The sequence below is a fragment of the Aeromonas sp. R2-3 genome (assembly GCF_040908375.1).
GTDB classification, from domain to species: domain Bacteria; phylum Pseudomonadota; class Gammaproteobacteria; order Enterobacterales; family Aeromonadaceae; genus Aeromonas; species Aeromonas veronii.
The window spans coordinates 344,269-459,611 of sequence record NZ_JBFODP010000017.1; the positions used below are offsets into that span (position 1 = coordinate 344,269).

94 protein-coding genes, 1 tRNA gene and 3 pseudogenes (2 of these 98 only partly in view) are annotated in these 115,343 nt (G+C 57.9%); 45 read left to right on the top strand and 53 right to left on the bottom strand.

The genetic code is table 11. The features are described from left to right. The 3 genes from AB5Z02_RS07230 to manA form a co-directional block, all read right to left on the bottom strand. A protein-coding gene (locus AB5Z02_RS07230; RefSeq protein ID WP_231719655.1) for a PTS fructose transporter subunit EIIC crosses the window boundary here: on the bottom strand, positions 1 to 434 show its beginning. Its footprint begins 1,459 nt before the window's first position; 434 of the gene's 1,893 nt are visible here — the first part of the coding sequence; it begins with the start codon at positions 432 to 434; its stop codon lies off the left edge, out of view. 523 nt (positions 435 to 957) lie between these two features. Beyond that, entirely contained in the window at positions 958 to 2,598 is a 1,641-nt protein-coding gene (locus tag AB5Z02_RS07235) for a methyl-accepting chemotaxis protein (RefSeq protein WP_368215704.1), read from the bottom strand. 863 nt (positions 2,599 to 3,461) lie between these two features. Next, positions 3,462 to 4,661, bottom strand: coding sequence for a mannose-6-phosphate isomerase, class I (gene manA, locus AB5Z02_RS07240; RefSeq protein ID WP_231719657.1), 1,200 nt, complete (start codon positions 4,659 to 4,661; stop codon positions 3,462 to 3,464). 129 nt (positions 4,662 to 4,790) lie between these two features. On the opposite strand from manA, the gene AB5Z02_RS07245 reads away from it, so the two are divergent. Together AB5Z02_RS07245 and icd are read left to right on the top strand one after the other, a co-directional pair. After that, positions 4,791 to 5,666: a helix-turn-helix transcriptional regulator gene (locus AB5Z02_RS07245; RefSeq protein ID WP_368215707.1), complete on the top strand. Its 876-nt coding sequence runs from the start codon at positions 4,791 to 4,793 to the stop codon at positions 5,664 to 5,666. 156 nt (positions 5,667 to 5,822) lie between these two features. After that, entirely contained in the window at positions 5,823 to 7,076 is a 1,254-nt protein-coding gene (icd, locus tag AB5Z02_RS07250) for an NADP-dependent isocitrate dehydrogenase (RefSeq protein ID WP_005347179.1), read from the top strand. 72 nt (positions 7,077 to 7,148) lie between these two features. Here icd and AB5Z02_RS07255 read toward each other — a convergent pair whose 3' ends face one another. The 3 genes and pseudogenes from AB5Z02_RS07255 to dsdX form a co-directional block, all read right to left on the bottom strand. Beyond that, positions 7,149 to 7,325: a hypothetical protein gene (locus AB5Z02_RS07255; protein ID WP_005337712.1), complete on the bottom strand. Its 177-nt coding sequence runs from the start codon at positions 7,323 to 7,325 to the stop codon at positions 7,149 to 7,151. Between the two features lie 308 nt (positions 7,326 to 7,633). Then, positions 7,634 to 8,965: a D-serine ammonia-lyase gene (locus AB5Z02_RS07260; protein WP_368215709.1), complete on the bottom strand. Its 1,332-nt coding sequence runs from the start codon at positions 8,963 to 8,965 to the stop codon at positions 7,634 to 7,636. A 16-nt stretch (positions 8,966 to 8,981) separates the two neighbouring features. Beyond that, a pseudogene (dsdX, locus tag AB5Z02_RS07265) lies at positions 8,982 to 10,309 on the bottom strand (D-serine transporter DsdX). 223 nt (positions 10,310 to 10,532) lie between these two features. Here dsdX and dsdC point away from each other — a divergent pair. Continuing rightward, positions 10,533 to 11,477, top strand: a complete 945-nt coding sequence (dsdC, locus tag AB5Z02_RS07270; protein WP_111899514.1) for a DNA-binding transcriptional regulator DsdC — start codon at positions 10,533 to 10,535, stop codon at positions 11,475 to 11,477. 164 nt (positions 11,478 to 11,641) lie between these two features. On the opposite strand, the gene AB5Z02_RS07275 is transcribed toward dsdC, so the two are convergent. From AB5Z02_RS07275 to AB5Z02_RS07285, 3 genes are all read right to left on the bottom strand, one after another. Next, entirely contained in the window at positions 11,642 to 11,818 is a 177-nt protein-coding gene (locus AB5Z02_RS07275; RefSeq protein WP_005337704.1) for a hypothetical protein, read from the bottom strand. 311 nt (positions 11,819 to 12,129) lie between these two features. Beyond that, positions 12,130 to 12,579 carry a C40 family peptidase gene (locus tag AB5Z02_RS07280; protein ID WP_005337703.1) on the bottom strand — a complete coding sequence of 150 codons (450 nt, stop codon included), beginning with the start codon at positions 12,577 to 12,579 and terminating at the stop codon, positions 12,130 to 12,132. A gap of 191 nt (positions 12,580 to 12,770) precedes the next feature. Then, positions 12,771 to 13,679, bottom strand: a complete 909-nt coding sequence (locus AB5Z02_RS07285; RefSeq protein ID WP_005337702.1) for a hydrogen peroxide-inducible genes activator — start codon at positions 13,677 to 13,679, stop codon at positions 12,771 to 12,773. A gap of 146 nt (positions 13,680 to 13,825) precedes the next feature. Between AB5Z02_RS07285 and AB5Z02_RS07290 the strand changes: the two genes are divergently transcribed. Beyond that, positions 13,826 to 14,428, top strand: a complete 603-nt coding sequence (locus AB5Z02_RS07290; RefSeq protein WP_005337701.1) for a peroxiredoxin C — start codon at positions 13,826 to 13,828, stop codon at positions 14,426 to 14,428. A gap of 247 nt (positions 14,429 to 14,675) precedes the next feature. On the opposite strand, the gene AB5Z02_RS07295 is transcribed toward AB5Z02_RS07290, so the two are convergent. From AB5Z02_RS07295 to AB5Z02_RS07320, 6 genes are all read right to left on the bottom strand, one after another. Continuing rightward, a complete protein-coding gene (locus AB5Z02_RS07295) occupies positions 14,676 to 15,641 on the bottom strand; it encodes an alpha-L-glutamate ligase-like protein (RefSeq protein WP_005337700.1) in 966 nt (321 codons plus the stop codon). 3 nt (positions 15,642 to 15,644) lie between these two features. Beyond that, positions 15,645 to 17,183, bottom strand: coding sequence for an inactive transglutaminase family protein (locus tag AB5Z02_RS07300; RefSeq protein WP_005337699.1), 1,539 nt, complete (start codon positions 17,181 to 17,183; stop codon positions 15,645 to 15,647). 3 nt (positions 17,184 to 17,186) lie between these two features. Further along, positions 17,187 to 17,975 carry an ATP-dependent zinc protease gene (locus AB5Z02_RS07305; RefSeq protein WP_005337698.1) on the bottom strand — a complete coding sequence of 263 codons (789 nt, stop codon included), beginning with the start codon at positions 17,973 to 17,975 and terminating at the stop codon, positions 17,187 to 17,189. Positions 17,976 to 18,027: 52 nt separating this feature from the next. After that, the gene (gene cmoB / locus AB5Z02_RS07310; protein WP_160881619.1) at positions 18,028 to 19,005 is read right to left on the bottom strand and encodes a tRNA 5-methoxyuridine(34)/uridine 5-oxyacetic acid(34) synthase CmoB; all 978 of its coding nucleotides are present in this window, start codon (positions 19,003 to 19,005) and stop codon (positions 18,028 to 18,030) included. Next, positions 19,002 to 19,748 (bottom strand): carboxy-S-adenosyl-L-methionine synthase CmoA, encoded by a 747-nt coding sequence (gene cmoA / locus AB5Z02_RS07315; protein WP_043821335.1) that lies wholly within the window; start codon positions 19,746 to 19,748, stop codon positions 19,002 to 19,004. Before cmoA ends, cmoB begins: the two co-directional genes overlap by 4 nt. A gap of 275 nt (positions 19,749 to 20,023) precedes the next feature. Continuing rightward, positions 20,024 to 20,872 carry a DUF72 domain-containing protein gene (locus tag AB5Z02_RS07320; protein WP_368215712.1) on the bottom strand — a complete coding sequence of 283 codons (849 nt, stop codon included), beginning with the start codon at positions 20,870 to 20,872 and terminating at the stop codon, positions 20,024 to 20,026. A 162-nt stretch (positions 20,873 to 21,034) separates the two neighbouring features. Here AB5Z02_RS07320 and AB5Z02_RS07325 point away from each other — a divergent pair, with 162 nt between their 5' ends. From AB5Z02_RS07325 to AB5Z02_RS07335, 3 genes are all read left to right on the top strand, one after another. After that, on the top strand, positions 21,035 to 21,286 hold the full coding sequence (locus AB5Z02_RS07325; protein ID WP_005337686.1) for an FmdB family zinc ribbon protein: 252 nt from the start codon (positions 21,035 to 21,037) through the stop codon (positions 21,284 to 21,286). A 32-nt stretch (positions 21,287 to 21,318) separates the two neighbouring features. After that, on the top strand, positions 21,319 to 23,085 hold the full coding sequence (gene aspS / locus AB5Z02_RS07330) for an aspartate--tRNA ligase (RefSeq protein ID WP_368215714.1): 1,767 nt from the start codon (positions 21,319 to 21,321) through the stop codon (positions 23,083 to 23,085). 102 nt (positions 23,086 to 23,187) lie between these two features. Beyond that, positions 23,188 to 23,928 carry a YebC/PmpR family DNA-binding transcriptional regulator gene (locus tag AB5Z02_RS07335; protein ID WP_005337681.1) on the top strand — a complete coding sequence of 247 codons (741 nt, stop codon included), beginning with the start codon at positions 23,188 to 23,190 and terminating at the stop codon, positions 23,926 to 23,928. Positions 23,929 to 24,213: 285 nt separating this feature from the next. Here AB5Z02_RS07335 and AB5Z02_RS07340 read toward each other — a convergent pair. The 3 genes and pseudogenes from AB5Z02_RS07340 to adhE all read right to left on the bottom strand — a co-directional run. Further along, positions 24,214 to 24,405, bottom strand: a pseudogene (locus AB5Z02_RS07340) (PT domain-containing protein); the annotation flags it as partial. Next, positions 24,335 to 24,490 (bottom strand): annotated as a pseudogene (locus AB5Z02_RS07345) (PT domain-containing protein); the annotation flags it as partial. The pseudogenes AB5Z02_RS07345 and AB5Z02_RS07340, both read right to left, overlap by 71 nt. A 30-nt stretch (positions 24,491 to 24,520) precedes the next feature. Next, the gene (gene adhE / locus AB5Z02_RS07350) at positions 24,521 to 27,187 is read right to left on the bottom strand and encodes a bifunctional acetaldehyde-CoA/alcohol dehydrogenase (RefSeq protein ID WP_019446648.1); all 2,667 of its coding nucleotides are present in this window, start codon (positions 27,185 to 27,187) and stop codon (positions 24,521 to 24,523) included. 840 nt (positions 27,188 to 28,027) lie between these two features. Between adhE and AB5Z02_RS07355 the strand changes: the two genes are divergently transcribed. The 7 genes from AB5Z02_RS07355 (at position 28,028) to AB5Z02_RS07385 (ending at position 35,830) form a co-directional block, all read left to right on the top strand. Next, positions 28,028 to 28,663: a YchE family NAAT transporter gene (locus tag AB5Z02_RS07355; RefSeq protein WP_005337678.1), complete on the top strand. Its 636-nt coding sequence runs from the start codon at positions 28,028 to 28,030 to the stop codon at positions 28,661 to 28,663. Between the two features lie 279 nt (positions 28,664 to 28,942). Continuing rightward, positions 28,943 to 30,562: an ABC transporter substrate-binding protein gene (locus tag AB5Z02_RS07360; RefSeq protein WP_368215716.1), complete on the top strand. Its 1,620-nt coding sequence runs from the start codon at positions 28,943 to 28,945 to the stop codon at positions 30,560 to 30,562. 98 nt (positions 30,563 to 30,660) lie between these two features. Further along, positions 30,661 to 31,581 carry an oligopeptide ABC transporter permease OppB gene (gene oppB, locus AB5Z02_RS07365; RefSeq protein ID WP_005337672.1) on the top strand — a complete coding sequence of 307 codons (921 nt, stop codon included), beginning with the start codon at positions 30,661 to 30,663 and terminating at the stop codon, positions 31,579 to 31,581. 14 nt (positions 31,582 to 31,595) lie between these two features. Beyond that, positions 31,596 to 32,507 carry an oligopeptide ABC transporter permease OppC gene (gene oppC, locus AB5Z02_RS07370; protein ID WP_139407229.1) on the top strand — a complete coding sequence of 304 codons (912 nt, stop codon included), beginning with the start codon at positions 31,596 to 31,598 and terminating at the stop codon, positions 32,505 to 32,507. 100 nt (positions 32,508 to 32,607) lie between these two features. Next, the gene (locus AB5Z02_RS07375; RefSeq protein WP_041208572.1) at positions 32,608 to 33,588 is read left to right on the top strand and encodes an ABC transporter ATP-binding protein; all 981 of its coding nucleotides are present in this window, start codon (positions 32,608 to 32,610) and stop codon (positions 33,586 to 33,588) included. After that, entirely contained in the window at positions 33,589 to 34,584 is a 996-nt protein-coding gene (oppF, locus tag AB5Z02_RS07380) for a murein tripeptide/oligopeptide ABC transporter ATP binding protein OppF (protein WP_368215718.1), read from the top strand. A gap of 301 nt (positions 34,585 to 34,885) precedes the next feature. Beyond that, positions 34,886 to 35,830: a TerC family protein gene (locus AB5Z02_RS07385; RefSeq protein WP_368215720.1), complete on the top strand. Its 945-nt coding sequence runs from the start codon at positions 34,886 to 34,888 to the stop codon at positions 35,828 to 35,830. Positions 35,831 to 35,894: 64 nt separating this feature from the next. Here the strand turns inward: AB5Z02_RS07385 and alr are convergent, their stop codons facing one another. Continuing rightward, on the bottom strand, positions 35,895 to 37,121 hold the full coding sequence (gene alr / locus AB5Z02_RS07390; protein ID WP_368215722.1) for an alanine racemase: 1,227 nt from the start codon (positions 37,119 to 37,121) through the stop codon (positions 35,895 to 35,897). Positions 37,122 to 37,294: 173 nt separating this feature from the next. Here alr and AB5Z02_RS07395 point away from each other — a divergent pair, with 173 nt between their 5' ends. Continuing rightward, positions 37,295 to 37,744, top strand: a complete 450-nt coding sequence (locus AB5Z02_RS07395) for an isoprenylcysteine carboxylmethyltransferase family protein (RefSeq protein ID WP_019446653.1) — start codon at positions 37,295 to 37,297, stop codon at positions 37,742 to 37,744. A 93-nt stretch (positions 37,745 to 37,837) separates the two neighbouring features. On the opposite strand, the gene tapW is transcribed toward AB5Z02_RS07395, so the two are convergent. Further along, positions 37,838 to 38,977 (bottom strand): type IVa pilus ATPase TapW, encoded by a 1,140-nt coding sequence (gene tapW / locus AB5Z02_RS07400; RefSeq protein WP_005353124.1) that lies wholly within the window; start codon positions 38,975 to 38,977, stop codon positions 37,838 to 37,840. Positions 38,978 to 39,035: 58 nt separating this feature from the next. Then, on the bottom strand, positions 39,036 to 39,392 hold the full coding sequence (locus AB5Z02_RS07405) for a DMT family protein (RefSeq protein WP_005353120.1): 357 nt from the start codon (positions 39,390 to 39,392) through the stop codon (positions 39,036 to 39,038). A 112-nt stretch (positions 39,393 to 39,504) separates the two neighbouring features. Here AB5Z02_RS07405 and AB5Z02_RS07410 point away from each other — a divergent pair, with 112 nt between their 5' ends. The 3 genes from AB5Z02_RS07410 to AB5Z02_RS07420 all read left to right on the top strand — a co-directional run bounded on the left by AB5Z02_RS07410 (position 39,505) and on the right by AB5Z02_RS07420 (position 42,203). Further along, positions 39,505 to 40,236: an ABC transporter substrate-binding protein gene (locus AB5Z02_RS07410; protein WP_021230624.1), complete on the top strand. Its 732-nt coding sequence runs from the start codon at positions 39,505 to 39,507 to the stop codon at positions 40,234 to 40,236. A gap of 96 nt (positions 40,237 to 40,332) precedes the next feature. After that, positions 40,333 to 41,340: a vitamin B12 ABC transporter permease BtuC gene (btuC, locus tag AB5Z02_RS07415; RefSeq protein ID WP_368215724.1), complete on the top strand. Its 1,008-nt coding sequence runs from the start codon at positions 40,333 to 40,335 to the stop codon at positions 41,338 to 41,340. A 65-nt stretch (positions 41,341 to 41,405) separates the two neighbouring features. Further along, entirely contained in the window at positions 41,406 to 42,203 is a 798-nt protein-coding gene (locus AB5Z02_RS07420) for an ATP-binding cassette domain-containing protein (protein ID WP_368215726.1), read from the top strand. A 116-nt stretch (positions 42,204 to 42,319) separates the two neighbouring features. On the opposite strand, the gene AB5Z02_RS07425 is transcribed toward AB5Z02_RS07420, so the two are convergent. Continuing rightward, complete coding sequence (locus AB5Z02_RS07425) at positions 42,320 to 43,381, bottom strand: 3-deoxy-7-phosphoheptulonate synthase (protein WP_368215728.1); 1,062 nt, start codon at positions 43,379 to 43,381, stop codon at positions 42,320 to 42,322. Between the two features lie 144 nt (positions 43,382 to 43,525). Here AB5Z02_RS07425 and AB5Z02_RS07430 point away from each other — a divergent pair, with 144 nt between their 5' ends. Next, a complete protein-coding gene (locus tag AB5Z02_RS07430; RefSeq protein ID WP_005337641.1) occupies positions 43,526 to 43,906 on the top strand; it encodes a diacylglycerol kinase in 381 nt (126 codons plus the stop codon). Between the two features lie 81 nt (positions 43,907 to 43,987). On the opposite strand, the gene serA is transcribed toward AB5Z02_RS07430, so the two are convergent. The 5 genes from serA to AB5Z02_RS07455 form a co-directional block, all read right to left on the bottom strand. Next, positions 43,988 to 45,220 carry a phosphoglycerate dehydrogenase gene (serA, locus tag AB5Z02_RS07435; protein ID WP_005337639.1) on the bottom strand — a complete coding sequence of 411 codons (1,233 nt, stop codon included), beginning with the start codon at positions 45,218 to 45,220 and terminating at the stop codon, positions 43,988 to 43,990. A 324-nt stretch (positions 45,221 to 45,544) separates the two neighbouring features. Beyond that, positions 45,545 to 46,198, bottom strand: coding sequence for a ribose-5-phosphate isomerase RpiA (rpiA, locus tag AB5Z02_RS07440; RefSeq protein WP_005353106.1), 654 nt, complete (start codon positions 46,196 to 46,198; stop codon positions 45,545 to 45,547). A 161-nt stretch (positions 46,199 to 46,359) separates the two neighbouring features. Next, the gene (locus AB5Z02_RS07445) at positions 46,360 to 46,956 is read right to left on the bottom strand and encodes a 5-formyltetrahydrofolate cyclo-ligase (RefSeq protein WP_368215730.1); all 597 of its coding nucleotides are present in this window, start codon (positions 46,954 to 46,956) and stop codon (positions 46,360 to 46,362) included. Between the two features lie 211 nt (positions 46,957 to 47,167). Next, the gene (locus AB5Z02_RS07450; protein ID WP_106844006.1) at positions 47,168 to 48,502 is read right to left on the bottom strand and encodes a Na+/H+ antiporter NhaC family protein; all 1,335 of its coding nucleotides are present in this window, start codon (positions 48,500 to 48,502) and stop codon (positions 47,168 to 47,170) included. A 438-nt stretch (positions 48,503 to 48,940) separates the two neighbouring features. After that, positions 48,941 to 49,921: an alpha/beta hydrolase gene (locus AB5Z02_RS07455; protein ID WP_368215732.1), complete on the bottom strand. Its 981-nt coding sequence runs from the start codon at positions 49,919 to 49,921 to the stop codon at positions 48,941 to 48,943. A gap of 273 nt (positions 49,922 to 50,194) precedes the next feature. On the opposite strand from AB5Z02_RS07455, the gene dapB reads away from it, so the two are divergent. Then, positions 50,195 to 51,007, top strand: a complete 813-nt coding sequence (gene dapB, locus AB5Z02_RS07460; protein WP_005347132.1) for a 4-hydroxy-tetrahydrodipicolinate reductase — start codon at positions 50,195 to 50,197, stop codon at positions 51,005 to 51,007. Positions 51,008 to 51,359: 352 nt separating this feature from the next. On the opposite strand, the gene AB5Z02_RS07465 is transcribed toward dapB, so the two are convergent. Then, positions 51,360 to 51,686 (bottom strand): hypothetical protein, encoded by a 327-nt coding sequence (locus tag AB5Z02_RS07465; protein WP_368215734.1) that lies wholly within the window; start codon positions 51,684 to 51,686, stop codon positions 51,360 to 51,362. On the opposite strand from AB5Z02_RS07465, the gene carA reads away from it, so the two are divergent. From carA to AB5Z02_RS07480, 3 genes are all read left to right on the top strand, one after another. Then, on the top strand, positions 51,678 to 52,814 hold the full coding sequence (gene carA, locus AB5Z02_RS07470; protein WP_368215736.1) for a glutamine-hydrolyzing carbamoyl-phosphate synthase small subunit: 1,137 nt from the start codon (positions 51,678 to 51,680) through the stop codon (positions 52,812 to 52,814). The two genes, AB5Z02_RS07465 and carA, sit on opposite strands and share 9 nt — an antisense overlap. Before the next feature lie 20 nt (positions 52,815 to 52,834). Then, entirely contained in the window at positions 52,835 to 56,059 is a 3,225-nt protein-coding gene (gene carB, locus AB5Z02_RS07475) for a carbamoyl-phosphate synthase large subunit (protein WP_202004837.1), read from the top strand. A 302-nt stretch (positions 56,060 to 56,361) separates the two neighbouring features. Then, positions 56,362 to 57,513 carry a DUF1615 domain-containing protein gene (locus tag AB5Z02_RS07480; RefSeq protein ID WP_368215738.1) on the top strand — a complete coding sequence of 384 codons (1,152 nt, stop codon included), beginning with the start codon at positions 56,362 to 56,364 and terminating at the stop codon, positions 57,511 to 57,513. A 160-nt stretch (positions 57,514 to 57,673) separates the two neighbouring features. Here the strand turns inward: AB5Z02_RS07480 and tyrA are convergent, their stop codons facing one another. From tyrA to hinT, 12 genes are all read right to left on the bottom strand, one after another. Then, the gene (gene tyrA, locus AB5Z02_RS07485) at positions 57,674 to 58,801 is read right to left on the bottom strand and encodes a bifunctional chorismate mutase/prephenate dehydrogenase (protein WP_368215740.1); all 1,128 of its coding nucleotides are present in this window, start codon (positions 58,799 to 58,801) and stop codon (positions 57,674 to 57,676) included. Positions 58,802 to 58,935: 134 nt separating this feature from the next. Beyond that, positions 58,936 to 60,009 (bottom strand): 3-deoxy-7-phosphoheptulonate synthase, encoded by a 1,074-nt coding sequence (locus tag AB5Z02_RS07490; RefSeq protein WP_058058089.1) that lies wholly within the window; start codon positions 60,007 to 60,009, stop codon positions 58,936 to 58,938. Between the two features lie 409 nt (positions 60,010 to 60,418). Further along, positions 60,419 to 61,720 carry a glucose-1-phosphate adenylyltransferase gene (glgC, locus tag AB5Z02_RS07495; RefSeq protein ID WP_158112320.1) on the bottom strand — a complete coding sequence of 434 codons (1,302 nt, stop codon included), beginning with the start codon at positions 61,718 to 61,720 and terminating at the stop codon, positions 60,419 to 60,421. Positions 61,721 to 62,002: 282 nt separating this feature from the next. After that, on the bottom strand, positions 62,003 to 62,920 hold the full coding sequence (secF, locus tag AB5Z02_RS07500) for a protein translocase subunit SecF (protein ID WP_005334046.1): 918 nt from the start codon (positions 62,918 to 62,920) through the stop codon (positions 62,003 to 62,005). Positions 62,921 to 63,070: 150 nt separating this feature from the next. Further along, positions 63,071 to 64,873, bottom strand: a complete 1,803-nt coding sequence (gene secD / locus AB5Z02_RS07505) for a protein translocase subunit SecD (protein WP_368215742.1) — start codon at positions 64,871 to 64,873, stop codon at positions 63,071 to 63,073. A gap of 158 nt (positions 64,874 to 65,031) precedes the next feature. Further along, complete coding sequence (locus AB5Z02_RS07510; protein ID WP_005334044.1) at positions 65,032 to 65,466, bottom strand: hypothetical protein; 435 nt, start codon at positions 65,464 to 65,466, stop codon at positions 65,032 to 65,034. A 94-nt stretch (positions 65,467 to 65,560) separates the two neighbouring features. Further along, complete coding sequence (locus tag AB5Z02_RS07515; RefSeq protein ID WP_368215744.1) at positions 65,561 to 66,418, bottom strand: DUF6279 family lipoprotein; 858 nt, start codon at positions 66,416 to 66,418, stop codon at positions 65,561 to 65,563. A gap of 3 nt (positions 66,419 to 66,421) precedes the next feature. After that, positions 66,422 to 67,246: a phosphotransferase gene (locus AB5Z02_RS07520; protein ID WP_368215746.1), complete on the bottom strand. Its 825-nt coding sequence runs from the start codon at positions 67,244 to 67,246 to the stop codon at positions 66,422 to 66,424. 10 nt (positions 67,247 to 67,256) lie between these two features. After that, a complete protein-coding gene (gene lpoB / locus AB5Z02_RS07525) occupies positions 67,257 to 67,853 on the bottom strand; it encodes a penicillin-binding protein activator LpoB (RefSeq protein ID WP_041209903.1) in 597 nt (198 codons plus the stop codon). After that, entirely contained in the window at positions 67,853 to 68,251 is a 399-nt protein-coding gene (locus tag AB5Z02_RS07530; RefSeq protein WP_368215748.1) for a YcfL family protein, read from the bottom strand. Before AB5Z02_RS07530 ends, lpoB begins: the two co-directional genes overlap by 1 nt. 83 nt (positions 68,252 to 68,334) lie before the next feature. Next, positions 68,335 to 69,771 carry a COG3014 family protein gene (locus tag AB5Z02_RS07535; RefSeq protein WP_368215750.1) on the bottom strand — a complete coding sequence of 479 codons (1,437 nt, stop codon included), beginning with the start codon at positions 69,769 to 69,771 and terminating at the stop codon, positions 68,335 to 68,337. Next, positions 69,771 to 70,121 (bottom strand): purine nucleoside phosphoramidase, encoded by a 351-nt coding sequence (gene hinT / locus AB5Z02_RS07540; RefSeq protein ID WP_005334033.1) that lies wholly within the window; start codon positions 70,119 to 70,121, stop codon positions 69,771 to 69,773. Before hinT ends, AB5Z02_RS07535 begins: the two co-directional genes overlap by 1 nt. A 252-nt stretch (positions 70,122 to 70,373) precedes the next feature. On the opposite strand from hinT, the gene AB5Z02_RS07545 reads away from it, so the two are divergent. Next, positions 70,374 to 72,386: a methyl-accepting chemotaxis protein gene (locus AB5Z02_RS07545; RefSeq protein WP_368215752.1), complete on the top strand. Its 2,013-nt coding sequence runs from the start codon at positions 70,374 to 70,376 to the stop codon at positions 72,384 to 72,386. A gap of 71 nt (positions 72,387 to 72,457) precedes the next feature. On the opposite strand, the gene AB5Z02_RS07550 is transcribed toward AB5Z02_RS07545, so the two are convergent. Continuing rightward, positions 72,458 to 73,333: a 6-carboxytetrahydropterin synthase gene (locus AB5Z02_RS07550; RefSeq protein ID WP_021231007.1), complete on the bottom strand. Its 876-nt coding sequence runs from the start codon at positions 73,331 to 73,333 to the stop codon at positions 72,458 to 72,460. A gap of 80 nt (positions 73,334 to 73,413) precedes the next feature. Here AB5Z02_RS07550 and AB5Z02_RS07555 point away from each other — a divergent pair, with 80 nt between their 5' ends. The 5 genes from AB5Z02_RS07555 (at position 73,414) to AB5Z02_RS07575 (ending at position 78,782) form a co-directional block, all read left to right on the top strand. Then, positions 73,414 to 74,757 carry a dihydroorotase gene (locus tag AB5Z02_RS07555; RefSeq protein WP_005334027.1) on the top strand — a complete coding sequence of 448 codons (1,344 nt, stop codon included), beginning with the start codon at positions 73,414 to 73,416 and terminating at the stop codon, positions 74,755 to 74,757. A 112-nt stretch (positions 74,758 to 74,869) separates the two neighbouring features. Beyond that, positions 74,870 to 74,946: transfer RNA gene (locus AB5Z02_RS07560), tRNA-Pro, on the top strand. Between the two features lie 216 nt (positions 74,947 to 75,162). Further along, complete coding sequence (locus AB5Z02_RS07565) at positions 75,163 to 75,594, top strand: hypothetical protein (RefSeq protein WP_041235087.1); 432 nt, start codon at positions 75,163 to 75,165, stop codon at positions 75,592 to 75,594. A gap of 204 nt (positions 75,595 to 75,798) precedes the next feature. Then, the gene (locus AB5Z02_RS07570; RefSeq protein ID WP_005334018.1) at positions 75,799 to 77,058 is read left to right on the top strand and encodes a dicarboxylate/amino acid:cation symporter; all 1,260 of its coding nucleotides are present in this window, start codon (positions 75,799 to 75,801) and stop codon (positions 77,056 to 77,058) included. Positions 77,059 to 77,162: 104 nt separating this feature from the next. Next, positions 77,163 to 78,782 (top strand): methyl-accepting chemotaxis protein, encoded by a 1,620-nt coding sequence (locus AB5Z02_RS07575; protein WP_368215754.1) that lies wholly within the window; start codon positions 77,163 to 77,165, stop codon positions 78,780 to 78,782. A gap of 68 nt (positions 78,783 to 78,850) precedes the next feature. Here AB5Z02_RS07575 and AB5Z02_RS07580 read toward each other — a convergent pair whose 3' ends face one another. After that, entirely contained in the window at positions 78,851 to 79,453 is a 603-nt protein-coding gene (locus AB5Z02_RS07580) for a DUF924 family protein (protein ID WP_335828228.1), read from the bottom strand. A 393-nt stretch (positions 79,454 to 79,846) separates the two neighbouring features. On the opposite strand from AB5Z02_RS07580, the gene AB5Z02_RS07585 reads away from it, so the two are divergent. After that, positions 79,847 to 80,767, top strand: coding sequence for a DUF808 domain-containing protein (locus AB5Z02_RS07585; RefSeq protein ID WP_368215756.1), 921 nt, complete (start codon positions 79,847 to 79,849; stop codon positions 80,765 to 80,767). A 123-nt stretch (positions 80,768 to 80,890) separates the two neighbouring features. After that, a complete protein-coding gene (locus tag AB5Z02_RS07590; protein WP_368215758.1) occupies positions 80,891 to 82,687 on the top strand; it encodes a M3 family oligoendopeptidase in 1,797 nt (598 codons plus the stop codon). 63 nt (positions 82,688 to 82,750) lie between these two features. Here AB5Z02_RS07590 and AB5Z02_RS07595 read toward each other — a convergent pair whose 3' ends face one another. Further along, positions 82,751 to 84,157 carry a nucleobase:cation symporter-2 family protein gene (locus AB5Z02_RS07595; RefSeq protein ID WP_005353050.1) on the bottom strand — a complete coding sequence of 469 codons (1,407 nt, stop codon included), beginning with the start codon at positions 84,155 to 84,157 and terminating at the stop codon, positions 82,751 to 82,753. 505 nt (positions 84,158 to 84,662) lie between these two features. On the opposite strand from AB5Z02_RS07595, the gene ycfP reads away from it, so the two are divergent. Both ycfP and AB5Z02_RS07605 read left to right on the top strand, forming a co-directional pair. Further along, positions 84,663 to 85,202 carry an alpha/beta hydrolase YcfP gene (ycfP, locus tag AB5Z02_RS07600; RefSeq protein ID WP_005334000.1) on the top strand — a complete coding sequence of 180 codons (540 nt, stop codon included), beginning with the start codon at positions 84,663 to 84,665 and terminating at the stop codon, positions 85,200 to 85,202. A 74-nt stretch (positions 85,203 to 85,276) separates the two neighbouring features. Then, a complete protein-coding gene (locus AB5Z02_RS07605) occupies positions 85,277 to 86,569 on the top strand; it encodes an NAD(P)/FAD-dependent oxidoreductase (protein ID WP_236302424.1) in 1,293 nt (430 codons plus the stop codon). A gap of 83 nt (positions 86,570 to 86,652) precedes the next feature. Here AB5Z02_RS07605 and AB5Z02_RS07610 read toward each other — a convergent pair whose 3' ends face one another. From AB5Z02_RS07610 to AB5Z02_RS07620, 3 genes are all read right to left on the bottom strand, one after another. Next, positions 86,653 to 87,294: an energy-coupling factor ABC transporter permease gene (locus AB5Z02_RS07610; protein ID WP_368215825.1), complete on the bottom strand. Its 642-nt coding sequence runs from the start codon at positions 87,292 to 87,294 to the stop codon at positions 86,653 to 86,655. Between the two features lie 95 nt (positions 87,295 to 87,389). Beyond that, positions 87,390 to 88,187 (bottom strand): pyruvate formate lyase 1-activating protein, encoded by a 798-nt coding sequence (pflA, locus tag AB5Z02_RS07615; RefSeq protein WP_005333994.1) that lies wholly within the window; start codon positions 88,185 to 88,187, stop codon positions 87,390 to 87,392. 65 nt (positions 88,188 to 88,252) lie between these two features. Continuing rightward, on the bottom strand, positions 88,253 to 91,189 hold the full coding sequence (locus AB5Z02_RS07620) for an EAL domain-containing protein (protein WP_368215760.1): 2,937 nt from the start codon (positions 91,187 to 91,189) through the stop codon (positions 88,253 to 88,255). A 135-nt stretch (positions 91,190 to 91,324) separates the two neighbouring features. Between AB5Z02_RS07620 and AB5Z02_RS07625 the strand changes: the two genes are divergently transcribed. From AB5Z02_RS07625 to pbpC, 4 genes are all read left to right on the top strand, one after another. Then, entirely contained in the window at positions 91,325 to 93,013 is a 1,689-nt protein-coding gene (locus tag AB5Z02_RS07625; protein ID WP_368215762.1) for an FAD-dependent oxidoreductase, read from the top strand. 214 nt (positions 93,014 to 93,227) lie between these two features. Further along, on the top strand, positions 93,228 to 93,887 hold the full coding sequence (locus tag AB5Z02_RS07630; protein ID WP_005353037.1) for a DedA family protein: 660 nt from the start codon (positions 93,228 to 93,230) through the stop codon (positions 93,885 to 93,887). A gap of 165 nt (positions 93,888 to 94,052) precedes the next feature. Then, positions 94,053 to 98,936: an alpha-2-macroglobulin gene (locus AB5Z02_RS07635; RefSeq protein ID WP_368215764.1), complete on the top strand. Its 4,884-nt coding sequence runs from the start codon at positions 94,053 to 94,055 to the stop codon at positions 98,934 to 98,936. 52 nt (positions 98,937 to 98,988) lie between these two features. Then, a complete protein-coding gene (gene pbpC / locus AB5Z02_RS07640; protein WP_368215826.1) occupies positions 98,989 to 101,334 on the top strand; it encodes a penicillin-binding protein 1C in 2,346 nt (781 codons plus the stop codon). 426 nt (positions 101,335 to 101,760) lie between these two features. Here pbpC and AB5Z02_RS07645 read toward each other — a convergent pair whose 3' ends face one another. Next, positions 101,761 to 102,726: a hypothetical protein gene (locus AB5Z02_RS07645; protein ID WP_279495898.1), complete on the bottom strand. Its 966-nt coding sequence runs from the start codon at positions 102,724 to 102,726 to the stop codon at positions 101,761 to 101,763. A gap of 177 nt (positions 102,727 to 102,903) precedes the next feature. Here AB5Z02_RS07645 and thiI point away from each other — a divergent pair, with 177 nt between their 5' ends. Continuing rightward, a complete protein-coding gene (thiI, locus tag AB5Z02_RS07650; RefSeq protein WP_368215766.1) occupies positions 102,904 to 104,352 on the top strand; it encodes a tRNA uracil 4-sulfurtransferase ThiI in 1,449 nt (482 codons plus the stop codon). A gap of 74 nt (positions 104,353 to 104,426) precedes the next feature. On the opposite strand, the gene AB5Z02_RS07655 is transcribed toward thiI, so the two are convergent. After that, a complete protein-coding gene (locus AB5Z02_RS07655) occupies positions 104,427 to 104,819 on the bottom strand; it encodes a hypothetical protein (protein WP_005333978.1) in 393 nt (130 codons plus the stop codon). Between the two features lie 100 nt (positions 104,820 to 104,919). Continuing rightward, positions 104,920 to 105,552, bottom strand: a complete 633-nt coding sequence (locus tag AB5Z02_RS07660; RefSeq protein WP_005333975.1) for a trimeric intracellular cation channel family protein — start codon at positions 105,550 to 105,552, stop codon at positions 104,920 to 104,922. A gap of 373 nt (positions 105,553 to 105,925) precedes the next feature. On the opposite strand from AB5Z02_RS07660, the gene AB5Z02_RS07665 reads away from it, so the two are divergent. Next, positions 105,926 to 106,795, top strand: a complete 870-nt coding sequence (locus AB5Z02_RS07665) for a flagellin (protein ID WP_042083804.1) — start codon at positions 105,926 to 105,928, stop codon at positions 106,793 to 106,795. A 227-nt stretch (positions 106,796 to 107,022) separates the two neighbouring features. Here the strand turns inward: AB5Z02_RS07665 and AB5Z02_RS07670 are convergent, their stop codons facing one another. Next, complete coding sequence (locus AB5Z02_RS07670) at positions 107,023 to 107,229, bottom strand: hypothetical protein (protein ID WP_259587027.1); 207 nt, start codon at positions 107,227 to 107,229, stop codon at positions 107,023 to 107,025. Between the two features lie 145 nt (positions 107,230 to 107,374). Between AB5Z02_RS07670 and AB5Z02_RS07675 the strand changes: the two genes are divergently transcribed. The 6 genes from AB5Z02_RS07675 to AB5Z02_RS07700 are packed head-to-tail and all read left to right on the top strand — an operon-like array spanning position 107,375 to position 112,988. Then, positions 107,375 to 108,241, top strand: a complete 867-nt coding sequence (locus AB5Z02_RS07675) for a flagellin (RefSeq protein ID WP_042083797.1) — start codon at positions 107,375 to 107,377, stop codon at positions 108,239 to 108,241. 36 nt (positions 108,242 to 108,277) lie between these two features. Then, positions 108,278 to 108,703: a flagellar protein FlaG gene (locus AB5Z02_RS07680; RefSeq protein ID WP_042083794.1), complete on the top strand. Its 426-nt coding sequence runs from the start codon at positions 108,278 to 108,280 to the stop codon at positions 108,701 to 108,703. A 25-nt stretch (positions 108,704 to 108,728) separates the two neighbouring features. Then, positions 108,729 to 110,129 carry a flagellar filament capping protein FliD gene (gene fliD / locus AB5Z02_RS07685; RefSeq protein ID WP_368215769.1) on the top strand — a complete coding sequence of 467 codons (1,401 nt, stop codon included), beginning with the start codon at positions 108,729 to 108,731 and terminating at the stop codon, positions 110,127 to 110,129. Positions 110,130 to 110,152: 23 nt separating this feature from the next. Beyond that, positions 110,153 to 110,575, top strand: a complete 423-nt coding sequence (fliS, locus tag AB5Z02_RS07690) for a flagellar export chaperone FliS (protein ID WP_042083790.1) — start codon at positions 110,153 to 110,155, stop codon at positions 110,573 to 110,575. Then, a complete protein-coding gene (locus tag AB5Z02_RS07695) occupies positions 110,575 to 110,898 on the top strand; it encodes a hypothetical protein (RefSeq protein WP_368215771.1) in 324 nt (107 codons plus the stop codon). The genes fliS and AB5Z02_RS07695 overlap by 1 nt, the downstream gene beginning before the upstream one ends. Further along, positions 110,898 to 112,988, top strand: a complete 2,091-nt coding sequence (locus AB5Z02_RS07700; protein WP_368215773.1) for a 6-hydroxymethylpterin diphosphokinase MptE-like protein — start codon at positions 110,898 to 110,900, stop codon at positions 112,986 to 112,988. Before AB5Z02_RS07695 ends, AB5Z02_RS07700 begins: the two co-directional genes overlap by 1 nt. Positions 112,989 to 113,053: 65 nt before the next feature. Here the strand turns inward: AB5Z02_RS07700 and AB5Z02_RS07705 are convergent, their stop codons facing one another. The 3 genes in view from AB5Z02_RS07705 to pseG are tightly spaced (at most 47 nt apart) and all read right to left on the bottom strand, a layout consistent with a single transcriptional unit that may run on beyond the window. Further along, complete coding sequence (locus AB5Z02_RS07705; protein ID WP_368215775.1) at positions 113,054 to 113,725, bottom strand: trans-aconitate 2-methyltransferase; 672 nt, start codon at positions 113,723 to 113,725, stop codon at positions 113,054 to 113,056. A 47-nt stretch (positions 113,726 to 113,772) separates the two neighbouring features. Then, entirely contained in the window at positions 113,773 to 114,819 is a 1,047-nt protein-coding gene (gene pseI / locus AB5Z02_RS07710; protein ID WP_368215777.1) for a pseudaminic acid synthase, read from the bottom strand. Further along, positions 114,800 to 115,343, bottom strand: the final stretch of a protein-coding gene (pseG, locus tag AB5Z02_RS07715) for a UDP-2,4-diacetamido-2,4,6-trideoxy-beta-L-altropyranose hydrolase (protein ID WP_368215779.1). 953 nt of this gene lie beyond the right edge of the window; 544 of the gene's 1,497 nt are visible here — the last part of the coding sequence; the start codon falls outside the window, past its right edge; the stop codon is at positions 114,800 to 114,802. The genes pseI and pseG overlap by 20 nt, the downstream gene beginning before the upstream one ends.

Here is a 115,343-nt window from a genome sequence, read left to right on the forward strand (position 1 = left end):
AGCAGGGTCAGCGCTTGCTCAACGGTAGTGGCCGCTTTCATCTGCTCGATAAAGCCCGGCTCCAGCAGACGGGTAGAGAGTTCGGCCAGCACTTCGATATGGTGGTTGGCGCCGCCATCCGGGGAGGCGATCATGAAAATCAGTTGAGTTGGCTTGCCATCTTCGGCGCCGTACTCGATACCCTGACGGCTGACACCGATGGCAATGGCCGGACGGCTGACCGCCTTGCTCTTGGCGTGGGGCAGGGCGACACCCTGCTCGAAGCCGGTGCAGTCCAGCTGCTCGCGGGCCCAGATATCCTTGACGAATTGCTGTTGATCAGACACGGCGCCATCGCGCGCCAGCATCTGTGCCATCTCGTCGAACAGGGCCTCCTTGCTGGTGGCCTTCAACTCCAGGCAGATGAGTCTGCCGTTGGTCATGGTGGGTAACATATTACTCTCCTGGCTCCGTTGCCGAGCCGCATGATGGGGGGAACAATTGACCTGGATATTGTTCTCCCGTTGGCGCGGTGCCGAAATCGGACAAATGTGCCGTTTACTGGATTTTTGTGCTGTGCAAGTCGCCATGTGACCCAGCTCGCATATCATCATGAAAGCCAATTCATACCGATATGTTTATTTTTTTAAATAAAAACAATTAATTGTGAATGCATCTTGCTACTTGCATCAGTGCGTCGAAAAGGTTTCGGCTTCGGAGGTATGGAGATTTGTGTGCTACTTTGAGGGCGGAAAATGTGAAGGTGCTGGCAAAACGCATTGAGAGAACAATCAGAAAGAGGGAGAGCAGCTCTTGATGTGAGTTAATCCATCTACTGATCAGTTGTTATGTGCAGCATGGGTGTCTTCGGGTTTTGTATGGTTCCTTGTTTGACAAAGCCCGCCACTTTTATGAATGGCGGGCTGTTTAGTGCTTCAGCCTTATTGGGCTGATTAATGAGGGGAGGAGAATCGGGCGTTATGTCCGAAACTTGCGTACAACCTCCTGCAGTTGTGTTGCCAACAGGTTGAGGTCGTTGCAAGCCTGAGCCATTTGTTTGGCGCCGGTCGCCACTTCTTCCGAGGCATTGCTGATGTTGACTACATTGCGATTGAGCTCCTCGCTTACCGCCCCCTGCTCTTCAGTTGCGGTGGCAATCTGAATATTCATTTGAGAGATACTGTTAACCGAGCTGCTTATGTCGGCAATAGAGGCTCCCGCTTCGCGAGCTGTGTGGACCGTCTCGGACATCATATCCTGACTCTGTTGCATGGTGACGCCCGCTTCGTTAGCACGCTGCTGCAGTTCGGAGATGATGTGGTTGATCTGGGAAGTGGAGTCTTGGGTTCGTTTGGCCAGAGTGCGGACTTCATCTGCTACCACGGCGAAACCACGACCTTGTTCACCGGCTCGGGCTGCCTCGATTGCCGCATTCAGTGCCAGCAGGTTGGTTTGCTCGGCAATCCCCTGAATGACTTCAAGCACCATGCCGATATTTCGGCTGTCATCACCCAGCTGGCGGATCACCAGAGCTGTCTCTTCGATGGCGGTAGCCACCTTTTCAATCCTGCCGATTGAGTCATTGACGGTCTCGCTGCCTTGTGCGGCTGTATCGCTGGCCGACGTTGCTGCGCTGGCGGCGTCGTTGGTGTTGCGGGCCACCTCCTGTACCGTGGCTTGCATCTCGTTCATGGCTGTGGCCAGCTGATTGAGCTCATGCTGCTGGGCGCCCATGTTGTTGGCCGATTGTTGTGCCACCGCGCTGATCTCTTCGGCGGCCGCGCCCAACTGCACTACCGAGCCGGAGACCTCGTTGACCAGCATGCGCAGATTGGATTGCATCTCGTTGAACCCTTGAGCCAGCTTACCCAGTTCGTCATGGGAGAATTGCTTCATGTCGAGTTGGCTGGTGAGGTTGCCTGCCGCTACCTGGCGGGTCTGCTCCAGCAGGGTCATCACAGGATTGCGGATCTGCCGGATCAGCAGCCAGGCCACAATAACGACGAACAGCAAGGTTAGCGCACCGACTGTAGTGCTCAGCAGTTTGGCCCGTTCATAGGAAGCCTCACTCTGCTTGGTCAGCAGGTTGGCGACCCGATCGTTCTCCTTGCGAAGCTCCAGACCATCCTGTCCTGCCTGCTCGAGGGCAGCGCGGGATTCGTTTTTGATCAGCGACTGCATCTTGGCAATATCTCCCTGCCGTATGGCTGTTTCCAAGTCACCATGGGCTGAAAAATATTTGGCTGCTGCAGTTTTCAGCTCTGCAAACATGTTGCGATCTCGCTCCGACACAAAAGGCATCGATCCATACCGTTGCTCGGCGGCCATGTACTGACTCTTTGCCGCTTCCAAAGACTGTGTGCTGCTGTTGAGGGAGTCGGGATCCTTGCCCAGTGCATCTATCACCATGTTCAGTTCGGCACGGCGAGCGTCCAGCAAGGACACATGCATCTGGCTGGATGCCCGGATGGAGGGCACGATATTGTCGCTGACCTCACTGGCGTCACGGTAAATATTGGAGAGTTGTAAAGTGGCAAACCAGGCAAAACCCAGCATCAACAAAGCGAGAGTGGAAAACGCCATGGTCAGCTTTTGCCCAATTGTCATTTTTGTCAGCATATATCCTCTTTTATCTATTTTTGTCAGGGGATCTTTGTGTGAAATTTATATCGGCGAATAGATGTGATACCTTAAAAATAAATCAAATAAAAGAGATCTTAATCACAGAGGGTATTTAAGGTCTATTTCTTTACTGCAATGAGGTTTGGTTGGCATATCAAAAAATAAATATCAAATCTCTCATTACCCTGCTTTTAAATTGATTGAATTGTCAGTTCATGCGGCCTGGCTTTTTTACGGATTACGTCAGTTTAAAGTAGGGTCAAAAATAAATGCGCTTACATATCAATATCTTACAGCCTATTCTTGTGCTGTTATTCTCATCAAAGATCGAATGGTCCGTTTGGAATTAAATTATAGGTCAACTAATAAATAGGGCCGCATTTCGAAAATTCAAAAGAGATTCCTTTCGTTTGCATTATTAATGGTTCTGTATGACTACGGCTACTAAATGTTTACAGACCGAATGATGATGGCCGGGGAAAGGTTTAATGGTGATGCATCTATGTGCTGTTTTAGTTTTCATCAGAGGGTGCAAATAGTAGAGGGTAGGGTTGTTATTTTTATTGCCTCCATTTTAGCCGGATACTCAGAGTGTCGTCGTTGCTTGTGCAGGCTGGAATTTTCTTCGTTTCAGCAAACCAAGTCATCTGCATCAGTGGAGCGCCAAGCTTGGGCGACAAACCTGTGGAGCTGGTTGTGGGCAGGATGCAGTCAGGGATGGACTTCAGAGCGAGATGCCTGAAGGAAGGTAGGCATAAGAGAGCAGTAGAGATACAGACGGACTTGACTGGTAGGCCATATTGCTCTGTTGGGAGGGGGAGGCATATTCCCCCTCCAACGAGAGTCGGCTCTTATGCTGATTAGCAGCGGTTGCCGGCGCGGGCGACCCGCCCTTCGGCCAGCAGTTGATAACTGCCAGTCGCTGCAGGAATAAAGGCAGATTGCCCCTTTTCCAGACGCAGTGACTGTTCGCCTTGCTTAAGGGTCACTGTGTCATCGATGGCAAACAGGATCTCGGCGCTGGCAGTGGTGAGCTGATGCTCGCCTGCCGGGTAGACGCTGAAAGTGAAGTCAGGTACCGGCACGTCGAAGTGCTGTACCGCGCCATCACAGCGGGGGGACAGCAGGATCTGGTCATCCGGTTTGGCCTGGCAGCGCGTGCAGTCCAAGAGCTCTGCCACGTCGATGTATTTGGGGGTGAGACCGGCGCGCAGCACGTTGTCCGAGTTGGCCATGATCTCGAGGCCGGTGCCGCGCACATAGGCGTGCGGGGTGCAGGCATCGAGGAACATCGCCTGACCGGGATCAAGCGTCACCACGTTGAGCAGCAGCGGCGAGAACAGACCGACATCTCCCGGGTACTGGGCCGCCAGACTGGTGATGAGGGCAAACGTCTCCTCATCCTGATGGGCGGCGGCATAGGTTAGCAGCCCTGCCAGCGCCTCTTCCTTGCGCGCCCCTTCCAGTACCAGCAGCTGGTGGAAGAAGTGCTGCAGGCCCGCTTCGTTCTGGCTGGCGGCAAGGGCTGCGGTCAGATCGGCGATGGCCGTCAGATTGACCCGCTCGAACAGTGCCAGAATGGCCGGGATGGCGCGAAAGCCGTTCATCGCCTGATAGGGGGTGAGGGCAAAAACCAGCTCCGGCTTATGGTTCGGGTCCTTGTAGTTGCGATTGCTCGCCTTGATATCGATGCCTGCGGCCTCCTCTTTGGCAAAGCCCGCTTCGGCCTGAGCCTTGCTCGGGTGCACCTGAATGGAGAGAGCCTTCTCGGCACACAACACCTTGAACAGGAACGGCAGGCTGCCAAAACGGGCGAGGGTGGCCTCACCCAGCGCGGCGGCCGGAGCCCTGTCGATCACCGAAGAGAGCTTTTGCACACTGCCCGCCAGCGTCACCTCGGAGCAGCCGTTGGGGTGAGCCCCCATCCAGAGCTCGGCCTGGGGTTTGCCTTGCGGGTTGGGAATGCTAAACAGGGTGGTGAGGGAGTCATGACTGCCCCAGTCATAGCCTTGAATCGGGTTTTGCATCAACAGAAAGGAGGGCAGATCGCTACTGCTCATAAGGGACGCCTCGTCTAGTTTGAAGAAAATCGGGTGCAGAAAAGGGTGGCATTACTGCTGTGGACCGGACTATAACATGGGCGGTCGCGCGCGCCGCAACCGCTTGCCTCTCTCTTGATCAGGATCACCATGTCTCTCATCTTCAGCCAACTGCTCGACGGAGCCCTGAGCGAACAGGTTCCATTTGACCAAATCTGGTTTGCCAGTGAACAGGGGGTGCCACCCAGTTTCAGCTATCAGGTCAACTTTCCCCGCCTCGAGCTGGTCTTTAGCGGCGAGTATCTCAACCAAATTTGGGACAGGGAGGAGGGGGTCAGAGAGATCAGTGTATTGCCGGGACAGGCGCTCTATATCCCTCCCAACGGCTGGAACAAGCCGCTCTGGACCACCGACTGCTCGGTGCTGAGCCTGCTCTTTGGCAAACGCCAGCTGGGGTTCAGCCTGGTGAGCAAGCGCCGTGAAGATCCCGATTTCTTCGATGTGCAAAAGCACAGCATCATGGCGCGGGCGGGCCATGTGATCGAACACATTTTGGCGGCGCTGAACGTACTGACCGAGGATCCCGGTCGCTCCCCCACCGATGATCACCTGCTGCAGGCCCTGCTGGCGAGTGCCCGTCAGCTGTTGCTGGAGTCCGCCACGGATCGGCCACGGGGGTCAGAGCTCTTTCACGGGATCTGCATCTATATCCAGGAGAACTTTCACCGTCCCATCACCCGTGACTCCATTGCCCACCGCTTCAACGTCTCGGCCAGCCATCTCTCCCACCTGTTCCGCGAGCAGGGTCATATGCGCCTTGCCGATTACATCAGCTGGGTGCGGATCGATCGGGCCAAATTCATGCTGAAAAAGTACCGCTTTCGTCTTGAAGAGGTGGCCAGTCGCTGCGGTTACAGTGACGTGAACTACTTCTGCCGGGTGTTCAAACAGAAGACCGGCTTGACCCCTTCCCAGTATCGTTCCCTGAGTCAGCCGCAGGCTGCGGCCAGCGAGCTGGAGGAATAACGGGGCTGTGTCGGGAAGGCGTGGTGACGGCGCACTGGCGGGTGGCTACCTCTTTGGTCTGACATGCTTTCTTGTCGTTTTATTATGAAAATGAATGGGCTAAGATGGCCGCGCGCAACAAACAAGTTGATAACAAACGGAAGTTAGGAGATGCCGATGGAAAGCAAAGTAGTAATCCCGACCCAGGGTCAGAAAATCACAGTCGATGCCAACGGCAAGCTGCAGGTTCCCAACCATCCGATCATTCCGTTTATTGAAGGGGATGGCATCGGTGTTGACGTAACCCCTGCCATGTTGAATGTGGTGAATGCTGCGGTCGAGAAAGCCTACAAGGGCGAGCGCAAGATCGCCTGGATGGAGATCTATACCGGCGAGAAATCGACTCATGTCTATGGCGAAGGTGCCTGGCTGCCGGCCGAAACCTTGGATTTCATTCGCGAATACTGCGTGGCCATCAAGGGCCCGCTGACTACTCCGGTCGGTGGCGGTATCCGCTCCCTCAACGTGGCCCTGCGTCAGGAGCTGGATCTCTACATCTGCCTGCGCCCGGTGCGTTACTACGACGGCACCCCGAGCCCGGTGAAACGTCCTGATCTGACCGACATGGTGATCTTCCGCGAAAACGCCGAAGACATCTACGCCGGCATCGAGTGGAAGGCCGACAGTGCCGAAGCGAACAAGGTGATCGCCTTCCTGCAAAACGAGATGGGCGTGAAGAAAATTCGCTTCCCCGAGTCCTGCGGGATCGGCATCAAGCCGATGTCCAAGGCCGGTACCGAGCGTCTGGTGCGTGCCGCCATCGAGTATGCCATCGACAACGATCGCGACTCCGTGACTCTGGTGCACAAGGGCAACATCATGAAGTTCACCGAAGGTGCCTTCAAGGATTGGGGTTATGCTCTGGCTCAGAACGAGTACGGTGCCCAGCTGATTGACGGCGGCCCCTGGTGCTCCTTCAAGAACCCGAAAACCGGCAAGACCATCGTCATCAAGGATGTCATCGCCGACGCCTTCCTGCAGCAGATCCTGCTGCGTCCGGCCGAGTATGATGTCATCGCCTGTATGAACCTCAACGGCGACTACATCTCCGACGCGCTGGCCGCTCAGGTAGGCGGTATCGGCATCGCGCCGGGTGCCAACATCGGTGACGGCGTGGCCCTGTTCGAGGCGACCCACGGTACTGCACCGAAATATGCCGGTCAGGACAAGGTCAATCCAGGCTCCCTGATCCTCTCCGCCGAGATGATGCTGCGCCACATGGGCTGGGTTGAAGCGGCCGATCTCATCATCAAGGGGATGGAAGCGGCGATCCGCAACAAGACCGTCACCTATGACTTCGAGCGTCTGATGGAAGGGGCCACCCTGCGCTCCTGCTCCCAGTTTGCTCAGGACATGATCGACCAGATGTAATCTGCTGCTTGCCAGAAACGCAAAACCGGCGCCATGTGCGCCGGTTTTTTTATCGCGAAAGAGTGAAGGGGCTTATTGCGCCTGCTCTACGTGTTGCTGATAGCGTTGCTGCCATTTGCTGGTCTCTGCTTCATCACCCTGGGCCTTCCAGAAGGCGCAGATGGTGTTGGCAAGTTCCGAAGCCATCGCGTGATCTCCGTCACGTCGGCTCATCAGATAATCTCCCAGCCAGCTTTGATATTGTTTCATTACCCGATCTCCTTATCTCATGTGCCCTTGAGGGTACCCACCTTGATGGGAGCCTGTCGGCTCATCCTGGGGGGAACATCATCAGGCATGATGGTGTAAAGTCACGACCCGGGCAGAGAGCCCGATGGGCAATCTGGCGGCGAACGTGACGCGAGATGTCAAAAAATGAGCGCCATTTTAGCACAAACTGACCAACTTGGGGAAATTGTCGCCATGGATTGCGACAGAACTGCCCCATCCCCTTGTTCCCAAAACAGAAAACCCGCCGTGATGGCGGGTTGATTTGCAGATAAATGTGGCGAAAAAGCCTAGATCTTGGCGCTGGCCAGGTACTTTGCCATCTCTTCGGCGGGCACCATGCCACCGCCGGTGGCCCACACCAGATGGGTGGCCTGTGCCATGGTTGCGGCATCGAAACTGCGCCCGGTTAGCCACTCGGGATTGGCTGCCACCCGCCACGGGCCAGCCATACCAGCCAGAGCGGAGGGTTCGAGTGTGATCTGCTCATCGCGCGCCAGCAGTCCCAGCAGGTCATACATCTCCTGATCGCTCAGGGTGTAGAAGCCATCGAGCAGCCGCTCCATGGCGCGGCCGACGAAGCCGGAGGCGCGACCTACCGCGAGGCCATCGGCTGCAGTGAGGTTATCGATGCCCAGATCCTGCACCGCAATGGCATCGTGCAATCCGGTGTGGACCCCCAGCAACATGCAGGGGGAGTGAGTGGGCTCGGCGAAGAAGCAGTGGACGTTGTCTCCGAACGCCAGCTTGAGACCAAAGGCCACGCCGCCCGGGCCGCCACCCACGCCGCAAGGGAGGTAGACAAACAGCGGGTGGTCGGCATCCACCTTGATACCCATCTGGTCGAACTGTGTTTTCACCCGCTCACCCGCTACCGAGTAGCCGAGGAACAGGGTGCGGGAGTTCTCGTCGTCGATAAAGAAGCAGTTGGGGTCGCGTTCGGCCTCTTTGCGCCCCTGTTCCACCGCTACCCCGTAATCTTCGGCATATTCGACCACGATGACGCCGTGTTCACGCAGCTTGCGCTTCTTCCACTCCCGCGCATCGGCTGACATGTGGACGGTGACGGTAAAGCCGAGCTTGGCGCTCATGATGCCGATGGACATGCCAAGGTTGCCGGTAGAGCCTACCGCGATGCTGTACTGGCTGAAGAACTGGCGAAACTCGTCGCTGAACAGTTTGCGGTAGTCATCCTCTTCGCAGAGCAGACCAGCCTTGATCGCCAACTGTTCGGCGTGAGTCAGCACCTCGTAGATACCGCCTCGCGCCTTGATGGAGCCGGAGATGGGCAGGTGGCTATCTTTTTTCAGCAGCAGCCTGCCGGTGACTTCAACGCCATAACGCTGGTTGAGCGTGGCCTGCATCGCCGGAATGGCGGCGATGTCGGACTCCAGAATACCGTTGCTGGCGCGGGTCTCGGGGAAGGCTTCGCACATGTAGGGGGCGAAGCGGGCCAGCCGAGCGGAAGCGTCCGCCACATTGTTGTTATCGAGCCCCACATAGGGCAGACCGGCAGCCAGAGTGGTGGTGTTGGGGTTGAACCAGGTGACTGGCTCAAGCGCGATCAGGGATTGCACCAGTGGAAATTGCGCTGTGAGCTGTTGTACGTCGATGTTTTTCATAGTGTTCTCGGTCTTGTTACACGATAAAGGAGAGCAGGAAGGTACCGGCCAGCGCCATCAGTGAGGCGACAAAGGTGGCGGTGGTGTAGTACTTGAGCGTTTCGTTCAGGGTGGCGCCGCAATACTGCTTGACCAGCCAGAACAGAGAGTCAGTCACCATGGTGCAGCCAATGGCACCGGAGCCGATGGCTAGGGTCATGATCTCCGGGCTGATGTTCGGGTAGTGCACCATGATGGGGGAGACGATGGCGGTAGCGCCCATCATGGCAACGGTAGCGAAGCCCACGGCGGCGTGCAGCACGATAGCCACCAGCCAGGCCAGCAGAATGGGGTGCATATCCAGCTGGGAGAGGATGGTGGCCCCAGGCCACTTGCCTTGAGCACCCCGTTGAAGGCGCCACCCGCACCGATGATGAGCCGAATGTTGGCGATGGAGGAGAAGCACTCCTCGGTCTTGTTGAGCAGCCCTTCCATCTTCATCTGCTGGCGGATCCCCAGCACGTAGTAGGCGGTGAAGGCGGCGATAAACATGGCGGTGATGGGGTTGCCGATAAACTCCAGCACGGTGTAGAGGTGGCTGGCGTGCTCCATATTGAGCTCGGCGACCGTCTTGGCCAGCATCAGCAGGATGGGCAGCAGCACGGTGAAGAGCGAGGCGCCTAAAGTCGGGAGAGTTGCTTCATCGCGGGCCTTGATGTCGGCAAAGGCAGCGGGCACCTCCTTGAATGGAATCCGGTTACCCAGCAGCTTCAGAAACAGCGGACCGCCCACCAGCGAGGCAAAGAGGCCGACCGCGAGGCCATAGACGATGACCGAGCCGACGTCAGCCCCCAGCTGATTGGTGACATAGAGGGCAGCAGGGTGGGGCGGCACTATGCAGTGCACGGCCATCAGGGCGGTGCAGAGCGGAATGGCCAGGGTCAGCAGCGAGGTGTTGGTCTTGCGGGCGATGGAGAAGGCGAGCGGAATGAGTAGCACCACCCCGACTTCGACAAAGAGGGTGATGCCACATACCAGACCGACCAGCACCATGATGACCTGTGGCGAGAGCCAGCGGCATTTCTGCAGGGCGAGGCCGATGCGCTCCGCAGCCCCCGACACCTCCATCATCTTGCCGAGTATGGTGCCAAGACCGATGACGGCGGCGAGAAAGCCTAGCGTGCCGCCAATGCCCGCTTCCATGGCGCTGACCATCTTGAGGGGCTCCATCCCCATCAGGGTGCCGACATAGAAGCTGGCCAACAGCAGGGCAAGAAAGGGGTGGATCTTGCCCTTCACTATGGTGACCACGATAAGAACGATGCTACTTAGCAAGGTAGCGATGACCCATACCTCTGAACTCATACTGCGCCTCGACATCTGTTGTGTGTGATTGTTTATGCGCTTATTGAATGAAAATGAGGCGGGGCTGACAAATGATGAAATCGACCACTTGGGTGATCTGAGGTGATGCAAAGGCGCTACATTGGTCACAATTTATCTAAATCACATTCTTTGGGTCTTTTGACTTCATCCTGAAGGTGGCCTGTGGGTGTATCATCGGTGGCCATTGCGAAGAGGGGGATGAATGTATAACGGGGATAATTACATATCGCGCAACAAGCTGCTGAGTGGCTACCAGCTGGCCAAGTTGCACACCTTCGAGGCGGCCGCCCGCCACGGATCCTTTGCCATGGCAGCTGATGAATTGTCGCTGAGTCCCAGTGCCGTGAGCCACCGGATCAGCGCGCTGGAAGAGGAGCTGGGGTTCAAGCTCTTTGAGCGTTTTCACCGCAAGGTGGTACTGACGGCGGATGGGCAGCGGGTGTTCTGGGCGCTCAAATCTTCGCTGGAGTTCATCAATCAGGAGATCCTGGAGATCAAGAATCAGGAGCTCTCCGGTACCCTGACCATCTATTCGCGTCCCTCCATCGCCCAGTGCTGGCTGGTGCCCAGGTTGGCTGATTTCTCCCGCCTGCATCCGCAGATCGAGCTCAATATCATCACCGGCAACGAGAACATCAACCTGCATGGTTATGGCATCGATTTGACCCTCTATTTCGATGAGAAGAGCCCGGAGCGGCTTGCCATCCACCCGCTGATGGATGAGTTCATGCTGCCGGTCTGCAGCCCGGAATATGCCGAGCAGCACGGGCTTGTCGGCAATCCCGCCAACTTGTCCTTGTGCCGGCTGCTCCATGATCGGCAGGCATGGGGATTTGACTCGGATACCGATGAATGGAGCTGCTGGGCTCGCCACGCCGGGGTCAGCCTCGAGGCATGCCAGCTGAGCATGGGTTTTGATCGCTCGGATCTCGCCATCATCGCCGCCATGAATCACGCCGGGATCGCCATGGGGCGCAAGAATCTGGTGAGCAAGCGACTGGCTCGCAACGAGCTGGTGGCCCCTTTTGCCGGGCTGGAGGTCAAGTGCGAGCAGCGTTATTACATGGCGACCCTGCCCAATCGGGCGTGTCCCAAGATCCAGGCCTTTATCGACTGGGCGCAGGAAATGGCTGCCGAGATGGAATGAACAGAGGCCGGTGCGCAAGAGCAAAATGAAGATGGTAAAGCGCGAGTGAACGAAGGTAGCGGTTTAACGTAGCGGGAAAATTGGGGGAGAGGGGTTGGCTGATGGTGGTTGGTCGCGAGTTGCCTTGCTGCCAACCGTGGCTGGCAGCAAGGCAACGGTCGGGATCAGGTGGTCTTTTCCAGATGGTTCTGATAAATCTGCTGCCACTTGTCCAGTTCGTTTTCATCACCCTGCTGCTGCCAGAACTCGCAGATGGAACTCGCCATCTCACATGCCATGGCGTGGTCACCGTCACGGCGACTCATCAGGTATTGCCCCAGCCAGCTTTGATACTGTTTCATTGCACGATCTCCTTATCTATTTAACCCTTGATACTGCAGCTGTGGGCCACCCGTCCGGCAGTGTTGCGCCACACTCCACTTTCGCCGCGCGCTGCTTGTTATTGCCTCGCTTGTTGTCAATCAGGACAGAGAGCGTATGAGAAAAAGGCGAAAGTGTTAAAAATTGGCCACCACCTTATCACAAAATGGTGTGATATGCAGGCTTTGGGGCCAATTGAGTTATAAGCGTGGGTTGTGTGTCCCGACATAGCGACAGGAATTGACGGAGAGTATCGGCACGCAACTTGTGCCGCAAGCAGGCGTTTGAGTGGTTACTGGGTTACCCGACGTGCCTGCCAGTAGCGACTGTTCCAGTAGACGTTGTCGAGGCGGGAGCGGATCACTCCCTTGCTGGTGGAGGCGTGAATAAACTCGCCGGCACCTGTGTAGACCCCCACATGGTACTGTTGCCAGCCGGTCTTGAAGAAGACCAGATCCCCGTGTTGCAGCCGGTAGCGATCCACCGGTTTGCCAATGCTGGCCTGAGATTCGGTGGTTCTTGGCAGGTTGAAGCCCAGCACCTGACTGTAGGCGAGCTGGGTGAAGGCGGAGCAGTCTAGCCCGGCGCGGCTGGCGCCGCCCATCCGGTAGGGCACTCCGCGCCACTGTTGGTAGAAGCCATCAAAGGCACTGCTCTGCCGGGGGGCCGGAGGTGGCTCTGGCGTGCTGGAACAGGCGGCCAGCAGCAGAGTCAGCAGGGATAGCAGCAGCTTGCGATACATCGGGCTCTCTCCACGGACGGGTCTACCAAACGAGACATTTATCGAGCGCCATATCTTGCCAAATCGTTCTGGCAGTAGGGGGCGAGACAACTTTTCCATCATAAACAGGGATCTGGCTCCAGACCTAGTCTCCGAGAGGAAAAATGTGGCGGGGAACTGAAAAACGCCAACCCGAGGGCTGGCGTTTGTTGTCACTCGTTGTGGCTGATCAGCGGTTTAAGCAGCTCGGCCAGCTTGTAGAAGGTCTGCACCCGGGTGGTGCTGGGGCGCCAGACCAGCCCGATCTCGCGATAGGAGGTCTCTCCCGGCAGCGGGATGGCCACCAGATCGGAGTTGGCAAGAATGCCGGCATCGATGGCCATCTGCGGCAGGAAGGTGGTGCCAAGACCCGCTTCCACCATCTGCACCAGGGTGTGCAGGCTGGTGGCGGCGAACGGGTTGATCTTGCTCTTGTCCCGCAGGCGACAGGCGCTCACTGCGTGCTCGGTGAGGCAGTGCTCCCGTTCCAGCAGGAAGATGCTCTGGTTGGGCAGCTCCTTGTAGTCGAACGGGGTATGCAGACCGGCCGCCATGCTGGCGGGCATCACCATGTGGAACGGATCCTGGCCGACGGTCTTGCAGTGAAATCCACCGATCTCGATGGGCAGGGCGAGGATCAGCAAGTCGAGCTGACCCTGTTCCAGCTGCTTGAGCAGATTGCTGGTGGTGTCTTCACGCAGCAACAATTCGAGGTCAGGATAGGTTTTGCTGCACTCTTTCAGCAGCTTGCTCAGCAGGAAGGGGGCGATGGTGGGAATGCAGCCAAGACGTACCGTCCCCTGCATCACGCCGCCCTGATGTTGCCCGAGCTCCATCAGATCCCGCGCATCGGAGAGCAAATTGCGAGCGCGCTCGACGATTTCCATGCCGACCGGGGTCATAATGAAGCTCTTGTGGTCCCGCTCCACCAGTTGCAGGTTCATCATGTCCTCCAGCGTCTGGATCCCGGTACTCAGGGTCGACTGGCTGACATGACAAGCCTTGGCGGCGCGGTTGAAGTTTTTGTGCTCATCGAGAGCAACCAGATATTGCAGCTGTTTGAGGCTGGGCCAACGTTGCATAGAAAAACCCGATTAATGCTATCTATTTAATTTGATTTAACTAATCTACCACCGGGTCTATAGTTTGTCGCTTGAATTAGATGGACTTGGCTCTAGGTAGCCCAATCCTCACCGGATTGTTCACTTCACATAAAGAGGAATTGAATATGGTATTGGTAGGCCGTCCCGCACCCGATTTTACCGCCGCAGCTGTTCTGGGTAATGGCGAGATCGTTGATTCATTCAACTTGTCATCCCACATCAAAGGCAAAGCTGCCGTTGTCTTCTTTTATCCGCTCGATTTCACCTTCGTCTGCCCGTCCGAGCTGATTGCCTTCGATCACCGTTATGAAGAGTTCCAGAAGCGTGGCGTGGAAGTGATCGGTGTTTCCATCGATTCCCAGTTCTCCCACAACGCATGGCGCAACACCAAAGTGGAAGATGGCGGTATCGGTCAGGTCAAGTACCCGCTGATCGCCGACGTGAAACACGAAATCTGCAAAGCCTATGACGTTGAGCATCCGGAAGCCGGTGTGGCGTTCCGTGGCTCCTTCCTGATCGACAAGAACGGTGTCGTTCGTCACCAGGTTGTCAACGATCTGCCGCTGGGCCGCAACATCGACGAGATGCTGCGCATGGTCGATGCCCTGCAATTCCACGAAGAGCACGGCGAAGTGTGCCCGGCTCAGTGGGAAAAAGGCAAAAAAGGTATGCAAGCCTCTCCGGACGGCGTTGCCAAGTACCTGTCCGAGAATGCTGACTCCCTGTAATCGGGTCGTACTCTCCTTGAAGAACCGGCGTCTTGGCGCCGGTTTTTTTATACCTGAGATTTATCCATCCCCTGACATTGCGGTCACACTCTTCTCACTCCATCGCTATTCCAAGCAGCCGTTCGCTGGCGTACTCGTCGTTTCGAAATGAGGTGCTGATCCGAATGGCTGGGTGGGGGGATATGCCGACAGACAATCGCCATAAAAAAAGCGCGCCATAGGCGCGCTTAGTTCACAAGCGGAGGTGTTATTCCTCAAAGATCCCGAAGTGATCCTTGGCGAAATTGACCCGCTGCTCCACGTTCATCTTCACCTGTCCCAGCTTCTCGATGGTCTTGAGATTGGGCACCAGGCCGCGACCGTTGGCGATCTGGATGGCAAGACCGGGACGGGCGTTGAGCTCCAGCAGCATGGGGCCGCGGAACTTGTCCAGCACCATGTCAGTACCGATATAGCCCAGACCCGACATCTCGTAGCAGGAGGCCGCCAGGGTGAGCAGGGTATCCCAGTGTGGGACCTTGAGCTCATAGAGGTCGAGGCCGGTATCCGGATGGTGGCGCAGCGGATTGCCAAACTGCACCGCCCGCAGGGCACGACCGGTACGCAGGCACAGACCCACCCCCACGGCGCCCTGGTGCAGGTTCGCCTTGCCGTCGGAGGCGGCGGTGGAGAGGCGCATCATCGCCATCACCGGGAACCCCTTGAAGATGATGACCCGAGCATCGGGTACCCCTTCAAAAGAGTAGCCGTCGAACACATCATCAAAGTTGATGAGGCCTTCCACCAGTGCCACGTCTGGCTTGCCGCCAAGCGAATAGAGCCCCGCCAGAATGTTGGATACATGGCGCTCCAGATCCTGACCGTTGGAGGCGCTGCCGTTGGGTTTATAGAAGAGGCCATCTTCCTGACGCAGGATCACCAGGATCCCCTTACCGCCCGAGCCACGGGCCGGCTTGATGCAGAAGCCCGGCCAATCTTTTACCAGCTCGGTGATGCGACCCACATCGTGCTGGGCTCGGATGGTACCGATCAGCTCAGGCACGGTAACGCCTGCATCCAGCGCAATTTGCTTGGTCTGCAGCTTGTCATCCACCAGCGGATAGAGGCTGCGCGGATTGTAGCGGCTGATGTAGGAGTGGTTGCGCTTGTTCATGCCGAGGATGCCTGATTGGGACAGGCTCCACGGGGTGGTGTATTTTTCCCAGAACCACATCGGTTACTTGTCCTTACCCGGGGTGACGCCAGATTTCATCTCGTCCACCAGCGGCTTGAAGCGCTTCAATTCGCTCAGCTTGTAGCCGGTGTAGTTACCCATCAACAGCACGGTCGCCATCAGCACCAGCTGCAGGCCGAGGAAGTTGAAGGTGAGGTGACGAATAAGCTCGTTATCCATGGCCAGATAGGCGATGACGGCAACCAGCAGAGAGCCGCCGCCCTGGCGGAACACCTCTTTCGGGCCCTCTTCTTCCCACAGGATGGACATCCGTTCGATGGTCCAGGAGAGGATGATCATCGGGAAGAAGGTGATCTTCATGCCGTCGGTCAGCCCCAGCTTGAAGGCGAACGCGGAGAAGATACCGATCATCGAGATAACCATGATGATGATGGCCGATATTCGGGCGACCAGCAGCAGGTTAAGCCGAGACAGATAGGAGCGAATGATGAGACCGGTGCCGACGATCAGCAGGAAGCCGATGAGACCGGTGACCAGCGAGGTCTGGATAAAGGCGACCGCGATCAACACCGGCATAAAGGTACCTGAGGTCTTGATCCCCACCAGAACCCGCAGGAACACCACCATCAGCACGCCGATCGGGATCAGCAGCAAGCCCTTGAACAGGGTCTGCTCTTCCAGCGGCAGGCTGTGGATGGAGAAGTTCATCATCTCTGATTTTTCGAACTTCTGCGCCAGTGCCACGCTAACCGGCTGCTCCTGCTCGATCATCGAGAAGCTGACACGGGAGTTGTGACCACCGGTCACGTCCAGCAGGGCGCCGGAGTTATATTCCCACAGCAGCAGGTTGGCCGGACGACCCTGTTCACCGGTTTGCGGGTTGAACAGCTTGTAGTCGGTCGGGCTGTTGAATACCTGCAGGTAATCCACCAGCTCCTGACGACGGCGGCCATCTTCCAGATTCAGGGCATGCACCACGCGGGTCGGCACGTCAGCATTGTTGAGCAGCTCGGCGATCAGGTTGGCGCGGCTCTTGTGCTTTTTCAGCAGCTCGGCGTTCTGCTCCTGCTTCTCGATCTCCTTGATGATCTCGCGAGTCAGGGTGTAGCCATCGGCAGAGCGCTCCTGTGCCCGCTCGAGGATCTGCTTCATCGCGGTGGCGTAAGGCTCACTCTCGATCTGCTTCTCGATGGCAGGCGGCTGCGGATTGGCGGCCGGTTTGGCGTGGGCATCCGCCATCATGTCGACGCGGTAGTAGAGCTCCTGACGGCCGGAGGCGGTGCGGATGGACCACTCGGCGCGGGCATCGCCATCTTTCTCGACAAAGGAGAGGCCGTAGCCGGGGCTGGCGGCGTTCTCGTTCATCAGGGTGAAACCGGGCTGGGTGCCCGGAATGGCCAGAGAGGCGATCACCGGCTCACCGGTCGCCTCAAACTCCAGCTTGGCTTCGATAGACCAGATCTGGCGCTTTTCACCGGGCGTCAGCGGTACATCCAACGCGATATGGTGATAGATCGTCATCCCCAGGCCGACAATGTACAGCAGGGCTACCAGCAAATAGAACGGCTTACGGGAAACCATGGATTATTTCACATCCTTGAGCTTGGGTTTGGGTTGGATATATTCGCGGGCTACATCAACCACGGCGATGTCTTTCAAAAATTCGCGACCCAGCAGCACAGGGAAGGTCATGTCGCTACGGTCTTTCAGGGTAAATTCGGCTTTCTCGGTCATGTCGCCAATGCGCACGGCCAGACGCACCACCGGACGGCGGTCCAGATCGTCGGCAGAGGCCTGACGCACCCGTACATGGCGTACCAGCGGCGCTTCGATCTGGATCTTGTCGTCCACTTCCTGATGGCTCAGGAAGAAGCGCACCCAGTTTTTGCCGTTGCGCTCGAAAATAGTGATCTCCTGCGCACTGATGGAGGAGGTGGTCGCACCGGTATCTACCCGCGCCTGGAAGGCGTCGTTGGCAGCATCAACCCAGATCCACTCGGCTTCACCGACCATCAGCTTGCCATCGATGGTGTGACCCTGATTGGGGGCCGGGCACTTCTCGGTGGGGATGGCCATCGGCTTGGGCGGCTCGGAGGGGAGGGTGGCGAGCTTGTGGTCTACTTGCTTGACGGACTCTTTCATATTGGTGACATCTGTGTTGAGCTGAACCAGCAGGTGCTGTTGCTGCACATACTGCTTCTGTTGCTGTTCCATGGATGTTTGCAGGCGCTGCTCGCTCTGGCTCAGCTCGCTACGAAGCTCGGCCAGCGTCAGAGCAGGAACCTGAGGCGCTTTTTCCATATTGACACACCCGCCGAGACTAAGCAGGGAGAGCAGGGTCATTCCTTTTAATTTGCTTTTCATGTCATTCATTTAACTGTGCTTCCTGGAATTGGGTCAGTGTAACTTCCACAAGCGCCACCGGCTAGTCTTTGGCCTTGCGGGCAATCAGTACGGCACGTTTCGGCGCCGGGTGTCCTTCTACCGTGAGTGCCGGATTGTCTGGATCCAGATAGTCACTCAGGGATTCATTAATCATCCAGTCGGTACGACGCTGTTCGTCGGTGCTGGTCATATTCTCGTCTACTATTCGCACGTCGGTGAAGCCGCAGCGCTCGACCCATAGCTTGAGGGCGCGGCTTGAGGGAATAAACCAGACGTTGCGCATCTTGCCGTAACGATCGGTGGGCATCAGCACGTCGTTGACACCGCCGTCAATCACTAGCGTCTCCAGCACCAGCTCGCCATCATCTTTCAATTGATTGCGCAACTGCTCGATGTGCTCGATGGGGGATTTGCGGTGATAGAGCACTCCCATGGAGAAGACGGTGTCAAAGGCACGCAGCTCCGGCAGCTCCTGAATACCGAGCGGCAACAGGTGGGCACGCTGATCATTGCCCGCGAAGTGGCGAATGGCCTCGAACTGGCAGAGGAACAGCGGACTCGGGTCTATGCCGACTGCAAGCCGAGCCCCTTCACCCACCATGCGCCAGAGGTGGTAGCCGCTGCCGCAACCCACATCCAGCACGTAACGTCCTTCGAGCGGGCTGATATGGGGCAGCACCCGATCCCACTTCCAGTCAGAACGCCACTCGGTATCGATGTGGATGCCGTGCACGGTGAACGGCCCCTTGCGCCAGGGCATGAAGTGGCGCAGCAGGCTTTCGACCTTCTTGCGCTCCCCTTCGCCCAGGCTCTCGGCCGAGCCAATCTCGACCCGGCTTTTCAGCTCGATGTTGCCGGGGGAGACCACCGGCAGCTTGTTGAGGGCGCGGTTCCAGCGCGGCAGGTCGCCATGCTGGTTGTCATGTTGCCAGGCGTGCAGCTGGGCGGGTAGGGTATGCAGCCAGTGGCTCAGCCGGTTTTTGGCAATCAGTTGATAGAAATTGGCAAAGTCGATCATGGCTGGGCGTCGCTGGATTTGATGGCAATCATGGAGCCGAAGTTGAAGCACTGAAACCAGAGATCCTGATGGACGAAACCGGCGTCGCGCAGACGGGCCTGATGCACCGGCAGGCTGTCGGTGCGCATCACGTTCTCAAGGGCGGTGCGTTTCTGGCTGATCTCCAGCTCGCTGTAGCCATTGGCCCGCTTGAAGTCGAGATGCAGATCGATGAGCAGCTCGTTGACCGGTTCATCTTCGAAGCGGAACTTTTCGCTCAGGATCAGGATCCCGCCCGGGCGCAGACCATCGTGAATGCGCTGGATCAGGGCGGCCCGTTTCTCCGGCTCGACAAATTGCAGGGTGAAGTTGAGCACCACCACGGAGGCGTTCTCGATCTCGATGTCGCAGATATCTGCTTCCACCAGCTCCACCGGCACCTCGGATTTGAAACCGGAGAGGTGGGAGCGGGCGCGCTCAATCATCGGGTGGGAGAGATCCACCGCGGTGATGCGGCAGCCGGACTGGCTGACATGGCGACGCATCGCCTGGGTCGCGGCGCCCAGTGAGCAGCCGAGATCATAGAGTCGGCTCTCGGGTTGGGCGTAGCGGGCGGCCATCATGCCGATGGCGGAGATGATGTTGCTGTAACCCGGCACCGAGCGCTGGATCATATCGGGAAACACGTCGACGACCTGTTCGTCAAAACAGAAGTCTCCCAATCGGGCGATCGGGGCGGCAAAAATTTGATCTTTGGTATGCATGCTGGCGCAACCTGACAGTCGGGACATCACCCGGCTGTATTGTTCAATTGAGTCGTTGGGTGACACCCATCAGAGTAGATTTATCACCTGTTTACGAACGGGGTGGCTGGTCGTGAAATCCTTTGGACCTGCCCTGTTCGTACGGGCCATGTTCCGGACCCTTACTTGGGGCGGTAGTGTAGAGGATTGATGGCCGTTTGTCTTGACGCCAGGGCTTGCCACGCCACAAAAAAGCACTTTTTTTGCAGCGAAACGATGGCCGCAGAATGGGTTGGCTAAAAGCGCAGCACTCCCTGCCGTGCGCGATCGTTTTCCCCTGGCCAGGGGGCCATCTCCTTCTCCAGCAAGCGGGTGATCTGGCGGGCCAGCTCAGGTGCCTGGGCGTTGTCGGCAGTATGTATATAGAGGTAGAGATCCTTGCCCTCGGAAAGCCACTGGCGCCAGTGGGGGAGCCAGCTGGGCAGGAAGGGGTGATTGGCCGCCGGGTCCGGCAGGCCGATAAAGCGCACCATGGGGGCGTTGGCGGTGGCCAGCAGATGCACCGGCAGGCGCGGTTTCTTGCCCTGGGCATCGACAAGGGCTGGCGTGGTTGCTGGCACCGAGAAGAGTGGCCGGCTGTCGAGCATCACCCGGTTCACACCCTGTTCCATCAGCAGCCGGTTCAATGCCCGCTCGGCCTCCCCCTTGGCGAAGAACTCAGGGTGACGCACTTCAATGGCGTAGCGAAACGCCCGCGGCAGCCGATCAATAAAGGCCGCCAGTCTGGCCAGCCCCTGTGGCCCGAAACGGGCGGGCAACTGCAGCGTGAGCAGCCCCAGCTTGTCGTGCAGCGGGGCGAGCAGGCGAATAAAGTCGGCGACTTGTTTGTCTGCGCTCACCAGATCGCTCTGGTGGCTGATGGTTTGCGGAAATTTGAAGTTGAAACGAAAGTGGTCGGGCACCGCATCGGCCCAGCGCTGTACCGTGTCCTGTGTCGGCAGGGCGTAGAAGGTGGTGTTACCCTCCACCGAGTTGAAGACGGCCGCGTAGTGGGCGAGGTGTTCGGCAGGCTTGGCGCCAAGGCCCAGCAACTGGCCGGGCCAGCTGGGGTGGGACCACTGTGGCAGGCCCAAATAGAGGCTCATGGTGGCTATTATCTTCGCTCTTGGTGCATTCGTGCCGATTTTTTGCCCGCTTTTTGCCATCGAGTGCAAAAAACTGGCGAAAGGAGGCTGCTGGCCATTTTACCCAAAAGGGGGTTTTCCTCTATAATGCCAGCCCTTTTGTTTTTCAATTTCTTGTGACCCATGCCTATCTACGAATATCGTTGCGACGTCTGTGGCCATGAATTGGCAAAACTGCAAAAGCTTTCCGATGCCCCCCTGACCGACTGTCCGGCCTGTAGCAAGCCGAATCTGGTCAAGCTGATATCGGCGGCAGGCTTCCGGCTCAAGGGAACCGGATGGTACGAGACTGATTTCAAACCGGGTAAGAAAAAGAATCTGGCCAGCTGTGAGACAGACGGTGCTTGCCAGTCGTGCCCGGCGGCCCAAGGTTAACCGTCTCTCTACAATTTCGAAGGAAGAAGTCCATGCGCTCTATCTATTGCGGACAGGTCAATGAGGCCCATGCAGGGCAGACCATTACATTGTGCGGTTGGGTTCATCGTCGTCGTGATCTCGGCGGTCTGATCTTTATCGATATGCGCGACCGGGAAGGGATCGTTCAGGTGTTCTTCGATCCGGACAAGCCGGACGCGTTCGCCCTGGCCTCCGAGCTGCGCGGCGAGTTCTGCATCCAGGTGACCGGCGTGGTGCGCACCCGTCCCGAGTCCCAGCGCAACAGCGACATGGCCACTGGCGCCATCGAAGTGTTCGCCCACGAACTCAACATCATCAACCGTGCCGAGCCGCTGCCGCTGGACTTCAATCAGGTCAACAGCGAAGAGATCAGCCTCAAGTATCGCTACCTGGATCTGCGTCGTCCCGAGATGGCCAAGTACCTGAAGACCCGTGCCAAGGCCAGCGCCTTCGTACGCCGCTTCATGGACGAGCACGGCTTCCTCGATATCGAGACCCCGATGCTGACCAAGGCCACCCCGGAAGGTGCCCGTGACTATCTGGTGCCGAGCCGCGTGCACAAGGGCAAGTTCTACGCTCTGCCGCAATCACCCCAGCTGTTCAAGCAGTTGCTGATGATGTCCGGCTTCGATCGCTACTACCAGATCGTCAAGTGCTTCCGTGACGAAGACCTGCGTGCCGACCGCCAGCCGGAATTCACCCAGATCGACGTGGAGACCTCCTTCATGACCGCGCCGCAAGTGCGTGAAGTGATGGAAGATATGATCCGCAAACTGTGGCTGCACATCCTGAACGTGGATCTGGGCGACTTCCCGATCATGACCTTCGACGAAGCCATGCGTCGCTACGGCTCCGACAAGCCGGACCTGCGGCTGCCGATGGAGCTGGTCGATGTGGCTGATCTGCTGACTGCCGTCGAGTTCGCCGTGTTCGCTGGCCCCGCCAACGATCCGAAAGGCCGTGTGGCTGCCCTGAAAGTCCCGGGCGGCGCCGACCTCTCTCGCAAGCAGATCGATGAGTACACCAAGTTTGTCGGCATCTACGGTGCCAAGGGCCTGGCCTGGATGAAGGTCAACGAAGCCGCCAACGGCATCGAAGGCGTGCAGTCTCCGGTTGCCAAGTTCCTCTCTGACGCCATCGTGCGCGAGATCCTGGCCCGTACCGGCGCAGCCGACGGCGACATCATCTTCTTTGGCGCTGACAGCAAGAAAGTGGTCTGCGATGCCATGGGTGCCCTGCGCCTGAAAGTGGGTCGCGATCTGGGCCTGCTGGAGAACAGCTGGAAACCGCTTTGGATTATCGACTTCCCGATGTTCGAGGAAGATGGCGAAGGTGGTCTGGCCGCCATGCACCACCCGTTCACCGCGCCAAGCAACATGAGCCCGGCCGAGCTGAAAGCCAACCCTGTGGGTGCTTACGCCAACGCCTACGACATGGTGATCAACGGCTACGAAGTGGGTGGCGGCTCTGTCCGTATCCACAACAGCGAGATGCAGTCCACCGTGTTCGACATCCTGGGTATCACCCCGGCCGAGCAGCGTCTGAAGTTTGGCTTCCTGCTGGATGCCCTGAAGTACGGTACCCCGCCGCACGCCGGTCTGGCCTTTGGTCTGGACCGTCTCAGCATGCTGCTGACCGGCACCGAAAACATTCGGGACGTCATCGCCTTCCCGAAAACGACCGCGGCCGCCTGTCTGATGACAGACGCCCCCAGCCTTGCCAATGCCGCCCAACTGGGTGAGCTGGCGATTGCAACCACCGTCAAGGGCGACGAGTAAGCCGATACCGGCACCGGAGGCCGCCGCCGTGCGGCCTCTGTGTTTCCCTTGGGTTAGTCATGATCAGTGTTACTGACATTTAAAAAATAACGGAGAGTCTCTATGGCAGGTCACAGTAAATGGGCCAACATCAAACACCGCAAGGCCGCTCAGGACGCCAAGCGTGGCAAGATCTTCACCAAGTTGATCCGCGAAATCACTACCTCCGCGCGTCTGGGTGATGCCGATCCGGCCAACAACCCGCGTCTGCGTGCTGCGGTGACTGCCGCCCTGACCAACAACATGACCCGCGACACCATCAACCGTGCCATTCAGCGTGGCGCCGGTGGTGGCGATGGCGAACAGCTCGAGACCATCGTGTACGAAGGTTACGGCCCGGCTGGCTCTGCCGTCATGGTAGAGTGCCTGACCGACAACCGTAACCGTACCGTAGCCGAAGTGCGTCACGCCTTCAGCAAGTGCGGTGGCAACCTGGGCACCGACGGCTCCGTTGCCTATCTGTTCAGCAAGAAAGGTCTGCTGACTTTCGTGGGCGTAGACGAAGATGCCCTGATGGATGCCGCGCTGGAAGCGGGCGCCGATGACGTGGTCACCGAAGAGGATGGCACCATCGAGGTGTACACCACCCCTAACGACTTCGGTACCGTGCTGGACGGTCTGGAAGCTGCCGGCTTCAAGGCCCAGAGCGCCGAAGTGACCATGATCCCCTCCACCGAAGCGGAGCTGGATGCAGAAACTGCACCCAAGCTGATGCGTCTGATCGACATGCTGGAAGATCTGGACGACGTGCAAGAGGTTTACCACAACGGCTCCATCTCCGATGAAGTCGCTGCGACCCTCTGATCGCTGAATCGTGCTCTCCCAATGGCAGCCAGATGGCTGCCATTTTTTTATCTTTGCATCGTGGCAACTGCTGATGTGTCGGTTGAGCAATCGGCGCAACAATTCTCTTCACTGACAGTCTTTCCCGCTTTCTCTGCGCATCATCATTGCTCTATTCATGCCAGTCGGTTGGCCCTGCACGTACGCCAGTCGGCAGTTCTGCTGCATTGCGTTAGCGAGGCTCCGCTTATCCTGTTTATCACACCTTTAGCTCTTGAGATGGCGTTGACTGCTCACATCTGCCCGTCAGGGTAATTCGTTGCGGGTAGGGGAGAGGAGGTGATGGGGCGCGCTCTTGTTATCACAGGTGCCCATCAATACAGAGTCACAGGTTGGGATGTTGATAGCGGATTGGCTGGGGCGAGTTGGTTGGTTGGTTGGTTGGTTGGTTGGTTGGTTGGTTGGTTGGTTGGTTGGTTGGTTGGTTGGTTGGTTGGTTGGTTGGGAAGTGAGGGGCTGCACTACCGCAATCGGTTGGAGAGAGGAGCTCTGTGATAAGTGGCAGATAAAAAAGCCCGCGCAGTGCGCGGGCTTGTTATCTCAGGACTGGTTATCAGGCCTTGGATTTCTTCTTGCCTTCAACCTTGGCTTCAACCGGGGCAGCAGTTACCGGAGCGGCTTCGGTGAACGGACGACCGTAGTAGGAGTCCAGCAGAACCTGCTTCAGCTCGCTGATCAGCGGGTAGCGCGGGTTGGCGCCGGTGCACTGGTCATCGAAAGCTTCGATAGCCAGCTGGTCAACCTTGGCCAGGAAGTCAGCTTCAGTCACGCCAGCTTCGCGGATAGAGGCCGGGATACCCAAGGTAGCCTTCAGCTCGTCCAGCCAGGTCAGCAGCTTCTCGATCTTGGCGGCGGTGCGGTCACCGGCAGCAGTCAGACCTAGGTGGTCAGCGACTTCGGCGTAACGACGACGAGCCTGCGGACGGTCGTACTGGGAGAACGCAGTCTGCTTGGTCGGGTTGTCGTTCGCGTTGTAGCGGATGACGTTGCTGATCAGCAGGGCGTTAGCCAGACCGTGCGGAATGTGGAACTCGGCACCCAGTTTGTGAGCCATGGAGTGGCACACACCCAGGAAGGCGTTGGCGAACGCGATACCGGCGATGGTGGCAGCATTGTGCACCTTCTCACGAGCGATCGGGTCGTTGGCACCGTTCTGGTAGCTGGATGGCAGGTACTCTTTCAGCATTTTCAGGGCTTGCAGCGCCTGACCGTCGGAGTACTCGTTGGCCAGTACGGAAACATAGGCTTCCATGGCGTGAGTCACGGCATCGATACCACCGAAGGCACACAGGGACTTCGGCATACCCATGACCAGGTTGGCATCAACGATGGCCATGTTCGGGGTCAGCTCGTAGTCAGCCAGCGGATACTTCTGACCAGACACTTCATCGGTTACTACTGCAAACGGAGTGACTTCAGAGCCGGTACCGGAAGTGGTGGTGATACAGACCAGTTCGGCCTTCACGCCCATTTTCGGGAACTTGTAGATACGCTTGCGGATATCCATGAAGCGCATGGCCAGATCTTCGAACGCAGTGTTCGGGTGTTCGTACATCACCCACATGATCTTGGCGGCATCCATCGGTGAACCACCGCCCAGCGCCAGGATAACGTCCGGTTTGAAGGAGTTGGCCATCTCGGCACCCTTGCGAACCACAGCCAGGGTCGGGTCAGCTTCTACTTCGTAGAACACTTCCACTTCCATATTCTGTGCTTTCAGCAGGCTGACCAGTTCATCGGCGTAGCCGTTGTTGAACAGGAAGCGGTCAGTTACGACCATAGCACGCTTTTTACCTTCCAGGTCGCTCAGAGCGATCGGCAGGGAACCACGACGGAAGTAGATGGATTTCGGAAGTTTGTGCCACAGCATGTTTTCTGCCCGTTTTGCGACTGTCTTCTTGTTGATCAGGTGCTTCGGACCCACGTTTTCGGAGATGGAGTTACCGCTCCAGGAACCGCAACCCAGGGTCAGGGACGGAGCCATTGCGAAGTTGTACAGGTCACCGATACCGCCTTGGGTAGACGGAGTGTTGATCAGGATACGCGCGGTCTTCATCTTGTCGCCGAAGTACTTGATGCGGTCAGCGTTGCGGTCCTGGTCGGTGTACAGACCGGAGGTGTGGCCGATACCACCGATGTTGACCATGTCACAGGCCATATCAACGGCGTTTTCGAAGCTGCTAGCACGGAACATACCGAGCAGCGGGGACAATTTCTCGTGAGCAAACTCATCTTCTGCACACAGCTTGACGCCTTCACCGATCAGGATCTTGGTATCAGCCGGCACAGTTACGCCTGCCATCTCGGCAATCTTGGTGGCTGGCTGGCCAACGATGTTGGCGTTCAGGGCACCGTTGATCAGGATGACTTTACGTACCTTGTCAGCATCTTCTTTGGAGAGCACGTGGCCCTTGTGGGATGCAAAGCGCTCTTTAACCTGGTCGTAGATGGCATCAACAACGATGACTGCCTGCTCGGAAGCACAGACCACACCGTTATCGAAAGTCTTGGACATCAGAATGGAGGCAACGGCACGCTTCACGTCGGCGGTTTCGTCGATAACGATAGGTACGTTACCGGCACCTACACCGATGGCAGGCTTACCGGAGGAGTAGGCTGCTTTCACCATGCCCGGGCCACCGGTGGCCAGGATCAGGTTGATGTCTTCGTGCTTCATCAGGGCGTTGGAGAGCTCAACAGACGGTTGGTCGATCCAGCCGATGATGTCTTTCGGCGCACCAGCGGCAACAGCTGCATCCAGTACCAGCTTGGCAGCGGTATTGGTGGAGTTCTTGGCGCGGGGGTGCGGGGAGAAGATGATGGCGTTGCGGGTCTTGAGCGCGATCATGGATTTGAAGATCGCAGTGGAGGTCGGGTTGGTGGTCGGAACGATACCACAGATGATACCTACCGGCTCGGCGATGGTGATGGTACCCATCTGATCATCTTCGCTCAGAATGCCGCAGGTCTTCTCGTCTTTGTACTTGTTGTAGATGTATTCGGAGGCGAAGTGGTTCTTGATAACCTTGTCTTCGATGATACCCATACCGGATTCTTCCACGGCCATCTGGGCCAGGGGGATACGGGCGTTGTTGGCGGCCAGGGCGGCGGCACGGAAGATCTTGTCTACCTGCTCTTGAGAGAAGCTGGCGAATTCACGCTGGGCTTCCTTAACGCGGGCGACCAGTGCATCCAGTTCAGCCAAATTGGTTACTGCCATGTTTATCTCCTGATTATTTGAAAACTGTTTAGTAAGACGTTGGCAATGCCCGGCAATTATAGTCGCCCTGTCAAGACGGTATCGTTGCAACAGCTTTTTCACATGCCTTACTAAATCGCTTTCTGAGTCGATTATAGAGCGGGGCTGACTCAGAAAAACTTGATCTGGATCATGTGTAACAAAAGAACAAAAGAAATTTTATTTCACAATCCTTGTTTGACTGATGTTATCGGAATGTGCATCAAAGGGAAAGGCGAGAGACTTGTTAACGCAGGGTAATAAACCATATTTATCAAGTGGTTAATTGTACTTCGCCATCAGATAGTAGGGCCGTTTTGGCTGTGCAGGTTAGCAAATATGAGTGAATCGGTTTCAAAACCACCGACAAACGCGCTTTATTCCAGCGTTTGTTGCAAAAATGATTGTTGTTTTAATCCATGACTAATCCGCTTTATTCCCCAAGGGGGCCATTTCTGTCCCCTTTCCCGGTTTTTGCATTGTGGCTCTCTTGCCGAGTCAATGAAGTGATGTCTGGCCTGAAATAGTGGGAAGGCAAAGCCTGGATCCTCTCGAGTCGCTTGGTCATTCGGTCAGTCACCGTCTTACTCTCTGGTCATGATTAAGCAGGCTTGCGCTCACTTTTCTGGCGCGTGTCGGGCGGTAGAAAGGGCTTTTGGCATCGGTTTATGCCAGTTAGCGCGGATGCATTAGATGAACTAACTAAAAAACCCTCAAAATGGTGAGATTATTTGATTGGTGCCCGCTCTGGCTATGATGTAAATTTACGCACGAAATTAATGGACTGGCCCGCTGGGCCCGAAACTCTATTGGAAGGCGCCTATGGCAGCAATTGACGTCTCGTTGTATCTGAAGTTTTTTGTCGGTTTGTTCGCAATTATCAACCCGCTTGGTTTGTTGCCGGTGTTTGTCAGCCTGACCAGCCACCATACCCAGGCCGAGCGGATGAAAACCAATACCACCGCCAATATCGCGGTGATGGTGATCCTGCTGGTCTCCATGTATATGGGGCAGCTGATCCTCGATGGGTTTGGTATCTCGCTGGCATCGTTCCGTATTGCCGGTGGGTCGCTGATTACCCTGATTGCTTGGTCGATGCTGCAGGGCAAGCTGGGCGAGGTGAAGCACAACAAACAGGAAAAGGGCGAACTGGCGGTGCGCGAGTCTATCGCCGTGGTACCGCTGGCGCTGCCGCTGATGGCGGGCCCCGGTGCCATCTCCTCGGTAATTGTCTATGCCAGCCAGAGCCACTGGCAGCAGCTGCTCGGCATGTCAGTGGTTGTCGTTGTCTTCTCTTTCTGCTCCTGGCTCATCTTCCGCGCCGCGCCGCTGCTGTTCAAGATCATGGGCAACACCGGCATCAACGTGGTGACCCGTATCATGGGTCTTATCATGATGTCGCTGGGTATCGAGATCATGGTGGCCGGTATCAAGGGGGTTTTCCCCAGCCTGATGTGAGCCAGCTCCGCTTTATGAAAGCCGGTCCTCGTGACCGGCTTTTTATTGGTTGCTTTTTGCCCGGTCTTTTCTAGAATCGGTCGTTTGTGTGAAAAATGAGCGCTTTGCTGGTGTTTTAATACTGAAAAAGCGCATGCCAGCTGATTTTTTGACCAGAAAATGACGATTACCCTGACAATATCTGTTGCATTATCGGAATTGGCAGGGAATTATGCTGGGAGCGGGTTTTAACCCCGTCACTTTAAAAAACGCATGGAATGTTCTTGTTGGAGTAGGGAAATGACTCATAAAAAAACAATGATTAACACATTGCTGATGGCTGCAGTGTTTGGTGGTGTCAATGTGGCTCAGGCTGCCGATGTCCCGGCGGGAACCAAGTTGGCTGAAGTCCAGCAACTGGTAAAAGGCAACGGCTCCGAGCCTGCGACCCTTGACCCGCACAAGACCGAAGGAACGGTCGAATCCAATATCCTGCGCGACCTGTTCGAAGGTCTCGTTGCATCCGGCCCGAAAGGGGAAATTCTCCCGGCGGTGGCTGAATCCTGGGAAACCAAGGATAACAAGCACTACGTCTTCCACCTGCGCAAAGATGCCAAGTGGTCCAACGGTGACCCGGTCACTGCCCACGATTTCGTTTTTGCTTTCCAGCGTGCCGTTGATCCGAAAACCGCCTCTCCTTACTCCTGGTATCTGGAGATCCCGACTATCGCCAACGCCACCGATATTATCGCTGGCAAGAAACCCGCTGATACGCTGGGCGTGAAGGCGACCGACGACTACACCTTCGAAGTGCAGCTCGAGAAAGCGATCCCTTACTTCGTCAGCATGCTCTCCCACACCACCACCTATCCGGTACCGAAGAAGGTGATCGAGAAGTTCGGTGACAAGTGGACCCAGCCGGAAAATATGGTATCCAACGGTGCCTATACCCTGAAGAACTGGGTGGTGAACGAGCGCGTCGAAGTGGAGCGCAACAAGCACTACTGGAACGATGGCAAGACCGTCATCAACAAGGTGGTCTATCTGCCCATCCAGTCTACCAACGCTGACCTGAGCCGCTATCTGGCGGGCGAAGTGGACATCACCTATCAGATGCCCATCGAGCGCTTCAAGCAGATGAAGAAAGAGAAGCCGGACGAGCTGAAAGTGACCGGTTATGTTGGTACTTACTACTACCAGTACAACGTCAAGAAGAAGCCGTTTGACGATGTGCGCGTCCGTACTGCGCTCTCCTATGCCATCGATCGCGACGTGATCGCCGACAAGGTGATGGGGCAGGGTCAGACGCCCGGTTACACCCTGGTGCCGGACTTCGTCGATGGCTTCAAGCCGGTAGCGCCCGAGTGGTCGAAGATGACCCAGGCCGAGCGTGATGCCAAGGCCAAGGCGCTGCTGCAAGAGGCCGGTTTCGATGCCAGCAAGCCGCTGAAGTTCGAGCTGCTCTACAACACCGATGACAACCACAAGAAAGTGGCTGTGGCCGTGGCCTCCATGTGGAAGAAGCTGGGGGTGCAGGTGAGCCTGGTCAACCAGGAGTGGAAAACTTACCTGGAAACCAAGAAACAGGGTCAGTTTGATGTAGGTCGTGCCGGCTGGATCGCCGACTACAACGAAGCCTCCTCCATGCTGGATCTGATGCAGACCACCCACGGCAACAACGACGGCAAGTACTCCAATCCGGAGTTCGACAAGCTGATGGATTCATCCCGTGATCAGGTTGATGTGGCGGCCCGCAACAAGCTCTACGTCCAGGCTGAAGAGATCCTGGCCAAGGACATGCCGATCGCCCCCATCTACCAGTACGTGACTGCCCGTATGGTCAAACCCTATGTAGGCGGCTATCCGGCCAACCCGCTGGATAACCTCTACAGCAAAGATATGTACATCATTGCTCACTGATTTAAAGCAACAAGTCGCATAACAAGCAGGGCCCGCCGGACGGCGGGCCTTTATTACAACCGCGACCATTTGGAAGCAGTACAGGACAGGAAATGTCTATGTTGAAATTCATTTTTAAACGGCTATTGGAAGCGATCCCGACTCTGCTGGTCTTGATCACCGTCTCTTTCTTCATGATGCGTTTCGCCCCCGGTAACCCCTTTACCAGCGAGCGTTCACTGCCCCCCGAAGTCATCGCCAACATCGAGGCCAAATATGGGCTCGACAAACCCATTGGCATGCAATATCTCACCTACCTGGGCAACCTGGTGCAGGGTGATTTGGGCCCCTCTTTCAAATACAAGGATTTCACCGTCAATGATCTGGTGAGTCAGGCGCTGCCTGTTTCCGCCAAGATCGGGACCACGGCCTTCTTCTTCGCCGTGCTGCTGGGGGTCACCTTCGGCACCATAGCGGCACTGAAACAGAACACCATCATCGACTATCTACTGATGTCGTCGGCCATGGCCGGGGTGGTGATCCCGGGCTTTGTGCTGGCGCCCTTGCTGGTGCTCTTTTTCAGTATTCATCTGGGTTGGTTCCCTGCCGGTGGATGGCAGGGTGGTGGCATCCAGTTTATGGTGCTGCCGGTGTTCGGCATGATGATGTACTACATCTCCGCCATCTCGCGGATCATGCGGGGCAGCATGATCGAGACCATGAACTCCAACTTCATCCGGACCGCTCGTGCCAAGGGCTTGCCGCTGCGCCACATCATCCTGAAACACGCGCTGCGTCCGGCCATGCTGCCGGTGGTCTCATATCTGGGCCCGGCCTTTGTCGGCATCATCACAGGTTCGGTGGTGATCGAGACCATCTTCGGTCTGCCGGGGATCGGTCAGCTGTTCGTCAACGGTGCCCTTAACCGTGATTACTCCATGGTGCTCGGTCTGACCATTCTGGTCGGCGCCCTTACCATCACCTTTAACGCTGTGGTCGATATTCTCTACGCCTTTATCGATCCCAAGATCCGTTACTAATTCGGGAGTTCATCATGGTTGTTTCAACTGAAAAACGCGATGCCGTCGAGGCGTTCGCGCAAAAGGTCGAGGTGGTGGAGGGGCGCTCCCTGTGGAAGGATGCCCGTCGCCGTTTCCTGCGCAACAAGGCGGCCCTGACCAGCCTGATCATTCTGACCATCATCGGTCTGGCGGTCATCTTTGGCCCCCATCTGTCCCAATACACCTTTGACGATCCGGACTGGGGCGCCATGCAGTCGCCGCCCGATATGGAAGCGGGTCACTACTTCGGTACCGACAGCCTGGGGCGCGATCTGTTCGTGCGCACTCTGCTGGGTGGCCGGATTTCCCTGATGGTCGGCATCATGGGCGCCATGGTGGCGGTCATCATCGGCACCCTGTATGGCGCGGCCTCCGGCTTTATCGGCGGGCGGGTCGACAGCCTGATGATGCGGGTACTGGAGATCCTCAACGCCTTCCCCTTCATGTTCTTTGTCATCATGCTGGTCACCTTCTTTGGCCGCAATCTGGCACTCATCTTTATCGCTATCGGGGCGGTGAGCTGGCTCGACATGGCGCGTATCGTGCGCGGCCAGACCCTGAGCCTCAAGAGCAAGGAGTTCATTGAGGCGGCCCACGTCTGCGGCGTCTCCAAGTGGAAGATCATCACTCGTCACATCGTACCCAACGTGCTGGGGATCGTGGCGGTCTACGCCACCCTGTTGGTGCCCGGGATGATCATGTTCGAATCCTTCCTGAGCTTCCTTGGCCTGGGCGTGCAAGAGCCCATGACCAGCTGGGGTGCTCTGCTGGATGAAGGCTCCAAGTCGATGGAAGTGGCCATCTGGCAACTCCTGTTCCCCGCCGGTTTCATGGTGGTGACCCTGTTCTGTTTCAACTTTCTCGGGGATGGTCTGCGCGACGCCCTCGATCCGAAGGATCGCTAATCAAGGCGGCAAGTGGCTGCCTGCACGAGTGCGGCCACCCATCGCTGACAGCGAATCGGATCGACAGGAAAACGTCACGAAAGATCGATAAGGAGTTTTTATGAAATTACTGGATGTAAAAGATCTGCGGGTCGAGTTCAAGACCCCGGATGGCAATGTGGTGGCGGTCAACGACCTCAACTTTTCTCTCTCTGCCGGTGAAACCCTGGGGATCGTCGGCGAGTCCGGCTCCGGCAAATCCCAGACCGCGTTTGCCATCATGGGCTTGCTGGCCAAGAACGGCGTGATCACCGGTTCCGCCAAATTTCAGGGTGAAGAGATCCTCAATCTCCCCGAATCCAAGCTCAACAAGATCCGCTCCGAGAAGATCGCCATGATCTTCCAGGACCCCATGACCTCGCTCAACCCCTACATGAAGGTGCAGGATCAGCTGATGGAAGTGCTGATGCTGCACAAGGGGATGAACAAGGCGGCGGCATTCGAGGAGTCGGTGCGGATGCTGGACGCGGTGAAGATCCCCGAAGCGCGCAAGCGGATGGGAATGTACCCCCATGAGTTCTCCGGCGGTATGCGCCAGCGGGTGATGATCGCCATGGCACTGCTCTGCCGCCCGCAACTGCTGATCGCCGATGAGCCGACCACCGCGCTCGACGTGACCGTACAGGCCCAGATCATGACCCTGATGAACGAGCTCAAGCGCGAGTTCAACACCGCCATCATCATGATCACCCATGACCTTGGCGTGGTCGCCGGTATCTGCAACAAGGTGCTGGTGATGTATGCCGGTCGTACCATGGAGTACGGCAAGGTGGACGATATCTTCTATCGCCCGAGTCACCCCTATACCGAAGGTTTGCTGCGTGCTATTCCCCGTCTCGATACCGAAGGGGAAGTGCTGCCCACCATCCCGGGCAATCCGCCCAACCTGCTGCGTCTGCCCACCGGCTGCCCCTTCCAGGAGCGTTGCCATCGGGTGAGCGAGATTTGCGGCCAGCAGTCGCCAATCCTGACGCCGTTCAATGACGGCCGAGAGCGCGCCTGCCACTGGGTATCGGATGCCATGAACAAGGGGGCCAACTAAATGGGTGCCGAGAAGAAATTGCTGTTGGAAGTGTCTGACCTCAAGGTGCACTTCAGTATCAAGAGTGGCAAGGCGTGGCCATGGGCCAAGCCATCTGATTTGAAAGCGGTCGATGGTGTTACCCTGCGCCTCTACGAAGGGGAAACCCTCGGGGTGGTGGGTGAGTCCGGTTGCGGCAAATCTACCTTTGCCCGCGCCATCATCGGTCTGGTGCCGGCGACGGCGGGCAAGGTGGTGTGGCTGGGTGATGATCTTACCAAGCTCGACCAGAATGCCCTGCGCGAGAAGCGTAAAGAGATCCAGATGATTTTCCAGGATCCGCTGGCCTCTCTGAACCCGCGCATGACCATCGGCGACATCATTGCCGAGCCGCTCATTACCTTCTATCCCAACCTGCCACGGGAAGAGGTGAAGGAGAAGGTGCGCGCCATGATGAGCAAGGTGGGGCTCTTGCCCAACCTGGTCAACCGCTACCCGCACGAGTTTTCTGGCGGCCAGTGTCAGCGGATCGGTATCGCCCGGGCGCTGATCCTCGAGCCCAAGATGATCATCTGCGATGAGCCGGTGTCGGCCCTCGACGTCTCTATTCAGGCGCAGGTGGTCAACCTGCTCAAGTCGCTGCAAAAGGAGATGGGGCTGTCGCTTATCTTCATCGCCCACGACCTGTCGGTGGTCAAACACATCTCCGACCGGGTGCTGGTGATGTATCTGGGCAACGCCGTTGAGGTGGGGACCCGCAAGGAGATCTTCGCCAATCCGCTGCACCCTTACACCAAGGCGCTGATGTCGGCGGTGCCGATCCCGGATCCGGAGCTGGAGCGCAACAAGGTGACCCAGATCCTGGAAGGGGACTTGCCATCGCCGATGAATCCGCCGTCAGGCTGCGTGTTCCGCACCCGCTGCCCGGTGGCGGGCCCCGAGTGTGCCAAGACCCGCCCTGTGTTGGAGGGGAACTTCGACCACGCGGTCTCCTGCCTCAAGGTGGATCCGCTCTGATTGCACAGGCAGCAATGAAAATAACGGGGCACTCATACAGCGCCCCGTTTTTTGCGTTAAGGGTGAAGATGCCTCTTGGCGTTATCTTTTACCGCTGTTAATATCCGCGCAACAAGGGGAGTAACTTCTCGCCGGTTTGTCGTCATTACGGTGCACCCATTTCCTGCAGTGCACCCGGCAGCCGGGCAGTTGATGCAAATCAGCTGTAAGTGAGACCTTGCCGAGAGGCAAGGTGTATCTGCTCCAAACGCAAACCCACGCCTCTCGGTCGTGGGTTTTGTCGTTTTTGGGAGAAGTGAAAATGGGTGAATGGTGGATGTGGACCGGTTTCTTCAGCATAGTGCTGGTCCTGTTATGGATAGACATACGCTTTGTCGGTGGCGGCAAGTCACACAAGGTGTCCCTCAAAGAGGCGGGTGTCTGGTCCCTCATCTGGGTCAGCGTGGCGCTGCTCTTCAACCTGGCCATCTGGCTCTGGCTGGATCACAGCGCGGGCCGTGAGATTGCCAACCAGAAGGGACTGGAGTTCCTCACCGGCTACCTCATCGAGAAAGCGCTGGCAGTGGACAACGTATTCGTCTGGCTGATGCTGTTCGGCTACTTTGCCATTCCGGCCGAGCTGCAGCGCCGGGTGCTGCTCTACGGGGTACTGGGTGCCATCGTGATGCGGGCCGGTATGGTGTTCGCGGGCAGCTGGCTCATCGAGCAGTTCCACTGGATCCTCTATCTGTTTGGCGCTTTCCTGCTGCTGACCGGTGCCAAGATGCTGTGGGCGGCCGACAAGGAGCCGGCTCTCGCCAACAACCCGTTGCTGGGCTGGATGCGCCGTCGCTTCAAGGTGACCGAGACCCTGGAAGGGGAGAAGTTCTTCGTCTGGCGTGACGGTGTGCGCTATGCCACCCCGCTGCTGTTGATCCTGGTGCTGGTGGAGGTGAGCGACCTCATCTTCGCGGTGGATAGTATCCCGGCCATCTTCGCGGTGACCACGGATCCCTTCATCGTGCTGACCTCCAACATCTTCGCCATCATGGGTCTGCGTGCCATGTACTTCCTGCTGGCGGGTGTGGCTGATCGCTTCGCCCTGCTCAAATACGGTCTGGCACTGATCCTGATGTTTATCGGGGTCAAGATGCTGCTGCTGGATATCTTCAAGATCCCGACCGGTATCGCACTGGGCGTAGTCGCGTTGATCCTGCTGGCATCCATGGGCCTGAGTCTGTTTGTGACCCGTAAAAAGGCCGCTTAAACGCAACATCATTTAATACCAAACAACAAGGGCTCCCGCGGGAGCCCTTTTTCATATCGCGTGATCAGCGTTTGATCTTCTTGGGGTTGGTGTAGCCCCAGATGGTGTACATGTCCGCCAGCAGGGCGTCGTTGTACTCCTCCAGATCCGCCTGTTTCACTTCGGCGTCACCCTGACGGCCAAACAGCACCACCTCGTCGCCGGGTTTCACACCCTTCAGGTCGGTCACGTCCACCATGATGGTGTTCATGGAAGTCTTGCCGACCACCGGCACCTTCTGACCCTGGATCAGCACATAGGCTTTGTTGCTGAGGGCACGGCGATAGCCATCGGAGTAGCCCAGCGGCAGGTTGGCGAGCCAGGAATCACGCTTGAGGGTAAAGGTGCGGTCATAACCGACGGTGTTGCCCGCCGCATAGTGGTTCACCGAGGCGACCTGGGTCTTGAATGCCATCACCCGTTTGTATTCGGTGTAGGAGGGGATGGAGTCGCCGTAGAGCAGGCCGCCCGGGCGCACCATGTCGAAGTAGGCGTCCGGCACGGCCAGGGTGGCGAAGGAGTTGGCGGCATGGATGGTGATCTTGCTGCGATCCAGCTTGCCCGCTTCCAGCAACCACTGGGAGTCCAGTTTGAACTGGGCCAGCCCCATCTTGACATCCTCTTTCTCCTCCACCGGGAAGTGGGTCATGATGCCGACCGGGGTGATCCCCTTGAGCTTGAGCATGGCCAGCGCATCCTGCTTGGCATCGGCCAGACGCAGGTCGATGCCGTTGCGGCTCATGCCGGCGGAGTTGAGCGCGATATGCACCGGAATGGTGGTGTGGTGGCGCTGGGCGATATCGGCGATACCCTGGGCACTCACCAGACTGCCGATCAGCTCCTCCATCTTGTAGGGCAGGGCCTGCTCTACTTCATCCGGGGTGGCAGCACGCACCCGCATCAGACGGCCGGTAAAGCCCTTCTCGCGGGCGACGCGCGCCTCTTCGTTGCTGGCGATGCCGATGCAGGGGATATTGGCCTTGACCACGGAGGGGACCAGCAGGTCGATGCCATGACCATAAGCGTCGGCCTTCATGATGGCGCAGATCTGCGGGCCCTTGTCGCCGAGGCGATCCTTGAGGGTCTGGATATTGTGTTCAAAGGCGCCCAGATCCACTTCCAACCAGGCGTTGCTGGCGGTTTGCTCCTGGCCGCTGCGATGATCCGTCGCAAGGGGCAGATAGGGAGCCGCAACGGCTTGGCCCGCGAGCAGGCCGAAGATCAGGGTAGCCAGCAGAGTTTTCTTGTGCATGGTGATTCCTTTTTGTTGTTCGCGTTGGATAGTTTGGACGGGGTCGGCCACATTGGTGGTGGTTTAACCACAACTTGTTGTTATTATTATGATCTTTGTCACTCTCAACAGGCGCTGACTGGTTGGGAGTCTACCGCAACACGGGTTCGGCCGACACTCGTCAGGGGAAGAAAATGGTCAATCTTGAGTTACGTTTGCCACCACCGCTGATCTTCCTGCTCTGTGCCGGGGCCATGTGGTGGCTAAGAGGGGAGAGTCAGCCCGGCATCTGGGCAATGGCGCTGATGGCTGTGCTGGTCGTGGCGGGGGCCATCATGGGCTTTGGTGCCCTGCAACGGTTTCGTCACCACCAGACCACGGTCAGCCCCACCAAACCTCAGCACACCAGTCGTCTGGTGACCTGTGGCGTCTATCGTGTCAGTCGCAATCCCATGTATCTGGGGCTGCTCTGCTGGCTGGCCGCCTGGGGCTGTTATCTCGGTGGAAGTTGGGTCTGGGTTGGGCCAATCGTGCTGGTTGCCTGGCTGACTCGCTTTCAGATCATGCCGGAGGAGCGGCTGTTGCATGCCCGTTTCGGCGACGAGTATGTGGCGTATTGCCAGCGCGTTCGCCGTTGGTGCTGACTGGCTGTGAGCTGCGTGAGCTGAAGGATAAGTCGGGTCAGCCGTGCTGGATAAAGAGAACCCCGGGCGGGCCCGGGGTTCTCGAGGGGCTAGTTAGAAAAAATCGCCCTTCTCGTCCTTGGTGGGTTCGAGGCTCCAGCCGGTGGCATCGCTGCTGCTGGCAATCTGTCCCTTCTCCTTCCACAGCTTGATCTTGAGGCGCAGGTTGTTGGCCGAGTCGGCGTTCTTCACCGCCTCTTCTTCCTCAATTACCCCTTCCACCACCAGATCAAACAGGGCACTGTCGAAGGTGACCATGCCGAGGGCCTTGGATTTCTCCATCACCTCTTTGAGACCACCAAATTCGCCGCGCTTGATCATGTCGCGGATGGTGTGGGTGCCGAGCATGATCTCCACTGCGGCCCGGCGGCCGCCATCGGTGGTTTTCACCAGCCGTTGGGAGACAAAAGCCTTGAGGTTGTTGCCCAGATCGTTGAGCAGCTGGGGGCGGCGCTCCTCGGGGAAGAAGTTGATGATGCGATCCAGCGCCTGGTTGGCGTTGTTGGCGTGCAGGGTGGAGATGGCAAGGTGGCCGGTTTCGGAGAAGGCCAGCGCATGTTCCATGGTCTCGCGATCGCGAATTTCGCCGATAAGAATGACGTCCGGCGCCTGACGCAGGGTATTTTTCAGCGCAGCGTGGAAGCTGCGGGTATCCACGCCAACCTCCCGCTGGTTGATGATGCTCTTGCGGTGGCGATGAACGAACTCCACCGGATCCTCGATGGTAATGATGTGGCCGCCGCTGTTGCGGTTGCGGTGGTCGATAAGCGCCGCCAGCGAAGTGGATTTACCCGAGCCGGTACCGCCGACAAACAGCACCAGACCGCGTTTCTCCATGATGGTGTCGAGCAGCACAGGCGGGAGTTTGAGATCTTCAAAGCGGGGGATTTCGGTCTTGATGTTGCGGGCCACCAGAGAGACTTCGTTGCGCTGCTTGAAGATGTTGACCCGAAAGCGGCCGATCTGGGGCAGGGAGATGGCGAGGTTCATCTCCAGATCCTTCTCGAACTGCTGCTTCTGCTCGCCATCCATGATCTCGGCGGCGATCCGCGCCACTTCACCCGGTTCCAGCGGCGTTTCGTTGAGGGGGCGCAGGCCGCCGTTAAATTTGGCGCAGGGGGGCGCGCCGGTCGACAGATAGAGGTCTGAGCCATCCTGCTTGGCCAGGATCTGTAACATGTCTCGCAATTCCATTTTTTTGCCTCGTCGATCAATGAGATGCCATGAGCGGGATGATATTGAGTGTACAGCCTCAGGCGCCGGTCAGTTTCTCGCGAAAGACAAAAAAGACCGCACCGAGAATGCAGAGCCCTGCCCAGAGATAGTCCCATTTCAGATCTTCCTTGAGATAGAAGATAGAGAAGGGGACGAATACGGTGAGTGTGATCACTTCTTGCAGGATTTTAAGTTGGCCCACGCTCATCACCGTATGGCCGATGCGGTTGGCGGGCACTTGCAGCAGGTATTCGAACAGGGCGATACCCCAGCTCACCAGGGCGGCAATGATCCAGGGTTTGTGGTTCATGCTCTTGAGGTGAGCGTACCAGGCGAAGGTCATAAAGACGTTGCTGCAGAGCAGAAGACCGATACTGGCGAAAATCGGGTTCATAGGGTTCTCCTTGAAAATCCGGCGCATTTTATCCCTGAACCACGGGTTTTCATACGTGGTGCGGGAGGGTATTTTTAACCAACAGGATAAACCGTGCGAGGTATGCGACGGGATGGGCAAGTTATGCGGGATAGTGTTGTTACTGTTATTTGCCATGCCGGTGCGTGCGGCCCCGACGCTGACGGTGGCCACCGATCTGTGGCCGCCATTTCGCATCCTGCAAGCGGATGGCCGGTTGCAGGGGCTCGACATGGACATCCTGCGCCGGTTGCAACAGGCGAGCGGCATTGAGTTGCAGGTTCGGCGGATGCCGTGGGGCAGGGCGCTCAAGCAGATGCAGACCGGCCAGGTCGATCTGATGATTGGCCTCGCCTATACCGCCGAGCGGGCGCAGTTTATCGACTATCTGCAGCCTGCCTACTACCAGTGCTGGCCCGCGTTTTATGGTCAGCCGGTCAATGTGGCCCGGATCCACCAATACCGCGATCTGCAGGGGGTGAAGGTGGGCTATGTGCTCAACTCCGCCTACTTTGAGCCCTTCAACAGTGACAGCCGCCTCGACAAGCACGGAGTACCCACCGAAGATCAGCTGCTGCGCATGGTGCAGCGCGGTCACCTGCCGCTGATGATTGGCACCGATTGTCAGGTGGACTATGCCCTGAGTCAGGGAAATGCCAGCCGGATAGGCAAGGCGGACTACCGCCCCGCCACGCCGGTGACCCTCTATCTGGGGATGAGCAAGCACTCACCTCACCAGTCGCTGCGCCAGCCCTTGCTGGTGGCGCTGCAAAATCTGGTGGCCAGCGGCGAGATAAGCGTGATGGCCAAGCGTTACCAGCCTTGACCTTGGGTGGCAAGCCACTGTTATCATGCCCTTTTCCTGCTTCCCCCCAGCGCTGCGACAGGGCCGGGGGGAAGCCTTGTTATTCGGGGATCATCCTTGTACCTCTCCCTTATCGCCCGCCAGCAGCGCTGGCAGCGGCGCTGGCTCTGTGGCCTGACGCTGCTGACCTTGCTGCTGTTTCTCTTCTCCCTCGTCTGGGGCAAGTTTGTGCTGCTGCCCTGGCAGCCTCTTGGCGATCTCGAACAGCGCATCTTGCTGGAGCTGCGCCTGCCGCGTGCCCTGCTGGCCCTATTGGCTGGCGCCGCGCTTGCTTGTGGCGGCGCCGTATTGCAGGTGATGCTGCACAACCCGGTGGCCGAACCCGGGCTGCTTGGCGTCTCGAGCGGGGCGGGCCTTGCCGCCATGGTGGCGATGGCGGTGGCCAAGGCGCTTGGTGTCTATCTGCCCGGCTGGGGGCTGTCGCTGGCGGCCTTCGGTGGCGCCTTGCTGGTGACCATGTTGCTCATTCGGCTGGCTCGTCGGGCGCGTCTCGGCCATGCCCGCTTGCTATTGTTTGGCGTCGCCATCGGCATTCTCACCAATGCCGCCATGACCTGGTTGATGTACTTTGCCGATGATGGCTCCTTGCGTGAATTCATGTTCTGGATGATGGGCAGCCTCTCTTACGGCAGCCAGCAGTTCGGCTGGTGGTGGCTGGTGCTGCCGCTCACTTTGGGCTGGCTCTGTTGGCAGGGCAAGGCGCTGCAACAGTTGTTGTTGGGGGAGACCCAGGCCCGCCTGATGGGGATGGATATCGACAGGATGCGGGTGCGGCTGGTGCTGGCGGTCTGTCTGCTGACCGGTGTGGCGGTGTCGTTGTGTGGTGTCATCGGTTTTGTCGGGTTGGTGGTGCCCCATCTGCTGCGGCTCTGCGGTGGCAGCGATCAGCGCTTTCTGCTGCCTGCCTCGGCGCTTGGCGGCGGGGCCCTGCTGCTGGTGGCCGATTTGGTTGCTCGATCCACCCTGAGCGCGGGGGAGTTGCCTATCGGCGTCATCACCGCCTCGGTGGGGGCGCCGCTCTTTATCTACCTGCTATTGAGGCAAACTGCCGATGGTGCTGCATGAATATCTGCATGATTTGGTCGGGGCGCGCAGTCTCCTTATTTACCCGTTGTTGAGGCAAACTGCCGATGTCACCCGCTGATCCCATGCCGGTTTCTTCTCGTGCTGCTGCGCCACTGCTGGAGGCGAGCGCACTCGCCATTGCCGGACGGCTCTCTCCCCTGGATATCCGCTGGCATGGCGGCCAGTTGGTGGCGCTGCTTGGCCCCAATGGCAGTGGCAAGTCGACCCTGCTCGGGGCGTTGGCGGGGATTTTACCCGCCGATGGCACAGTGCTGCTGGGGGGGGGAGTGCTTACTGACATGAGTTGGCCCGAGCTTGCCAAACGGCGCGCCATGTTGCCCCAGCGTCAGCCCCAGCTGTTTCATATTCCGGTGTTTCAGGTGTTGAGCCTGGGGTTCGATGAGGCGGTTGCGCCCGCCAGACAGAATGAGGCGATAAACGCACTGTGCGAGGCATTGGAGCTGGAAGCCTTGCTGGCTCGTGACTTCAGCCGGTTGTCGGGGGGCGAGCAGCAGCGGGTGCTGATTGCTCGCACCCTGCTGCAGGTGTGGCCGAGCCTCAATCCGACCGGCAAGGTGCTGCTGCTTGACGAGCCGCTGGCGGGGCTCGATCTGCATCATCAGCTGGCGCTATTGCGGTTGCTGAAAACCCTGGCCGGGCAGGGATTGCTGGTGGTGCTCGCCATCCACGATATCAATCTGGCCATCGACTGGGCCGACCGCATTCTCTGCCTGCAAGGGGGCGCGGTGGTGCGCGAAGGGGGTGTCGAGCTGGTGGATGAGGCGCTGCTGGCGCAGGTATTCCAGATCCGCACCGACCGCATCGAAGCGGCAGGGCGTGTGTGGTTTATGCCCAGTTTGTAAGTAGGGTGTACAGGAAAGAGCGCGCATGTAGGGCCGATTAGCGAAGCGTAATCGGCTGACAGCAAGAAAAAGGGGCCGGTATCAAAAATACCGGCCCCTTTGGTTTTATTCGCAGTTCAAGCCTGTTTGCTCAGGCGCACCTGTGCGGCTTCTGCCAGCATCGCCAGCAGGGTTTCGGTATCGTTCCATGACAGGCAGGCATCGGTGATGCTCTGGCCAAAGGTGGCGGCGCAGCCGTTCTCCACATCCTGACGCCCTTCCACCAGGAAGCTTTCTGCCATGATGCCGGCGATGCCGGTACGGCCGCGGCGAAGCTGATCGCAGATATCTTGCGCCACCAGCAGCTGACGGCGGTGATCCTTCATGCTGTTGCCGTGGCTGAAATCGACCACCAGACGCTCCGGCAGGCCCACATCGGCCAGCGCTTCACAGGCTTCATCGACACTGGCGGTGTCGTAGTTGGGGCGATGGCCGCCACGCAGGATCACATGACCAAAGGGGTTACCGGCGGTGCGGTAGATGGTCATCTTGCCGTCTTTGTCCGGCGAATAGAAGATGTGGCTGTGACGGGCGGCACGCACCGCATCGATGGCGATGCGGGTATTGCCGTCGGTGCCGTTCTTGAAGCCGACCGGGCAGGAGAGAGCCGAAGCCATCTCGCGGTGTACCTGGGATTCGGTGGTGCGTGCGCCGATGGCGCCCCAGGTGATGAGATCGCTAATATACTGGCCGGTCACCATATCGAGGAATTCGGTGGCGGTTGGCATGCCGATCTCGTTGATGTCGACCAGCAGTTTGCGCGCCAGTTTCAGCCCTTCGTTGACGTCGAAGCTGCCATCGAGGCGCGGATCGTTGATCAGCCCTTTCCAGCCGACGATGGTGCGCGGCTTCTCGAAATAGGTGCGCATCACGATGCAGAGGCTCTCTTTATACTGCTCGCGCAGGGCGTTGAGGCGCTGGGCATACTCGCGAGCAGCAGCGGGATCATGGATAGAGCAGGGGCCGACAATGACCAGCAGGCGCTGATCGTCTCCGGCCAGAATGGCTTCCACTTCGCGACGGGCATCCAGCAGATTCTGGGCAATGGTATCGGTGATCGGAAACGCGTGGGCAAGCTCGCTCGGAGTAATCAGTGACTCCAGGCGACGGGTGCGCAATTCATCTGTGTGAATGGACATACAACTCAAGTCTCGAGTGGGTGGTGTCAGCCGCAAGGGGCGAAAAAGCAAAGAGATAAAATAAAGCAAAAGTCCACCGATTGAAACCTTGGGGGGCTCTGATAGGATGTGAGGCCAAAATCGATTCCAAATGAGGTAGATAGCGTGGCAAAGCCAGGGGCAACCGGGGTCACCCGCATCATCAATGCAACCGGTTACAGCATGAAGGGGCTCAAGTCAGCCTGGATTAACGAGGCGGCGTTTCGGCAGGAGCTGATGCTGATCCTGTTGCTGATGCCGCTGGCCTTCTGGCTGGGGGATTCCCTCAACCAGATCCTGCTGCTTATCGTCATCAGCTGGCTGGTGGTGATCGTCGAGATCCTCAACTCAGCCATCGAAGCTGTGGTAGACCGGGTTGGCTCCGAGCATCATGAGCTCTCCGGTCGCGCCAAGGATTTGGGCTCTGCCGCCGTCTTTATCGCGCTGGCCCTGAACGCCCTGGTATGGGGTGCACTGGTGGGCCGCAACCTGTTGGGGTGGTGGTAAGCCACTACGCAGCCTTGAGGTTCTGCTTCATAAAAAAGCCCGTCATCACGACGGGCTTTTTGCTGCGCAGATAAGGGTCTATCAGTGGAGGATGCGGGCGCGGATGGTGCCGTTGATCTCCTTGAGCTTGGCGAGCGCCTTCTCGCTGTGCTCTGTCTCCACGTCGATCACCACGTAACCGATATGGCTGCTGGTCTGCAGGTATTGACCGGCGATGTTGATCCCTTCTTCGGCGAAGATCTGGTTGATCTGGTTCATCACGCCCGGCTGGTTGCGGTGAATGTGCAGCAGGCGGCTGGAGCCCTTGTGGCCCGGCAGCGACACTTCCGGGAAGTTGACGGCGGAGAGGGTGGAGCCGTTGTCGGAGTATTTGACCAGCTTGTTGGCCACTTCCAGCCCGATGTTCTCCTGCGCTTCATGGGTGGTGCCACCGATGTGCGGGGTCAGGATCACGTTCTCCAGCCCACGCAGCGGGCTTTGGAACTCCTCGTCGTTGGACTTGGGCTCGACCGGGAAGACGTCGATGGCGGCACCGGCAATATGGCCGCTCTTGATGACGTCAGCCAGCGCATCGATATCCACCACGGTACCGCGGGCGGCGTTGATGAAGATGGCGCCCGGTTTCATCATCCGCAGCTGCTCGGCACCGATCATGTTCTTGGTGGAGGCTGTCTCCGGCACGTGCAGGCTGATGACGTCAGACATATTGAGCAGCTCGACCATGCTCGGTACCTGAATGGCGTTACCCAGCGAGAGCTTGTTCTCGATATCGTAGTAATAAACCTTCATGCCGATGCTTTCGGCGATGATGCCAAGCTGGGTACCGATGTGGCCGTAGCCGATGATGCCGAGCTTCTTGCCGCGCGCTTCCACCGAGCGGTTGGCCAGTTTTTCCCACACGCCGCGATGGCACTTGGCGTTTTTCTCGGGGATGCCGCGCAGCAGCAGCAGGATCTCGCCCAGTACCAGCTCGGCGACCGAACGGGTGTTGGAGAAGGGGGCGTTGAAGACCGGAATACCGCGGATCTGGGCCGCTTCCAGCTCGACCTGGTTGGTACCGATGCAGAAGCAGCCGATGGCGACCAGCTTGTTGGCGGCGTCGAGGACTTTCTCGGTGATCTGGGTGCGGGAGCGCAGCCCGATGAAATGGACGTCGCGGATCTGCTCGATCAGCTCCTCTTCGGAGAGCGAGGTCTTGAGATACTCCACACTGGTGTAACCTGCGGCACGAAAGGTCTCTACGGTGTTGGGGTGAACCCCCTCCAGCAGCAGAACCTTGATTTTATCCTTGTCCAACGAAAACTTGGCAGTCATGACGATCCCTCTGTATGTGCAAACGTAAGTGCAGATTTGGTGTGCGAAGAAAACCGTAAAGTAGCAAAAACGTTTGGGAGAGGGAATATTTGTGACGAAAGTCAAATTCTTTGAAGTTATCAACGAATGTTGTAAACATCCGTATGCAACTTGTTGAGGGATAAATAAAAACGGCGCCATCAGGCGCCGTCATTTATTCACAGTGCAATGTTTGGGTCATATCCCATCCCGGGGCTCAATCAATGCCGCTGCTGCGTCAGGGCTGGCAGAGTGGCGTTGGCGGGCGAGGGAGAATACCGCTGCACTGTGTTACCGGTATCGGGATTACTGGGTAATCACGCCGTCCGGCGTACCGATCAGGACCACATCGGCGCCGCGGGCGGCGAACAGGCCGTTGGTGACCACGCCAACAATGGCGTTCAGTCGCACTTCCAACGCCTTGGCGTCGGTAATGGCCATGCCTTTCACATCCAGAATGTGGTTGCCGTTGTCGGTGACCACCCCTTCACGCCACACCGGGTTGCCACCCAGTTTGCGAATTTCGCGGGCCACGTATTCGCGGGCCATCGGGATCACTTCCACCGGCAGCGGGAACTGGCCCAGCACGTCGACGGTCTTGGTGTTGTCGATGATGCAGATGAACTTGTCTGCGACGGCGGCAACGATCTTCTCGCGGGTCAGGGCTGCGCCACCGCCCTTGATCATGTCGCGGGTTGCGTTGATCTCGTCGGCGCCATCCACATAGACGGAGAGTGCGTCGATCTCGTTGAGATCATATACGGTGATGCCGAAGCCCTTGAGGCGCTCGGTAGAGGCCACGGAGCTGGATACCGCCCCCTTGATCTCGTCCTTCATGGTCGCCAGCGCGTCGATAAAGTGGTTGACGGTAGAGCCGGTGCCCACCCCGACGATGGTGCCGGGAACCACATACTTGAGCGCAGCCCAACCGGCCGCCTTCTTCATTTCATCTTGAGTCATGATCGTTCCTTAAGAAAAAAGCGGGCGCATTATATCCAACCCGGTACCCCGTCGCGACCTTGTTGCTCACGTTCCAGGGCAAAAAGAGGGACTTTGTAAATCGTTTGCCTGTTTATTCTGCGTTTGCGCGCACAAAGCAGGGACTGCCTGCCAAAAACAGCCTATTCAAAGCGCCAGCAGTGGCTCGGGGTGATGATCTGGGGCAGCGGCACATCCCACTCCTCTTGCGGGACGGCATCTACCTGCTGGCAGTCGTGGGCAATACCGAGTGGCTTGGGGCCCAGCTTGTGCTGATGCCAGATGGCGAGAGTGCGATCGTAGTAGCCGCCCCCCATGCCAAGACGATTGCCCTCGGCATCGAAGGCGACCAGCGGGGTGCAGATAAGATCGAGCGTGCTGTGGGGCACCACCTGCAGGATATCCAGCTCCGGCTCTTCGATGCCGTAGCGGTTGCGTACCATGGGGCTGGTGGCGGTATAGCGCAAAAAGAGCAGGTGACCCGGGGTAAAGGGGTGGAGCACCGGCAGGTAGACCTCTTTGTGCTGGGCCCACAGCCAATGGATGGTGGGCAAGGGATTGATCTCCCCATCATTGGCCAGATAGAGGGCAATGCGCTTGGCGGCGAGGATCTCGGGGTGTTGCTTGAACTGGGCCAGCAGCTTTTGGGCCGCCGCCTGCTGCTCGGCCGGACTCAGATTTTTGCGGCGTTGACGAACCAGTTGGCGCAGGGATTGACGTTCGGGTTGGGACTCATGCATGGGGAACCTCTGGTATAGCTGCGCATCGATGGCTTGAACGCGCTCTACCTTAGCACATTCACTCTTGACGTTAAGGGGGGCAGGGAAACCCCGTCCCGGACGGCTGATGCCCGGAACGGTGGGATAAATGCTGGCTGAGCCGTTAGTGAGTCAACAAGGGCCAGGGTGTGGCCCCTGTTGATGGCATGTCGGCGCGCCAGACTCTGGTCAGTTACTTGTCAGCCTTGCCGCGCATCTGGTGCTTCACAAACACTGCAATGAGTGCTGCTACCGCGAGTGCCATCGGGTAGAAACTCATGCTCACTACCGCCAGCGGTGACAGGGCGAAGATGGATCCCAGCAGCAGCGCCTGTGCGCCCCAAGGGATCAGACCCTGTACCACGCAGGAGAAAATATCGAGCATGGAGGCGGCTCGGCGCGGGGTGACTCCGTGGTGTTCGGCCAGATCCCGGGCTACCTTGCTGGCGACGATAATAGCCACCGTGTTGTTGGCGGTGCACAGGTTGGTGAGGCTCACCACCCCGGCGATGCCGAGCTCGGCGGCTTTCTCGTTCTGTTCACCATTGTGCTCGCGAGTGAAACGGGCAATCAGGGCGCTGATGCGCTCACTGATCCAGGCCAGACCACCCTGACGCTCCATCAGGGCGCCGAGACCGCCGATCAGCATGGAGAGCAGGAAGATCTCCTGCATGCCGGTAAAGCCCTGATAGATATCCTTGCTGAACTGACCGATGGCGTAGCCGTTGATCATGCCCACCACTCCGGCGGCCAGAATACCGATCCCCAGCACCACAAACACATTCACTCCGGCGAGCGCCAGCCCCAGGATCAGCAGATAAGGCATCACCTTGAACAGCTCGATGGCGCTGCCGCTGGCCGGGGATTCCCCCACTGAGCCCAGGGTCAGATAGAGCAGGATCACCGCGATGGCGGCAGGGGCCGCAATCTTGAAGTTCTCGCGGAACTTGTCCTTCATCTCGCACCCCTGACTGCGGGTTGCTGCTATGGTGGTGTCGGAGATGATGGAGAGGTTATCGCCAAACATGGCGCCGGAGAGAATGGTGCCTGCCATCAGTACCGGATCGATGCCAGCTGCCTGCGCCACGCCCAGCGCGACCGGCGCCACGGCACCTATGGTGCCCATGGAGGTGCCCATAGCGGTAGCAATAAAGGCAGAGATGAGGAACAGCCCGGGCAACAGCGCCCAGCCAGGGATGAGCGATAGGCCCAGCGCCACGGTGGCATCAACCCCGCCGGTGGCCTTGGCCACGCTGGCAAAGGCGCCCGCCAGCAGATAGATAAGGCACATCGCCATGATATTGCTGTGGCCGACCCCCTTGAAGAAGGTCTCCAGATTGCTGTTGAAGCTCTCTTTGCCAAGCAGCAGGGCGAGCATCACCGCAGGCAGGGCTGCAACCGGAGCGGGCAGCTGATAGAAGGCGAATTCGACCCCCTGCAGGGTCAGCCAGGTACCGGTACCGATAAAGAGTGCGAGAAAAACCAGAAGTGGCAACAAGGCCCTGGCACTGGGTTGAGTCTGGATCATGTGTTCCTCTGAAATTGAACAATGACCTCCTGTCATAAACTGCTTTGTACCTCTATCGGATAGGGATAGGGGGAAAACAGGGCGGGCATCCTGCCGCATTGGGGTGCCCACAGTAGTGAGTCAACCTCGCTTGGTCAAGATAGACGTCCAGATGGATAGGTGTTTTTGTTTGATGATTCTGGTGTTATTGAGATATCCAAAGAATATTCGGAAAAAGAAGTTAGTGCTGTTTATTGTTCATTGCTGTTCTGACGCAGTCCGCGAGTATCTGGGGGTATCGCGTGCCTTTAATAAGGAAAGAGGTAAACGATAAGATCTCTGCATGCCATCTTGGGGATTTCTCCCGCTGCCAAACGTCAGCCGCACCTCTCTCTATCTCTACGTGAGCATGGTACGGATATTTCCAGAACGCGTGGACACAAGACCTGGGCTGTGTGGTTATTGTGTCAGTTTCTCCACCGCCTGAACGGCTGTCGCGAGAGCATCCTGTTCCAGCGTCAGCGGAATGTGGCCAATACCAGGCAGCAAGGTGACAGACCAGGAGATGCCGAGACGTCTTAACTCAGGTTCAAGTTGATCTGTTTGGAAAGCTTCGTCATTTGCACCCGCGATCACGGCGCAGGAGCGTTGCACATTGCGTAAATTCTGCTGATAGTCGCGCTCTGGCTGAAAGTTCGAGGCAAGGTTGAAGGAGTAAGAGGGGGTCAGCAGGGATTTCGCCTCATCATTAAGGGCAAAGTTCAGCACGGTCAGATGGTTGAGTGCGGAAATATGGAAACCGTTGAGGATGCTCAGGGCGATGAGGCGAGGCAAGCCGACACGTACCCAGCCACCGCTGTTGGGCCGGTAGTTGGCGGCGGTGGGGCCGAGATAGGGGGAGAGCAGCAGATAGCTCTCGAACAGGGTTTGTCGCGCACTGCCAGCAACACGCAGCACAAAGCCACCCCCTGACGAGAAACCGACGAGTGTTGCAGGCTTGGCGGGGGCCACTGACTTGATGAAATCTTCCAGATCGTCTTCAAGCTGACCGATGTAGTCAATGGTGCCTTTGTTGCCCGATGCGCCATGGCCGCGAATATCGAGGGCGTAGGCGTCGTATCCCGCTTGCGAAAAGGCGTTCGCCATCTTGTGCATGCTCTGGCTGCTGGCAGAAGAGCCGTGAACCAGTACCACGCTGCCCTTGACCTTGTTGTTCTTCGTATTGCCCTCTGCGCCATAGTGCCGATAGGCCAGCTGCGTGCCGTCACGCGCCGGGTATCTTGAGATAGGTGACATGTTGCTCCAGCCACTCCCCTTGAAAGGGTCGTTGATGCTGGCCAACGCCGGTGCCGGACTCGGCCCGCCAAACAGCAGAGCCGCTGCCAGCATGACCAGGGTCAGTGATATCAACCCCACAGCAAACAGCAATCCTGCGCTCATCCTTGCACCTCGTTTGATATCGACACGGGCGTTGCCCTGGTTCCGTGTATTCTGGCATTTCACTCGTTCGAACCTATCAGATGGCACCCGGTCTGCCAAATGATGGTGTGAAACGATGAAAAGCGGCCTGTGACCAAAAGGAAGTTCTTGGCCAGCCAGTGAGCGCTGCCGTTGGCGAGCGCAGCAAGGTGTGGTGGCATCATGGCTTTTCAAACCCGGTGCGGGCTGGTAAAACGGTCTCTTTCCATAATTAAAAGAGATGAGAGGGTGGAGATGGACAATCCGATCCGTGTGGCCGTGATGGGCTGTAATGGTCGTATGGGCAAGGTGCTGCTGGAGGCCATCACCAACACCGATGGCGTGGTGGTTGGTGCTGCGCTGGAGCGGCCGGGTTCGGCGGTGATCGGCCTTGATGCCGGTGAGCTCAATGGGCTGGGCCATCTGGGTGTGGCCATCAGCGACAGTCTGGATAAGGTGCGCGATGAGTTTGATCTCATCATCGACTTCACCCGCCCCGAGGTGACCCTTGCCAATCTGGCCTTTGCGCTGGCCCACCACAAGCAGATGGTGATCGGCACCACCGGTTTTGACGATGCAGGAAAGGCCGCCCTGAAAGAGGCGGGCAAGCAGATCGGTATCGTGTTCGCCTCCAACTACTCGGTCGGGGTCAACCTGGTGTTCAAACTGCTGGAGCAGGCCGCCAAGGTGATGGGGGATTACACCGACATCGAGATCATCGAAGGCCACCATCGCCACAAGGTGGATGCGCCATCCGGTACCGCGCTCTCCATGGGGGAAGTGGTCGCCAAAACGCTGGGCCGGGATCTCAAGGAGTGCGCCGTCTATGGCCGCGAGGGGATCACTGGCGAGCGGGATCGCAACACTATCGGCTTTGCCACCATTCGTGCTGGTGATCTGGTGGGGGAGCATACCGTCATGTTTGCCGATATCGGCGAGCGGGTGGAGATCAGCCACAAGGCCTCCAGCCGCCTGACCTTCGCCAACGGTGCTGTGCGGGCGGGCAAGTGGCTTGGTCAGCAGGGTGCCGGTCTTTATGACATGCAGGATGTGCTCAATCTCAAGTGATGCCTCTGAGCGGCACTTTCGTACTACTGCTACCCCAGTGAAAAACCCCGGCTTGCCGGGGTTTTTGCTGTCAGTCAGCCAGAATTTGTGTAAAAAGACACGCTGCCTGCAATTTTTAACTGAATGCCTTATAAATCACACTATTGCGTTATCCGCCAGATTTCCCCTTCCTGAATGTCATCATCAGGTAACAAATTTGAGCATCTTTATGGCTGATGAAGCCATTTTTTTACACGGACTGGAAAAGACTAAAAATTCAAACGCAGAAAAACGTTTTCCATTTTTCATGTTCACTCTTGTCATCATAAAAGCGTTAAATTTGTCATTAATGTTTTTTGTGTAAAAATAAATGCTATTGTTTTAATTGGTTTTTTTGTTTGTTTTTGTCGCTATTGCTGGCTTGGTGGCATCTTTTGGTGGTGGTTTTTCCTTTTCTTTCATGGGAGGGGGTTGCAAAGCGATTGAGTGCATAGATAATGGGTAATATTGCTTTTTTATTGAATTTAGATGCATTTCGTCTGAGAAAAGACGTTGAAATGCCACTTTTTTTAAGTAGAATGCGCCCAATTTGCCAGAAATCTGCCGGGTTCGAGTCCTGTCCAAGACCGGAACCGAGCCCGCAACACCCAGGTAAATTGCTGAATTTAAAGCTAAATAACTGGAGGTTGTCTTGAATCACACTGCATTGCTAGTGCTGGAAGATGGAACTGTGTTCAAAGGCGTGTCGATAGGCGCCGAGGGATGTTCCGTTGGTGAAGTGGTTTTCAATACGTCGATGACGGGCTATCAGGAAATCCTCACCGATCCCTCTTATTCCCGTCAGATAGTCACCCTCACTTACCCCCATATAGGCAACACCGGCACCAACAGCGAAGATGAAGAGTCCAGTCAGATCCATGCTCAGGGATTGATCATCCGGGACGTTCCGATACTTGCCTCCAATTTCCGCAATCAGCAATCCCTCTCCGAATACCTCAAGTCTCACAACATCGTTGGCATCGCCGACATCGACACCCGTAAACTGACCCGCATCCTGCGCGAGAAAGGCGCTCAGGCTGGCTGCATTCTGGCCGGGAAACAGGTCGATGCAGCCTATGCCCTCGAACAGGCCCGCGCCTTCCCCGGTCTGAAGGGGATGGATCTGGCCAAAGAGGTGACGGTTGGTGAGGCGTACAACTGGACGACCGGGAGCTGGCAGCTTGGCAAGGGGCATGTCACCCCGGATGCCGACCAGCTGAAATACCACGTGGTAGCCTATGACTTTGGCGTCAAGCGCAACATCCTGCGGATGCTGGTTGACCGTGGCTGCCGCCTGACAGTTGTACCGGCCAAGACCCCGGCCGCCGAGGTACTGGCGATGAACCCGGATGGCATCTTCCTCTCCAACGGCCCCGGCGACCCCGAGCCGTGCGACTACGCCATCGAGGCCATCAAGGCTTTCCTTAATACCAACACGCCGGTATTCGGCATCTGTCTGGGTCACCAGCTGCTGGGTCTGGCCTCCGGTGCCAAGACCGTCAAGATGAAGTTTGGCCACCACGGCGCCAACCATCCGGTGAAGAGCCTTGATGACAACACCGTCATGATCACCGCTCAGAACCACGGCTTTGCGGTAGACGAGAACAGCCTGCCGGATTGCCTGCGCGCCACCCACGTCTCCCTGTTCGATGGCTCCCTGCAAGGCATCCATCGCACCGACCGTCCGGCCTTCAGCTTCCAGGGGCACCCCGAAGCGAGCCCGGGCCCGCACGACTGTGCCGGTCTTTTTGACCACTTTATTGAATTGATTAAGCAGTATCGCGCCTAAGAAATAGAGGAAAGAGTTTCATGCCAAAACGTAACGACCTTCAGAGCATCCTGATCCTCGGCGCCGGCCCCATCGTCATCGGCCAAGCCTGCGAATTTGACTACTCCGGCGCCCAGGCGTGCAAAGCCCTGCGCGAGGAGGGCTACCGCGTCATTCTGGTCAACTCCAACCCGGCCACCATCATGACCGACCCGGAGATGGCAGACGCCACCTACATCGAGCCCATCACCTGGGAAGTGGTGCGCGAAATCATCAAGAAAGAGCGCCCGGACGCCATCCTGCCCACCATGGGTGGCCAGACTGCGCTCAACTGCGCACTGGCACTGGAGAAGCACGGCGTGCTGGCCGAGTTCGGTGTCGAGATGATCGGTGCCACCGCCGACGCCATCGACAAGGCCGAAGACCGCTCCCGTTTTGACAAGGCGATGCGCAGCATTGGCCTCGAGTGCCCGCGTGCCGGCATCGCCCACAACATGGAAGAGGCATGGGGCGTGCAGCAGATGGTCGGCTTCCCCTGCATCATCCGTCCCTCCTTTACCATGGGCGGCTCAGGTGGCGGCATCGCCTACAACACCGAAGAGTTCGTCGAGATCTGCGAGCGCGGTCTGGACTTGTCGCCGACCAAAGAGCTGCTCATCGACGAGTCGCTTATCGGCTGGAAAGAGTACGAGATGGAGGTGGTGCGGGATCGCAACGACAACTGCATCATCGTCTGCGCCATCGAAAACTTCGACCCCATGGGTATCCACACCGGTGACTCCATCACGGTCGCGCCAGCCCAGACGCTGACCGACAAGGAGTACCAGCTGATGCGTAACGCCTCCATGGCGGTACTGCGCGAGATCGGCGTCGAGACCGGCGGCTCCAACGTCCAGTTCGGTATCAACCCGAAAGATGGCCGCATGGTCATCATCGAGATGAATCCGCGGGTGTCGCGCTCCTCTGCGCTGGCCTCCAAGGCGACCGGTTTCCCCATCGCCAAGATCGCCGCCAAGCTCGCCATCGGTTACACCCTCGACGAGCTGATGAACGATATCACCGGCGGTCGCACTCCGGCCTCCTTCGAGCCGGCCATCGACTACGTGGTCACCAAGGTACCGCGCTTCAACTTCGAAAAATTCGCCGGTGCCAACGACCGTCTGACTACCCAGATGAAGTCGGTCGGCGAAGTGATGGCCATCGGCCGCAACTTCCAGGAGTCTCTGCACAAGGCGCTGCGCAGCCTCGAAACTGGCAAAACCGGCTTCGACCCCATGGTTGACCTCAATGCCCCGGACTCCCTGACCCGCATCCGTCACGAGCTGCAGGACGCTGGTAGTGACCGTATCTTCTACATCGCCGATGCGTTCCGCGCCGGTCTCTCCATGGATGGCATCTTCAAGCTGACCAAGATTGACCCCTGGTTCCTGGTACAGATTGAAGACCTGGTGAAGCTGGAGGAAGAGGTGAAAGATCGCGGCATGGCCGGTCTCGATGCCGACTTCCTGCGCGCCCTCAAGCGCAAAGGCTTTGCCGATGCCCGTCTGGCCAAGATCCTCGGTGTGGCCGAAGGGGAAGTGCGCAAACTGCGCGCCCGCCACAACATCTTCCCGGTCTACAAGCGGGTCGATACCTGCGCCGCCGAATTCGCCACCAACACCGCCTACATGTACTCCAGCTATGACGAGGAGTGCGAAGCGGCTCCGAGCAACCGCGACAAGATCATGATCATCGGCGGCGGCCCGAACCGTATCGGTCAGGGTATCGAGTTCGACTACTGCTGCGTGCACGCGGCGCTGGCCCTGCGCGAAGACGGTTACGAGACCATCATGGTCAACTGCAACCCGGAGACCGTCTCTACCGATTACGACACCTCGGATCGTCTCTACTTCGAGCCAGTGACCCTGGAAGATGTGCTGGAAATCGTGCGCATCGAAAAACCCAAGGGCGTCATCGTTCAGTACGGTGGCCAGACCCCGCTGAAACTGGCCCGAGCACTGGAAGCCAACGGTGTGCCGATCATCGGTACCAGCCCAGATGCCATCGACCGCGCCGAAGACCGCGAGCGCTTCCAGTCTGCCGTCGAGCGCCTCGGCCTCAAGCAGCCGGAAAACGGCACCGTCACCGCGCTGGAGCAGGCCGTGCTGCTGGCCGAGCGTATCACCTACCCGCTGGTGGTTCGCCCCTCCTACGTGCTGGGTGGCCGCGCCATGGAAATCGTCTATGACGAGCAGGATCTGCGTCGCTACTTCGCCGAGGCGGTGAGCGTCTCCAACGAATCGCCGGTGCTGCTGGACCGCTTCCTGGACGATGCCACCGAGCTGGACGTGGATGCCATCTGCGACGGCACCGATGTAGTCATCGGCGGCATCATGGAGCACATCGAGCAGGCCGGTATCCACTCCGGTGACTCCGGTTGCTCCCTGCCTCCCTATACATTGTCCAAGAAGATTCAGGACGAGATCCGCGAGCAGGTGCGCAAGCTGGCGCTGGAGCTCGGCGTTATCGGCCTGATGAACGTGCAGTTCGCGGTCAAGGGCGATGACATCTACCTCATCGAGGTGAACCCGCGTGCCGCCCGTACCGTGCCGTTTGTCTCCAAGGCGACCGGTGCTCCGCTGGCCAAGATTGCCGCCCGTGTGATGGCCGGTCAGTCGCTGCAAGAACAGGGCTTCACCAAAGAGATCATCCCGCCCTACTACTCGGTGAAAGAGGTGGTACTGCCGTTTGCCAAGTTCCCGGGGGTTGACCCGCTGCTGGGGCCAGAGATGCGTTCTACCGGTGAGGTTATGGGGGTGGGCAGCAGCTTTGCCGAGGCCTATGCCAAGGCGCAGCTGGGTGCCAACCACGCCGTACCGAAAGAGGGTCGTGCCCTCTTGTCAGTGCGTCACAGCGACAAGGCGCAGGTGGTTGACTTGGCTGCCAAGCTGCTGGAGCTGGGCTACGAGCTGGATGCCACTCACGGCACCGCGGTCGCGCTGGGTGAGGCGAGCATCAACCCGCGCCTGGTCAACAAGGTGCACGAAGGTCGCCCGCACATTCTCGACCGCATCAAGAATGGCGAGTACACCTACATCGTCAACACCGCCGAAGGGCGGGTGGCGATCCAGGACTCCAAGCAGCTGCGTCGCGCCGCCTTGCAGAACAAGGTGGCGTATACCACCACCATGAATGAGGCGTTTGCCACCTGCATGGCCATCAGCGTGGATGCCACCGCCAATGTCAACTCGGTGCAGGAGCTGCACCAGAAGGTGAAAAACCGCTAAGAGTTTGCAGCGGGCATCAGCCCGACTTGCCAGACGACCAACCCCCGCCAGCGATGGCGGGGGTTTCTTTTTATCTGTCGCTCACCGTACGGTTCTGGCCGGGTGAGCCATTGAGGAAGGTCATGAGTTCCGCATCGCAGACAACGGATGGCGCGTGGGGGTGGCAAAAGCTGGCAAGGGGAGGGGATGCTGCGAGCGCGGGTTTCAACTGCGGCAGGCAATCCTCTACAATGGCCCCACTTTGCTTGTCAGTGCAGTGCCAGCGGCGCTGCCTGTAGGGCCTACAAAAAATGGACATGCTTATGACCGCTTTGCCTTCCTGTCGTCTTCTTGCCTTCTGCTCTGCCTTGTTGCTGGCCGGTTGTGCCAGTGATCCCGCCTCCACGCCTGCCAAAGAGGCGAGCGTGAGCAACCCCAAAACGCCGCCTGCCATGCAGCCGCGCAAACCGGCGGATATGAAGAGCCGCATCGTGCGCTTCTTGCCCCGTCAGGTGCCTGACAAACAGGGGTGGGCTAACGACGTGGTGACGGCGCTCACCACCCAGGGGGTGACGGTCAATGATCACAACGTCTGTAGCGTGCTGGCGGTGGCGGAGCAGGAAGCCACTTATCAGGCTGACCCCGTGGTGCCGGGCCTTGGCAAGATCGCCTGGAAAGAGATCAACTCACGGGCAGCCAAGCTGCTGATCCCCGAATTTATGGTGCGGGCCGCGCTCTCCATCAACTCGCCCACCGGCAAGAGCTATGCCGAGCGCATCGACAAGTTGCGTACCGAACGGGAGATGAGTGAAATCTTCGAAGATATGATCAGCATGCTGCCGATGGGCAAGACGCTGTTTGGCAACCTCAACCCGGTGCATACCGGTGGCCCGATGCAGGTGAGCATCGCCTTTGCCGAGGCCAACGCCCGTGGCTACCCCTATCCAATCAAGGATTCCATTCGCCACGAAGTCTTTACCCGTCGCGGCGGCATCTGGTTTGGCACCAAGCATATCTTCGGTTATCCCGTCGACTACCCGGATACCCTCTACCGCTTTGCCGACTTCAACGCCGGCTGGTATGCCAGTCGCAATGCCGCTTTTCAGGCCGCCGTCAGCCGCTTGAGTGGCAAAACTCTGGCGCTGGACGGGGATCTGATCCGCTATGACTCGGATCTGCCGGGCAACACCGAGCTGGCCGTCTACACCCTCGCCAACCGGGTCAATATGAGCAAACAGGCGATCCACCAGAGCCTGCGTAAAGGGGATACCGCCGAATTTGCCGAGACCGATCTCTACCATCGCATCTTTACCCTGGCCGACAAGCAAGCGGGCAAGCGACTGCCCCGCGCCATCCTGCCCGGCATTCAGCTAAAGAGCCCGAAAATTACCCGCAACCTCACCACCGCCTGGTTTGCCAAGCGGGTGGATGACAGAGAACAGCGATGTGTGCGGCAGATGGCGACGATTAGGTAGGACTGGGTTTGCTTCGAGACTAGTTGCAAAGCGGGTTGCCATTGTTAATGACAACCCGCACGCTTAATCGCCCCTTCCAATGGAGATCTTTGGCTCGCATCCAGTTATGAACGGTGGCGGCTCCTTCCGAGTGGCATGAGTTGTTACTACTTTTGCAGGATCAGCCGTGTTGGCGGCGGTCGTTGGCCTGGGCGAGCAACATGCGGCTTTCACGCAGGAACTGGTCGGCATGCTCGCCGAAGAAACCGGAGACTTGCGAGAAGGCATCGATGAAACCGTCCCTGTCCCCCCGCTCCAGTAGCCCCAGCGCTTCGCCGAAGTTTTGGTAGTAGCGGCGGATCATCGCCAGATTCTGCGGTGACGACAAAATGATGTCGGCATAGAGGTGGGGATCTTGGGCAAACAGCCGCCCCACCATGGCCAGCTCCAGCCGGTAGATGGGGGAGCTCAAACTCAGCAGGCGATCCAGATTGGCCTGCTCCCGGGAGAGGTGCCAGCCATAGGCAAAGGTGGCGAAGTGACGCAGTGCCTGAATGAGGGTCATCGCCTCATCGTGGGCCTTGGCTTCCACCTGTTGCAAGCGGGCGCCCCAGATGGTCATCTGATCCAGCAGCCATTGGCTGGCGGCGGGGTCACGACCCTGGCAGCAGACGATCACCTGCTTGGCGAGACTCGCCACATCCGGCCCGAACATGGGGTGCAGTCCCAGTACCGGCCCTTGGTGCACCGCCAGCATATGTTCGAGCGGCGCCGCTTTCACGCTGGTGACATCCACCAGCAGGCAGTGGGCGGGCAGGTTGCCGAGGCGGTCGATGATCTGGCAGGTGATATCGATGGGCACCGCCACCATCACCAGACCGGCTCCGGCGAGGATCTCGTCAGCGCGCGGCCAGTCGGCTTGTTCCAGCGTCTCGACCCGATAGCCTGAGAGGCTGAACATATGACCGAACAGCCGACCAAGCTGGCCCTGACCACCGATGATGATCACTTTGCCAAGATCCGGCTTTATGCATTTGAAGCCTGTATCTTTCTCGCTGGCATAAGATTCACGCATCACCCGGCGCAGCACGTCTTCGATGAGATCGCCGGGAACCCCCAACTGCTCAGCCTCGGCGCGGCGGCGGGCCAGCATGCTCGCCTCCCGATCCGGTGCATAGATGGGCAGGCCGTGGCGGCTCTTTACCTCACCCACTTCTCCCACCAGGGCCAGACGGGCGGCCAGCAGATCGATCAGCTGCTTGTCCACCGCATCTATCTTGTCCCTGAGTACATTCAACTCTTCAGCCATATCCAGTCCCTGCTGGCGCCGCAGCGGCGGCGCCCTGAAAATCAAGATGCAACAAGGTATCACGGCATGAGCTGCCAGATGCCACCTGCGGTGATACCCAGATTGTTCAATAGGTTACGACAAGATACCACGGCTTACCGTGCAGTTCTGCCCTTGAGGGGGTCAGCCAGCTGGTTGTGGCAGCGGGCCAGCAGGGTAGCGGTGGTGTCCCAGTCGATGCAGGCATCTGTGATGGAGACCCCGTAGTGCATCTGCTCCTTGGGCTGCTCGCTGGACTGGTTTCCCTCAAACAGGTTGGATTCGAGCATCACCCCGATGATGGAGCGGTTGCCCTCCTGGATCTGGTGGATGACGTTGTCGGCCACCTTGGGCTGCAAACGGTGATCCTTGCTGGAGTTGCCGTGGCTGCAATCCACCACAAGGCTCGGCAGCAGGCCCGCTTTCTCCAGCGCCTCTTCCGCCAGTGACACGTTGACCGAGTCGTAGTTGGGATGTTTGCCGCCGCGCAGGATCACGTGGCCATCCGGGTTGCCTTGGGTCTGCAGCAGCGCAACCTGGCCCTGCTGGTTGATCCCCATAAAGGCGTGAGGGGAGGAGGCCGCTTGCAACGCATTGATGGCAGTCCCCAGGTTGCCGTCGGTGCCGTTCTTGAAGCCGACCGGCATGGAGAGGCCGGAGGCCATCTCCCTGTGGGTCTGGGATTCGGTGGTGCGGGCGCCGATGGCTGACCAGGAGAAGAGCTCGGCCAGGTATTGCGGGCTGATGGGGTCGAGCGCTTCGGTGGCCAGCGGCAACTCCAGCTCCGCCAGCCAGCAGAGCAGCTCGCGGGCACGATGAAGCCCCAGCTCCACATCGAAGGTGCCATCCAGATTGGGGTCGTTGATAAAGCCTTTCCAGCCGACCGTGGTGCGAGGCTTCTCAAAGTAGACCCGCATGACAATGTAGAGAGAGTCCTGGTAGGCATCATGCAGCGCTTTGAGTCTGGTTGCGTACTCTTTGGCGGCGTCCATATCGTGGATGGAGCAGGGACCACAGATCACCAACAGCCGGTGATCGCGGCGGTGAATGATGTCGGCGATGGTATTGCGGGCCCCTTGCACGAATGCCAGCGCCTTGTCGGAGATGGGTAACTTCTCCTTGAGCTGGGCAGGCGTGATCATCACTTGTTCGGACTGGATATGGATGTTGTTCAGGGGGTCTCTTTGCATGATTTCATTCTCTCTACTGTATTAAGCCAAAAGCGGTTGTACCTATATATTTACACTGGTACCTGCTTTGTTACGCAACCGCCATCACCTTACCAAGGAAAAACAAACGATCAAGTGAAACTAGTGGGTTTACCGCTAAAAAGTCAGATAAAGGAGCTGCTATATAGCGCTAACAGGAATAATACAGAGGTTTTTTCGGAGGGTTAATGGTTTTTGTGTAATTTAATGTTTACGGCTTGAGGGCGTGAAGGCTGCGTTGCCCAGCTGTTTACCCACAGTAAATGGTATCTCTGGGAGACTGCAACGCGATGGCAATGATGGTGTGAGGTGGCTATCTGGTCAGCCATAGAAAGAGGGAGCCATCATGGCTCCCTTTGCGGTAGGAAGGGGGATTCCGTCTGGCTGCGGATCAGCGCTTTTGTTTTTCCTGCAGCTCTTTGTTCAGGCGAGTGAGCATCCCCTGGGTGACCAGCACTATGCCCTGCTCGGAGCGGTGGAAGCGACGTGCATCTTCATCGGCGTTTTCACCGATCACCGTGCCTTCCGGCAGTTTGCACCCCTTGTCGATCACCACCCGGCGCAGTCGGCAACCGGCACCAATCTCCACACCCGGGAAGATAACGGCCTGATCCAGAGTGCAGAAGGAGTCGACCCGCACATTGGTAAAGAGCACCGAACTCAGGATGAAAGAGCCACTGACGATGGTGCCCCCGGCAAACATGGAGTTGATGGTCATGCCGTGCTGGCCGTTTCGGTCCTGCACGAACTTGGCGGGAGGAGTCATGTTCTGACTGGTCCAGATGGGCCAGTCCTGATCGTAGATATCCAGCTCAGGCGTGACGGAAGCGAGATCCATATTGGCCTCCCAGAAGGAGTCCACGGTGCCCACATCGCGCCAGTAGGGGCGGCGATCCGGACAGCAGCCGACACAGGACATGCCAAACGGGTGAGCGAATGCGGTGCCCTCTTTCACCACGCGGGGGATCACGTCCATGCCGAAATCGTGATGGGACTGCTCGTTGGCAATGTCCTCTTCCAGCAGCTGATAGAGATACTCCGCATCGAAGATATAGACGCCCATTGAGGCCAGCGCGGTGTCGGCCTTGCCCGGCATGGCGGGCGGGTTGGCAGGCTTTTCGACGAAGGCATTGATCTTGCGATCATCATCCACCGCCATTACCCCGAAGGCGCTTGCTTCACTGCGTGGCACCTCGATGCAGGCAACGGTCACCTTGGCGCCCATATTGACGTGGTCGAGCAGCATGGCGGCGTAATCCATCTTGTAGATGTGATCGCCTGCCAGCACCACCACATATTTGGGGGCGTGATCGCGGATGATATCCAGATTTTGGTAGACCGCATCGGCGGTACCCCGATACCAGTTCACCTCATCCACCCGCTGCTGGGCAGGGAGCAGATCGATAAACTCGTTCATCTGGTAGCGCAGGAAAGACCAGCCCGATTGGAGGTGGCGTAACAGGCTGTGGGATTTGTACTGGGTCACGACACCGACCCGACGGATGCCGGAGTTGATGCAGTTGGAGAGCACGAAATCGATGATGCGGAATTTGCCGCCGAAATGAACGGCAGGTTTTGCACGGTTGTCGGTTAACTGTTTGAGGCGACTACCCCGCCCTCCTGCGAGTACCAAAGCCATGGTCTCGTTCAGCAACTGTCTGGATTTTGCTGTATTGGCAGGTTGTAACAACATCTCATATCCCTTTGTAGATAAATCACTACAATGTTGCCTCCTTTGAGCCCTCAGGAAAGTGCTTTCAGTCACATTTTATGGTTTCTGACGTAATAAAATGACCTTTTTGTTATTAAAAATGACGGGTTGATCCGTCATTGCTTTCAATATGGTCAGTTGTCAATTGAGGCGAGCCGAACGACAAAATGGGCGGCGAGAGAGGAGGGATGAAAAAGCCCCTGCCAATGGTTGGCAGGGGCCCGGTTTGTTGAGACCCGGTAAGCCGGGCCTGGTTAACAAGGTTCAGGCTGCGTTGGCCAGTGGCTCCTCGCTCTTCTTCTGGTAGGCCTGCGGGGTGAGGCCCAGCAGCTCCTGCACGGTCGAGGCGACGGTGATGGAGGAGACGGTGCCCACCAGGATCCCGGCAAACAGGGTGAAGGAGAAGCCGTAGAGGGCGTCACCGCCAAACAGCAACAGAGCGCCCACGGTAAACAGGGTGGTGCCCGAGGTGATCATGGTGCGACTGAAGGTCGCCTTGATGGCTACATCGGAGCATTCGTGGATCCCCATCTGGGTACGCGAGCTCAGCAGATCCCGCAGCCTGTCCGAGATGACGATGCTGTCGTTGAGGGAGTAGCCGATCACCGCCATCAAGCCGGCGATGATGTTCAGATCGAATTCGATTTGAAAGAGTGACAGCAGCCCCAGCGCCACGATGGCGTCATGGACCACCGAGAGCAGGATGCCGATGGCCTGACGCCACTCGAAACGAAACGCCAGATAGGCCGACATCGCCAGCGAAGCGACCAGTACCGCCAGCATCCCCTGCTGGAACAGTTCTGCACCCACCTGAGGGCCGACGATGGTGGTGCGCAGCAACTCGACCGGCATCCCCAGCTGTTGGGTCAGCATGGTGGCGAGATCTGCCGCGGGCCAGGGAAGTTCGTGGGGGGGCAGCTTGATCAGCCACTCGCCGGGAATACCGGCCGAGCTCAGCTCAACGGCTCCCGCCAGCGGGGAGACCAGCATGGCATTGAGCTCATGGGCCTCTTTCAGGGTCTGGATATGAAACTCCAGCAGGATCCCGCCGGTAAAATCGAGCCCCAGTGTCAGGCCGTTCACCAGCAAGATGGCAACGCTGGCCACGGTCAGCAGGATGGAAGCCCACAGGCCAATATAACGCCAACGGGTCAGCCCCATGGCAACGATCATTCTCAACATAATTCTCTCCTTGGCCAGCCAGCACCAGGCTGTTGGCCCATCACGACGTGTCGCGACACGCCGGGAAATAGTGTTCTGCTTTGGCCGCTCCGGCCATATCCATGGCCGATGGCGCAGCCAAAGCCGCTCATCAGAAGGACTGCTGTCTCGTTACACCTTCAGCGTGCGCTGGCTGCTGCGTCCCCAGAGGGGGTTGATGATGGCGCGCGTCCCCCAGATCCCGGTGATCATGCTGGAGAGCAGACCCAGAATGAGGGTGATGGAGAAGCCCTGCAGCGGCCCGGAGCCGATGGAGTAGAGCACCACAGCGCAGATGAGCGTAGTGATGTTGGCATCGAAAATGGTGTGGAAGGCCGAGCGATAGCCAAAGTCGATGGCGTTGGCCAGTGAGCCCCCTTCTCGCAGCCGGTCCCTGATCCGCTCGAAGATCAGCACATGGGTATCCACAGCCATGCCCACCGTCAGCACTAGACCGGCGATCCCCGGCAGGGTCAGCACGGCGCCCGGCAGCACTGCCAGCATGCCGACCTGCATCAACAGGTTGGCGACCAGCGCCGTGATGGCAACCCAGCCGAATTTGCGGTACCAGGCCATCATGAACAGCATCATGCCTGCCATGCCGAAGGCCAGCGCGGTGAAGCCCGCCTCGATATTCTGCATCCCCAGCGTCGGGCCAATACTGCGTTCTTCCAGGATCTTGAGAGGGGCGGTGAGGGCGCCGGCACGCAACAGCATGGCCAGCTCTTGCGCCTCCGGCAGACTGCCAATACCGGTGATGCGGAACTGGTTGCCAAGGGCGGTCTGGATGGTGGCGACGTTGATCACCTCGCTCTGGGCGCGCAGTTTGCCCTGAGCGTTGGTCTTGTACTCGGTGAAGACGGTCGCCATCGGCTTGCCCACATGCTGGCGGCTGAACTGGTTCATCTTGCTGCCACCCAGGGTGTCGAGCACGATATTGACCTGGGGTTGACCCATCTCGCCCATATTGGCGCGGGCATCGACGATGTGCTCGCCGGTCAGTACCGGCTTGCGTGCCATGCCGACGGCCTGACCGTTGCGATCGGCGATATAGAAGTGGCTGTCGGCTTTGGCCTCGTAGAAGGCCAGCGAGGCGGTGGCCCCGATCACCTCTTTCGCCTGCTTGGGGTTGTGTACCCCGGGCAGTTCGATACGGATGCCATCCTGCCCCTGACGCACCACCGAGGCTTCGACGATGCCGAGCTCGTTGATCCGTTTTTTCAGGATCGACAGGTTCTGGGTCACGGCGTTGTTGACCAGCAGGGTACGCTCCGCCTCGCTCAGCACCAGTTTCAGATCATTGCCGGAGCGGGTCAGCTTCCACTGATCCTGACGGGTACCGGCACTCTCCTTGATGATAGAGAGCCAGCTCTCCTGTTCGGCGACCTCCGGCAGGGTGACGGCTACGGCGCCCTGTGCGCTGCGCGTGACGCTGGCGCCGCGCAGGTTGGCTTCACGGAAACGGGTGCGCAGGGTATCCACCAGATTCTTGGTCTGATTGTCGATGACAAAGTCCACGTCCACCCCGATCAGCAGCTGGGAGCCGCCACGCAGATCGAGCCCCAGCTTGATGGGGTCGGCGCCAAGGCGGGTGATCCAGGCCGGTGCGTTGGAGTGAAACTCCAGGGTCAGGGCGGCACTGTCGACCCCTTGCTGCTCCAGCAACTGCTTGGCGCGCTGCTGTTCACCCTGGCTGGCAAAGACCAGCTCGACTCGCTCAGGTTGCTCAATGACCTTGAGCGGGGTCAGGTGTTTGTCGCTCAGCAGCATCTGTTGCTGGGTGGTCAGGCGCGGCTGTCCGTGCAGGCCGAGGGAGGGCTGCTCACCGAAAAAGGTGGGCAGGGAGTAAAAGGTAAAGGTCAACAGCATCAACAACAGCAGTGCGTACTGCCACTTGCTCATGCGGTTGAGAACGGTGCGATTGCTCTTTCTCATGGCAAACAAGCCTCTGTCAGGAGAATGGTGCCTAGGCCGATAGCAACAAGGCTCGGCAAGGCGCAAAAAATGGGATGCATCAGATGCGGATCAGGCAGTTGCCGGATCCGTCAGGAAGAGGAGATGAGCAAACAGTGGATGTGCCAGCCCCTCCGGGGTCAGGCGCTCAGATAGCTCTGGGTGAAGCGGTATTGCAGATGTTGGCGCTGTAGATGGCGCCGGTGGATCGCACCGAAGCGATCGCGAAAACTCTGTTTGTGATAGAGCTCGGGTGCCAGCATCAGCCAGCCGAGCAGCAGCAGCAGGATGGCCTGGGCAGACCAGCTCTGGATCAGCTCGTAGACCACACTCTTGGGCTGGTTGTCACTGCGCAGGGATTGTTCGAGACGCAGCAGGTGATTCTGATGGCTGCCAACAAACTTGATGATGCCATCATCGCTGTCGCTAAGCTGATTGAACACCTGAGTCTGCTGCTGTTCACTCTGGGGAGATGCGGGTAGCAGCGGGCCTTCCATTCGGGCGATGGAACAAAGCAGGGTGAGGGCGATAACCAGAGTTACCAGCACCAGTTTTACTTTGTCGATAAGGCGCAAAAGTTAATTCCCGATAAATAGGAAGGGCAAACTACCATAAGCGCCCGGTTTGAACAAGGTTGCTCGGGCGAACGGCACCATTCGGCGCCGTTTGTCAGTTGCCGCTCATCTGCTTGAAGTCGCGGGCGTAGCCCTTGAGCAGGGAGTAGAGATGGGCCCGCTGGGAGATATCCAGCGACTGGCTCATGGCGCTCAACCAGTTGACGGTACGCTGGCGCGACTGCTCGGTATAGCCGGTAAAACGGCCATCCATCAGTCCATCCCCCTCGGCCAGCAGGTTAGTCAGCTCGCGGGTAAAGTCGGGACTCTGGCGCTGCTTCATCAACCTGTCCAGCTCCTGGGTCCAGGACTCCTGAAACTCGAGCCAGGGGGGCATCAGCTCGTATTGCCATTCGGCCCACTGGGCCACCAGTGGCGCCTGTGCCGGTTTCACCTCGCCAATCCAGAACTCGAGCCGCTTGTTCATCTTGTCGCGAAACTCCGCCAGCATCTGCTCTTTGGGCTCAGTGGCAAAGTCCTTTTGCCGCTCCTGTTGCCGCTTGACCCGATCGGTCATAAAGCGGGCCACCTGCTCGTCGGTCAGGGTGCGCGCCAGCCTGACCGCACGGGGGATGGTGTTTTCCAGCGTGCGGGTCAGGCTCTGCTGCACCGCATCGAGATTGGTCGAGATCTGCTCCGGCGTCATGGGGCTGGCCACTGCCTTGGCCAGCGCGTCGAGATCCTTGGCGTAGCGCGGCAGCTCGTGCTGGCGATGCCAGGCCATCAGCCCCTTCACTTCGCGGCTGAGCAGATCCTTCTGCGAATAGGAGAGGGCAAAGTAGTCATCCAGTTGCCAGATGATGGCGGTATCGAGCCAGTAGTAGATCACCCGGGTGGAGCAGCCGGTCAGCAGCAGGCTGATCAGCAGCAGACCCCAGGTTTTCGGCTTGTGCCAGCGCACCTTGTTTATCATCTGTTACTCCAGTCGTTGCCGGTTGATGGCGATCAGGGTGTCATAGTCGAGTGAGTGCTGTTGCTCTGCCATCAGCAGGGCCCAGAGCAGGCCGATATAGTCGACCCAGGGTAAAAATGCCTCGCTCTGAAAATCGGGCCACTGGTGGCGCGGCAGGGCCTGCAGATAGTGCGCTTCCAGCTCGTCGCGCCGCTCGGCGGGCCACTCATGGGTGCGCTGGATGCTGGCGAGCTCAAAGCCGGGGTGACCTGCCGCGCCATACTCCCAGTCGATGACCCAGGGGTTGCTTCCCAACAAGTTAGCCGGATTGAGATCATGGTGGCAAGGGCGCCAGCAATCATTTGGCTCACTGCTGGCGAGCAAGCCCCGCTCCAGGGCGGGCAGCCAGGAGGGAATTCGGGCCAGTCGGGCGCGATAGCCTGCGGCGTGGGCTCGGACCGCCATCACCACCGCAGGCAGCGGCAGGCGATGGAGCTTGCGCAGCACCTCAGCCAGCAGACGGGGCTGATCGGCTTCCGGTGGCGCCGCGTGCACCCAGTTTGGCTCATCGCACCACTCCAGCAACATCAGACCGCTGACGGGATCGCCATAGTGGCAGGGCAGCGCCAACCCTTCTGCCATCCCCCCCTGATAAAGCTGCCACTCGGTGGGACGGTCGATGCCAAGGCGCACCGGGTCGGAGTGGCCCTGACGCAAAAAGTAACTGCGCCCCGAGGGGAGGCGCAGTCGATAGTTGCAGTTGGTCAGACCTAACCCGAGTGGTTCCAGCTGCCCCTCCCGCCAGGGGGCGGGCAGGCTGGCCAGTAGCGGATCACAGTTGCCTGTCACCGGGAGCCTGTTACCAGCCAAAGGTGGATTTCTTCGCCTGTTTGCGGATCTCTTTCTGATCGGCCCACAGCAGTTCGCCGCTTTGCAGATCCATCAGGTTCATGGTCATCTGGTAGTAGACATCCTTCACCTTGCCATTGTCTTTGACGATGCTGGTGAGGTTGCCATAGACCATGTAGCGGGCACCGGTCTGCTTGCCCAGACGCACCATGGAGGCGGGATCAACCATGCCGCTGCTCTGCTGATATTCGAGCTGCTGCTTGACGGCGGCAACCTTGCTCATGTCAACGAAGCGGAACTTGCCGGCCCGCAGCAACTTGGTGCGGATGGTGTCGGTGATCGCTTCAGTATCGATGTGCTCGGAGGTCTTGTTGCGGATGGAGTCCATGAACATCACCGGACGGCCGCCGGCGGTGATCTCGCTGGTGGCGGGGGAGGCCAGCATGGAATCCGCCATCTTGTCGGCGATGGCCTGCAGATCGCTTGAGCCGTAATCGACGGTGACCGTTTCGGTTTCGGTCGGATCACCGTAGCTGACCGTGGTGCTGGAGCAGCCGCCCAGCAGCAGGGCGCCGGTCAGGATCAGCAGAGCATGATTCATTTTCATCAGTAGGATTCCTCAATCACTTCACGTACATAAATCCGGTAACCGCGGGCGGTCGGGCTCGGCGCCAGGGCAGACAGGGTGCGGGTCTGATAGCCATGCAGCTTGAGCGGTGTCCAGCCACGACCGTCGCTGGCGACCTCCTGACCTGCCTCATCATACCAATAGAAGATATATTGCAGCTTGTTGTCGCCACGCTGGGTGCTGGCGGCCGCCACATTGACCTGCAGCAGGCCGTTTTGTTCACGGCGGCTCAGCTCGGTCAGGGTGACGTTGACGTTTTGATGCTGCTCCGGCACCGCTGCGGCGCCCGGTGCCCCATAGAGCGCCACGCCGGAGGTGTTGGTGGCGCAGCCGGTCAGCAGCAGCGCGAGCCCGAGGGCCAACCCGTATGCTTTCATCTTGCTCTCCTTGATTGGAGTGAGTGGGGCAGCACTGGGGGCTGCCCGGTTAATCGTCTTGTTCATCTCTCTTTGCCGCTTGCTCAGAGCGGCATCACCCGGGTGGTCAGGCCGGCGCCGAGGCGCTGAACCCACACCAGGGTGGTGCGGCCGCTATGAATGGTCAGCGGCAACTGGCGCTGGGCGGCACCCGCTCCCAGAGTGAGGTTCACCTCACCCGCCGGCACCATCCCCTGCCAGCTCGATGCCTGAGCTGGCAGCGTCAGCCAACTGCGGGTATCGGCCCGCTCCGAGAGGGTGTTGAAGATCCCCACCAGAATATTGCCCACATCCCCTCCCTCTTTGGCGGCGGTGCGGCGCATCTGCTCCTTGGCCACCAGTCGCAGCGCCTGGCGGGTCAGCATGCCGGGCAGCCGCTCCTGCAGATCTTTGGCGGCCAGCGCTTCCAGCCTGACCAGCTCGCTGGTCTGCTCGACCCGCTTGCCGACTTCCACCGTCAGCGGGCCGGTGTCGCTGGCCCGATTATCGTAATAGGGGATGGCGACGGTAAAGGTGCGAAAATCGCCGCGGGAGGTGGAGATGGGGAGCGGCAGGAACAGTTCGCGCCGTGCCGGGATCAAGCCATCTTCAAACAGCACCACCAGCTGGCCTTGATCTTTTGCAAGCGGCGGCGCTTTGCGGCCTATCTTTTTCTCGGTCTCGCGGATCTCGTCCGGTGAGCCACGCAGCCGCGCCAGACGCAGCAAGGCATCTTGCAGGCTGCGGTTGTCCGGCGCTATCTGGTAGCCGCGCTGATAGTCGACCCAGGCATCGTTGAGATCCCCGGCCGCCTCATAGAGCACGGCGGAAAAATAGAAGGTGTAGGCGTTCTGAAAACCGTTTTTGACCTTGCCGATCAACCGGTCGAGATCCGGTGCGCCGCGCGACATCAGCTGGCGCATCTCGCCTTCTGCTTCGGCCTCTTCGCTCTCATCCTTCGCCTTGCGCACCTCATCGGCTCGCCGTTTCAGAGCCTGCTCCTGCACCTGATTGGCCCGGCGCACCTCCACCAAGGCACCATCGGCATCTCCCCGTTGCAGGTAGTTGAGGGCCAGATAGTGGTGCAGCATGGTGCGTTCGTAATCGGGAGTACGATAGGCCATCGACTGATCGTTGGTGAGCAGACTGCCCACCTGATCCAGACCGTGGCTCAGCCGGTATTCGGCCTGATTCTCTTCCCACTGAAGGCGGCTGTCGGCGGCGGTGAACGCCTGCTTGCTGCCCGCATCCTGACCGGCGAGCCAGGCAATGCGCCCCTGTTCGAGCCGATCCAGCACAAAGGTGTCATCCCCAAGGGTGGAGTCGCGCACTTCGGGCAGCGCCTCGGCGGCATGGCCCAGCAGCAGCTGGTTGCGCAGGGGCACCATCTGATCGGAGTAGGAGACGAACATATCCTGCCAGCGGGAGGCGCAGCCTCCCAGCAACAGCAGGGCGCCGCAGAGCAACAGGGCGCTGCGGCAGGTTGAGGCGTTGCGATTCATTACAGGCTGAGCAGCGGTCCCAGCGGCTGGCCACCGACCAGATGCATGTGGATGTGGTAGACCTCCTGCCCGCCGTGGCGGTTGCAGTTCATGATGAGGCGGTAGCCATCTTCGGCGATGCCCGCCTCGGCGGCCAGTTTGCGGGCCACGGTGAACATCCGGCCAAGGGCCAGTTCATGTTCGGCTTCCACGTCATTGACGGTGGGGATCAGTACATTGGGGATGATCAGAATATGGGTCTTGGCCTTGGGCTGGATATCCCGGAATGCGGTGACCAGATCGTCTTGATAAAGGATGTCGGCGGGGATCTCTTTACGGATGATTTTGCTGAAAATGGTTTCTTGCGCCATGGCTAACTCCCTTATATGAAACAGAAAATTGAACTAGAACCCCAAGCGGCTCCCGAAAGGGGGGCGAGCAGCACGCCAAGTGTGACACAAGCCGACATTTGACACAGCTGATGTCCCATTCCCTTCAGTTATTGTTAAAAATACCGATAGCCAGAGGGACGTCATCTGCAGCGCCTGTTCAGGGTGGTCTGCAGGGTATCAAAAGGACGGGGTACTCAGGCAAGGGACTTTTGCATATACAGCGGGACAATAATGAAACAAACAATGTCGGATCTCTCCATCTTGCAGCGAGTCTACCTTGGCTTCGCGATCCTGGTGGCCGTGATGGTGGCCAGTTCACTGCTCACATTTCGTAGTCAGGAGACCCTGGGGAACGCACTGGAGCAGGTTACCCAGCAGTCCATGCCGCTGGTGATTGCCAGCAGTCAGACCCAGATCACCCTGCTCAGCGCCAACAAGTGGCTCGGGGATGTGCTCACCGAGCAGGATCCCAAACAGCTGCCGGCAGAAGTGGCCGAACTGAAACAGGCCAAGGCTGCGGTGGGCAAGAGCCTTGACGTCTTGCGCCAGCAGGTGGCCCACCACCCCGAACTGCAAGGGGAGATGAGCAGCCTCAGCCAGCAGGTCGACAGCTACCTGCAACTGACCGATACCCTGCCCGGCGAACACGAGGCTCTGCTCACCCGACTGCACAAGGTCAATCTGGCCAAGGGGCAGTTTCAGGTCAGTCTGCCCCAGTTCAAGAAGAGTCTGGGTGACATGATGGTCACCATCGACGACAGCTTTATCAAGATGCTCTCCGAGACCCTGACCACCAAGCTCTCCGCCATCGAACTCTCCACCATGGACGCCCTCAACCAGACCATTCCAGCTCCCATCGAAGGGGCGCTCAAGCGCAACAAGATGCAGATCGAGGGGTTCAACAGCACCATCAAGGATCTGCGGGGGGAGCTGAAAAACTTCGAGAACGACATGGGCCACTATGTTCACGGCTTTGTGCGCGACACCACCGCAAGCGAAGGCGTGCTCTCCCAGTATCTGGCGCTGATGAAGCAGCAGGAACAGATGCGGGAGAAGAGCAAGCAGGCGAGCGCTCTCATCGTCGAGATCCAGAACCAGCTTGAGCGGATCACCGGCCAGAGTCAGCAGCTGATGAGTCAAAGCATTCAGCACGCCAAAGCCACACAGAGCCAGAGCACCCTGACCCAGGGAACCAGCATCGTCGTCGCCATCCTGATCGCCATGCTGGTGGCTTATACCCTGGGCAAGGCCATTCGCCGTCCGCTCAGGGAGTTGCTGCGGGTGCTGACCGAAGTGACCCAGGGTGACATGACCCAGCGCATCGGTTTTCAGAGCAAGAACGAATTCGGCCAGCTGGGCAGCCAGATCAACCTGCTGATTGCCCAGATGGGGGAGGTGCTGGCGCAGCTTTCGCAGGCGTCGGCCCAGCTTAACGATGCCGCCCACGGTAACCGCCATACCACCGAATCGGTGCGGGCGGATCTGGAGAAACAGCGGCAGGAGACCGCCTCGGTCGCCGCCGCCATGACCCAGATGGAGGCCTCGGTGCGGGAGGTGGCGCAGGCTGCCAACCAGACCCTGGAGCGGGTGCAGGATGTGGAGAAGGCCTCCGAGATGGGGCGCAAGGTGATGGCAGGCAATATCACCACCACTCATCAACTGGCGGGCAAGCTGCAACAGACCGGCAAGGTGATTGGTGATGTGAGTGCCATGAGCAGCCAGATCGGCAACATCCTCGATGTCATTAGCGGCATCGCCGAGCAGACCAACCTGCTGGCCCTCAACGCCGCCATCGAAGCGGCGCGGGCCGGCGAGCAGGGGCGCGGATTTGCGGTGGTGGCGGATGAGGTGCGCAGTCTGGCGGGCCGCACCGCCCAGTCCACCAGCGAGATCCAGACCATGATCGAAAACCTGCAGCAGGGAGTCGCCAAGGCGGTGACCGTGATGCAGGAGTGCTCTCGCGAGATGGACAGTTGCGTGGATCAGAGCTCTCACGCCAACAACGCCATGGAGGAGGTGCAGGGGATTGTGGTGCTGATCAGCGACATGTCGAGCCAGATCGCCTCTGCCGCCGAGCAGCAGCAGGCCACCAGCGCCGATATCGCCACCAACCTCAACCGCATCTCCGATATCTCGGATCTCAACTATCAGGGGATTGAGCGGGTAGCCGAGACCAGCCAGCAGCTGGACTCCCTCGCCGAGCAGCAGGAGAGCCTGGTCAAGCGCTTCCGCCTCAGCGCCTGATGGTCGAAAGTTGAAACAACAAGGCCCCGCAGATGCGGGGCCTTCTCTTTATTGCGGCCGTGACAAGGGGATCAGGCGTAGGCAATCGCGCCCTTGCCGACCCCTTCATAGGCGACAATCTTGACGAACTTGTCGCCCACCATCTTCTTCACTTCGCGAGCAATGTAGCAGGCCAGCAGCTCGACCGTGGTGTCGGTGTCGATCATCTCCACCTCGGCGCTGGGGATGGCCAGCTGGAACAGCCCTTGCGGCGCCACATATTTGAAGCCGCAGTGATGCTCGCCAAGCTGGGCATTGGCGCGAGGGCTCAAAGCGAGCTCGGTCAGCGCCACCTTGTCCTCCTCGGTGCCGAGGTAGATATCGCCCCAGCGTTCGGCCCAGTTGAGCTCAAGCTCCTGGTCGCGTTCGCCATCGACGTGGATCTCGATGGGAGAGCGGTGGCCGTGGGCGATGCGCTGGCAGTTGCCATCGTGCTTTTTCAGGCCGTGGCTGTAGTGGTAGAAGGCGCCGGTGATCGCCTCCTGACGCAGGGTCAGGGAGAGATCCTTGATATTGCCCGGTAGCCGTTTGGCCAGTACCGCCAGCAGGTAGCGGGTCACCGACTCTTTATCAACTTGCGGGGCCGGGATAAAGGCAAAGCCCTGGGATGGGCAGCGCAGATGGATGGAGCGACCCGGGCGCAGCAGATCCACTGTGCTTTCGTCACCATCCAGAGCCTCAACGTGGATCAGCGGGCACTCGGTCGGCACCAGCAGCTTGTGGTCCACCTCTTCATCAATGATCGACTTGATCAGCTTCTTTACCCGGCCAAAGTCCAGCAGCATGCTCATTTCGTTGAGCTCACCGCTCATTTCGATATCTACCAGCCAGCTCTCGCCCACCATGCCGCGGCGTTCGCACAGGTAGCTGGAGTCGATCACGGTCAAATCTCTTACAAATAACTTCATCAGTCAGGCCTTGCTACAGAGAAAGGGCAGTTTTGCGCTATTATGACCCGCGATTATCGGCAAAGGAACTGGAACCCCCCATGAACAAACTGCTTATCAAGAATGCCACCTTGGTCAACGAAGGCCGTATCTATGCCTCCGATGTGTTGATCGAGGGGGAACGGATTGCCCGCATCGCCCCGGATATCGAGGCGCCCGATGCGCTGGTGATCGATGCCGCAGGTCGCCATCTCATCCCCGGAATGATCGATGATCAGGTCCACTTCCGGGAGCCGGGATTGACCCACAAGGGGACTATCGCCAGCGAATCCCGCGCCGCCGTCGCCGGTGGCACCACCAGTTTCATGGAAATGCCCAACGTCAATCCCCAGACCACCACCCTCGACGCCCTCGAAGCCAAATACCAGATCGCCGCCAACTCCTCCGTCGCCAACTACAGCTTCTATCTCGGCGCCACCAACGACAACCTTGAAGAGATCAAGCGTCTCGACCCCAAGCAGTCCTGCGGGGTCAAGGTGTTTATGGGCTCCTCGACCGGCAACATGCTGGTGGACAATCAGGAGACCCTGGCGGCCATCTTCCGCGAAAGTCCGGTGATGATTGTCACCCACTGCGAAGACACCCCGACCATCGCCAAGGCTGAAGAGGCGGCGCGAGCCAAGTGGGGCGAGAATGTGCCGATGGGGGAGCACGGCCGCATTCGCAGTGACGAGGCGTGCTACAAATCCTCCAGCATGGCGGTGGCGCTGGCGAAAAAATACGGTGCCAAGCTGCACGTGCTGCATCTGACCTCGGCCAAGGAGCTGTCGCTCTTTACCGCCAGCCACGACCTGAGTGAGCTGAAGGACAAGAACATCACCGCCGAGGTGTGCGTTCACCACCTCTTCTTCAATGAAGCCGATTACGAGACCCAGGGCAGCCTGATCAAGTGCAACCCGGCGGTGAAGAGTGCCGCCGACCAGCAGGCGCTGCTGGATGCGGTACGCAACGACGTGCTCGACATCATCGCCACCGACCACGCGCCCCACACCTGGGAAGAGAAGCAGAACAGCTACTTCAAGGCGCCGTCTGGCGTACCGTTGGTGCAGCACTCTTTGCAGGCGCTGCTGGAGCTCTACCACAACGGCGTGTTTACCCTGGAGACTATCGTCAAGAAGACCTCCCATGCGGTGGCCGAGCGCTTCCAGGTGCAGGATCGCGGTTATATCCGCGAGGGCTACTTCGCCGATCTGGTGCTGTTGGATCTGGGCAAGCCCTATGTGGTCAACGATGACAACATCCTCTACCACTGTGGCTGGTCGCCCTTCAACGGCTACCGCTTCCACAGCACGGTGGAGATGACGCTGGTGAACGGCCAGATCGCCTGGCAAAACGGGCAGGTGACTGACCAGATCCTGGGCAAGCGGCTGACCTTTAACCGCTGATTGTTCGCAAAGCAGGCGAACGCACCGTGGCTTAGGAATTGGCGGCGTTTCCCTGTTGACAGGGCAGGGTCATCTCCATAAACTCTGCCCCCGTCAGCCGAGCTGACTCCGTCGGTGTGTAGCGCAGCCAGGTAGCGCATCTGCATGGGGTGTAGAGGGTCGGAGGTTCGAATCCTCTCACACCGACCAAATTCCCCGGTAAAGGCCTTGTCAAACGACAAGGCCTTTTCTTTTGCCTGCAATTTGCCGCACAGGCGTGAAGCCAGTGGTGATGCACGCTGGTCTCTGTTGGCGTGAGTCGATTGTGCTGCCACCGCGCTTTATGGTGTAGTAACGATTCTGTTGCTCATTTGCCTGGCGAGGCCTTTCGTGTCTGCATCCGTATCTAAACCCTGCTGTCTGCTGATGCTCACCCTGCTGTTGGTGGGCTGCGCCACCCCTTACGAGAGTGAAAAGTCATTCTGGAATGGCCAGACCGGTTTCTCCCAGACCCGGCTTGGCCCGGACAAGTGGCAACTGGAGTTTGTCGGCAACGATCTGGTGGACAGGGAGACCGCCCGCAAATATGTGCTCAAGCGGGCAGGGGAGCTGGCACTGGCAGAGGGTTACTCCTGGCTCAAGGTCGATGAGCTGACCATTAACCGCGATGCCGTCAGGGTGACCCCATCACGGCCGATCTTCGGCTTTGACGAGGATGAGCCGGATCTCTTTATGGCCCAGATGCAGGTGCAGCATACCATCTCGGCGCTGCTCACTTTTCGCCTGTTGCCACGGGCACTCGATGAGCGAACTCTTAATGCGAAATATCTCGCCGAAATCAAAATAAACAGTGATTAATATTGGTGGTTTGCAAGATTAATATCACATACACCTAATGGCGGGATAAAATTCTGGAGAAAGCCTCTAGATTTGCCCCCTGCTTTTAGGCATTCTCCCAGCATACCAGCCGCCAGGAATCAACGGCTCGGATCACAAAAACGGACTGTAGTGGCTCCCACGCCACTGTTTACGGCTTGCACCAATCAAAACCGGGACTCCCCCATGAAAATGAATAAACTGACGGTCGCCATCCTCATCTCCATGATGTTTGGCATCCTCACCGGCCAGGGCTATCGGATGTTTGCCGCAGATCAGGCTGCGGATTTCGCCAATAACATCACGATCCTGACCGATATCTTCCTGCGCCTGATCAAGATGATCATCGCTCCCCTGGTCTTCACCACCCTGGTGGTCGGTATCGCCAAGATGGGCGACACCCGCACCGTGGGTCGTATCGGTGCCAAGACCCTCGGCTGGTTCATGCTGGCCTCCCTGATGTCCCTGAGCCTGGGTCTGGTGATGGTGACTCTGATGCAGCCGGGTGTGGGTCTTTCACTATCCCTGCCCAATGACACCGCCAGCTCGGGTATTGCTGCCGGTGCCATTACCCTGAAAGATTTTGTGACCCACGCCATCCCCAAGAGCGTGGTCGAGGCGATGGCCACCAACGAGATCCTGCAGATCGTGGTCTTCTCCCTCTTCTTCGGTCTGGCTGCCGCCGCGCTCGGCGATCTGGCCAAGCCGGTAGTGGTGCTGATGGCCAGCGCTGCCGAGATCATGCTGAAAGTGACCGGTTATGTGATGAACTTTGCGCCGTTCGCGGTGTTTGGCGCCATCGCCGCCATGGTGGCCAAAGAGGGGCTGGGTATTCTGGTTACCTACGGCAGTTTTATGGCCCAGTTCTATATCGCGCTGGCCTGCCTCTGGCTGCTGCTAATCGCCATGGGCAGCGTCTTCCTGCGTGGTCGCGTCATCAAACTGCTGGCGATGATCCGCGAACCCATCCTGCTCGCCTTCTCGACCGCCAGCTCCGAAGCGGCTTATCCGAAGACCCTGGATCGTCTGGAGAAGTTCGGTTGTGACAAGCGCATCGCCAGCTTCGTGCTGCCGATGGGTTACTCCTTCAACCTCGACGGCTCCATGATGTACTGCACCTTCGCGGTAATGTTCATCGCCCAGGCGTATGGCATCGAGCTCTCCATGGCCCAGCAGATCACCATGCTGCTGCTGCTGATGGTCACTTCCAAGGGGATGGCCGGGGTACCGCGCGCCTCTCTGGTGGTGATTGCCGCTACCCTGAACCAGTTCCATATTCCGGAAGCGGGCATCTTGCTGCTGCTGGGGATCGACCACTTCCTCGACATGGGGCGCTCTGCCACCAACGTGCTGGGTAACGCCATCGCCGCCAGCGTGGTCGCCAAGACCGAAGACAGTCTGGGTGAAACCGTCGCGCTGGGCGAGAGTGAGCCAGCCAAAGCCTGATCACAACGCCATGAAAAATAAACAACAACGGCCCGCCAATGCGGGCCGTTGTTGTTTATGGCTCGTCTACACTGCTAGATAGTTTCCATCTGGAGTGCACGGTTATGAATATTGCTCGTCGACTGCAACTGATAGCGCTGCTGGTGATGCTGACGCTCATTTTTCTCAGTTGGTTCAGTATCAATCGCCTTGGGGCAGGCAACCGTGATTTGAGCTATGTGACGGACAATACGGTGCCCAGTATTTCGCTGATTAAGGAAGTGCAGGCCGATTTCTATGAATTGCACTCGCTGGTACAAACACATGTGCTCAATACCGACTCAAGCAAGATGCAGCAGATTGAAACGGGTATCACCGAGATACGGGGACAAATCAATTCGCTGCTCGACAAATATAAGGCAGAGATGCTCTCCAATGATGAAGATCGGCGCCTGACTGACGATGATCAACGCATAGTCGCGCAATATTATCAGGAGATAGACAAGGTTCTGCAGCTCTCTCGCCAAAACAAGAATGATGAAGCCAGAGACATGCTGGCGGGAGAGGCATACGGACTGTTCAAGCAATTTGCCAAGGCAATCGAGCTTCACGTCAACTTCAATATGGATTTGGGACTGGCGCTCAAGAAGCAGGGCCAGGAGAACTACGACAACAGCCTGCAAACCCTGTTGTTTATCGCCGGTGGTGCCACCTTACTGACGATGGGGCTGTTTGTCTGGTTGTTCAATCAGGTGGCCAATCCCCTTCGCACCGCCATGGATACCCTGACCCGGATCCAGCGTGACCTCAACTTTACCCTGAGAGCTGATGTGAAACAGCAGGATGAGATTGGCCTGACCCTCAATGCGGTCAACCGGCTGCTCGATACGCTGCAACAGACATTTACCGAATTTTCCGTCGGCAGCTTGCAGATCAAGAGCACTGCCGAATCCCTCTCTCAGGCAGCGCAGCACCTGGCCAGCTCGGCTAATCAGGCCAATGATGCCACCAGTCTGATAGCCGCCGGTGTCGAAGAGATGACGGTCAGCATCACAGATATCTCCCAGCGCACTCAGGAGACGAGCCGCATCACCAACGAGTCGGGGCAGCTAGCGACCGAAGGGGGCCGGACCATCGAGCGCACCGTTCATGCCATCAACGAGATAGCCGACTCCATTCGGCAGGCCTCGGCCGAGGTCATTGCGCTGGGTGAGGGCATTTCGCGCATTGGCGGTGTGGTCAACGTGATCCGTGATGTGGCGGGGCAGACCAACTTGCTGGCCTTGAACGCGGCCATTGAAGCGGCGAGGGCCGGGGAGTCCGGCCGTGGCTTTGCGGTGGTGGCGGATGAGGTGCGCAAACTGGCTGAGCGGACGGCGCAATCCACCCAGGAGATCTCCGCCACCGTAGAGGCGATCCAGCAGGAGTCGAACAATACGGTCTCCCGCATGCATCTGGTGGAGGAGAAGGTGAGCCAGGGGGTCACCATGGCGACCGAGAGTGGCGCCATTATTGCCGAGATCCGCAGTGCGTCGCACCGGGTGATGGAGCAGGTGGGCGAGATCACCAATGCCATCCGCGAGCAGAGTTCGGCCGCCGAGTCGATCGCTCATCAGGTAGAGCAGATTGCTCAGGTCGTGCAGCAAACCAGCAGCACAGCGGAGGAGACCTCAGCCGCCGCCGAGGAGCTTAATGTCACCACCGAGAGCATCCACCAGCAGATATCCCGCTATCGCATTCAGTAACGCCGAGAGTTGTTATCCATCCGCTATCCCCGCCAGCCAGCTGGCGGGGATTTTTTTATATGGCTTGCTTAGAAGCCTGAGCCCGGTTGCTGCAAAAATGCCGCCTCTTCCGGTGTGCTGGTGCGACCCAGAATGTCGTTGCGGTGGGGGAAGCGGCCAAAGCGTTCGATGATCACCTGATGGCGGCGGGCAAAGTCGGCAAATCCGGCAAACGTTGCTTGCGCCGGTGTGCCAGCCTGCTCGGCAGCCAGTGCCTCGAACAGCGCCACACTTCTGGCCTGTTGTTCGCGGGATTCGGCATGCTCCAGCGGCAGATAGAAGAAGACCCGCTCCAGTGGCGAGAGGGATTTGTCCGCCCCGATGGATAGCCCTTTCAGGCAGAGATCCCGTGCCAGCGGATCCTGGGCAAAGGCTGCAGGCGTGCCGCGATGGATATTGCGGGGCAACTGGTCGAGCAGCAGGATCAGCGCCAGCCGACCGCTGGGGAGATCGGCCCAGTGGGCGAGACTGCCCTTGGCTGCGGCCTCTGCCAGCTCGCCAAAGCGGCTGGCCAGCAGGGCATCCGTTTCGCTGCTTTTGCCCCACCAGAGGGGGGCTTGCCGTGTGGCCCGCAGGACGTCATCGGCTTCGTCGCCAAACCAGAGAGCGAGCAGAGGTTGCCAGGGTTGCATGGGAACTCCTTGAGGTGATTCAGAGGGAACCAGGAACAAATGGCTCAGGGGTGCTGCCGAAACGGCGGCTTCTCGTTACACTGTGCCATCTTTTGCCCGAAAGACGTAACCCCCCGATGGTGAGAGCCGGATTCTTGGCGCGGCCGATGATGGCCTGCGATCGCCATGAGGTGGTCCTGTTGACCTTGGTGGTTATCGGGACGTAAACCTCTCTCCCGGGGTTGTTCTCACTGATATAAGGAATCTTTGATATGGCCGGGACCAGTTTGTTGGCCCTGCTCGACGATATCGCCAGCGTGTTTGATGACGTGGCGCTGATGACCAAGGTCGTGATGAACAAGAGCGAGACTTTTTTTGGGTAGACGTTTCTCACTGATATAAGGAATCTTTGATATGGCCGGAACCAGTTTGTTGGCCCTGCTCGATGATATCGCCAGCGTGCTTGATGACGTGGCGCTGATGACCAAGATGGCGGCGAAGAAAACTGCCGGGGTGTTGGGGGATGATCTGGCCCTCAACGCGGAGCAGGTTTCCGGAGTGCGTGCCGAGCGGGAGCTGCCGGTGGTGTGGGCGGTGGCCAAGGGCTCATTTCGCAACAAGCTGATTCTGGTGCCCGCCGCCATCGCCATCAGTGCGCTGGTGCCCTGGCTTATCACGCCACTCTTGATGCTGGGAGGCGCCTACCTCTGCTTTGAGGGGGCCGAGAAGCTGGCCCACAAGTTCCTGCCCCATGAGGCGAGTGAAGGTGAGGCACATACAGCCCCCATTCCTGATGATCTGGTGGCCTTCGAGCAGCAGAAGGTAAAGGGAGCGATCCGCACCGATTTTATTCTCTCTGCCGAGATCATCGTCATCGCCCTTGGCACGGTACAGGGAGCAAGCCTCGCGCTGCAGCTCTCGGTAGTGGCGGGCATCGCCCTGCTGATGACCATCGGGGTCTACGGGTTGGTGGGGCTGATCGTCAAGCTCGATGACATCGGTCTGCATCTGCTGCAAAAGCACGATGGCAGCACCCTGCGCCGCGCTGTGGGGCAGGGTCTGCTGGTGACGGCGCCCCGTCTGATGCACCTGCTGGCACTGGTCGGCACCATCGCCATGTTCATGGTGGGCGGTGGCATTCTGGTGCATGGCTGGCCTTTTGCCCATCACCTGATTGAAGGCGCAGCCGCTGTTGTCGCCACCTTGCCCACAGTAGGGGCCGTACTGGCGGCGGTGACGCCGACGCTGCTCAACGCCGTGGCCGGTGTGGTGGCGGGTCTGCTGCTGGTTGCCGTGATGACGCTGGTGAGCCGTCTTGCCCCGGCCAAGGGATAAGCGAGCTTGCGGGCCATTGTCTCTTTTTTCCTCTCTTCATTTTTTGGCCCTCGGGTTGCCCGGTTTCGGACTTGCTGCCCGCAGGTCTGCTGCGCCTCCCGATAAAGGCCTTTGCGAGAAGTTATGTATCAACAACAGTGGAATAACGACCATATCTACCCGGGCCTCGACAGCACCGAGCTGGAAGCGGACATGCGCGCAGCCCGCCACGCGCTGGAAGAGCTGGCCAGCTATATGGCGGGTCTGGACGGGGTGCGCGACGATGACGCAGCGCTGCTGGATTTCTTGCGGGAAGTGCGGCTGCGCGCCCGTGATATTCGCCATATCGGCTGGAACGTCGCCATTCTGGCCGCGTGCCGCGGCAGTCAGGATGCGCGGGATCCGCAGGCCAAACAGCTGGCGTCCCGTGCCCGCGCCCTCAACGCCGATCTGTTCAAGATCCTGGCGCCGGTGGAAGATCTGATGCTGGTGTTGCCGGAGGAGGAATTCGCCGCGCTGATGAGGGATCCGTTGCTCGGTGAAGAGGCGTACCGCCTGCGCCATGAGCGTCGTTTGCAGGATCAGCGCTTGCCGGTGGCGGCGGAGCAGCTGGTGATCGGTCTGGGCACCGATGGTCTGCACGCCTGGGGCAACCTCTATAACGATCTGGTGGGCAAGATCCGGTTAACCATTGATGGCCGCGAGATGGGGCTGGCCGAGGCGAGCAATCTGCTCTCCAGCCCGATACGTGCGCTGCGTTTAGAAGCCTTTGATGCCATCAGCGCCGGTTGGGAAGGGGAGCAGGAGACGGTCGCCGCTATCCTCAATGCCATCAACGGCTGGCGGTTGGAGCTGGCCCGTCAGCGTGGCAACACCCGGTTGCTCGATGCGCTGGATCTCTCTTGCCACCAGAGCCATATCGAGCGTGCCACCCTCGATGCCCTGATGAGCGAAACCTGGCGAGCCCGTGGGTTGGGTCAGCGCGCCCTGGGGCTGATGGCCGAGCGCCTTGGTCTCGACGATCTGGGGCCGGAGGATCTCTTTGCGCCGCCTCCGGCCGCCAGCAGCCGTGACATTCCTTTTGATGAGGCGATCGAGTTGATTGCCGATGCCTTTAGCCGTTTCGATCCCGAGATGGGGGCATTTGCCCGCATGATGGCCGAGAAGGGGTGGATTGATGCTGCGCCCACGCCAAATCGCCGCACCGGCGCCTACTGCACCAAGTTTGCCGAACCGGTCGAACCGCGGGTCTTCGTTACCTATGCCGGCACCATGGATAACGTCATTACCCTGGCCCATGAGCTGGGCCACGCCTGGCACAACTGGGTCATTCGCGATCTGCCGATGAGCCAGCGCAGCTACCCCATGACGCTGGCGGAGACCGCCTCCATCTTCGCCGAAACCCTGGTGCGCAGCGCCCTGTTCCGGCAGGCGCAAAGCCCGGAAGAGCAGTTGGCCATCGCTTGGGCCGAGGCCGATGGCGCAGCCACCTTCCTGGTCAATATCCCGGCCCGCTTCGATTTCGAGCAGGCCTTGGTGGCCGAGCGGGCGCAGGGTTATGTGCCGGCAGAGCGGCTCAAGGCGCTGACTGACGAGGCATGGGGGCGTTGGTATGAGGGGAGTCTGACCCGCTATCACCCGATGTTCTGGGCGGCCAAGGCGCACTTCTCCATCGCGGGGCTGGGCTTTTACAACTACCCCTATCTGTTCGGTTATCTGTTCAGCCTCGGGGTCTATCAGCAGTTGATGAGCCGCAAGGCGGCGGGGGAAGAGGGCGTGGCCGAGGCGTATCGCGCCTTGTTGCGCGATACCGGCCGTATGAGCGCCGAAGATCTGGTAGCCAAGCATCTGGGGCAGGATATCCGTGAGGCCGCCTTCTGGCAGGGGAGTCTGGCACAAGTAGAGCAGGCGGTAGAGCGCTTCACGCAGTTGCCTGCCTGATTGGTTCAGCGGTGATATGAACAACTGGCCCCCGGACAGTCTCGCTGTCCGGGGGCCTGTTTGTTATGCCTGTTCTTGCTGCGGTTTGATGGGGCCAACGAACAGGGGGCGGGTCTGGTGAGTCAGATCCGGCTGATAGCCGTTGAAGAAGAGGTTGAGCAGCACCGAGCTGATGGTGGCCAACAGAATACCGCTATGAAAAAGCGGTTGTAGCTGCGCCGGAAGCTGTTGGAAAAAATTCCCGGAGACCGTCGGGATCATGCCAATTCCGAGACTGATGGCGACGATATAGAGGTTGTGACGGTTGCTGTTGTAATCGGTGCGCGCCAGGATGCGAATACCGGTGGCCAGCACCATGCCGAACATCACGATACCGGCGCCCCCCAGCACGAAGGGCGGGATGGAGGCGACCAGCACCGACATCTTGGGGATGAGGCCAAAGGCGAGCAGGATCCCCCCCGACATCACACAGACCCAGCGACTCGACACCCCGGTCACGCTCACCAGACCGATATTCTGGGAGAAGGAGGTGTGGGGGAAGCTGTTGAATATCCCACCAATAATGGTGCCGATGCCATCCACCCGCAGCCCGCGCACGATATCACCGCGCCTGGCCGGATGGCCGACGATGTCGCCAAGGGCCAGAAACATCCCCATCGACTCGATAAAGGTGATGAGCATGATCACCGTCAGGGTGGCGATGGAGATGGGATCGAAGGTGGGCCAGCCGAAGGCGAAGGGCACTATGGGGGCAAACCAGGCTGCCTCGCCGAGGCCATCGAGGCTCACTTCGCCCATGGCGATGGCCACCACGAAACCGAAGATGATCCCCAGCAGCACCGAGATATTGCTGAAAAAGCCCTTGGTGAAGCGGGTCACCAGCAGGATAAAGACGAGCACCAGAAAGCTGGTGCCGATATAGCGCAGGCTGCCATATTCCGGATTGCCCTTCCCCCCTGCCATCCAGTCGATCCCCACCTGCATGATGCTGATCCCGATGGAGGTGATAACCACCCCAGTGACGACGGTGGGGAAGAGCGGCATCAGCCGACCTATCAGCGGCACCAGCAGGGTCGAGATGATACCGGCGGCGATGGTGGCGCCGAAGATGCCTGTCAGCCCCAGATCCGGGTTGGCTCCGATGGCCAGCATGGGCATCACGGCGGCAAAGGTGACCGACATGATGACCGGGAGCCGGATCCCGGCAAAGCGGCCAATCCCGACACATTGCAGCAGGGTGACGATGCCGCAACAGAAGAGGTCCGAACTGATAAGGTAGGAGATTTGATCCTTGGGCAGCCCCAGACTGCCGCCAATCACCAATGGCACCGCCACGGCGCCGGCGTACATCACCAGCACATGTTGCAGGCCCAGGGTAAATAGTTGGCCCATGGGGAGCATGCGCTCCACTTCATCCACCGGGCGCTTGCGCGCACCCGGTCGGGGGGAGGGGGGATTGGTCTCGTTCATGAACAGATCACTCCTTGAAGCCCGCGCAACTGCTACAGGCAAGATAGTGAAAGCCGCAGCTTTCCCGGTCATTGATCTCGTGTATTGACAGAGGTGCCAGATCCCTCGGCAGTAGTGAGAGGGATCCGGTGCAGCACGGGTCAGTGCACAAAACATGCACAACGCCACTCACGAGAGAAAACGTTTGGCGATAACGCCTTGTTTTTGCGGGATGAGTCACATACCGGCCAGATAAGTGCCCGGCTGCTGGCAGGGGAAGGAGGTGAGGGCATCTCAGATTGGTAAGGGGTTTATCATTATCGGTCTGGCGATCTCACTTTGATAGCCAAGCTCCAGAGGGTTGCTCGCAATGCGCCCCTCTGCATGTGACGGCGCTCGCGGGCCGCAGGGCGCAATCGGGGGCGGGGGCGTGATCCAAAGCAAGAAAGTTGGATGTTTTGGTGGCGCACGGGGCCGCCGCTGGGGTAGTTTCGATAAAACCGACACAGATCCTGAGGTCTTATCCATGATCATCTATCTGCATGGCTTTGATGCCACCAGCCCAGGCAATCACGAGAAAGTGCTGCAGTTGCAGTTTATTGATGATGATGTGCGTTTCGTGCACTACAGCACGGTTCACCCCCGTCATGATATGAGCCATCTGCTCAAGGAAGTGAAAAAACAGCTCGATATGAGTACCGATCCCAAGCCGCTGATCTGCGGCGTGGGTCTTGGTGGCTACTGGAGCGAGCGGATCGGCTTTCTGTGCGGCATTCGCCAAGTGATCTTCAACCCCAACCTCCATCCGGAAGAGAACATGCAGGGCAAGATCGACCGGCCGGAAGAATATGACGATATCGGTACCAAGTGTGTAACTGAATTTCGTAAGAAAAATTCAGGAAACTGCCTGTGTATCCTTTCCGTTCAGGATGAAGTGCGCGATAATCGGGACACTGAACGTGAATTGAAGAACTATTACGACATCGTGTGGGATGAGCGCGAGACTCATAAGTTCAAAAATATCTCGCATCATCTGCAGCGGATGAAGGCCTTCAAAGAAGCCTGATCCATCACGTCGACCGATTTCGTTTTAGGGAGCCAATGGCTCCCTTTCGTTTTGAGGAACCGAGGAAAATCATCATGATGAATATTGTCGTTGTAGGCGGCGGCGCCGGTGGCCTGGAGCTGGCCACCAGTCTGGGTCGCAAGCTTGGCAAGAAGAACAAGGCCAAGATCACTCTGGTCGATCGCAACCGCACCCACCTGTGGAAACCCCTGCTGCACGAAGTGGCCACCGGCTCCATGGATGCGGGCATCGATGCCCTGAGCTACCAGTCTCACGCCAAGAACCACGGTTTCGACTTCCAGCTCGGCACCCTGACCGACATCAAGCGTGACGATAAACGCATCGTGCTGGCCCCGATCCACGACGAAAGTGGCGACATCGTGGTCAACGAGCGCGAGCTGCCTTACGACTATCTGGTGATGGCCATCGGCTCTGTTTCCAATGACTTCAACACCAAGGGCATCAAGGATCACTGTATCTTCCTCGATAGCCCCTCCCAGGCGCACCGCTTCCACAACAGCATGATGAACCGCTTCCTGCAGTTCGCGACCGAATATAAGCCGGGCGACAAGGTGAAGATTGCCATCGTCGGCGGCGGCGCCACCGGCGTCGAGCTCTCTGCTGAGCTCTACAACGCGGTCGAGCAGCTCTATGCCTACGGTTTCAAGAACCTCACCACCGACAGCCTGAAGGTGACCCTGGTGGAAGCGGGCCCACGCATTCTACCGGCTCTGCCGGAGCGCATCAGCGGCGCCGCCCATCAGGAGCTGGTCAAGCTGGGTGTGGACGTGCGTACCGCCACCATGATCACCGAAGCGACCAGCGACGGTCTGCACACCAAGGATGGCGAGCTGATTGAAGCTGACCTGATGGTGTGGGCGGCCGGTATCAAGGCGCCTGACTTCATGAAGGATATCGCTGGTCTTGAGACCAACCGCATCAACCAGCTGGTGGTGAAAGAGACCCTGCAGACTACCCGTGATGAGAACATCTTCGTTATCGGTGACTGTGCCGCCTGCCCGCAGCCGGATGGCAAGTTTGTGCCGCCGCGCGCCCAGTCTGCCCACCAGATGGCCAGCCAGGCATTCAAGAACATTCTGGCCAAGATGAACGGCGGCGAGATGAAGCCCTACCTCTACCACGACCACGGTTCGCTGGTCTCCCTCAGCCGCTTCTCCACCGTGGGCAGCCTGATGGGCAACCTGATGCGCGGCTCCATGATGGTGGAAGGTTACATCGCCCGTCTGGTTTACATCTCTCTCTACCGGATGCATCAGATCGCCCTGCACGGCTACGTCAAGACCGGCCTCATCATGCTGGTGGGTCGTATCAACCGGGTACTGCGCCCGACCCTGAAGCTGCACTAAGCTGGGATTTGGCATAATTCGGAATACCAAAAGGAGAGGCGATGGCCTCTCCTTTTTTATGGGCGCAGATCGGGGAAAACGAGTTATTTGCCCAGATAGGTGCGATCGAAGAAGGTGTTGACCCAGTGGGGGCGGTAGATTGCGAGCACCGTCATCGCCATGCCGTTGAGCAGGGCTTCGGGGAACAGCAGCAGCGGCCAGATGGAGAGGTAGTCTGCCGTGATGGTATGCCAGGGGTAGCTGCCGCTTATCCCCATCAGCAGAGCGCTGGCTGCCACCTTGGTCGAGATGGCGAGGGCGCCGCCGAGAAAGGCGGCAACGAAGATATAGACAAAGAGATGGCGCGGCAGCCAGGCCCAGCTGGCCAGAAACAGCAGCCAGCTGCTGGCTACCGGCAGGGCAATGCCAACCAGCGCCTGCCAGCCAAAGTCGGCCAGATTGGTGACGCCAAAGTAGTCGAGTACCAGCAGGGTCAGGCAGGGGGCAAGCAGGGCCAGTCGCCAGCCCAGCAGCAGGGTGAGGGTGGTGAGCCCGAGAAAATGCACTTCCAGTCCGTCGTGCAGCCCGGCACGCAGCGTCCAGAGCGGCACCAGCGCGATGGCGCTCCCCAGCAGCAGATGCTGGTAGAGGGGGTTGTCATGAAGCAGTTGCCACAGGGTGCGGCGCAGGCTGAAAGTCAGTAGCAGCAGCCAGATCAGAAGAGCGGCGAGTTGTCCTTCACTCATCATTCATTCACTCACGAGGCAGTCAGATTACGCGGGGCAGCCAGATCCCTGCCACCCGAAAACAGAGCAGGCTGACGAGTCAGCCTGCTTGCACATCAATATTTCACGTTGTTGTGGTACTTGCCGAGGATGCCCTTGACCCGTTCCATGGTCTCCTTGCTGGGGGGCTTGATCCCGCTCAGCTCGTACGGGTCGCCCAGCACATCCCACTTGTGTTTGCCGAGCTCATGGTAGGGGAGCAGCTCCACCTTCTCCACGCTCTCGCCCAGCTCGGCGATAAACTGACCCAGCCCTTCGGCGCTCTCGTCGTCATCGCTCCAGGTCGGTACCACCACGTAGCGGATCCACATGGTCTTGCCTTTGGCTGCCAGATAGCGGGCAAACTCCAGGGTGTATCTGTTGCTGACGTGGGTCAGCGGAATGTGTTTCTCGTCATTGATCTGTTTGATGTCGAGCAGTACCAGATCGGTCTGGTCGAGCAGCTTGTCCACCTGTTCGTCGAGATGACGGACGAAGCCGTTGGTGTCGAGACAGGTGTGGATCCCTTTCTCTTTGCAGGCGGTAAAGAGTTCGGTAATGAAAGCGGGTTGCAGCATGGCTTCACCGCCGGACGCTGTCACACCACCGCCGGAGGCATTCATGAAGTGGCGATAGCTGGTGATGTCACTCATCAACTCCGGTACGGTCACTTCGCGGCCACCTTCGGTATCCCAGGTATCGCGGTTGTGGCAGTACTTGCAGCGCATCAGGCAGCCTTGCATGAATACGATAAAGCGTATTCCCGGGCCATCGACAGTGCCGCAGGTTTCGACGGAATGGATCCGGCCAACGGTGCCGTGAGCTCCGGCTGGCTGGCTGATTTCAACGGCAGGGATCCGATTAATGACAGACATAAACAACTCCAACGATTCGAGCAGGCCGTTATTTTATTACATAAACCCCTATTGATCCTACACCTTTAGTCCGGCGCCCGGCTGCCAAGCAGCTGCTCCAGCCCCTTGACGGTGAGCGGCCGACTGGTGAGAAACCCTTGATAATGCTGGCATCCCAGTGCTTTGAGGATGGCCAGCTGCGCCTCCTCTTCCACCCCTTCGGCGGTGACGGTAAAACGAAAGACCTGGGCCAGATCGAGTATCGCCTTGACGATGGCTCTGTCCTGTTCGCTGTGTACCAGGGTCTGAATGAAGCTTCTGTCCAGTTTCACCTCGTCGGCGGGCAGATCCCGCAGATAGGCCAGCGACGAGTAGCCGGTACCGAAGTCATCGATGGAGATGAGGATGCCGAGCTCCTTGAGCTGGCGCATTCTGGCAATACTCTCCTGCCGATTCTCCAAGACTACCGATTCGGTCACCTCCAGCAGCAGGCGGGAGGGGGGCACACCGGTGTCGCGCAAGATGTACTCCACCTGTTGTACGAAGCCCTGGGTGTGGAACTGGCGAGCGCTGACGTTGACCGACAGATGGGGGATCAGCAGGCCACGGTTGAGCCAGAAGCTGTATTGGGCGCAGGCGGTCTTCATCACCCAGTAGCCGATCTCGAGGATCAGGCTGGTCTCTTCGGCGATGGGGATAAACTCCCCGGGCGGCACCATGGTGCCGTCGCTGCGCTGCCAGCGCAGCAGCGCCTCGATACCCGACAGTGAGCCATTATCGACCCGGTATTGCGGTTGGTAGTGGAGTTGCAGCTCGTGGTGACGCAGGGCATCGCGCAGCTCATTGGTGAGGGTCAGCCGGTTCTTCTCATGCTGGGCCATCGCCTCGGTAAAGAAGACGTAGTGGCCCTGACCGGCGCGCTTGGCCATGTGGGTCGCGGTGTCGGCCTGTTGCATCAGGACCAGATGATCCGTCTCGTTGCCGGAGAAGAGGCTGATCCCCACCGAGGCGCTGCAGTGCAGTTTGTGATCGCCGATGTCGAACGGGGTGCGAAACAGCCCCATCAGCTCGCGGGCGAAGTGCTCTGCCAGAATTTTGGCGGTGACTTCCCCTTGTCCCAGCTGGGTAAAGAGCAGGGCAAACTCATCCCCCGAGATGCGCGCTTGTACCAGATTGTCCTGGGGCAGCTCCCTGAAACGCTGCACCACCGCCTGCAGCAGCAGATCGCCGCAGGCGTGACCGAGAGAGTCGTTGATCGACTTGAAGTTGTCGAGATCCACCAGCAGCAGGGCGCCCCACTGGCCGTTGGTGGCGCTCAGGGTCTGCTGCAAAATATGGTTGAGGCTGCGCCGGTTGTGCAGACCGCAGAGATCGTCGTAGTAGGCGAGCTGCTCGATGTGTCTGGCCGCCTCTTTTTCCTGGGTGATGTCGTAGAAGCTGCAGATAAAGTGGCTGAGCTCCCCCTGCTCATCCTTGACGCCGTTCACCATCAAGCGCACCGGAAAGAGGTGACCATCCTTGTGCAGGCAGCGCTCTTCCCCGAGCCAGAACTCCTGCTCGTTGACGGTGCGGCTGACATCTTCCTTGAGATGATCCCCGTAATAGGTGGGGCGCAGCTTGCGAATGGAGTGACCGATCACCTCTACCTCGCCAAATCCGGTGATCCGGCTGAAGGAGTGGTTGACCTTGAGGATGATGCCGTTGTGATCCATCACGATCAGCCCATCGTGGGTATTGAAGGCAACCTCGGCCAGCCGCAGGGCATCGTCGGTGGCGAGGCGCTTGAGTTCGATGGCGGCCCGCTCGTGCTGGCTGCTCAATAGATCCAGCAGCTGCTCGGGCTCCTCAAGAGGGGTATCGAGCAGCAGGGTGATCTGGCCAATGGGGGCGCCGCTTTGAGCATGGAGCGGAATGCCGATGTAGGCGCTGGCATTGAGGGCGAGCAGCCGGGTCGCCTTGGGATAGCGCACGGGCAGATCTTCCACATAGATGGCCTGACCGTGCTGGAACAGCTCCTGAGCGGGGCCAGGGTCGAGCTGGATGGGCTTGAGGGTGGAGCAGATCTCCTCGTTGATGACGCAGCGGGGGATGATCCAGAGATCCTGACCGCGGGGCTGGAACTCGCCGATCCAGCCCACCCGGGCACCGCTGGCGCTCATGGCCCAGCTTACCAGCGTCTTGCAGTAGTCGATGCCGGTCTGCTGGTGCAGCTCGGGCGGGAGGGCCAGCTCGGCGCGGTGCTCTTCCGGTTGCGGTTGCCAGTGGCCGAGCAGCTGGGCGCTGCTGCGCACCAGCTGCAACATCTCCTCGCTAAGCGGGGTGGGATCGAGATACTCCAGACTCAGCACCCCGAACAGCTTGTCCTGCTCCAGCAGGGCACCATCGAGGCGTGAGCGCACACCGGCACTGGTCAGATAGAGGTGATTGCTCAGCATCGGCTGGTGGGCCGCCTCCGAGAAACTCAACGATTTGCGGGTACGCAGGGCGCGGATATAGCGGCTGTCACCACGAATGGGGTAGAGCGCCTCGACCCCCAGGGTGAACACCGGGGTGAGTTGCTCGCTGCCGAGATCGCCGTTGGCCTGATAGTGCCAGAGGATGAGCCGATCGGCCCCCAAACTCTCTTTAAGGGCCTCGAGCAGGGGCGCATACTGTTGCTGGCTCGCCATCTGGCTGAGGCGCGGCAGTTGCAATGCCAGGTCGGCGATGGGCTCCTGGCGAAGGTTCTGCAGACAGATGAGCCAGAAGCCATCCTGCTCGTGGGCGAGGGCGATATGCCAGAGCTGGCTGGCAAAGCGCACGGTGATCTTGCCGCCATGGCCGTTGGCCAGCAGTTGTTCGATGGGCAGGCACAGGGCATCGGGCAGCTGGGCAGGCCAGGGGGCGCGCGGTTCGTCGAGCCAGTAGAGCGGGGTTTGCATCACGTCGGTCAGGGCGACCAGCCGTTGACTGCGCAGGTCCAGACGGAAAAAGAGTGGCGTCTGGAGGGCAGGAGGAAGATGACTGAGTGCGGTAGACGACATGAACAAACAACATCCTGTTAAGCAACCGTCGGGGTTGCAAGAATACTGCAAAATGGTGTGAAACAAAATTTCATTGAATTCTAAATTAGAAAAGTCTAATTTATTGCCCATTATCATGTATGAGGAGTCTTGCTGATGAAACGGATCCTGATTATCGGTGGTGTCGCGGGGGGCGCATCGGCGGCGGCTCGTGCTCGTCGTTTGAGTGAAGAGGCAGAGATCGTGATGTTCGAGCGGGGCGAGTTTGTCAGCTTCGCCAACTGCGGTCTGCCCTATCACATCGGGGGCGATATCCCCGACCGGGATGCCTTGCTGCTGCAGACTCCCCAGAGTTTCAAGCGCCGTTTCAACGTCGATGTGCGGGTCTTCCACGATGTGATTGAGATCGACAAGGCGGGCAAGACCTTGCTGGTGCGCAACCTGCAAACCGGTGAAGAGCAGCGCGAGCATTACGATGCGCTGCTGCTGAGCCCGGGGGCGGCGCCGATCCGTCCTCCCTTCCCCGGTATCGACAGCCCCCATGTCTATACCCTGCGCAACATCCCGGACATGGATCGCATTCTGGCGGCCCTGCATCACGATCAGCCGCGCCACGTCACTGTGGTGGGCGGCGGCTTTATCGGGCTGGAGATGATGGAGGCGCTGCATCAGCGCAAGCTGGATGTCACCCTGCTGGAGCTGGCCGATCAGGTGATGGCGCCGGTGGACAAGGAGATGGCCAACATGCTCCATGCCCGCATCCGGGAAGAGGGGATCGACCTGCGCCTGCGCACCGGCCTCACCGCCATCGAGAGTCTGGATCTGCCTGCCGAGAAAACCTCCGCCGTGCCGACCGCCAAAAGCGGTGGCCTGCGCCTGACCCTCAATGACGGCTCCCATCTTGATACCGGTCTCTTGATCCTCGCCATCGGCGTCAAGCCGGAAACTCTGCTCGCCGCCAAAGCGGGGCTGGAGCTGGGCCCACGGGGCGGCATCAAGGTCGATGCCGGGATGCGTACCTCGGACCCCTTTATCTACGCGGTGGGGGATGCGGTGGAAGAGATAGATTTTGTCACCGGCGAATCTGTGCTGATCCCGCTGGCGGGCCCGGCCAACCGGCAGGGGCGCATCGCCGCCGACAATATGTTGGGCCGAAGCGAAACCTACAAGAAAACGCAAGGGACCGCCATCTGCAAGCTGTTCGATCTGGCGGTGGCCAGCACCGGCCTCAACGAGAAGCGACTGGTGCAACTGGGATTGCCGTTCGAGAAGGTTTATGTCCACCCGGGCAGCCACGCCGGTTACTACCCCGGCGCCCATCCGGTCAGCCTCAAGCTGCTGTTTGCCCCGAATGGCAAGATTTACGGTGCCCAAGCCATCGGCAAGGATGGCATCGACAAGCGCATCGACGTGCTGGCGGTGGCCCAGCGCGCCGGTCTCACCGTGTTTGACCTGCAGGATCTGGAGCTCACCTATGCGCCGCCCTTTGGATCGGCCAAGGATGTGATCAACATGGCCAGCTTCGTGGCAAGCAACCACCTGAAGGGGGACACCCTGCTCTGCCACGTGGCCGAGGTGCAGGCTCGTAACCCCCATCAGCTAGTGGTGGATGTGCGCAATGGCCCCGAGCTTGACAAGCTGGGCCGCATTCCGGGGGCACTGCATATCCCCCTCGACGAGTTGCGTGGTCGCCTCCATGAGTTGCCCAAAGAGAAAGAGCTGCTGATCAGCTGTCAGGTCGGGCTGCGCGGCCATGTCGCCTGCCGCTTGCTGAGCCAGCACGGCTTCAAGGTGAAAAACCTCTCCGGCGGCTTCAAAACCTGGCAGATGGCCACCGCCGAGTAACCGTTTTATTTCTGTGCCTGTTTGCCCCTCTCCCTTGTGCGTGCAAGATGAGGGGCTTTTTGTTTCTGCTTTTCGCCCTCCTTGCATTCCCTAATTGCAGCAATATTTCGACACACTTTATTTCCTGTGCCGGACAAAATTAACGTTTTGTTCAGGGGATGGGTGCTATAACCCCTGCCTCGTTCATGATGAACCGTGTAGTAGGGAGAGTGACATGCTGGATATGCTGATGGCCATTTGGCATCAGGATTTTGACGCCCTGGTTCAGATGCAGGCGGTACCCCTGCTGATCAGTTGCCTGATGCTGGTACTGCTGCTGGAGTCCGCATTCGTCTTCCTGCCCCTGCCGGGGGACAGCCTGGTACTGCTGGCCGGTGGGTTGGTGGGCATGGGGGTGTTTGGCCCCGAAGTGACTCTTGTCTATCTGCCGTTGGCTGCTGGCATAGGTTCCGTGCTCGCCTACTGGCAGGGACGGGCACTGCAGCGCACCCGCTTTATGGATCATATCGAACGGATGTTGCCTCCCGACAGCCTGCCCAAGGCGACCCGGCTGCTGAAAAAGTACGGTTTTCTGGCGATGTTCTCCTCCCGTTTTATCCCGTTCGTACGGGTGCTGACCCCCATGCTGATGGGGATTGGCCGCCTGAGCGTGCTGCGCATGTGCGTGGCCAGCTTTGCCAGTGCCTTTATGTGGGCGCTCTGCCTCAGTTTGGTGGGCAAGCTGGCGATGAATACCCCCTTCTTTCTCCACCACAGCGAACTGTTGACCCGGGCCCTGCTGATTACCTCGCTGGTGCTGTTTCTGGCGGCCGTCATGGCCATCCTGTTTCGCTGGTTCAAAGGCGGAGCAAAAAACGAGACCAGCCACGACTAGATGACAACCCTTGCCGCACTGGATCAGTGGGCAAGGGGGTTCTCGTGCTGCAGGGGGGAGGAATTGTGCCCATTCGGGTAATGAGCTTTGTGTCGGGTGAGCAGGATGCCTTATCCTGTTTCCAGCCACGCTGCGTTTGCAGCGCTCCAACTCGGGATGGAACTTATGCGCCTCTTCGACTCTCCCTCTGCTTCTCACCGCTCTACCGCTGGAACCGACGCTTTGCGCCGCCGCTGGTCAACCCTGCTGCTTTGCGGGGTAGTCGGTTTGCTGTCTGGCTGCGGCCCTGACAAACCCACCAGCCAAGTACCGACCACAGAATCGACTGCCCAGCAGGAGGCCGGGGCGCCAACTTCTGTAGTGCAGGCCAATGCCCGCCAATATCGCGATGCGCCGGCACTGGCGCTGGTCTTCTCCGGCCCCCTGGCGCCCAAGGCCAATTGGCAGAGCTGGCTCGGGGTCAGTGAGGGGGGCAAGCAGGTGCAGGGGGAGTGGATCCTCGCCGAAGATGGCCGCACCCTCTATTTTCCGAACGTTCAGCCCGATAAAAGCTACGAGGTGAGCCTCAAGGCGGGGCTGGGCCCATCCCCTCAGAGCTGGACCCTCAAGACCCGGCCGCTGGAGGCGGGGGCCTCCTTTACCGCCAGCGGCATGGTATTGCCGCTGCGCCAAGAGCTGCGCCTGCCCATCAGTGCGGTCAATGTGGATGAGGTCAATATCGACTTCTTTCGGGTCGATGCGGAATATCTGCCCCGTTTTCTGGCGGAATATCGCCCCGGTGCCGGCATGGGGAACTGGGAGCTTGAGCAGATCACCCAGCGGGCCAAGCGGGTATTCAGCGGCCGCTATGCGCTGGAGCTCGATGCCAACCGGCGCGAGACCCGCCTTATCAATGTGAAGGAGCCGCAGCTGGCGGAGGCTGGTGTCTATTTTGCAGTGATGTCGCCCCTTGGCAATTACGACTGGCGCAAGGAGACCACCTATTTTGCGGTGAGCGACATGGGGCTCAGTGCCCGTCGTTACCGCGATCAGCTGGAGGTGTTTGTCAGCTCCCTGGCCAGCGCCGACCCGCTCAAGGATGTGCAGCTCTCCCTGCTCGACGAGAAGGGCAACCGGCTGCAGGTGCAAACCACTGATCCGCAGGGCCATCGCCGCTTTGATCAGGTGCAGGGGGCTCGCTTGCTGCTGGCCGAACAGGGCAACCATCTGGCGGTGCTGCGCCTCGATGGGGCTGCGCTCGATCTCTCCACCTTCGATCTCGGCACCCAGCCCTGGCAGGCCCAGCAGCTCTATCTGTTCAGCGGGCGCGATCTCTATCGTCCCGGCGAGCGGCTCGACAGCGAGATCCTGCTCAAGGGGCAGGATGGCCAGCTGTTGCCCGGCATGGCGGTGGAGCTGGAGGTGAAGCAGCCGGACGGTCAATTGCTCGAACAGAAACGGCTGCTACCCGATAGCCTTGGCGCCGCCCACTACGGCCTGCGTCTGCCGGACGATGCGCCGCTCGGGCGCTGGACCATCAACCTCAAGACCGCCGCCGGCAGCCGCTTCGAGTGGCCTTTCCTGGTGGAGGAGTTTCTGCCGGAACGGCTGAAACTGCAGCTTGGCAAGGGGCCGGATGGGGAAGTCACGAGTCTGGACGCTGCCCTGACGCTGCCACTGCAAGGGGACTATCTCTACGGCGCGCCGGCGAGCGCCACCAAGGCGAAGGCGGAGGTTAAGATCAGCCGCGCCACCATGCCCTTTACCCAGTGGCAGGAGTTCACTCTGGGTGACGTGCTGCTCGCGGAGCAGGCCAAAGATCTCGAGCCCCTCAATCTCACCCTCGATGCGCAGGGGCAGGGGACTTTTTCGTTAGCTGATGAGCTCGATGGGGTGCGCGCCCTCGGGCCGCTGGAGGTGGCCTATCGGGTATCGCTCGCCGAGCCCGGTGGCCGCGCTGTCAATCGCAGCCGCACCCAGTATGGCTGGCCTGCAGGCAGCCAGTGGCCGGCACTCAAGGCCGATTTCGTGGCCGATCGGGTAGAGGGGGGCAAGCCTCTGCCCTTCCAGATCCTCAACCTCGATGACAAGGGCCAACCGGTGGCGGGGGCGGTGAAAGTGCGCCTTATCAACGAGTACCGCGACTACTACTGGCACTACGCCGATGGCGAGGGGTGGAAGTACGAGTTCAACAGCCAGCCCTATCTGGAGCAGGAGCAAACCCTGCAGCTGGATGGCAAGGGGCCGACCCCGCTCACGCTGCAACTGGCGGCGGGCTGGTATCGGTTGGAGGTTGAGAACAGTCAGGGTCATCAATCCAGCCTACGGGTGGAGATAGGCAGTTACGCCTGGGGCGGTGGTGGCGAGCAGGCACGGCCCGACAAGATTGCCATCACCCTCGACAAGCGCGCCTATCAGGCGGGTGACAAGGCCAAAGTGACGCTGGTGGCCCCGCGCCCCGGCAAGGGGTTGCTGCTGGTGGAGGATGGCGACGGCCTGCGCTGGTGGCAGCGCATCGAGCTCAAGGGCGCAGGTGGCGATGCCAAGGATGCCCGCGGCGAGTTCGAGATCCCGGTCAGTCCCGAGTGGCAGCGTCATGACCTGCATATATCGGCCCAGATCGCCGCGCCAGACAGCGCGTCCAAACCGTCCGGCAAGCAACAGGGGCAGAGCCTGCGCTCGGTCGGACTGGTGCCGCTCACCCTGGATCGGGAAACGCGTCGTCTGCCGCTTACCCTGAGCGCACCGGATAAAGCGGTGCCGCTTACCCGGCTGGAAGTGACCGCCACCTCCACCCCCAACAGTCAGGGGCGCGTGGTGCTGGCGGCGGTGGATCGGGGCGTGCTCAATATCAGCGACTACCAGCCGCTCGACCCGTTCGAGATCTTCTTTGGTCGCAAGCGCTTCGCTCAAGATTTGTTCGACAACTACGGCCAGGTGATCCCGCCGCAAGATGGCAAGCTGGCCCGCCTCAACTACGGGGGCGATCGGGCGCCGCTGAAAAAGGGTGGCGCGCTGGAGAGCCGGGTCGAGATCGCCGCACTGTGGAGTGGCGAGGTGAGCTTTGATGAGAGTGGCAAGGCGGTGATCCCGCTCGATCTGCCCAACTTCAACGGCGAGTTGGCGCTGATGGCGCTGGCCTGGAACGAACAGCAGGTCGGGGAGGCCGAGCGCGCCGTCAAGGTGGTGGCGCCCTTGGTGGCCGAGATCGGCTGGCCGCGCTTTGGCGCCAGAGGGGATGAGACCCGGGCGCTGGTGCAGCTACGCAACATGAGCGGCGAGGATCAGACCCTCTCCCTTGTCTGGACCCTCAACGGTGGGCTCAAAGCAAACGGCGAGCTGCCTGGCAACCTTTCCCTTAAAAATGGCGAAGAGCAGTGGTTGACCCTGCCGCTCACCGTGACCGGGGCGAGCGGTGTGGCGAGCCTGCAGTTGGCGGCCAGCGGCAAGGATTTTGCCATCAGCCGCGACTGGACTTTGCCGCTGCGTTCCCCCTGGCCGGCCGAGACTCGCCAGCGCTACCAGATGCTGGCCCCCGGCCAGCAGATGAGCTTTGCGCAAAGTGAGCTGGCCGGGCTGGATCGCGCCAATCTGCAGGGGCTGCTCAGCCTCTCAGGTACTCCGCCCTGGGATCCGGCAGCCCAGTGGCAGGCGCTGGCTGACTACCCCTACGCCTGTCTGGAGCAGACCCTGTCCCGTGCCTGGCCTTACTTGCTGACCACGGCCGATGAGCGGGCCGCCTGGAGCAAACCCGCAGAGGGCAAGAAAGCGGCGAGCGAGGCGGATGTGCAACGCGCCCTGCTGCAACGGCTGCAGCGGTTGCAACTGCCAAGCGGCGGTTTTGGCCTGTGGGATGGTCGCTCCGACGAGGAGCAATGGCTCACCGCCTATGCCGCCGACTACCTGCTGGCGCGCAAGGAGGCGGGCGACGCCGTGCCGGAGGCAATGCTCAATCAGGCGCTGAACCGGCTGCAGAGCTATCTTACCGACAGCCAGTATGGCGAGCGCTGGAGCAGTGCCCCCGAGCACAGCCGGCTGGCCTATCAGGCTTACAGTGCCTATGTGTTGGCCCGGGTGGGCAAGGCGCCGCTCGCTACCCTGCGCCTTATCTTGGAGCAGCAGGCTGATCACGCTCGCTCCGGTTTGCCACTCTTGCACCTCTCGCTGGCCCTCTCGGCCATGGGGGATGAGCAGAACGCCGCCAAGGCCCTCAGCCGGGCGCTAGGGACCGAGCGCGGTGACGACTACTTGGGGGATTACGGCTCGCCGCTGCGCGATGAAGCCCTTGAGCTCTCCCTGCTGCGCCAACACAAGCTGGCTGCGGATCGCTGGCCAGCCCTCAGTGCCAAGGTGGCCGATGCCCTGGCTCACCGTCAGTGGCTCAGCACTCAGGAGCGACTCGCCCTGCTGCGACTCGCCCGCTTCGATCCGGCCGCCGACTGGCAGGCCAAGGTAACTTCCTCTCTTGGCAGTGGACCCCTGAGCGGTTCGGCACCGCTGCAGCAGGGCGCCCCCGAGGCGCTGGCGGCGAGCACCGTCACCAACGAGGGCAAGGGATCCCTCTATGTGCAGCGCACTCTGGTTGGTTACCCCGAACAGGCTCCGGCACGGATCAGCAAGGGGATGAGCGTGACCCGCAGCTGGTTCAACAGCGACGGTCAGCCGTTTGATCCCGCCAAGGTGAAGGTGGGCGATCTGGTGGTGGTGCGGCTCAACGTCAGCAGCGAATCGGCGGTGCCCGATGCCCTGCTGGTGGAGATGGTGCCCGCCGGCTTCGAGCTGGAGAACCCGGCCCTTGGCAACAGCATCAAGCTGGAAGAGCTCTCCATCGAGGGGAAACCGGCGTGGCAGAGCGAATGGAACGATTATCTCAAGCATCAGGAGTTTCGCGATGACCGCTACACGGCAGCGTTGGATCTGAGCGAGGGGAGCAACCAGCAACTGGTCTACCTGATGCGGGCGGTGACGCCGGGTCGCTATCAGGTGCCGCCGACCCAGGTGGAGGATATGTACCGGCCCGAGCTGCGGGCTGTGGGTGAGGATATCCATGAGGTGATCATCTCTGAGTAATGTTCCCTCCCTTGAGCGGGTTCGCCCGCTCACTTTCTGGCAGCGTGGCTGGCTGAAATTAGGTCGCAGCGGCCGCGCAGGCTGGCGCTGGCTTGGTGGCCTGCCACGCTGGCTGCTCTTCTCGGTGCTGGGAGTTGTCGCACTGCTCCTGTCATTGCTGGCGCTGGATCGCATTTTCCCGCCGCCACCACTCGACCCCGCCTACGCACGGGTGGTGCTCGACATGAAGGGGCGGCCACTGCGCGCCTTTGCCGATACCAGCGGCGTGTGGCGCTACCCCGTTACCCTGGAGCAGGTCTCACCCCGCTATATCGAGGCGTTGCTGGGTTACGAGGATCGCTATTTCTGGCGTCATCCCGGAGTCAATCCGGTGGCCATGGTGCGCGGGGTCTGGCAGTGGCTGCGCTATGGGCGGGCCGTGTCGGGCGGCTCGACCCTCACCATGCAGGTGGCGCGCCTTATCGAGCCCTATCACAGGAGCGTGCCCGGCAAGCTGCGCCAGATGGCGCGCGCGCTGCAACTGGAGTGGCACTACGACAAGCGCACCTTGCTCACCGTCTACCTCAACCGGGCGCCGTTTGGCGGCAACCTAGAGGGGGTGCAGGCGGCAAGTTTTGCCTATCTCGGCAAGAGCGCCGCCAAGCTGACCTATGCCGAGGCTGCGCTCTTGGCGGTGCTGCCGCAGGCTCCCAGCCGCAACCGGCCGGACCGGCATGCCGAGCGGGCCCGCACCGCCCGTGACAAGGTAATGCAGCGGCTGGTGGCGCAGGGCGTCTGGCCCGAGCCGGTGTGGTTGGAGGGACGTATCGAGCCAGTGCTGGCCCGCGGTCACTTCACGCCGATGGAGGCGCCGCTCTTTGCCCGTCTCGCCGCCGACCATCAGGCCGGGGCGCTGGTGCACACCACCATTGATGGCGATCTGCAGCGCTGGTTGGAGGGGCGGGTGGCGAGCTACATTCGCCGCTTCCCCGAGCAGACCTCAGCGGCGTTGCTCTTGGTAGATAACAAAACCATGGCTGTGCGCGCTTATGTGGGCAGCGCCGAGTATGGCAATTTGCGCCGCCACGGTTATCTCGACATGGTGCAGGCAATCCGCTCTCCCGGCTCCACCCTCAAGCCCTTTATCTACGGTCTGGCGATGGATGAAGGGTTGGTGCACTCGGCCTCCCTGCTCTCCGATGCGCCGAGGCTGGGATCTGACTATCGCCCCGCCAACTTTTCCGGCGCCTTTCAGGGGCCGGTGACCCTCGCTCAGGCACTGCAGCAATCCCTCAACGTGCCGGCGGTGCAGGTGCTGGAGGCGCTCGGGCCCGACAAGCTGGTCAGCCGCCTCGACAACGCCGGGGTGCGGCTGGCCCTTTCCGACAAGCCCAATCCGGCCATCGCGCTGGGGGCAGCGGGCATTCGACTCGAGCAGCTGGTGGCGCTCTACAGCTCGCTCACTCGGCAGGGGCAGGTGGCGATGCCGGTCTGGCTGGCGGGGCAGCAGGCGGTGTCGCGCCCCTTGCTGAGCCCGGGGGCTGCCTGGATCATCTGGCAGATCCTGAGCGCCCAGGGACGGGCTGATCAGCCTTTTGCCAGTGAGGCAACCGGCAGGGTCAACAGGCTGGCCTGGAAGACCGGCACCAGCTATGGCTATCGCGACAGCTGGGCGATGGGGGTCTCCGGTCGCTGGACCATCGGCGTCTGGCTTGGGCGCCCCGACGGTACCCCCATGCCCGGTTTCTACGGTCAGAGCGCGGCGGTGCCGTTGCTGCTCTCGGTCTACTCGCGGCTCTCGGACAACAGCCCTCTGCCGGCACAGCCCAATACGGTGAGCGAAGCCGAGTTCTGCTGGCCGCTGGGGCGCAAAATGAGCGCGACCCTGCCTGAGGCCTGTTTGCAGCGCCAGAGCGCCTGGTTGCTGGAAGGGCGCGATCCTCCCACCTTGCCGGATCCCATGGACTGGCCCTCGCCGCTGCGCCAAGTTGCACTCACTACCGAAGGCAAGCCGACCCTGGCACGCTGCCAAGATGCGGCGCAATCCGGTTTTCGGGCACTCTGGCCTTTGTCGCTGGAGCCGTGGCGGTCCCCCGGCGAGCGACGGCAGGCACTGCTGGCCAGCGGTTGTGCAGGGGAAGAGCAGAGTGCCGAGCTGCAGGCTCCCATTCGCATCGTGGCGCTGGGGGAGGGCAACCTTATCCGCAGCCAGCGCTATCGGTTGCAGCCTAAGGTGCTCGGCGGTGTCGGCAAGCCAGCCTGGTTTCTCAACGGCCAGCGGCTGCGCTGGGATGGCGATCAGGTGCTGAGTGTGGCGGGGCGCTATCAGCTGGTGGTGGTGGATGAAGCAGGCAACAGCGATCGCATCGAGTTTCGCGTGGTGCATCCTGACGGTGATGCCGGCACCATCACCCATTGATCGTTTTGTCGGCAGCCATTGAGGTGAATGTAATTAACCATTTGAAATGCATCAATATTTGATTGAATGAATTAATTTGTGAATAATTACGAATTCATTCAAATCCAATCGGGAGTTCTCTTTTGCTGCGTGTTCTGTGTCCCTTGCTGGTGCTGATGAGTTCGGGTTGTGCCACAACCAATCATGGTGATCACCATGTTTCTCCTGAACGTACCGGGTTCTATTCACCTTTCGAACCTGCTTCCGAGAGTTTTGCGCGTTGCTATCAGAAACAGTTTGCTTGTACCCCTGCCAATATCCGCCGTGACAGGGTGATGGAGGCGCGCAGGCAGGCGCAAGAGCGGGCCAATCACCGGGGTGATGATTGGTAGGCCGCAGATAACGAGAGGGGTTGGCAGATGCCAACCCCTTTTTCATTCCGCCAATTCAGCCCTGTTGGCGCAGATGACCGAGCCGGGTGAAGAAGTGCTGGCTCTTGCGTTGGTGAAAGTGGCTCTTCTTGATGGGATGGACGATGAGGCGGCTTTCGGGATGGCTCGCTTTTAACTGGTGGAGCATGGCTACGGCGGGCAGGCTGGTGCTGACCAGGGTGGTGAGTGGCATGCTGAGGGTCTCGGGCCCGAGCAGTTGATTGAGCCCTTGTTGAGCCTGCTCAAAGCGGGTCACGGCCGCCGAGTCGGCATAGCCGCTACCCAGCATGGTGAGCAGGTTGTCGAGGGCCAGATGAAATTCGGCCAGCTGTTGGCGAAAGCCGCTGCGCCCGCGCAGGGCAATCAGCTCTGCAAACGGAATGTCGGCCAGGTGAGTGGGCACTTGCAACGGGATCTCGAGGTGGAAGCAATCCTGACCACCGCGATTGTGGTAGCGGGATTCGAGCAGATGGAGCAGGCGGTCGAGATAGTCGTGATCGGTAATGAGCGCCCCGTCATTGGCGAGTGCCCACTCACGGGCGAGGCGCATGGAGATCAGGTTGGCAAAGCGCCGCGCCATTCTGATCCCACCCTCATCCCGGGTCGCAAAGCCGTGAGTCAGGCAAAAGCCGTGCAGTCGCTCCAGTCCCGCCTGATCCGGGCAGAAGCAGTCGTGGTTGGCCTCCTGACGCCAGCGACCAATCAGTTCCTTGTTGCCAAACACCTTGTGGCGGACGAAATCGGGGGCCACCAGGCCGCTTATCTGGCTCTCCAGTTGCGGGGTAATGGCGGCAAAGAAGGCGGCATCGGGCCGTTCGGCCAGCAGATCGGTCTGCTGTTGCAAGGTATCGAGCAGGGCGGTGAGGCCGCTCTTTTCGCTGACGGTGAAGACGAAGGCAAGCCGCTCCAGATAGAGCAGGGCAAATTTGAGCCAGAGCTCGTCGCGTACCTCCATGCCGGGGTAGTAGATATAGGTCTTCATCGGATCAGTCTGTTGTCAAAAATCTGGCGAGGCGCAGGGTCGGGAATATACGCAAGATTGGCGCTGCACGGCAAACACTGCGTGGGGTAATGTGAGCAAACGCTCATCCAGTAGGCGTTGGCCACAAAGTTCTGATATAATTCGCGCCCTTAAATCAAGGTCACCCGAGTCATTACCATGAAGTTCATTATCAAGCTGTTCCCGGAAATCACCATCAAGAGCAAGTCGGTTCGCCAGCGCTTTATCAAAATCCTGCAGGGCAATATCCGCAATGTCCTGCGCCGCTTCGACGACGATGCCCGCGTACGGATGGATTGGGACAAGCTGATTGTGAGCTCCCGCAATGACCAGTTCCGCGAGCAGGCTATCGAAGCCCTGGCCTGTATTCCGGGCATTCAGGCTTTCCTCGAGGTTCAGGCCAGCAAGTTTACCGATCTGCACGACATCTTCGAGCAGGTGAAAGCCGTGTGGGGCGACCAGCTCAAGGGCAAAACCTTCTGCGTGCGCGCCAAGCGCCACGGCAAGCATGAGTTCTCCTCCCTCGAGGTTGAGCGCTATGTGGGGGGCGGTCTGAACCAGCACTGCGAAAGCAATGGTGTGCGCCTCAAGAACCCGGATGTGAAGATCAACCTCGAGATCGACGGCGAGGAGCTCTTTATCGTCAGCGCCATCCATCAGGGGCTGAGCGGCATGCCCATCGCCACTCAGGAAGATGTGCTGAGCCTCATTTCCGGCGGTTTTGACTCCGGTGTGGCGTCGTTCCAGTTCATCAAGCGCGGCTGCCGCGTGCACTACTGCTTCTTTAATCTGGGCGGTGCTGCCCACGAAATCGGCGTCAAGCAGGTGGCCTATCATCTGTGGAACCGCTTTGGCTCCTCCCATCGGGTACGTTTCACTGCGGTGGACTTCGAGCCGGTGGTTGCCGAGATCCTCGAGAAGATCGATAACGGTCTGATGGGGGTGGTGCTCAAGCGGATGATGATGCGTGCTGCCGCCAAGGTGGCCGATGAATTCCAGATCCCGGCGCTGGTGACCGGTGAGTGTGTGGGTCAGGTCTCCAGCCAGACTCTCACCAACCTGAACGTGATCGACCGGGTCACCGACAAGGTGATCCTGCGCCCGCTCATCACTTGGGACAAGCCGGATATCATCAACGAAGCCCGCCGTATCGGCACCCTGGAATTTGCCGAGACCATGCCGGAGTATTGCGGTGTCATCTCCAAGAAGCCGACCGTGAAGGCCGAGCTCTCCCGCATTGAAGAGGAAGAGGCCAATTTTGACTTCTCCATTCTGGACAAGGTGGTCTCTGAGGCCCGTTACCTCGATATCCGCCGTATCGGTGAAGAGACTGCCGCTGAAGTGCAAGAGGTGGAAACGACTCAGGTGCTGGGCGCTGACGAGGTGATCCTGGATATCCGCTCTGCCGACGAACACGACGAGAAGCCGCTGGTGGTGGAAGATCGTGAAGTGCTGCATATCCCCTTCTTCAAGTTGGCTACCGCCTTTGGCGATCTGCCCAAAGAGAAGACCTATCTGCTCTACTGCGATCGCGGTGTGATGAGCAAGCTGCAGGCGCTCTATCTGAAAGAGAAGGGCTTTGACAACGTCAAGGTGTACCGCCCGTAAGCGTGTTTTTCACCTTCAATAAAAAATCCGGCCAATGTGCCGGATTTTTTATTTCACAGAGTGAGCAATGACTATCAGGGACAGGGAACCGGAGTGAAGGAGTCTTGCCCCTGACAACGCCAGCCCATTTCTGCCTCCCGCATCTGCCACAGGTTGTTGCTGCGATAGAGGGTCAGGATGTAGATCATGTCGCTCTTGCTGCCGTCGAGGGCGACCGAGAGCACCAAGTCATTGTCCAGTTGCTGGGCATGGATGCGGCTGGGCGTGTCACCATGACCGACGAATCGCAGAGCTACCTCACGGTAGTCATTAACCCAGTTTTGCTGTTGATGGCTTGCCTGGCGTATCTGCTGGTTGAACTGCTGCACCGGCGCCGAGGCCAGTCGTCCAAATACCACTTGTGCTTCGGCGTGGGCTGCCGTCACGTTCGCCAGGAGAAGGGTGGTAAGCATACCGATTTTGCGCATGAGAAGTTCCGGCTAACAACGACTGCTTCTATGACAACAGAAAAGCCTATTTGGTTCAACGCGTGGCCCACAGCGACATGATGACGCTGTGGGCCTGCTCTCAATTGCGTTGCAGGGAGAAGGTCGGTAGCGAAAGATGCCAGTAGATAGCCGCGACCCGTAGGCCAAACACGGCCGTCATGCAGATGAGCATGGCCGTTACCCTGTCCATGTTGGCCTCAAGCGCCAGGGTATAGAGAATGCCGCCAAGGATACAGGCGGTGGCATAGATCTCTTTTTGCAGCACCATGGGAACCTCCCGCGCCAGTACATCGCGGATCATGCCACCGGCAACCCCGGTCATAGTGCCCATGATCACGGCAATCAGCCCTGGGGTGCCGAAATTGAGGGCCTTCTGGGCACCGATCACGGTAAAGAGGGCTAGCCCGAAGGCATCCGCCACCGGCAGCACATACCAGGGCATCCTGCGGGGCAGCTTGACCATCCACATACCGATCAGCGCCGTCGCAATGACGACCCAGATATAGAGGGGATCGCGCACCCAAAACACGGGGGTGGCTCCCAGGATCATATCACGGATGGTGCCGCCGCCGATGGCAGTGACCGCCGCCAAAACCATGACGCCAAACCCGTCCATTCTGAGTCGGCCAGCCACCAATACCCCTGAAAACGCGAATACCGCAGTACCAAACATGTCGCTGATGTAAACAATCTGCTCAACCAGTGTCTGCATGGAGAACAACTCACGCTAAATTGTTGATGGGGCCGCGATTTTAGGGGCTGGTGAGCCCAATCGCCAACAGTGCTCGACAAAATTGAGAGTCGGGACGGATTTTTTCTCGCAGCACGAACGGTAGTGTCTCGTTTGCCCCCTGCCGTTGGCTAGCTTCAGAAGGTTGAGCCCATCACAGGTTTAGGTCCGATTTTTTCCTTAAGTTTCCCCCCGACCCGCCGATATATAAGGTAAGCGGCGTTAATGCGATGAAGCGTTGAAAAAAACGCTAAAGACATCCAAAAACGAGCCGTTAAATAAGACGCATCGGGCACAGAAAATAATAAAGCCAGAGCAAATAGAAGAGTAAATTTAATAGCTTAGGAGAATAGTCATGGGCCTTTTTATCAACACTAACGTATCATCACTCAACGCGCAGCGTAACATGATGAATGCGACCAAATCACTGGATACTTCCTATACTCGTCTGGCTTCCGGCCTGCGCATCAACAGCGCAAAAGATGATGCGGCTGGTCTGCAAATCTCCAACCGTCTGACCTCCCAGATCAACGGTCTGGATCAAGGTAACCGCAACGCCAACGACGGCATCTCCTTGGCACAAACTGCTGAAGGGGCCATGGATGAAGTGACCGGCATGCTGCAGCGTATGCGTACTTTGGCACAACAGTCGGCTAACGGTTCCAACTCTGCCAAGGATCGTGAAGCGCTGCAAAAAGAGGTGGATCAGCTTGGAGCTGAAGTAAACAGGATTTCTAATGCAACGACTTTTGCAGGAACTAAGCTTCTTGATGGTTCGTTTGGTGGTACTTTCCAGGTGGGTGCGGATGCCAACCAGACTATCGGTTTCAGCTTGAGTCAAGCTGGTGGATTCAGCATCTCTGGTATTGCAGCTGCCGCGGGTAAAGCGACAACTTTTATAAGTGGTTCAACTGCTGGTGGAATCAGCATCAGTAGCCAGAGCAATGCACAGGACGTATTAGCCGCTGTCGATTCTATGTTAGAAGTGGTTGATGGCAAACGCGCCGAGCTTGGTGCAGTGCAAAACCGAATGGATTCGACCATCCGTAACCAGGCTAACATCTCGGAAAACGTCAGCGCAGCTCGTTCCCGTATCCGTGATGCAGACTTTGCTATCGAAACGGCCAACATGACCAAACAGAATATTCTGCAACAGGCGGCCTCAAGCATCCTGTCACAGGCCAACCAGAGACCTCAGTCAGCACTTCAACTGCTGCAAGGTTAACAAAAGAAAACAGGGCGGTTGTTCAGGCCGCCCTGGTCAAGAGATGGAACAAAGGGGTGTTCGGGTTCGCACCTTGTTCTATCGGGAGAAGTATAATTCTCTACTAGTAATGCCAAGTGTTGTCCAGCTGTTCAGTTCTGTCACGCTTGGTCATATTCTCCTGAGCATATGCTCATCTTTAGGCCGGTTTACCGGCCTCTTTTTATTGTGTCGCCAAATTGACGTCACTATGTCTTAGCATGAACCGTGCCAATGTTCCTCATGCCGTAAACTGGGTCATCATCAGCGGTGAGTTGCATGATGATGCTGCTCAATTCATGTTCTTTTGCCGCCAGCCGGATAAAAGTTGCCGCTTTAGGCAACAATTTTCCTAAAGCTTGTCTCTGCGCTGCCGTTAAATAAAGTGAAGCAATCGAGGGGTGTTCGGAATCCAACGTTTGCACTACTGCGGGTGGCCTGTTCGTTCAAACAGACACCCGCCTGAAGAGACAGGAATGTTCAACCTCTCTTCAAACGGTGGGACGTCGTGCGGTTTTGACGACGCAACCCGCAGTCGCATGTTCTTCGGGAGAATTTATTATGGCCATGTTCATTAATACCAATACCTCATCACTGAACGCCCAGCGTAATTTGATGAATACCACAAAATCACTTGATACTTCGTATACCCGCTTGGCATCTGGCTTGCGCATTAACAGTGCAAAAGATGATGCGGCCGGTCTGCAGATATCCAACCGTCTGACCTCCCAGATCAATGGCTTGGATCAGGGCAACCGTAACGCCAACGACGGCATCTCTTTGGCGCAGACCGCAGAAGGGGCGATGGATGAAGTGACCGGCATGCTGCAGCGCATGCGTACCTTGGCCCAGCAATCTGCCAACGGCTCCAACTCCGCCAAGGATCGTGAAGCTTTGCAAAAGGAAGTTGATCAGCTTGGTGCTGAAATCAACCGAATCTCAAAAGATACTACGTTTGCAGGCACTAAATTACTTGATGGAAATTATGGTGGTACCTTCCAAGTCGGAGCGGATGCTAACCAGACTATCGGTTTCAGCTTGAGTCAGGCTGGTGGATTTAGCATCTCCGGTATTGCAGCTGTTGCAGGGAAAGCTACAACCTTTATTAGTGGTTCAACTGCTGGAGGTATCAGCATCAGCAGTCAGAGCAATGCACAAGATGTGTTATCCGCAGTTGATTCTATGTTGGAAGTGGTTGATGGTAAGCGTGCTGAGCTTGGTGCTGTTCAGAATCGACTGGATTCCACCATCCGCAACCAAGCCAATATTTCGGAAAACGTAAGTGCAGCACGTTCACGTATTCGTGATGCAGACTTTGCGACCGAGACTGCCAATATGACCAAGCAGAATATTCTGCAACAGGCAGCTTCGAGTATTCTGGCACAGGCTAACCAGAGACCGCAGTCTGCTCTTTCCCTGCTTGGGTAATGGGTTGACTAGGCTGACTAAGATGGGAGAGATAAGATGGCAACCGAAATAGGCAATCTGTCATCTGCCAATGGCGCTTCCTTACAGCTAAGTGACAAGAGCGGCCAAGTGGCCGCTCAACTGCTCTCTGGCAAGGTAGAGGATGCCGGGACTGTACAGCAAAAAAGTCAGGAGCAGGCAAAGGAAACTGAGCTTCAACAAGTGCAGAGCCAGGCAGATATTGAAAAACAGGTACAAAACTTGCAGGAATTTGGCATATTGCAAGGGTGGACCGTTAATTTCAGCATGGAGCAGGAGTCTGGCCAGGTGGTAATAAAGGTAATGGACTCTGATACCCGCTCGGTGATCCGCCAGATCCCTACAGAAGAGTTGATTGCTATCCACAAGCGGATCCAGGCGTTGCAGCAAGGTGAAGCAGGGGCGAACCCTAAACGCGGACTGTTGTTTGATAGCGAGATTTGAACCGAATTGATGAGGAGAAGATAACATGGCCATTACTTCTGCCGGGGCGGGCTCTGGGCTTGATCTTGAGAGCGTCATCGCTGCTAGCGTAGCGGCCAAGAAGGCCCAGCTACAGAAACCGATTTTGACCAAGCAAAACAGCACCCAGATCAGCATATCTGGTATAGGCCAGCTGAAGTCATCCCTCACCGCATTCACCGATATTCTCGATACTTTGAGCAAACCTGGCGCTTTCAACAAGCGAGCCGTCACCATCACCCAAGATAAAGATAATCCGGTGATGAAGGTGGAGAGTAAAAGTGGTGGCTCCAATGGCCAGTACAATATTACCGTCAATAAATTGGCAACCACTAGCCGTGTTGAAGGTGAATTTGCCAGTTCGACAACTCCACTTGTGACTCAGGATGGTCAGTTGACCTTCAAAGCCGGTGACAAGGAATTCAAGGTTGATGTCAAGGCAGGGGATACTCTGCAAGACATTCGTAAAAGTATTAATAGCAACGGAGATAACTTCGGTCTTAGTGCAAATATCGTCAATACTGCCGATGGTAAGGCAAAATTTGTTATTGACTCTGGGATATCTGGAGATGGCAACGATTTGGTGATCACTGGCAATAATTCTGAGCTGGATATCTTTGCAACTGGCGCTACTGGTTCTGCGATGAGCCAGAAGCAAGCCGCTAGTAGTGCTGAAATTACTGTTGATGGTAATACACTTAAAAGTGATACCAATGTGTTTGACGACTCTATTCAGGACTTAAAATTAACGGTTTTACGTGTATCCGATAAAGAGAGTGATGGCACAACTCTGAAATCCAATAAAGTTGCCATAACAACGGATAAAACTGCTATTCAGGATATGGTTAAGCAGTTTATTGATGGTTACAATGCGCTGCAAGATAAAATGGATGCGCTGGGCAAGCGTAATAGTATAGTTGGTGGAGTTAGACAAGATGATGGTGGCGCGCTCGCTGGTGATGCGAGCACTCGCACCATTAGCAGTTTTATGGCTAATACTGTAACAAATAAAGCAGGTACCAGTACGACTTACTCAACCATCTTTGAAGTAGGCATTAAGATGGACAATAAAGGCAAGTTGTCTCTGGACAAAACAAAATTTGATAATGCTGTTGATAAAAACTTTGACCAAGTCGTTGGGCTTTTCGGTGGAGAAAAGGGTATTGCTGCAACCTTGAATACAGGTTTAAAAGAGTATTCCAAGTCTGGCGGTATGCTGGATCAACGCACAGATGTTTTGAATGCCGATCTGCGTAGCTTGAACCAGAAGCAGGCCACATCAAACGCTCAATTGGTTAAATACGAAGCTTCACTACGTGCTCAATATGGTAGCCTGGATGCCTTGTTAGTGAAAATGAATCACTCAGCGGCAGCACTGCAATCATTACAGATTAATAACAAGAAATAAATTGATATTACGAGGAGCAGGCTATGTACCAGCGTAATCTTAAAGCATATAAGGCAACCAGTGTCGCTGCTGACTTGGCTGTTGCCGATCCTCATCGTGTTATTCAGCTCATGATGCAAGGTGTACTTGAACGTTTGGCTCAAGCCAAAGGTGCAATTGAGCGTCGTGATATGGAAGCAAAATCTACCGCTGTATCGAAAGCTCAGGGATTATTACATGGTTTGCAGGATGCACTTGATATGAGTCAAGGGGCTATAGCTGAAGATTTATACAGCCTCTATTCCTATATGGACGAGCGAATTTGGGATGCAAGCCTTGCATTGGATGTAGCCCCGATTGAAGAGGTCATGGCTTTGATGGTTACTATAAAATCTGGTTGGGATCAGTTACCCGATTCTGCTAAACAACAGGGCTATCAAATGAGACAGCAACTGGGTGAGTTGTAATGACCACTTTAGCTTCTTTGCAACAAGCTCTCACAGAAAATTACGAGCAACTTCAATATCTTTTAGCCAGAAAAAGCTATGATGATGCTCTGGTCTGTATGGATTATCGGATCTCTTTGATTGACCGTTTGTTGTATCTCGTTGAAAGTGAGCCTTCACTGAAACAAGATGCCACTTTGTTGGCTACATTACTTTTCCAACAAGAGGAAAGTATGAAAAAAGTGGCATCCGATCACCATAAAATAATTTCCAATGAGTTATCTGCGATTGGGTTGGCGAGTAAAGCAAAGCAAATTTATAGTGTGAATAGCAAGGAGTTCTGATGTCGGGAAATATTGATGATATTTTGAAAAAAGCTGAGGGTGTTGCTTTACGACTAAAAGAACGTGCAGAGCAAGAAGCTGCCATGTCGGTGGCCTTGCCCCTTCGATTCTCACAGAATATTGCTGCATTTCGTAAATATATCCCCCATATTGCAGATATGTATGAGTCATATAAACCAAGCCGACCATTTCGTTTTTTTTGTAATGAAAATGGCCAGCCAAACATGGCTTGGTTGGATGATAATATTGCGGTTTATGGTGACGAACCATATCTTATTTGTGAGACTTTAGTTCAGGAGTTTATGGATAAAGGAGGGCTTTCAAAGTTCTCATTTAGCCAAGAATCCAATCCACTCGGATTTATGCATGTAGATTATCTAAATAAACTGAATGCATATTTTGAAGAGATATCTTTACAAGAAAAATTGTTAGAGAAAGTACCAAATGAAGTACCTACCGCCCTCGTTTTTGGGGTTGGACTGGGTTACCATCTTGGTTATCTATATGAGCGCTGTAAGATTGGTACGTTATTCCTTTTTGAACCAGACTTGGATCTATTTTATGCATCGCTATATTGTTTTGATTGGGCTCCACTACTCGATTATTTGCACCAAGAAAATCTAGGTGTTCATATTTTGTTAGGCCAAGATGAAGAAACAATATTTAATGATTTTGCTTCAGCTATTCACAGCCGGGGATCTTTTCTGATTGCCAATGCATTTTTTATGTGGGGCTATCAGAGCGAAAAAATAAATATGTTAATTGAGAAAGTTCAGCGTGAGTATTATCTTCTGGTTATGGGATGGGGTTTTTTTGATGATAACTTGATTGCACTATCTCATACTGTTGATAATATAGAACGGGGAGTACCATTTTTTCTCAAAGACAAAAAAATACCGGAAAGATATTCCAGAACACCAGTTTTTGTTATTGCAAATGGTCCTTCTTTAGATGCATCTATTTCTTTTATTGAAAAAAATAGAGATAAAGCAATCTTAATATCTTGTGGAAGTGCCATTTCAGCCTTGCATAAATTAGGTATTAAACCTGATATCCATGTTGAAACTGAGCGAACTAAAATAGTTTATGATTTTTTAGTTAATTTGAATGCAAATGATTATTTGCATGACATTCTTTTTCTGAGCACAGATGTGATCCATCCTTATTGCTCTACATTATTTGATACATCAGCGTTAATTTTTAAGCTATATGAACCAGGTGTAACACTTTATCATGCTAATTTTTCTAACTTACCAAAACATGCAGCTCTAGGTGGTTTAAATCCTTTGGTTGGTAATATTGGAGTTCGTGCACCTATTCACCTTGGCTTTAAAAACATATATTTATTTGGTCTTGATAATGGCTATAAAAATAAAGAGCATCATCACTCAAAATTTAGTTCCTATTATAATAGTGAGGCGGGGGCGGAAGTACTTGCTGATCTGATGTATGGTGATAATCAATGGCACCATGAGGGTAACTTTGGTGGTTTTGTTACGACAGATGCAATGTTTAATTCATCACGTGTCATTGTAGAGCAGGTGTTGGCTGCTAATGACGATGTTCGATGTTTCAACTGCAGTGATGGAGCAAAAATCACCAACGCAAGGCCATTACCTTGTGGTGAAATTAAACTCTTTGAAATAATAAATAAAAAAGAATTGCTCATTCATATTGCACAATTATCTGCACCTATCCCATTGTCTAAAAAGGATTTTAAGCCATATTTAGGGGTTGATTACTTTGAGTTGTTTGTTGACAAAATGTTGGGTGAATGGAGGCAGAACTTTTCTTCCAGAAATGAGCTGAATCAACTAATGCTATGTAACTTTGGGTATCTCTCACAGATCGCGGCGACTCGCCAAAAACATATATCTCAAGTTATGATAGGATCAATGAATTATGTATTCGCGATTTTAAGTTCTATTCTTTACTCCTTTGAAGGTGAAGAAAAGACTATTTCACTGATGAAACCAGCAATTAATTTATGGTTAGAGTTTTTAGAGAAGGCTCGGGATATGTATCCTATGGCTTTCGATAGTGTTGATATGATTGATAATGAATTCATGTCCTTTTTTAGAAAAGAATGATTTTTCTTATGTAGTGAACAAGGCGTTATTCTTTATTGTGGGAGGCAAAAGCCTCCCTTTTTATATCAGTAATTCCTTTGGAGATATGGATTTTTTGCATCAAGAAGCCGTGAGTCTTTTTTCAATAGTTGAACAGAAACCAATTCATCTGGCTCCAGCTCATTGGTGCCATCATGATGTTTGATGTGCTCAAATATTCGACAATAGCTTGGGTGCCAACTGAACATACTACTGTAATTCATTTTATAGCTAAATAGGTTGGCATGATGTTGGTAGTCATTTCGATAGTGCCCTGTCGGAGGACAAAAATCGTAAACAGCCATTACGCCCTTGTCTACGAGCAATCTGTCACTATTAGCCGCAATGGTGAATAAATCCTGTGGATCGCATAGATATAAACAAAAACCGAAAATAATCAGGTCGACAGGTTCAATATCAGGCAAACCATCTGCAGTTCCAACGCTTAGATTTAATTCGGGATAGCTCTTATCCCCATCCTCAATCGCTGTTTGTGATGGATCTATTCCATAGCAGGTGGCACCATAATAATTAGCCAGTTGTGCTAATCGCCAACCATTGGCGCAGCCAATTTCAAGGATTCGTTTCGGTTGGTAGCCGATACTTTGTAGTGCTATGAATATAGGGTCATTACTCAGAGCTTTTTGATTGATGCAGAATTTATTTCTCTCATACCATGCATCAGCCTCTTCTTTCATGAATACGTTTTTTTGTTTCATATAACATACCCTGTAACATGAGCGTTATAATATAATGCTTTAAGGTTTTATAAAAAATCATCGATATGAACGGCCTTTCCACGATTAATATCTTGGCGAGCTTTTTTTCCTAATATTTGTGGTAATGCTTCAGGTGGCAACCCATAACCTGGCCGGATCCGTCGAATGTGTTCTGGCTTAATGGTTGTACCCGCAGGAATGTCGGTAACAAAATACAAAGAACGACGAAATCTCAGGTTTGCCTGTTCAGCCTGGTTGTCACCACTTTCTCCTGACCCCAACGCTTGCCAGCAGAGTTTTGCCTGGCTGCAGAGCTCTTTAAGTTCACCTGGTTCAAGTGAGAACTCGGCATCCGGGCCGCCATCAGCGCGAGCCAAGGTCAGGTGTTTCTCGATGGCCCCCGCGCCCAATGCTATTGCTAGCTGAGCGGCGGTATTTCCCAGCGTGTGATCAGAGAGACCAACGGGTACTGAAAATGTCTCTGCCAAGCGGGTAATCCGCTTGAGATTGATATCAGCAAGAGGGGTTGGGTAGCCACTGACACAATGAAGCAGCAGGATCTGTGAGCAACCATTTTCACGCAAAATGGTCAGTGCCTTGGCAATTTCATCTTCAGTTGACATGCCAGAAGAGATAATTACCGGCTTTCCTTGCTGAGCTATGTAGCTGAGCAGGGGAACATCGGTAATTTCGAATGAGGCAATTTTGTATGCGGGAGTACCCAGCTCCTCCAAAAAATCAACAGCACTCTCGTCGAAGGGCGTGGAGAAAATAGTCAATCCGCGTGACTTTGCTCGTTCAAAGAGAGGCTGGTGCCATTCCCATGGGGTATGGGCTAGGGTGTAGAGATCGTAAAGGGTATGGCCATCCCATAAACCGCCCTGAATATGAAAATCCGGTAGATCACAGTCGATTGTCATGGTGTCAGCTGTATAGGTTTGCAGCTTGATGGCATCAGCTCCCGCATCGGCAGCCGCATCTACCAGCGCCAGTGCCCTCTCCAGCTGGCCATTATGGTTGCCGGATAGTTCAGCAATGATGTATGGCGGGCTATTTGGGCCTATCTCGCGGCCATTAATAGTGAACTGAGGCATGAAACGTCTCCTTGGGAGAAAAATGAAACCAGTTCTGTGAGCTACTGCACTGATATCCAATTGACCGGAAGAGTGCCAGAGAGCCCTGGTTTTCAGGGCTGATATAGGCGTGAAAGGTGAACCAAGGGAAAAGTTGGTGCAACAGATTAAGAGCCCGTTTGCCATGCCCTCGTTGGTGTTGCTCGGGGTCAACGTAGATAGAAACTTCGTTATACCTGTCTGGCTCACAGGCTTCATCCAGCCTCACGACGGCGCAAGGACCTGTGGCTGACATAACCTTGAACAGCCAGCGCTGAGGGTTCTGCAAAGCTCCGTGTAACCAGATTTTATGTTCACTGAGGGGAGGACAATCGGTATTTCGGCTATAGCGGCGAGTTACCGCATCCTGTTGCCACTGCCATATCCACTCTGCGTCTTCTTCTGTGATTGGCTGCAGCCAGTATGAGTGCTGCTGCGATGTGAGCTTCTGCAACAAACGCTGTGCTCCCGTGCCATCACAAAGTGCGGCGCCATGCTTGCCGAGT

What these genes read in the sequence shown, in the direction of transcription:
- AB5Z02_RS07235 (WP_368215704.1), bottom strand. Translation starts at nt 2,598, where the DNA reads ATGCTGACAAAAATGACAATTGGGCAAAAGCTGACCATGGCGTTTTCC.
- manA (WP_231719657.1), bottom strand. Translation starts at nt 4,661, where the DNA reads ATGAGCAGTAGCGATCTGCCCTCCTTTCTGTTGATGCAAAACCCGATT.
- AB5Z02_RS07245 (WP_368215707.1), top strand. Translation starts at nt 4,791, where the DNA reads ATGTCTCTCATCTTCAGCCAACTGCTCGACGGAGCCCTGAGCGAACAG.
- icd (WP_005347179.1), top strand. Translation starts at nt 5,823, where the DNA reads ATGGAAAGCAAAGTAGTAATCCCGACCCAGGGTCAGAAAATCACAGTC.
- AB5Z02_RS07255 (WP_005337712.1), bottom strand. Translation starts at nt 7,325, where the DNA reads ATGAAACAATATCAAAGCTGGCTGGGAGATTATCTGATGAGCCGACGT.
- AB5Z02_RS07260 (WP_368215709.1), bottom strand. Translation starts at nt 8,965, where the DNA reads ATGAAAAACATCGACGTACAACAGCTCACAGCGCAATTTCCACTGGTG.
- dsdC (WP_111899514.1), top strand. Translation starts at nt 10,533, where the DNA reads ATGTATAACGGGGATAATTACATATCGCGCAACAAGCTGCTGAGTGGC.
- AB5Z02_RS07275 (WP_005337704.1), bottom strand. Translation starts at nt 11,818, where the DNA reads ATGAAACAGTATCAAAGCTGGCTGGGGCAATACCTGATGAGTCGCCGT.
- AB5Z02_RS07280 (WP_005337703.1), bottom strand. Translation starts at nt 12,579, where the DNA reads ATGTATCGCAAGCTGCTGCTATCCCTGCTGACTCTGCTGCTGGCCGCC.
- AB5Z02_RS07285 (WP_005337702.1), bottom strand. Translation starts at nt 13,679, where the DNA reads ATGCAACGTTGGCCCAGCCTCAAACAGCTGCAATATCTGGTTGCTCTC.
- AB5Z02_RS07290 (WP_005337701.1), top strand. Translation starts at nt 13,826, where the DNA reads ATGGTATTGGTAGGCCGTCCCGCACCCGATTTTACCGCCGCAGCTGTT.
- AB5Z02_RS07295 (WP_005337700.1), bottom strand. Translation starts at nt 15,641, where the DNA reads ATGTGGTTCTGGGAAAAATACACCACCCCGTGGAGCCTGTCCCAATCA.
- AB5Z02_RS07300 (WP_005337699.1), bottom strand. Translation starts at nt 17,183, where the DNA reads ATGGTTTCCCGTAAGCCGTTCTATTTGCTGGTAGCCCTGCTGTACATT.
- AB5Z02_RS07305 (WP_005337698.1), bottom strand. Translation starts at nt 17,975, where the DNA reads ATGAATGACATGAAAAGCAAATTAAAAGGAATGACCCTGCTCTCCCTG.
- cmoB (WP_160881619.1), bottom strand. Translation starts at nt 19,005, where the DNA reads ATGATCGACTTTGCCAATTTCTATCAACTGATTGCCAAAAACCGGCTG.
- cmoA (WP_043821335.1), bottom strand. Translation starts at nt 19,748, where the DNA reads ATGCATACCAAAGATCAAATTTTTGCCGCCCCGATCGCCCGATTGGGA.
- AB5Z02_RS07320 (WP_368215712.1), bottom strand. Translation starts at nt 20,872, where the DNA reads ATGAGCCTCTATTTGGGCCTGCCACAGTGGTCCCACCCCAGCTGGCCC.
- AB5Z02_RS07325 (WP_005337686.1), top strand. Translation starts at nt 21,035, where the DNA reads ATGCCTATCTACGAATATCGTTGCGACGTCTGTGGCCATGAATTGGCA.
- aspS (WP_368215714.1), top strand. Translation starts at nt 21,319, where the DNA reads ATGCGCTCTATCTATTGCGGACAGGTCAATGAGGCCCATGCAGGGCAG.
- AB5Z02_RS07335 (WP_005337681.1), top strand. Translation starts at nt 23,188, where the DNA reads ATGGCAGGTCACAGTAAATGGGCCAACATCAAACACCGCAAGGCCGCT.
- adhE (WP_019446648.1), bottom strand. Translation starts at nt 27,187, where the DNA reads ATGGCAGTAACCAATTTGGCTGAACTGGATGCACTGGTCGCCCGCGTT.
- AB5Z02_RS07355 (WP_005337678.1), top strand. Translation starts at nt 28,028, where the DNA reads ATGGCAGCAATTGACGTCTCGTTGTATCTGAAGTTTTTTGTCGGTTTG.
- AB5Z02_RS07360 (WP_368215716.1), top strand. Translation starts at nt 28,943, where the DNA reads ATGACTCATAAAAAAACAATGATTAACACATTGCTGATGGCTGCAGTG.
- oppB (WP_005337672.1), top strand. Translation starts at nt 30,661, where the DNA reads ATGTTGAAATTCATTTTTAAACGGCTATTGGAAGCGATCCCGACTCTG.
- oppC (WP_139407229.1), top strand. Translation starts at nt 31,596, where the DNA reads ATGGTTGTTTCAACTGAAAAACGCGATGCCGTCGAGGCGTTCGCGCAA.
- AB5Z02_RS07375 (WP_041208572.1), top strand. Translation starts at nt 32,608, where the DNA reads ATGAAATTACTGGATGTAAAAGATCTGCGGGTCGAGTTCAAGACCCCG.
- oppF (WP_368215718.1), top strand. Translation starts at nt 33,589, where the DNA reads ATGGGTGCCGAGAAGAAATTGCTGTTGGAAGTGTCTGACCTCAAGGTG.
- AB5Z02_RS07385 (WP_368215720.1), top strand. Translation starts at nt 34,886, where the DNA reads ATGGGTGAATGGTGGATGTGGACCGGTTTCTTCAGCATAGTGCTGGTC.
- alr (WP_368215722.1), bottom strand. Translation starts at nt 37,121, where the DNA reads ATGCACAAGAAAACTCTGCTGGCTACCCTGATCTTCGGCCTGCTCGCG.
- AB5Z02_RS07395 (WP_019446653.1), top strand. Translation starts at nt 37,295, where the DNA reads ATGGTCAATCTTGAGTTACGTTTGCCACCACCGCTGATCTTCCTGCTC.
- tapW (WP_005353124.1), bottom strand. Translation starts at nt 38,977, where the DNA reads ATGGAATTGCGAGACATGTTACAGATCCTGGCCAAGCAGGATGGCTCA.
- AB5Z02_RS07405 (WP_005353120.1), bottom strand. Translation starts at nt 39,392, where the DNA reads ATGAACCCGATTTTCGCCAGTATCGGTCTTCTGCTCTGCAGCAACGTC.
- AB5Z02_RS07410 (WP_021230624.1), top strand. Translation starts at nt 39,505, where the DNA reads ATGGGCAAGTTATGCGGGATAGTGTTGTTACTGTTATTTGCCATGCCG.
- AB5Z02_RS07420 (WP_368215726.1), top strand. Translation starts at nt 41,406, where the DNA reads ATGTCACCCGCTGATCCCATGCCGGTTTCTTCTCGTGCTGCTGCGCCA.
- AB5Z02_RS07425 (WP_368215728.1), bottom strand. Translation starts at nt 43,381, where the DNA reads ATGTCCATTCACACAGATGAATTGCGCACCCGTCGCCTGGAGTCACTG.
- serA (WP_005337639.1), bottom strand. Translation starts at nt 45,220, where the DNA reads ATGACTGCCAAGTTTTCGTTGGACAAGGATAAAATCAAGGTTCTGCTG.
- rpiA (WP_005353106.1), bottom strand. Translation starts at nt 46,198, where the DNA reads ATGACTCAAGATGAAATGAAGAAGGCGGCCGGTTGGGCTGCGCTCAAG.
- AB5Z02_RS07445 (WP_368215730.1), bottom strand. Translation starts at nt 46,956, where the DNA reads ATGCATGAGTCCCAACCCGAACGTCAATCCCTGCGCCAACTGGTTCGT.
- AB5Z02_RS07450 (WP_106844006.1), bottom strand. Translation starts at nt 48,502, where the DNA reads ATGATCCAGACTCAACCCAGTGCCAGGGCCTTGTTGCCACTTCTGGTT.
- AB5Z02_RS07455 (WP_368215732.1), bottom strand. Translation starts at nt 49,921, where the DNA reads ATGAGCGCAGGATTGCTGTTTGCTGTGGGGTTGATATCACTGACCCTG.
- dapB (WP_005347132.1), top strand. Translation starts at nt 50,195, where the DNA reads ATGGACAATCCGATCCGTGTGGCCGTGATGGGCTGTAATGGTCGTATG.
- carB (WP_202004837.1), top strand. Translation starts at nt 52,835, where the DNA reads ATGCCAAAACGTAACGACCTTCAGAGCATCCTGATCCTCGGCGCCGGC.
- AB5Z02_RS07480 (WP_368215738.1), top strand. Translation starts at nt 56,362, where the DNA reads ATGACCGCTTTGCCTTCCTGTCGTCTTCTTGCCTTCTGCTCTGCCTTG.
- tyrA (WP_368215740.1), bottom strand. Translation starts at nt 58,801, where the DNA reads ATGGCTGAAGAGTTGAATGTACTCAGGGACAAGATAGATGCGGTGGAC.
- AB5Z02_RS07490 (WP_058058089.1), bottom strand. Translation starts at nt 60,009, where the DNA reads ATGCAAAGAGACCCCCTGAACAACATCCATATCCAGTCCGAACAAGTG.
- glgC (WP_158112320.1), bottom strand. Translation starts at nt 61,720, where the DNA reads ATGTTGTTACAACCTGCCAATACAGCAAAATCCAGACAGTTGCTGAAC.
- secF (WP_005334046.1), bottom strand. Translation starts at nt 62,920, where the DNA reads ATGTTGAGAATGATCGTTGCCATGGGGCTGACCCGTTGGCGTTATATT.
- secD (WP_368215742.1), bottom strand. Translation starts at nt 64,873, where the DNA reads ATGAGAAAGAGCAATCGCACCGTTCTCAACCGCATGAGCAAGTGGCAG.
- AB5Z02_RS07515 (WP_368215744.1), bottom strand. Translation starts at nt 66,418, where the DNA reads ATGATAAACAAGGTGCGCTGGCACAAGCCGAAAACCTGGGGTCTGCTG.
- lpoB (WP_041209903.1), bottom strand. Translation starts at nt 67,853, where the DNA reads ATGAAAATGAATCATGCTCTGCTGATCCTGACCGGCGCCCTGCTGCTG.
- AB5Z02_RS07530 (WP_368215748.1), bottom strand. Translation starts at nt 68,251, where the DNA reads ATGAAAGCATACGGGTTGGCCCTCGGGCTCGCGCTGCTGCTGACCGGC.
- AB5Z02_RS07535 (WP_368215750.1), bottom strand. Translation starts at nt 69,771, where the DNA reads ATGAATCGCAACGCCTCAACCTGCCGCAGCGCCCTGTTGCTCTGCGGC.
- hinT (WP_005334033.1), bottom strand. Translation starts at nt 70,121, where the DNA reads ATGGCGCAAGAAACCATTTTCAGCAAAATCATCCGTAAAGAGATCCCC.
- AB5Z02_RS07545 (WP_368215752.1), top strand. Translation starts at nt 70,374, where the DNA reads ATGAAACAAACAATGTCGGATCTCTCCATCTTGCAGCGAGTCTACCTT.
- AB5Z02_RS07550 (WP_021231007.1), bottom strand. Translation starts at nt 73,333, where the DNA reads ATGAAGTTATTTGTAAGAGATTTGACCGTGATCGACTCCAGCTACCTG.
- AB5Z02_RS07555 (WP_005334027.1), top strand. Translation starts at nt 73,414, where the DNA reads ATGAACAAACTGCTTATCAAGAATGCCACCTTGGTCAACGAAGGCCGT.
- AB5Z02_RS07565 (WP_041235087.1), top strand. Translation starts at nt 75,163, where the DNA reads ATGCTCACCCTGCTGTTGGTGGGCTGCGCCACCCCTTACGAGAGTGAA.
- AB5Z02_RS07570 (WP_005334018.1), top strand. Translation starts at nt 75,799, where the DNA reads ATGAAAATGAATAAACTGACGGTCGCCATCCTCATCTCCATGATGTTT.
- AB5Z02_RS07575 (WP_368215754.1), top strand. Translation starts at nt 77,163, where the DNA reads ATGAATATTGCTCGTCGACTGCAACTGATAGCGCTGCTGGTGATGCTG.
- AB5Z02_RS07580 (WP_335828228.1), bottom strand. Translation starts at nt 79,453, where the DNA reads ATGCAACCCTGGCAACCTCTGCTCGCTCTCTGGTTTGGCGACGAAGCC.
- AB5Z02_RS07585 (WP_368215756.1), top strand. Translation starts at nt 79,847, where the DNA reads ATGGCCGGAACCAGTTTGTTGGCCCTGCTCGATGATATCGCCAGCGTG.
- AB5Z02_RS07590 (WP_368215758.1), top strand. Translation starts at nt 80,891, where the DNA reads ATGTATCAACAACAGTGGAATAACGACCATATCTACCCGGGCCTCGAC.
- AB5Z02_RS07595 (WP_005353050.1), bottom strand. Translation starts at nt 84,157, where the DNA reads ATGAACGAGACCAATCCCCCCTCCCCCCGACCGGGTGCGCGCAAGCGC.
- ycfP (WP_005334000.1), top strand. Translation starts at nt 84,663, where the DNA reads ATGATCATCTATCTGCATGGCTTTGATGCCACCAGCCCAGGCAATCAC.
- AB5Z02_RS07605 (WP_236302424.1), top strand. Translation starts at nt 85,277, where the DNA reads ATGATGAATATTGTCGTTGTAGGCGGCGGCGCCGGTGGCCTGGAGCTG.
- AB5Z02_RS07610 (WP_368215825.1), bottom strand. Translation starts at nt 87,294, where the DNA reads ATGAGTGAAGGACAACTCGCCGCTCTTCTGATCTGGCTGCTGCTACTG.
- pflA (WP_005333994.1), bottom strand. Translation starts at nt 88,187, where the DNA reads ATGTCTGTCATTAATCGGATCCCTGCCGTTGAAATCAGCCAGCCAGCC.
- AB5Z02_RS07620 (WP_368215760.1), bottom strand. Translation starts at nt 91,189, where the DNA reads ATGTCGTCTACCGCACTCAGTCATCTTCCTCCTGCCCTCCAGACGCCA.
- AB5Z02_RS07625 (WP_368215762.1), top strand. Translation starts at nt 91,325, where the DNA reads ATGAAACGGATCCTGATTATCGGTGGTGTCGCGGGGGGCGCATCGGCG.
- AB5Z02_RS07630 (WP_005353037.1), top strand. Translation starts at nt 93,228, where the DNA reads ATGCTGGATATGCTGATGGCCATTTGGCATCAGGATTTTGACGCCCTG.
- AB5Z02_RS07635 (WP_368215764.1), top strand. Translation starts at nt 94,053, where the DNA reads ATGCGCCTCTTCGACTCTCCCTCTGCTTCTCACCGCTCTACCGCTGGA.
- AB5Z02_RS07645 (WP_279495898.1), bottom strand. Translation starts at nt 102,726, where the DNA reads ATGAAGACCTATATCTACTACCCCGGCATGGAGGTACGCGACGAGCTC.
- thiI (WP_368215766.1), top strand. Translation starts at nt 102,904, where the DNA reads ATGAAGTTCATTATCAAGCTGTTCCCGGAAATCACCATCAAGAGCAAG.
- AB5Z02_RS07655 (WP_005333978.1), bottom strand. Translation starts at nt 104,819, where the DNA reads ATGCGCAAAATCGGTATGCTTACCACCCTTCTCCTGGCGAACGTGACG.
- AB5Z02_RS07660 (WP_005333975.1), bottom strand. Translation starts at nt 105,552, where the DNA reads ATGCAGACACTGGTTGAGCAGATTGTTTACATCAGCGACATGTTTGGT.
- AB5Z02_RS07665 (WP_042083804.1), top strand. Translation starts at nt 105,926, where the DNA reads ATGGGCCTTTTTATCAACACTAACGTATCATCACTCAACGCGCAGCGT.
- AB5Z02_RS07675 (WP_042083797.1), top strand. Translation starts at nt 107,375, where the DNA reads ATGGCCATGTTCATTAATACCAATACCTCATCACTGAACGCCCAGCGT.
- AB5Z02_RS07680 (WP_042083794.1), top strand. Translation starts at nt 108,278, where the DNA reads ATGGCAACCGAAATAGGCAATCTGTCATCTGCCAATGGCGCTTCCTTA.
- fliD (WP_368215769.1), top strand. Translation starts at nt 108,729, where the DNA reads ATGGCCATTACTTCTGCCGGGGCGGGCTCTGGGCTTGATCTTGAGAGC.
- fliS (WP_042083790.1), top strand. Translation starts at nt 110,153, where the DNA reads ATGTACCAGCGTAATCTTAAAGCATATAAGGCAACCAGTGTCGCTGCT.
- AB5Z02_RS07695 (WP_368215771.1), top strand. Translation starts at nt 110,575, where the DNA reads ATGACCACTTTAGCTTCTTTGCAACAAGCTCTCACAGAAAATTACGAG.
- AB5Z02_RS07700 (WP_368215773.1), top strand. Translation starts at nt 110,898, where the DNA reads ATGTCGGGAAATATTGATGATATTTTGAAAAAAGCTGAGGGTGTTGCT.
- AB5Z02_RS07705 (WP_368215775.1), bottom strand. Translation starts at nt 113,725, where the DNA reads ATGAAACAAAAAAACGTATTCATGAAAGAAGAGGCTGATGCATGGTAT.
- pseI (WP_368215777.1), bottom strand. Translation starts at nt 114,819, where the DNA reads ATGCCTCAGTTCACTATTAATGGCCGCGAGATAGGCCCAAATAGCCCG.